The sequence below is a fragment of the Blautia sp. St.27G3 genome (assembly GCF_059728505.1).
The window spans coordinates 288,358-403,700 of the sequence record NZ_BAAGFO010000003.1 but is presented as its reverse complement, the minus strand read 5'-3'; the positions used below and the strand labels follow the sequence as shown (position 1 = coordinate 403,700).

Genomic DNA, 115,343 nt, shown 5'->3' with positions numbered 1-115,343 from the left:
TTGCAATACGAAAATATATAAAATTAAAGTCTTTGGAGAGCTTATGATCTGGATTTGATGTCTGGATGTTAAGAATAGGATCAAAAAATAGAATTTCATTTGCAGAACAATTCTTTATCACGGTCGTTCTGTCTTCAATAGAATTGTGTATTGATAAATCGCCATCGGATAAGCATTTGACTTTAAATTTATCAGGGTATACATATCCGACCTCGTCCGAGCTATCTAACAACTTATACGGCTTGGTAGGATCTGAAATAGTAAATTTACGTTTTTTACAATTCCCCAGGGCAAACGGTCTGTTACTGGTAAAATGGAGTTCATATCCTATGATATCACCGAGATGTTCTATTTTGCTTATATTAAAACACCCCTCGAAGAGCACGTAGTCATACATATCTTTATCACTATATATTTTTAATCTATGTGGTTCATGCCGGTTCAACCATCTGAAAATTTCACGTTGGTCATCCATGGTGAGAGGGACGATCCCCAAACCACAGGAAAATTTACAAATTTGGAATGTAGTTTCCAAGCAGGTATCATATGTCGTATTTGTAGTAAGATATTTGACTCCATGCTGCACAGGAACAGTATTGAATGTAATTTCTGAACCGGCAGAAGATACATCAATTCCACCAGATGAATCTACACTACAGATAATCAAGCCCCAGTCGCTTGCAAATAAGCCGTCATATTCAAAATCAGTCGCGTACATATGTTTGTTCTCACCATCTTTCTTTCGATTATCATTTTAGTATTTTTTTTTGCAGGATCCTTAGCTGCGAGATTAATATATCGTATTCCGCCTGTTTATCTTTCAGCATTGCTAAAGAATCCATATACTCTTTCTGTAGAATTTCCGTCCTGGCGACCAAGGCCTGGGCATTCTCTAATTCCATCTCCAGACGTGTTATAGCCGCTTCCTGTTCTTTGATAATGGATCGGTAGCCGTTATTTTGTTCTATCAGTCGTTCAATTTGTTTTTGCTGGCGTTCCATTTTCTTTTCTAATTTCATATGGTCGTCCTTTTATCCTTGATTTGTTATTAATAAAAGAGGCAGGGTTCCCGCCTCTTTTTATAGTGCATAAGACACCCTATATTTCTACAGAGTGCCTTGTTATCACGTTTTAGTTCTATACTTCCTTAAAGAACTTTTTCCATTGATTCTACCTATGGTCATGTCTTGAATGATTGCTTCAACTTTCTTATTATGCTGCAGTTCATATAAGAATTCGTCACAGTTTGTCACGCCCGAAATTTCAAACGTAACTTGGTTGTTTACATTCACAGATTTTCCACTGTCAGTAGGAATGTTATTTAGTTCTTTGCTGAACAATTCATTAGTCATAAAGTTACGCGGGTTCTGTGCAAAGTCATATAAGTTCTCCGCACCACGGGCGTTAATGACATGGTCTCCCTGACGCATTGGTTGCAAGATAGCTCCATCAGAAGGACGTACAACGTATTCTGTCTTGTTCCCTTCACCTAACCATGCAAGTTCATCATGTGGGAGATTAAAGGCACCTTTTGCATATCCAGAAAGCTGATTTAGTTTTACCCAACCAAGAGGACGTTTACCAGCTTTGTCACGAGCGATATGATACGGCCTTGATGCACCTTTATGAATCCTCGTAATGTAAACATAGTCTCCAAGCATAATATTACCGGAGCTGCCTTGTCCAGCAGAATTCTCTGTATACCGTCCGGTTTTAAATTTCACTTTGTCACCAACCTTAGCCTTGCCATCTCCACCTGATGACGAAGCTTTCTTATTTGAATCAGAAGGCTTTTTCGATGGAGTAGACGTAGTTTTCTTTTGGCTGTTTACATTGGATGGATTGGTGGAAGTGTTCCCAGTTGCTTCTTTGATTTTCCCTTCAGCATCAGCATCTGTCTTTTTCACCATGCTCTCTATACTAATGCGAAGGTTATCAATGGCAACCTGAAGACTGGTGGTAACAGAGGAGAACTCACCTGAATAAGTGGCAAGGACACCAGCGAATGTTCCGTTTGCTCCCCAGATGGTCTGCATTTCGTTTGTTAATGTATAACCAACGTTCGATGCCTCCTCCCGGAGTGTATCTCCAATTATACCGGCGTTATCGTTAACAGTTTGGATTACTTCACTAACAAGTTGGTCCAAGTTATCCAGTCGTTGATTCAGGATGACTGAATATTGCTCGTACAGGTCATCAAGCATTTCCTGTTGGTCAGATATGAATTTATCATACTGAGTTTCTTCCAATTGTTTCCGTGCATTCTGTAAAGAGTTCTGAATCTCCTGTACTTTTAGCCGTCCTTCTTCGGAGTCGTCACCACCAAAAGCAGACAGCTGTTTCTCTAAGTCGGAAATTTCTTTCGTCTGGTCTGCGATATTATTTTGATAGTCATACAGATCTTTTTGCGCATGTAGGGCATCCATATATTTATCAATCAATTTCTGCAGGTAGCTTAACTCTTTTTCTATACCCTGTTTAACTAAGTCGGATATAGCTTGCTTTTCATCCTCAGCGGCAAGGATAGACTCACGCTGTAATTCTAACAGTTCCTCACGGCGGTCTAATAACTTTTTATTGTTACTGTCTTTCGCAAGCTCGGCATCGATACGTTTCATTTCATCACGGTATTGGTTTGCCTGCTCCATATACGTATTGTAATTTACACCATGGAGTCCCATAGAAGATAGACCATGCTCAGTTACTTTACCGCGTTCATCGAATAATTCTTCCTGGCTGATTAATTCATTCAGAAAATCAGATTCTTTGGTAATACCAGCAATAGCCTCTTGGGCCATATCAAAGATGTCCCACTTCAATTGTCTGATCTTTTCTTGATATTCAATAACAGCGCTTTCTGATTTCAAAATTGATTCTGTAACTTCATCAATACGGTCCTGCATTTCATGCCATTCTACAGATCCAACTGCTATACCGGATTTTTCCATAGATTCAATCAAAGCGGCACGTTCTTCCTTTAAGGTGTCAATATTCGCTGTCTCTTTACCTATTAAAGCTTCATAATATTTGCTGCTTGTGATATATCCCTTAGTTTCAGCTTGTCCCATGTATTCATTAATTACATTGGCTGAATGCTCGATACGGGAGAGTAGTCCGTCAAATTCAGCTTGGATGTTATCCAGCTTCGTATTTTCGATCTCAATGAGTTCCTGTTTTAAACGTTCGGCTTCAAGGGTGCATTCCTGTGCCAAGTCATACCACTTCTTGTATTCGTCAACCTTTTTCTTGGTATCTTCATCCAGTTCTTCGACTTTAATAGTACCATTCTGGACTTTCTTCTGATACTTAGCAGATAGACCTGTTTTCTTAGCAACTTTTTTAGCTTGTCTCGTGTACTCTGCGGAACCAGCAGTATTGGTCTCTATTAGAGCATTCACGTACTTCTTAGCATTAGAAAGCTGTTTATTTTTATTCTCGTATCCAACTGCATTTTCTGATTTAGCTGTATACCAGTCAACTTTGTAACGTTGCCGTTCAATTTTCACTTTTACCCAATCCATCAGATTATCAAATGCTTTAAGGATGTCATCTATAGCTTTTTTTGCTTTTTTGCCGGTGTCTTTAGTTGTTTCCTTTATGGTCTCGCCTGCTTCATCTAATCCACTAGTAATATTGAAGCTGCCTTTATTGTATGGCGTACTGTAGGCATTTATCATATTATGGGCTGTGCCATTCGCATGTGCTACTTTTCCATGCCCTCCACCAGATAAGACTCTGCCGTATTTAATCAATTCTTTTGTTTGATCAGCGTTAAAGATTATATCACCTTTACGCAGAGCTTGTACATGTGCTCCGCCTGGTATGGTGAACCATTTACCATTGCGGACAATGCTTTCAGTGCCGAGTTCGTTTACTAAAGCTTCTTCATTATTATGAAGCGCCCAATCATGATTGGTTCCATTTGCATACGCACCTATACTATGACGATAGTCGCTCCAAAGCCTGTCCCCAGTTCCTGATGCGTAAGCTGTACCACTTACAAACCCTGTTTTACCTTCTCCGCTAGAACCGCCTCCGGACTGAGATACTGTCACGTGCGCAGTTGCATTAAAACTAAAAGATCCTTGCTGTAAAGCGGAGTCGATAGAAGAAACCAGCCCATCAGTATTAACGCTAACATCCATGACAGGATTCATAGACTCTATTATATTTTTAGTTGCTATAGCTTCACTAATAGCTTCAGATCCATCGCCGTCAATTTTAATTACAGGCTTCTGAGATGCGATGTCTTCTACAGATTCTGACGCTGTTTCGTCTAATGATGTAGTATCGCCATCCACTTTAACAGTTGGGCGATTCTCATTGGCGATCTTTTGGAAATTAGCAGCAATTACAGAGAATTCTTCATCACTTACATTATCTATTTGGAATCCCATATGCAGATCTGGATTCTCAGATAATTGTTCGTGTAAATACTCTTCGTAATTTACCTTTACCCCTATGTTTAATACGGGGTTTTGTTCTTCTACATATTTAACACCTTGATCTACTTCAGTTTTCACCTGATCAATATTCCCATTGATAGACATGTCAGGAGGAGCGATTCCATTAACAGCAGCAGTAGTCTTTGTACTAAGGTCTTCTTGATTAAAGTTCCCCTTAATCTCAATTTCAGGAGGATCTATTCCTTCCACAGCAGAAGCAACCTGGCTGTTTAAATTAGCTTCACTGACTTCTGTGTCTAGGCTAATTGTAGGTCTACCGGTATTAATTTGTTCTAAGATCTCTGCATACTGAGCAGAAGCTACAGATGCATCTATAGTTAGTGGTATCTTTGCCTCCTGGTTATTCGCGTAGTCAACAATGTCATCTATTGCTTGTTTTGCAGGCTCATCATCCACAGTAACCTGGATAGAAGTTTCGTTTGTAGTGTCCCCAGGTGGAGTAGCACCCTGTAGCCCATTCATAGCTCCGGTCACGGCAATGGCTGCCACCTCAACTGTGGTAGGACTCTCAACTTTTGTTTTCAGTTCTACCGGATTTTCATCGGCCTGAGCTTGAACATCATTAATTACTTTTGAAACTTCCTCAGATGTTTCTTCACCATTCAGGTTAGTCTCCACACCAACCTCAATAAGTCCCATTTCGCCAAGAATATCAATCAGAACAGATGCTTGATCTGCTGATAAGCCGAGTGAGAAGAGTAGTGAATCAATTGCTTGTTCTGCTCCTTCAAATCCACTATCGTATTGTCCATCTGTCAAATTAATATTCTTTAAATCTGTGGTATTGTATTCACCTAAAGTCTGAAGATAACCACGCAAACTTTCGTCATTAGAGTCCACAGCTTCTTTTACAGTTCCAAGAATATCCACATAATTATCTGCTTGCTGAGAAGAAGTTTCACCATCAAAAACAGCTAATTGGATTTGTGGATCTATTTCTTCACCACTCAATAACTCATTAGCATAGTAGCATAACGATTCCTTGTCCAAAACGCTTCCATCAGGAAGAACAGGAGTAACTACAACTGATTTACTACCATCTTCATTACTGTAAGAAACAGAAAATGTTGAATCATAATCTCCATCAGAGACTTCCCATCCAGATTCGCGCATTTTTTCGGCACTTACTTGAGGTCTATTCGTTAAATCCATTTCAGAATATTTAACCTCAACCGGATTCTGGTCAAATTCATCCTGAATCAGTTCTTTTGTAGATTCTGCCAGATCAATGATATGACCCGTATTTGTATCTACTTCAAGTTCAATACCGTACTTATCACTGAGAGCTTGCAGATCATTTTCTATTTGATATCTGGTAGCCTCTTTAAGTTCCGGGTCTTTGAGATATCCGACATATCTCTCCGCCTCTTTAGCAGCAGCTTTGGCATCTGCCTCATAGTCTGATATGGTTTTAGCTTGAAGGATGTCTAAAAGTTCTTCTGTTTGAACAATAGAATCACGTATTCCTGCAACCTTAGCTTCTTGTGCTGCAAGGACAGCATCTGTTACAGTCTTATCACCATGAGCCTTTTTGCTTTTCAGGTCACTCAGTTTAGCCTCGGCTTCTGCAAGTTCACTATACAAATCACCAAGATGAGCCTGACCTTCCTCGACAGAGGAGAAGAAGTCATTGGTAAAACCATAATCTTGTAACCTTCCCATAAGGGCAAGGAACATCTCAAGGCTTATACCCAGCGCGTCAGCAGAACCCTGCACATCATCAATGTTATAAGTCCATGTTTGGGTTTCTTCATTAAACTGAGCAAGAGATTCTCCTGCATCATTCGTCTTTTGCTGAAGGTCTTCCAGGAATTGTTTCGGTCCATCTACACCTTCAGTAAGATAGCGCATGATTTTACTGTAATTCTCATCCCAATTATCTACATCGTCCATACCATGAGGAGACAGCATCTTAGCAACCGTCTTAAAGTCATCTGTCCCTATAAGACCTTGTTCACGTAACTTTTGAGCTTCTTTGGCTGCTTCCAGCATGTCGAGATAATTATCTCCTGCATTACGTGTCTCTTTTGCTCGTTTAACAGCAAGGAGTCCTTCATTTTCCTGATTCGGAAGTGCTTTTATTGCTTCGTTCCATCCGTACTGACTTTCTCTGGCAGCATCAATAGCAGCAACATTTGCATTGATCTGATCTTCGATAGTGGAATAATCCGCACCTACAGTAGCAAGGATAGATTTAATGGTCTGCAACTCACCATTTTGTTCATGAAGATTTTTGATTTGCTGATAGCTATTTTCAATCAGATCATTATAATCCTCGACAGTCGCTTTCATTCCCCTGGACTCTTTCAGGTCGATGGAATGCTGTATGGTAGAAGCATCTGACTGTAAGCCATTCATTTGCTTGCCTAACTCAGTTAAATTATCCTGGGCAATAGTTAGTCCTATGGTAAGTTCCATGTTGTCATACATTGACCGTAGCTGTTCGATAGTTTTCTTGGCGGCTGATGGGTCGGCGAATATCTTATATAGGATTTCTAAACCTTCATGCGTCTTCAGCTCGTCTTCAAATTCTGCTTGTATTTCAGCTACCCGCTGTGCAACAAAATCATCCCCCATTGCTTGTCTGCCACTGGCATCAGTCCACATAGCCTGTGTAATTTTACGCTGCAATACAGATGCATCAACATTAGACAGGTCTACACCAGCAATAATAGAAGAGAACAAGTTACTTGCTTCCTCAGCTACATTTCCCTCTAAATCGGCAGTGGCTTGTTTCCATACAGAAGAGAACTCACGCAGTCTGTCTAAGTTCAAAGCTCCCAACACTTTGTTAAGATCTCCTGCTTGCCCCACCAATTCAGATATACCAAATTGCTGTGCCAGGTCGACCATAGTAGTTGAGTCAAAAGTTCCTGATTTTAAGCTGTCAATTGCGCTTTGGATAGATATGATCTCTTGTTGGAACTTATCAACCTTATCGCTTAATTCAGTCGTTCCACCGTCTTCCGTGATAAGGAGAGAAGAGAAGGATATATGTTTCTTATCCAGTTCAGCAGCCTGTGTCTGGATCTCCTGAATCCTCTTCAGTAGTTCATCAAACGTTCCACTGAAATGGTCTTCAACCACCAAGTCATAAGCAATCTGCATATCACTGATAGTTAAGTCCTCTATAGCCCCTTGGTAGCCCTTGCCGAACTTTTCGATTAATAAGTCACGTTGTTTTTCTATCTCTTCGATATATTTTATAAAACCAAAATCTGTTGCGTATTCACTGGCTTTATTGCCAAAGACATCAGATAAATCCTGTTCTACTCGTTCCTTATATTGATCAATGGACATATCCTGCGGATCCAATTCGAATAGGATGCCAAGTTTTACTCTAGCTTCTGGAGAAATGGACTCTAAAGGATGAATGAACCTATCAAAAACATAATCTACAGCGTCAAAATCTGGATCTTCCATAGCTGATTCCAGGTCGACATTTTTCATAGCCTTGATGTAACTGTTCTGAAAAGCTTCTGGCAATTTCGAGAATGTTTCATCAGTTGCTATATATTTAGTCATCTGGTCTATACCAATTTCCCACTGTTCACGGATTTGAGCTTCTAAAGCATTGATTTCAGTCTTTATACGGGCTGCATCCCCGTCAAGCTGAGTACCCATAGAAGATACAGCAGCTTTCAGTGCTGCCTGTACACGTTCTTTTGCTTGCTCATCAAGTACGCTTAGATTTAAGAAATAATCGTCTTCTGGAGTCATCTGAGACATGACCTCATTAAGCATATAACCATAGTCTAAGTATATTTCTTGCAAATCTTTCTTAAGCTGTGGCAATGCCCGATCCATTTTTCGAGGGATGTTTATGAAATCAACTGTAAAATCTATGTCTAGTGGATTTGTTGCCCATGTGTTTAAAGTATTAAGATCATTTAATTTTTGTTTTGCTTTCTCAATCTGCGAGTTGTATTCTTTAACCTGTGCTCGTATACCTTCGAATACATCTTGCATGTTCTGCATAGCCGTATAATGCTGGATTGCATTTTCACTTTCAAGGAATTCCTTAACCCCCGCAGAAGCTTCGCTACCATTTTTGCCAATCTTCAGCATCGCATTGCCTTGAGCATCAAGATTAGTAACCAATCCAGGCACGATCTGTGCTAATTGATTACTGATATTCAAGTACGTCTGATAGTCTGCATTAGACAGTGAGATGTTCTTATTAGTAACAGAATCAACACCACCAGCAAGCTCTGCATACTTTTTGGTTAAAGCATCAATAGATTCTTCAGTAGAATCAAAAGTCTTGCCTGTCACATCAGTGGCCAGACCATTGATAGACTTTTTGTAGTCCTGCACTGTGTCGTAACCCTTGGAGATTACAGACTGTGCTTCCTTGCCTTTTTCTATTGCAATCTCTGAAGCATGGATTACGTTATTGATAAGGGTGAAAACACCCTGAAGAGCTGCTCCGATTGCAATATCAAGAACTGCGTTACCTAACATAGAACCGGCCATCTTCAGACCATTACTCAGGACACCTTTTAGGCCGATGCTCTTGAGTGAAGAGTTGAATTTCTCTGAGCTGGTTGCGGCTTTGTCGAAACGCTCAGTGAGTTTGTCTACTTCAATTTCAGCACCGTTTAGTTCTTTTATATAGTCTTGGACTACTTTTGTGTCTGCGTCTTTGGTGAAAAGTTTTTTAATTAGTGACTCTCTTTTATCTGGTGCAATCGTGTTAAGCTGATCCACAACCCCCTGTAAATATTCTTTGGCAAAGCGAGTTGCGACTTCCTTCTTTTCTCCAGTTCCATTAAGGAATGTTTCCCATGTGAGGCCTTTTAGACTATTAGCAACTTTTTGGGCCTTCTCCACTGCAAAATCACTGAATATACTGTTTTTATTTAACTGATTCTTGCCATTGTTGAAGATCGGACTATGGTGGAAGAATAGTAAATAATATGGTATAATGAGTAAAAAAGGAGGAGATATGTAAATGGACAATTCCAAAAGCTTAAAATATTGCCCTAAATGTGGATATATAGAATATTTTTCGGGAGCTATGACTAATTGTATACTTTGTAATACAGAACTCTTTAAAATCAATCCAAAATGGGAGATTACAGAAGAAAAATATGATGAATTTATGGCACCAGAAGAGTATGGAGAAAAAACAAATTTAGAATGCAAACAAGATTTCTACAATTATTGTATGCCGTTCTATGAAGAGGTGTTAAAAAAGCGACCTGAGTTTGAGCAGGAGTTGTTTGAACATCTCGTGGAGAGAGAACAAGAGTATTGGAAAATAAGAAATCAGAGATTTGCAGAGTATTGTGCCAAAGAAAAATATTTCGAAGAAAAGTACGGAGTAGGAGTAGACTCCCCATCCCACCCAACAGTAACCTGTCCCTACTGCCATTCCACCAACACCAAGAAAATTTCAGGTGTGGAGCGTGCTACGTCAGTAGGCCTTTTCGGCTTGCTCAGTAAGAAGATCGGGAAGTCGTGGAAGTGTAACAGTTGTGGTAGTACGTGGTAGGGTTAATGTATAACGTCATAGTATTAGCCGTAGAACTCATAATCATGTGTTGTGCCTACAGTTGATGCTTTTTATTCAAAAAGGGTTTATGTATGTTCAGATCGACAACATACATAAACCCTCTTCTATCAATAATTGTTATTATTGAATTGCCCTTTCTGCTTAAAAATTATTCAAGTGGCCTTTCGCCTATCCGTATTATATCATAGTTCTATTACTTTTGTAAGCTTATTCTGAATCCTGATTGTGTAAGTTTACTGTCGGAATAAATGGGTTAGAGTTTACCCTGGATGCTCAGATAAAGTATCTGACGAAGAATCTTATTCCAATTTTACTTCCACTCAAGGTGCAGAAATGCCCCTAAAATTTTATCTTTCATTCACTGTAATCCCTAATTTTTCAAAAAACACTGACATATTACAGTGACGACACAAAGAATGTCCATTTTCCATAATAAATTTCCATGTATCCTCATAGGTTCCTGAAACATAGAAATCTGCTTTATACAATAGTATCAGGAAATCTTCAGGGTGCTCACTATAGCGGTCTGCTATTTCAAATGCCAGCTCCTCCTTTTCCTCATCCGTCAAATCATCAGGAATGTCGTGCAACACATGCTCTATGTTTCTGGAAAAATAGTATATTTCATAAGGAAAACCTGCCACATCTGCCGAATGTGATAACTTATATACGATACTGCGTTTACTGATATTTCTCCGAATGAGACGATCCTTATTTTTCGCTGCAATATGCGTTTCATAATACTCTGTTTTTCCTGTATCTGACTGTTTAACCAGCGTACTTGGAACAAACGCGCCATCAGTATCTATAATGTGTACTACTTTGAGGATATCACTTTTTTTGATGAATAAATTTTTCTTCAAGTATGCCCCTATTGCTTTTTTAATCTGATCTTCAATATATTTCACGGTCATATCTTCATCAGCTGTAATGTCCGTGTGCAACACCTCAAATTTAATATCATGTCCTTTTATAATTTTTGAATAAATCAGCGCCAAAGTATCTTCATCTGTCGGCCCCTCTACAAGGAACAGGATTACTTTATCTGTCATGTGTTCCAACCCTTCCAGCTCTGCGCATTGCCAGTTCCATTTCGTATATGTTGGTTTCATTGTATAGTTTTTCTTTTTGACCGCCAAGTTTAATTGTTCGCAGATAAGATAATCTGGTATTCTGTGTGTTTTTAATATAAGCGGATTTAATATATCTGTTCTCTGGATTTACCGTTGTGTAAATCAGAAAATCATTCCCAAGCACTTCCAGAGGTCGCAGATTGTGAGATGTAAAAATCAACTGCCCCTTTGCCTTTTTTTGCATAATCTCTAGGCACTCACCTAAAAGGTATTCATAAATTCCAGAATCCAGTTCATCTACCACCAGGCAATAAGATTCCCGATTATAGCAGGCAACCAGGTTACTGCAGATAGAAATCAGCTTTTTTATCCCGGCAGATTCATACAAGAGAGGAATCCGCGCACATTCTCTTAACGTGATAACCTCAAACTGAACACCATCTTTCCCATTTTCCATGAGTTTGTCAAAAGCATTGTAGATTTCAAGCTGAATCTCTGGTATTAATGCTTTCATAACGATATTGATCTGCTCTATCGTATTTACTACATACGGATATATTTCTTTTGGAACAACATTGATATCTGTAAGCCGAAGCAAAATTCCGCTAATTTGAAATTTTACAGAATCCGGCCAGCCAATATTAATCGGTATCATATCGAGATTCAATGCCAAAAGTGCATAATGCTCATTTTCTATTACTGCCAGATCATACCTTCCATAGTTCTGTAGGATACTGCTAAAACGAAATATTTTTTCCGCATCGCCTTCTACTCGTGCGAACACTTCCTGTGCTTTCTTGGAGAACAAAAAGGAACCAACCTCCGGTTTTTGTTTTTCTTCGTTGAAATTTTCTGTTATCTGTTGTGCAATTCTCAGTGCAACCATGCTCTCCATATTCTTCTTATTCTCAAAGTAACTATAATATTTTCGTGGTTGGAAGAGGGCTGACTCTCCTTTTTGATAATCAAACACCGGTGTCAGTCTTGTCGTTTTTTCTTCTGAATACTCCTTCACGCTAAGTTTTTCTTTACTGATGCAAAAACTAGATTCCCCGTTCTTTAAAATTTCTACATCATATTCTGCGTAACTTCCACCAAAATCTGTCCTGATTTCAAAACAATACTTTATATGAGCCGTCTCACTTTGAGCGTTGATATAGTAATAAAAATGTGGAGAAATTCTTTTTCCGCTAAGCAAGCTCTTTAACAAAACCATGCAATCAACAACGACCGTTTTCCCTGAACCATTCTGACCGTAAATTCCCAGAATACTTCCTTTCCGGTTTTGGGAGATTTCTATTCTTCCATGCTTCACATTTTTTATATTATCAATTTCCATTGCGACAAGACGAACCACGTTCTGTTTCATATTCTGTCACCTGCCTTTCTACGTGCTACTATTATACGCTATTCTGCCCTAAAAGTCAATTTTTATTCAATGTTTGTTAATTTTTTTAACTTTATCAATGTTAAAATTAATATTAGTCTCAGATTACGGTAAACATCAAATCCTGTTCCCCGCAAAAAATAACGATACTAAAAAACGATCTGATTTCCTGCATTCATGCTATCTTTAAACATAAGTCATAAAATAAATACGGAAAAATTCGTTGCCTATTTTTTATTTCCAAAGCTCTCTTTGTTATTTCGTCAATAGCAAAGGAATTTTCTCATACACATTTTACCCTTTACGGGCAGATATATGATCGTTAACTTTTCTAGTGCTCTATACAGCACATACAGTCCTGACTATCCATTAACGCATACATGATTTCGCCCATGTAAACGCAAGCGATTATAGTCGATGAACGTTTCTCTCTTTAACTTATTTTATGTATTATATAAGAACCAGAATAGGAGAGAGACTTCGCTGCGGATATACTCCCAATGTTTTAAATGTTGTATAGTTACATTGGTACTTCCCCGGATCAGAGTTAAGAACTGATCATTCCATAAGGAATCAATTTACACTTTTTTGCTCTATAACCAGGAGAGTAGCGCGATTATGCTACAATCCGATTAATTGCGGGCATCTTCAAATGAGGACGACTGTTTAAGTTTGCCCTACCCGCACCCTTGAATGCCATTACCGCACCTATTGCACCTATTGCGGTTTGCAGTAATCCGACATTGTCTACAATTTTTAAAATAGATGTTCCAAGATCAATGAAGAATCCAAGAACGTTGGAGTCAACTGATCCAGACCAAAGATTCTCGAATGCTGCGCGTAATTGCTGCAGCTTTCCTTCAATGGAATCCAAATAGCGTTGATTTTCCTCTAAAGCAGATCCATCTGAGTTATTTGCAGTAGCAAGAGCTGACTCTGCTTGAGTCCAGTTGTTTAATAGCGCAGCTGCACCTTGCGCTCTCTGCTTACCCGCGATAAGCTCGAGTAATGCTCGTTATATTCCACAAGTTCATAACGCTTGTGAGTTGTTGATTTTTCAAAATAGTTTATGTTATCTGAATTTCTTCTATAATTCCTAAGTTTGCCATTTTATCAAAAAGTTCATATTCTATATCTTCACAAAAATAAGGAATCCGAATTAAATGAATTTTATTTTGTCGACAATATTGATTCTTAATTTGATCATGTTTAACAGTTATGGCAAAATTGTTTTTACCCTTCCAAACTTCGTCAAAGTGCTGCTTACCGTCATATTCTATACATGTGTTGTGCTTTGCTAAATAAAAATCAAATGAGAGTAATCTTTTATCTCTACAATCGGTAAATTTATATTGTTGTTTGTAGTCGTATCCCCATTTATCAAGTAAAAGCTTGATTGTTTTTTCACCCCTATAATAACGAGTGCATTCTGGGCAAGACACGCCATTATTTATCATAGAACCAGCACTCCCGTACCATTCATGTCCACATAACGCACATTTAAACTTGGCATTATTTTTCTGGCCACTATACTCTAAAACCATAACGTCCTTATTCTCTTGAGATACTCTATTCTGGTATTCTTTCAATGTTAGGAGATGATATTGAGCTAATTTTTCGATACCGCAATAATAACATCCTTTGCCATGTAAAATTTCTTGTATAGACTTAATTGTTACTATATTATGTATTTTACACTTACATTTAACTCTATCTGTCAGCTTACTATACTCATCTAATATATCTAAGGTTGGATTTCTTTTTTGAATCAAATCAGCAATGTACCATTTTGGTAAATTTTTTCCACTACAGTATTGACATCCTTTTATTTGACGTTTCATATTTGATTTGTTCATTGTTTGAATGCCTAAATTCTGATGCTTATTACAGATAAATTTAATTTTTACGACATGGTTTTCTATTATTGTGTCTATATAAGTAAAATCATGTGCTGCACACAATAACTGATCTTCTTGTTTGTTAATTGTAGCTTTCCGAGAAGCGATTGTTCTTTCTCTACCACAGTATTTACAACCTTGATTAGAATGATAAAATTTACTAAAAGAAATTTCTTGTTCTCCTTTTTCTGAATGTTTATTACATATATATCGAAGTTTCATATTCATACGGATATATTCATTTGATATTAATGTATATCCTCTTTTTTCAAATTCTTGCTTAACAAATTTATAAGTATATTTTGTTGTGGTCATATTATTATCACCCGTATATTATCTTTCTTAAATTAATTTTGAGCATAAAAAATCGCCAATAGCTGGAACAACTCTGGCGTTTTTGTATACTTATATGTAGTAACCCCATTAATATTTTTTAAAAAAGAAGGGAATATACCATGTTTTAATAAAAATATTTTTTCTGGTGTAAATTGTGTAAAGTATTCTTTATCAAATTTTTTCATATTAATCCTTTTTCTCATAAAAAAAATCAACAACTTCTTACACTTTCATGTAAGACTAGACTATTTTTTAACCACGCTTCATAAGAAGCAGCAGCCACACCATTTCGAGCACCTTTATGATTGCGCCCTACATTAAGGCTTTCGCCCCCGTGACGTACGGGTAGTCGTTTGACACATCCCTGTTCGGGACTTCGCGACCAAACTACCATTTTCTTTTTATATAAAAAAGACAAAATCTCTACTTAGGCTTTTGACCATATAGAATCTCTATCGTTGTTTTACTTTCGTTACATTCATACCAGCTTATTTCATCCGTATTGTAGTGATAGAGCTTTAGGTTTTACTGGTTTTAGATGTGTTTGCATTACGCACATTTCTGTACGTAGAGGCAAGTATTGTTTGCCTGATCTATATCATCAATCTGTTTCCATACTTTTGCGATACCTTGGAGGATCTCATATGTACTCTTGAATGACCGACCATTGTTAGTCATAATATCAAAGCCACCCTTACCATCTACATTAGTAAGTGCAGCCACCTGTTCACGAAGTTTCGAAGTGGAATCAGCCATTCCATCGGTTGATTCTCCAGCTGCTTCGATATCTGTCTTTGCACCCCTTAATCTTAAGCTAAGCATCTTAAGGGTCGTACCTGCGATAGCAGGATCCTGCAAGACTTCGTTCATTGCTGTAAGCATTGCAACCGATTCTTCAAATGTATTATTACCAGCAGCGAGAGCGGAAGATGACCGCTTAAGGCCTTCACCTATGCCACTTGAACTGATTGCAAAAGTATTACCTACTTCATTAAGCACATCAATGACATGCATTGATTTCGCAGCCGCAATGTCATATGCTTTTGTAATGCTTACAATATCTTCAGTTGCTGTATTTATATCTATGCCATCTCCAACATTCTTGTAGATAGCAGTGTTTTTAGCCAGTTCAGCGCTTTCATCTAAGGCATAACCAAGACGGGAATAATCTGCTGTACTGGTGATAATATCTTTTGTTGTAGCTCCGACTTCAACCGCTGTCTCCCCAGCAGCTTTTTGGAAGTTTGCATAACTTAAGGCTGTCTCGTCAGTAACCTTTTTCAGTTCTGTCATTGCTGTATTAACATCTACAACAGCAGTAATGCCCTTCCGAGCAAATTGGAAAACTTTTTCCATGGCTTCTGAAGCAATCCGGTATCGTGTTAATTCTGCAAATTTACCTTTGATAGAATTGACAAACTGCTGCCCTTGAGAAATATATGCTTTTTCAGATTTGGTTACAGTTCTGACACTGTTATCCAGCATATCAATGTTCGCGGCCATCTGTTTTATAGAACCGTCTTTTGTGACTTCCTCATAAATTAACTGACGGCCATCATTTTTAAGATCTTTATAATTGATCTTTGAACCAGTTGCTTTGGCACGTGTCTCGATTAGCTCTTTAGTCTTTGCTATAGCTACGTCAATATCCTTGGTATTACCAAGATCACCTAAATAGGTGCCCTTAGAAGACATTTTTGGCTTTAATTCCTGGTTAATGTCCGCTAATTCTTTTTTGAATTTATGGGCATTATTGATAGCATCCTCATCTATGAATCCGTTAAATTTTTCTTTCTGATCAATAATGTCAGCATAGATTTTCTTCGCGTCCTTAATTTTATCTGGATTAACAAGATCAGGGCCTTGATCTATGATCTTTTTAGCTTGAGTTTCAGCATCACCCAGCATATCAAGGTACTGTTTCCTTGCATCTTCATAGATGGCTTTCCTGCGTTCTTCTCCGCCCTTTTTATTAAAGTTTGGATCATTTTTCAGTTGCTTCTGCAACTCACGTCGTTCAGCTTGAACCCTATCGAATGACAGTTTTTCTTCCTGAGTGCGTGTACCATTTTTGATCCAATCAGTTAGATATTTTTTCTCTTTGGTCAGTAGCGAGTCATATTTGGATGCGGCTTTATTGGCCTTCGCGTCTTCCTGATTTAACCTTGTGCGTTCTTCAGCCATATGAGCAAGCTTATCGTCGGCCTCAGATACTAAAGATACAAATGATTTCATTTCTCCATTCAGATCTGACATACTGCTCATACCAGACGCTGTGAACGTAGAATTCAAGATTTTTTGTGCCGATTTTAACGGAGCAAGTTCATCTTCAGAAATTCCCATACCACGATAGCGTTTTAATGAAGCCTCTATTTGTTTGTTATAAGTATCTAAGAAATGTTTAGATTCTTTAGTTAAAGCATCTATTCCGGTAGCGGCATACTGGAGATTACTTAACCCTTCGAAATTAATTCCCTTCAGATTTTGTAACTCAGTTAAATCAATTTTTGCCAGTTCTTTTAGACCTTCAACTAAATTAGTAAAAGATTTCTGATTAACGTGTAAACCATTAAAACCATGTAGATCTACTTTTGTTAGACCCACAAGCTGAGATAAATCAACGGTTGCTAGGTCTTTTATCCCTGTAATCAGCGTCTCAAAAGATTTTTTATTTACCTTTAAACCACTTAAGGTATCAAATTTTATTTTGCTTAATGCTTTTAACGCATCAACATTCTCAGGAGTGAAAGAAGTGGCATCCCCTAATATGCCTTTAAATATTGACTTGACGCTTGTTTTTACCTTATTAAAATTAGTGCCTAATTTACTAACAGCGTCTGTAATGCTATTAATAGACTGTAGAAGAGGAGATAGTTCTGCACCTTCACCAACATCTGCAATCACTGCTTTCATAGAGAGTAAATTATTATTAATATTTTCTATAAGTGGGACGATAGATTTAAAAGTTTCCGCGAATCCAGCGTCTATATTACTTTGCTGACCCATGCCAGCTTTCATTTCTGTAATTTGCCTTTTATAATCCTCTAATTGGTCTTCAGCAGCCCCGAGCTGTTCAGACATTGACTGTCCGTACTCTACAGAAAAATCTAACCTACTCCGCAATCTTGTAACTGTATCAGCTAAATCCCTGGCTTCCTGTTCAGCTCTCGCAAAATCCTGAGCAAGTGCATCGTATTCTTCACCAGAATGAGCGGTTGTCATTTTAACTCTAAGTTCATCCATGGTACTTCCCATAGACTGCAGTTCGGCTTGTAAATGTTCAATTTCGGCAGAAGCCTTCTGAGTGTACCCACTATTTAACACTTCAGGTAATTCCGTAAAACTAGACTTCAGTTTTTCTATAATAGGTGGGAGAGCAGTAGCGCTTTGCTTGGCTACATTTTGCAACATGTCAGTTGATTGTTCACCCAGGCGACGGGACAAGTTTTCAAAATGTCCCATGAATCCTTCTATATCATCTATTCCAAGATCCAGGTTGAGTCCTCTCTGCCCACCCACTTTCTGAATATCGGATACAACAGTCAGAAGTTCGTTGACAGCCTTTGTGTAATCATAGATTCTTGCAATATTGATACCTTCTGTGGGATCCTCAATGTTAAATTCAAGTGACTTTACACGAGAGTATGCACCTTCGTAATAAGATTGCAATTCCTGTGAGGCTTCTTCTGAATTCCTTTTAAAACTTTTCTTTCCAGTATAATTTTTTCTTAAGGTTTCAGCTGTACGAGATATAGTTGCCTGCTCGAAGTCAGATTTTATTTGCTCTGCTGATTTTTTACAGATAGCTTCTGCCTGTTTAAGTTCTTTTGTTAAGGTACTAAGATCTAAGCTTAATTGCAGCTCATTAGTGTCGCCATCCTGTATCTTCTTAAGAGCATCCTCAAGATTGGTTTGTAAAACCTTCCCGTTGATATCAAGTTCGCATTTGATTTTTGCTCTGTGAGCTTCGAGAGCTTTTAATCTTTTCTCGGCCTGATCTATCGAAGTCGTATCTGAATCAAAACGTATCAGTACACGTCTATTTTCCATATTTATTTCTCACCACCTTGTATTGTGTAAATTATTTTCCAGAAATCTTATCTGCAATAGCATTTACCTGTTCTAAGATATCCGCAGATTGATTTCCGTTTCCTCCGTGCCCACCCGCTAAGTTGCTAGCATAGATATCTTCTAGCGGTACGCCATGCTTCTCATATGCTGGTGGATTTTCAAAAACTACACCAACAGTAATTGACATATGGTTTTTATCACGGGTATCCTTATGCTCGTATTCTTTATATGCCTGTTTAAACATCCCGGTTCTGTCGTAATATTTCCCTTCAGGCACTGAGTAGTAGTCGTTCATTGCTTCTTTGGTGGCTCGCGCCAACGCACGCTTGGCTTTATCAGCCCGATTTTCTAATTCTCTACGTACAATTTCCTGAACCTGAGCCTGTAAAGACTTCTGTGCCATTTAATATCACTCTCCACCAATTATCTCTAATATCACGGAAAGAGTATCAGGGCTTATATCTCTCATAAACCTTTTAACACCTTCTACGCACCTAAATGCTATTCCATCAGCACTATTCCGAACCTTCATAGCGTCCTCGAGAGCAAGATCAAAATACTTCATGCATACGTGATAATCATCGCCCTTCAGCTGGATCTGATTTAAAATGCCGCTTTCTATTACACGATCATAATCTTCTATGGTTGTACATGTTAGTCCCATATACAGATTCATAATCAAAATTTCCTTAGTTATCATTGCAGCAACCTGATTATATGTAGCTATAATCTGACTGTCTTCATCAATAAGACTTATTACTAGGTCTCGTATAGCATCCAGCTTTTCTGCAGTTGGTATAAAGTACCGTATATTTAAAGATTCAACATCTCCGTTATATGTGTCAAAAAACTCCGTAACTGTCATATTATTCTTTCTCCTTTTGTTCTTTTTTCTTATCCCGTCTAAGCTTCTGTAAATCCTTATACTCAATCCATCCGGTTGCTTTCGTATGAAATAACCAGATAAAGTTTAAGTCTGGATAAACATAATGCATCATCTTCTTTTTAATCTTGGCATCCGCTGTTGGCTGCCCTTTAATGTCTATAACTAAAATAGAGCCATCATCATATGTCAGTGTAAAATCACTGATATAATCAATCGCTCTAATGGTTTCACCTTTATATTTGAATGAAGGCTGAAGCTTATAACGTTTTTGAAGTTCAGCTTTCACAATTGTTCCATCCCGTAATCCTGGTATAACGACCTGTTCATAATATTGTTTCTCTAATTTACTATCAAAGACTATCGGCACGCCTGTTATGTAATCATTGCAAGTACGGTCTGCTTTCCCTTTGGCAGTAGTATTAACTCCGAACTTACTGCGCGTTCTGGCCATTTAAGTCACTCTTCCTTGCAAGCCACATGTCATATAGCTCATGCATTTTTTTACTCTTCTTAAATACCATACATAGAGGTCGTTTTATGTTATAACTGGGATCGTATAAAATATCTATCAGTTCGGTTTCGCAACCATTTTGAAAATAAAAACTCCATTGTGCTACATCCGTAAGATATAGCACAGAATCAGGGTTGTATGTTTGTCCTGTAATCCTACTTGTAATGAACATCCTTTTATTCCTTTCTGCTCAAAAAAATAGGGGAAAATATATAACTGTTCAAGTGATATATTTTCCCCTTTCATAAATTAATTGTTTTCAATCACTTTTTTAGTTTTTGATTTGCGAGGTCTATATGTGACCTCCGGCTCTGGTTCTAGCATTGCAGGCTGAATATCCATGATAGCAGCTATCTGTCTTTTGATCAGATCGGTAGCTTTATCACCTATCACAGAAAGATCGCATGATAATAAAATCTGTCTTGCCTGTTCATCTGAATACTCCTTCGTGGAATGTCTCTGAAGTGTATCCATGATTTTCCTGCAATTCTCATCATGCACCATTACACGCCAAAGCTCACGACGACCATCTGCCCCAATGTGGTTATCACATGAGGGGCAGTAGTAGTAAGCTTTACCGCATATTTTACATATTCTATTTGTGTGCATTAGAGTGTAAGATTACTCCTCATCCGGAATGATGATACGGAAGAGTCTCTTTTCTCTATCACAGTAGTCCTGCATAGCCTTGATTGTAAACGGATGTGTGCCTTCTGTAGTAAATGTAATATCTACGTTACTATCCAGTTTAGCGTTCATGAATTCAATGTACGCGTGGATAAGCTTAGACGTATCACAAATATCCACACCAAGGACCTCAGCACGGAATACACCTGCCCTTGGGAATTCTGTAGCTTTGTTTTCAACCATAACGCCACTTGCGGCTTCATAGTCGTACTGAACAAAGATAACTGCACCTGGTTTTACAGATGTCGGAAGAGTAATCTCCTGAGCACCATCCGCATGTACGAAATCAGTTTCATTTGCTTCCGTACCATTTTTGTAATGTGCAGTGATAGAACCATCAGAGTTAATTTCACTGATGCTCATGATCTGACCGATAGGCTGACGTTTCAGATTAATTGTTGCTCCAGTAACTTCGATTTCTTCAAATTCGAAAGCAGTAATCTTAGATTCGTCACTACCATATTTCTTCTCAGTACCAGCCTGAGCTGCATACAGACCAAGGTCAAATACAGAGTTTTCAGCAGAGAATTCTGCATTCTTAGCTCTTTCGAAAGACATGATTGTTGCACCAGTTGCATCAACTGCGTTCTGTTCCTCTGTTGACATCGTCAGCTGCGGATTCGTCATCTGGCTAACAGACCACATGAAAGATCCATCTGTCTTTGAAGTCATTACACCGCGTAGGAAACGGTCAATAATAAAATTGTTAATGTCATGTTTAACAGCCATCTTTTTTACCTCCTGTAAATTTGCGCAATAAAAAAGGCATACTATGCCCCCGTATTAAAATCACGCATCCAATTTAATTCTTTTTTATCTATCTTGCTCGTATCAATCATACCGCTGTAGCATCCTTGCAATAGGGCGGTGGAAGACTTAATAATTTGGACTCTATTAACACTGTCCATAAAAGCATACACTGGAAGTTTCCTGATTCCATCTAAGTCATACTTGAATTCTGAGCAATTTACTAAAGAAGAGATCAATGGCACTAATGTACTTTTGTTTGATTCTTCTTTCAGTTTCTGTAATTTTCGTCTATCTTCTTCAATTAGAATTTCCCTAACTACCCTACTACCAGCTCTTTCTACCTTGGGCTTAATACCATGAATCTTCCGTACAGCAGATGCTATTTTTAAATAATCATTTTCATCTAAAAATACATCACCGTTTTCGGTTTGCTGATATAAGATACATTCATCGGTCTCTGGCAGTGTATATGGAACGAATTTAGTAAAATCCAAACTTCCAAACAATACTTGTGTTTTACTGACTGTAAGTGTCTGAGATAACACAAGCATACAAAACAGCTCGTAGTCGCTGATGTCCTCCCAGCAAATTCCCATATCCCACAACTGAGACTTCATATCTGAGGGGATAAGCGAGAATGTATGGATCGTCCCAAAGTAGGCGTTCTCTCCGAGTTCAACTATATCTCCGACCGTAGGATGATGTAGAATGATGTGCTCATTAATTTGGTAATCATCACCAAAATAGAGTTTTAACTCATTCTCTAAATAATTCATACCTATTCGTACGTACCCCTTGAACAGGAGAGTTCGGAGCCATAGCAGTGAAAGTGATAGTACGTGTACTATAATGAGCTTCGGATAGTCCCGGAACATTAGACGTTTCTACAATCTGTGTACCGAGCATATTAGAGTAGTTAAAAATATCACGAATTAGATAAGCTAAAAGATCATGGCGTGATGCGCCATATGGTGTTTTAATATCATCTTCATGGCAAAACACCATAAAGATATATTTCTGTTGTTTCATGTATTCGTTTGAGTAACTCAAACGCTCTTGCTTCATATCGAAACAGATAAAATTTTTCACTTTATCAGTTGTTCCAGGAATGCGTAAGAAATCAAAGATATTGACATCGCAATAAGAATCAGGTTCTTCCGGATCTAGTTCAGGATTATGTAGCGCCTCGATAACATCAGGATCACTGTACAATTTTTCTTTGATTAAACGACTTGCTGTGATAACATCATCATCAATTTTCTGTATGTCGCGAATCATAGCCCTATCACCTCGATCTGTACTGTGTCTTTCAGAACTTGTCTATAAAATAGATTAAGCTTAAACACCTTCCCTATGAGATCATAATTCTTACTTATCTTAATCTTGCAATAACCGTCTTGCATAATAGAAGAGTAGTCTTCATCATCTAAGTCTTCTACAGTCCAAGTAATTGCATCTTTATCTATTTCACATTTTGATTCCACTGAGAAAGTTTTGTATGAACCACCAACTTTTACTGTCGGAGCCGTACTGTATTTAATAGTCATGTGCTGATGCGATACTATGTCATTCTGATTTTCAGGCGTGATATTTGACTTATGGTAATCAGCTATCATCAGTTCTTTATTATCTGTATTTTCGTTAAATACGTCTTGCTTTAAAGTAACGATTGTTATACCACGAGGAGAAAGATCTTCTATTTTAGAGACTTCCCAAGCTGTTGGATTTATTTGATTGTCGCTAATCAACATTCTGATGTTATATGTAATGGTTTGGGTAAGCGGTAGAGTAGGAACTATGAATTGAGTTTGATTTTCTGGGGAAGTGGAGTAGTACGAAATGTTATCTTATACTTTCGCATAAGTTCCGACCATATCTTCACCATATGATAAATCACTTAGGTGCTCTCCATTTCAGGATAATATCCCTATGCCTTACTATGTAAGGACTTACTGGCCTGTGAGCCTTTCTCTTTTCGAGACTTGGTTGCTGATCATCCAATCTTATTCATTTTTAGCATTCACGCCTAAGCATATTTCATCTTTACGTTGTAGCTGAATAAGCTCTAAGGACCTCCCAGCAGTTAAGAGAGATTCACTGTGTCGTTTCCAAAAAACACAGTGGACTACTGCATAATCAGTCCACAACCCACTGTTGTAGCTTAACTTTTTCCTTAATACTCCTAAGCATTCATGCACTATGCCGTCTGCTATCCACTTAAAAGTCCAATTACATTTCAGTATGTTGTACTTGACAAACTGTGGCTCATCACTTCTCCCAACAATAAGCCATCTGTTGTATGCACCAGTGTCATCTGGCACGTCTATATATTTACCGATTTGAGTATGTACACCCGGTTTGAACTGTAAATGATAATCTACTGCATCTTTTGAAATAGAATAGTAGGTGTATGTAATATACTTTGCTTCAATAGGCTTACCGTCTAAATAACAAATACGGTAAGCTATATCACGATCGAATGTCTGCTCCATAATAGTGTCTGATTGTTTCTTCAATGCTTCGCCTACATGTTTCCCCTGACTACCGACCCTACGCCTATACAATTCCAGCACTGTATTTCTCCTGCATTCTCTGTAACGTAGAACAGCTATCCAGGACAGCTTTCCTATATAGTTGGAAATCTTTTTCTGTTCGGATAGCTTCTAAAACAGAAATAACAGTAATTAGTTCAGGGGAATCTTGAGTAAGAGTTGTTAAGCCGGTAAGGCGAAGCAAGATATTAGATAGATGTTCATCTAAGGTTGGAACATCGTTCTCTTTATATGGAAGCAGTTTGAAGACTTGTCCTATAAGATTTTTCAGGTTGTCGTAAATTAACTTATCTGGAATATCTTCATATGATAGATTCATAATTCTTATACTCCTTCCTGTTTAGCAGACCAAATTTTATTCTGATAAGCATAATCACGCATTAACTTCTGTGCTCGCAGAAAACTTTTCCGCTGCAATTCCATTAATTTTGTAAGAGTATTGGCCTGACTGAAAAATTTTTCTTCTTTCCCTCCAAAGAACTGTGAAGTATACAACTCTGAGTTCATTTGAGGTTCTAGCCATTCGACAACCATGAGTAAAGAAAGGATTTCAATTTCTTGATCGTTTAAATCAATATCAAACACCTGTATATCCTCATTCCTGAGAGATAGGTCATTTTCACACCTTCTGAATTTAGAAATGGCACTATTAAGCCATCCAACCATCATTTGATTTACATCATCATCGGTAAGATCTAGTATTTTAAAATCGGTAATTTTTTGCGTAAAACGCTCAAATATTCTCTTGTATGATGTCATAAAGCATCACATCCTTATGAAATCAGTGTAATAAAATCTGTACCAAAGATTTCATCGGCTGCCTTGATCTTCTGGATACTATCAAAGGTACCATTGTCGATACGCGTAGCAATCTCAATTTTTACTGCATTTTGCATTCCCGTTGGGAGAGATTTAAGGGTTTTCTTAAAACTTGCAAGAGACAGTCTAAGGATTGCATCCAGATCTTCATTCTCATACATAGATTCATAGAGTGCTTTCACATCTTTCCATCTAACATCTTCAAGCAGATCTTCATCTTCAATAATGAAGAGAGGAGAGTAGATATACTGAGAACGAGCTGACTTAAGTGCATATAAATCCTGATACTCTACTTCTGTAATATCACCATAAGCGGACCAGCGATAAAGTAATCCACTCTTTTTACCAGGGAGCAACAATTCACCCTGAGTAATACTTCTAACCTGGATCATATCGCTTGCTTCAAATTTTTTAGCAATTTTCTTTGGTTCTGTTTTTTCTACTGTAGCTACCGGTTCTTCTACAACAGGAGCAGCAGTTTTAATTGCATTTGTTTTTGTAGGCATTTTCGTTTATCTCCTTTTATTCCTAGATAAAAGACCTCCGTCGGAGAGACAGAGGTCTTATACATTGTTAATTTTTAATTAAGCTGTGATTGTCCACATACCAAACTTACGTCCGATAACTGTAGCAACACCCATCTTCATCTGATACTCGAACTCATATGTCATATCCATATTTACGTCTTTATCAGTGATGTCTCTAACCTGAGCATCACCCTCATTAAAGATTTTAATGAACTTGTTGTCTGCTACAGGCATGATCAGAAGCTTGTTATTATCTACAAGTTTCGTAGTAGTATCATTTGGAGCAAATGACTGTGGAATTTCTACGAGGCGAATGCCTTCCCAGATGCCAAGACGACCTGTAGTATTTCTTTCCTCTTTCATGCCGTTAGAAATCCACTGTGTGTCAGTTAAAGCACTCAGCTTAGATAGAGCAGTTTTAGTACCCATAATAACAGCCTCTGTACCATTAGCCGTCTGCACATCTTCAACAAGCTCGATCAGTGTATCTTTTACAAGTGCGCCTGTTTTTGTAAACTGACTTGTAGGAAGTACTTTATTACCAGCACTCATAACTGCTGCGTAAACCATGTCGTTTACTTTCTTATCAAATGCTTCGTAGATCTTTCTAATGAAAGTTGCCCAGTCTATACGACCAGCCATAAACAGTTCATGCTCTGTATAGATTTTACATTTCTATTTAACACTTCAATATTATTCTTCTACTAACTCCCATGTTAATTTTTCACCGGTTATGGGATGTTTACCGGCGCTTTTTAATCTACCCTTAATACATGAAGATATACTGCCCCTGTTTACGTTATATTTGTCAGAAGCGTACTTTATACAATTAAATATTTCATTCAGTTGAGGGCAATATACTTTAAGTGCTCTTGGATTGTTTTCTCCGGACGTTGCTTCGCTTAGTTTTATTCGACTTGCTTCAGATCTGTTTTCACGAGAATGCGCTATGCTTAATTTTTGATGATCGAATTGTTACCAGTCAAAATTAATCCAGTATTCTCTTTCATCTTGAGAAAGTAAGTTATATTCATCTAAATACATATATTCATGTTTCTGACGACACCAAGAGATCATTGTTATAGGAACAACTTGTGCACTATTGGCGGCTTCATGTACGAAATTATAAATCTTACCATCTTTTAATCTTATCACTGGTTTACCAATAGAAGTATTTTCTCCTCCTGTGGTCAAGTTATATCCTTGTTCATGTGATAAAGTGTGGTAAGCTTTTATATAATAACATTCACGCTCACTAAGTTTTTTCCCTATCGCACAGTTCAATAATATAAAAAGAGAAATTATTTTCTCCATATTTCACCCAAGCAGCTTGCAAATACTGATTTACGTGTGTATTATGATTTAAGCGTGTCTTGTGATCGCTCCATCTTCTTTTTATGTCAGAAGACATACCTATGTATTTCCTTTTATCCTGTATATTTTCAATACAGTAAATACCACATAATTTTTCTTTCATGAACTTCCTTTATATTTTTATTTATTGAAGAATAATATTAAATTCGGACGCTACTCCGTGTTGGCTTAAAGCCCTTCAACTTTCGTTAAAGATTAGACTATATCTTCATCTGTTATCTACAGATGCGCACCACTTCGATTTACCGACCGCTTGTAAATCTACTCTCTTACGAGATAGTCGTTGAACGTTCCTCTATTAAAGGCTTCGCTGCTGATTACCTATTTTTGAGCAAAATAAAAGCACCTTATTTCAGGTGGTTTATTCTTTCGTAGCACTTAGGGTTTAACCATATGCCATCTAATTACTTTTTTCTGCTTTCGCCACATTCGCGTTTGAGTTTCTTTCATCTCTACGTTGTAGTGTAATTAGCTTTAAGGTTTTCCAGCAATTCAATGCGTTATTATTTCAAACATTTCACAATGTTAGGGAGCTAAAAGTTAACCCCATACCAAGATGTCTTAACTCTAAAAGACTGTCCTTCATTGAGTTTTTGGCGGATTATATCATGGTGATTTCCACTAAGTTCAGACACTGTCAGGATAATATCATCAATAGTGTAGAACTCATTTGTATCACCTGTTGCTGCTGATTTAATTTCAACATAATCATTGAAGAACGGATCAGATCCCCATCCACTTACCAGTAGATTCTCAACTGTTTCCTCAATTACTTCATAAATATCAATCTTATGTCTCCGGATTGCTTTGCGAATTTCCTTACGTGAACTTGATGGATCAATCTCCAATAGTTCAAAGAAAATCTCTCTAATTGTCTCATCGGCTTCAGTTTTATCCATTTTAGCCTGACCAAGACCTGCATCGAACATAAGCTGAGAGAACTCATCGTAGGATTTCTCTGCAAATACTTTTTTTGTGTTATCACTTGAAAAATTCATTAATTTTGCCATAGTCTCTCCCCTCCTTATGCACCAATTTTTAATCTCTTATTTTCTACTGTTACAGCTTTGCCCTTTTCAGGCGTACCTTCGAATCCTTCTGCGGAAAGCTCGAAGATGTCATCCTTGTAAAGTTCATAAGCTCTTACGGTGTCGCCAGTAGCATTATAGAAGTTGCTTTCATGCTGCATAGATTTTGTGTATTCCTCGTAGATAAGCGGTACATTAAGCAGCAGAAGAGCATCACCCGGCTCTGTAACCTCTACATACCAATTGCCATTAGCAGCCTTATCAAGAATTACACCGGCAAAACCTGTACTGTCTTTTGCCTTATATACTTCTGGTGCTACATAGTCACCTTTTGCAACAAGTGTTCCGTTATCAAGATCTTCATCAATCTTAATGTTAAAAATATGTCCAGCTACTGTAGCTTTCAGCTTTGAGCTACCAGCAACCGCATGTTTTGTAAACTGAATAAAATTAGTTGTCATTTCACGTTCTCCTTTCAGAGCAATAAAAAAGATCGGCTGAACCGATCTCTAAGCTCTAGGTTTTTTATTTTTTCTTTCTTAATGTTTTGTATGGAATATTGGAATCATCATCGTCTGTGTGAGAAGCTCCAATTCTAATAGAGCGTCTGCTAGATGCTGCAAACGTACTAGTAGACGATTTGATATAATTAAGAAGCATCTGGTCACACTGAGATACAACTTCTTCATACGTTAAATTGTCTAAGCTCTCTACAAGATTGTTGAATTCCTCAGTATCACGGATTAAATCATAGCTTTCATTAGAGATAACTTCGTTCTTTTTCTGAGTTTCTTCTTCTTGCACGTAAGCGTCAAGGCGAGATGATACATCTTCATAATTAGACTTAAGCTCTTTTAGCTGATTACTCTCTTCTTCTGTGAGATATGTAGCATAAACCTCTATGCGATCTCCTGTAAGAGTATAGGCCGTATCTTCAGTAGTGTAAGACTGTCTGTATGCCCGATTATTCCACCAGTCAATCATAATAACATAATCATCATATACTTTTACAGAATAGTAAGCATTGTCCTGTTCAGAATAACTCTCGTTAACTAAAACTTCCAATGCACGAATCTTTTCATCTAATGAAATATCAATAGAATATGTTTTGCCATTAATTTCAATAGAACATCTTTTTTTCTTTTTGAAATCTTCGGTGTCTTTCGGGTCTTCCGGATCTGGATCTTTAGCAAACAGTTCTTCGAACTTAGTTTCCAATTCTTCATCTGACATATTTTCATAGTCAAAATCTAAATCATCAACAGTTTTATTATACTTCTCTAATAATTCTTCTAACTTCACCGAATCCTTGCCTCCTTTCTCCTGAAACTGTGTATTAAGATTGGATAATTTATTATTAATTTCCTCCAACAGCTTAATCATTGTATTATTCTCTTCGGCAGCAAACATGCTATTCTTATCAGCGCTGAATTCTTCAATAGAAGTAATATCTGCACGGCTACCTTGCATACCTTCTTTTACATGCTCACCAAGCAACGTAACCCCATTAAAATAAAAGTCTGTTAAATTAAGGACTTTCTGTTTAACATCGTATGACATTTCATTAATACACAATTCACAGCTGACCTTGGTTCCGTTCTTACGTTCCAAGATTTCTGCTGTTTTAGTATAATCAGTAGGGATAGCAGCATATGCAATTACATACGTTTTATCTGCTTCTTCGTCATACTCTAAGAAAGGTTCGTCAGCCGTAAACGCACCAACCTGTCCTTCTTCATAATCAACAGTTCCATCTTCATTGATGGTCATGTTATGAGAGTCGAAGTCAAATTCACCGGCCTCATTTTCTTTAATATAAGCTAATACAGGGCGGTATTTTAATGTAGGCATAGCGCTCATCATGTGTTCTTCTGAAATATGTGAGCCATTGCGATTTGTATCAATATGACATACCTTAAACTTAAGGAACATCAAACCGTCTTCTATTTTGATTGAATCAAAATGTGCGAGGTCACTATCCTGAACTGCAATCTGGAAGCCTGCATCTTTAGCGCTAAAAGTTGCATTAGAAGAGAAGTGTGTTAAGTAGAAAGAGTATAGGTCCTGTAAGGTCAATGCTTTTCTATTCAACGTTCCACCTCCATTGGTTATTTGTTATAACGCTATACGTATAACTTATCGGTATAGTGTATATTCTTTTTTGTATCTTGAGAAAAGAGTTCCTGATTAGAATTCATAAAAGTAAAAGTGTTATCTGAGTAACTAACCAAGATAAAACCTTTAGATATCAATTCATCTGCAGCCCTTTTATCCATTGTAATAATAAATTTTTTCTGTTTCATAAAATCCTTTTATTTTCCTTCCTTGGTGGTGAGATTCTTTTCACCATCCCGTGTTTTCATACCTTCATCAGTCAAATCACTGTCATCGGTAAGAGGACGACCACCTTTATCATCACCGCTTTGTGTATAACTTGTATCAAGAGGCTTCCAAATGCCATCCTTAAACCCAAGGGCATTTTCCATAACAGTAGAACACAACATTTCATACGGAGTTTGCCCAATCGCGGTAGCCAAGTCGATAGCTACAGGGAGGCCAAGAGTCGCGACATCTTTTAAGGTGTTGATGTATTCTTTTTCAGAAAAGTAAGTAACTCTGTGGAATTTAAACATGAATTGATCAGAATAGTTTGCTTTAATATAAGCATTCATCCAACTGTTGAGTCTATCTACATATCTCAATGCCAGCGACTCATCGTTTTGGATGCTGTACTTGAGACCGGCACTATTTGTTGAGCTTCCGGATGACACAACAAGCTTAGAAATACCAAGATTTGAAAATAAATTGTTCATAGATTGCGATAACTTATCTGTGTCATCTGTAGTATTAGACTTGTTAAAATTGACTACTTCCAGTTCGCATGGAGAATAAGCAGTTCCCACTAAATCAGGAACAACTTCATCAATCATGGATTGTATAAATTCTACCAACTCCAGTGACACGGCAAAATCATCAACTTCGCCGGTATTAGGGATTAGAGGTATCTTACTAAGTAATAAGACATAATTTTCCAGCTCAGTTTTTGACGCTAGAATTTGTTCTAAATCCAGTAAATCTAGTAAGCTAATGAATACTGGTAAAAAATATGGTAATGGCATATCTGGATCATCATCAGTTAGCAAACATAAAGTTTTTTCAAATGGCAATTCAACCCACATAAAATCTCGGCCGTTTAATTTATAATCATTGTATCCTTTTACAAATACATCATCCCATATACCGTCTGTATTTCCATTTACGCCTTCAATGTACTCTATGTTATTACCTTGATCAAAAAATGATACGTTAAATGAAAAAATGTATTCTCCATCCTCAGTAATACCAGATACCTTACAATAACGTGGGTCTAGTCCATATAAGAAGAAGCCATCTCCATCGTTGTCATACACGAAACCAAAATATGCTCCATCTCTTAAAGCAGTCCCAATTACAATAGAGAACTCTTTACGCATGTTGATTCCCTGTAATTTTTTAGTAATGTCATTATACTGTTTCAAAAACTTACTCTGGTTAATACTTTTATTGTAATCAGATTTGTATATCACGTTGTAAGTAAATAATGGCATCTGGGCAAAATAAGAGATTATCTTTTTATAAATCATCGAATTCCGCATCAGGAATCTTGAAACTTCTCTGATGTTATCAATGTTGCTGTACGGATTTCTAAGATATTGTTTAATTAAATCCTTCGTATACTGAGTGAACGTTTTCGTTTTAGCTCTGGATACATTCTGGAGCATAATTTCTTTTAATTTACTGTAATTGATTGTGCGACGGTCTTGTGATGTATTAACCTGCACAGTTTTTTTATCCAAACACGATCACTCCTTTCTTAATATAAAAATGAATATCCTATCCTATAAGGTCTCTTGACTGATACTTATTTTGCGGTAATAAGGGCTGGATATTATTTGCGGTCGATATGGGGAGAGTGTCCGTTTAGCCGCCTATTTTTGTTAAAAATCAAAAAAATTAAAAACGGGTGACTTTTTTTGGTGCCCTGATCGCGAAAAAGTCATATTTATTTTCAGTTTTTTTCTTCTTACTTACAATATTCGATCTCCTTAGCTGAGCCAGCTGCCATCCAAGTAGAGCAATACAATATGCACGGTCATCATGCAACTTACGAGCCTTATCAGGTGCAAGGTCAAATCTGTCCTTGCCAGAAGATTGTTCAAATCTATAAATATTCACCAATTCTGTTTTAGCTGCATTAATTTGTTTTAATGCAAGTTCCTCATCAAGAGTGAGATACCGTGTTTCTGTAATCACGCTGCTTCCCTTTTTGGATAATTCTTTTTCTTCTTTTTCTGTAGGGTAATTTTGTCTCAATGTTTTGACTTTATTTTTATCTACTTCATAAATCAGTTCAATGTAACCCTTACCAGAATACTCCTCCGGGAAACTGATTAAATTTGAATCTATCATCTTAATTAACGATTCAAAAAGCTCAGACTTGTATTTAATAGGAGATATAAGGCGTAGTTTATCCTTGACAGCGTCAGGGAATCTTTTCTGATCTCCGTCATTGAATTCAGGATCAATTAATCCTCTACGTGGATTACCGTCAACATCTACCCAGTCTTCGCATAAAAAGTCTGTAATTGGGACACCGGCTCCACCAGATCCAGCATCAACCAATAGCGAGATTAAGCTGTCATATGTAGCGTCTTGTGAAGGAACATATCCTGCAAGAATTTGCTTTAAGATTTTAATCTGATTTGGCGTATCAATAGGTGTCTTTTTCTTTTTCATAACGTCTATGAGAGATACAACATTGACTAAATTCATTTTCCAGCCTTCATGATCCTGATAATATTCACCAATAGCTATGATAGAGTTATCGTGCTGACGAGCTGGATCGTATGCAATGCTATAAAATTTATCTGGATCCCCTGTATTGTATAGTACAGGTGGCATAGGATGTGAATTTTTGATAATAGAAGCTCTTCGGATAATCTGACCATTACCGCCTTCTGTTGTGAAAATATTTCCATACTCGCGAAGACCTGCTTCTTTATCTTCTCGCATACGAGAATCAATGATTTCCTGTGTCAGAAGAGGCTCAGGCAGCGGAACTCCGTGTTTTGTAGCCTTAATAACCATGTCAGAATTAATGTCTGCACAGAAGTAGTCTTTGTCTCCAGCATCCATACGGAGCGAAGCTTCCCTATATTTCTTGAAAAAGTATTGGTCTGTACGACCGGCAGAAGAGGCGTAGATAAGCTGATTTGCAAAAGGCAATGGCTGGGCTTTCAACGTATTATCATCTAAGTTAGTACCGAGACGGAATTTCGAACTTTGTGCACAGAAAGGTTCAGATGTGGTAAATAACTCTTCGTCACCAACGAAGCCTGCTTCATCATAAAAGTTTAGATTGGAACGTTTACTCCTGTTATTGTCGACTGCGCCGTTCAGTGTGAAAACGCGGCTGTTGTTATACAGTTCAAATTTATAAGAAGATGGATTATGGACAAATCCATTCCCTGTTGCTGCATTTTTTACGACTTCACTTTGATACACATCGGTTAATGTTAAGAAACTTGGAATTTGGTTATAGACAAACTTTTCAATTTTGGTGAAAAGCTCAATAGACTGAGAACCTACACCACATAAGATGTAAGTCGTGTGATTTGGGATCAGAAGAGTTTTAGTCATAATAAAGATAGAACCCATAATACTATTGTGAGTAACTGTATTTTTTTCTCCGCACAAATATAGATGAGATGGAGAATCAACCATTATACATTTAGTTGGACGACTCTTGACAGGACACACTGATATAATTGACTTGTATTGTGATCTGATATGCATATAATCAGTTAATAGGTTCTTTTTACGACTTAAGCGGAAATATTGTTGAGAGTTATCTAATCTGAAATGAATGCGCAATGTTTCAAAAGATTTTCCATTGCACTTTTTAAGAGTTTCTTTGATTTGATGTTTCACTCCTAAAGAAGTAAGGAGCGATGAAACACCATATATTATAGAAGCATGTTTTTTACTCTGTACAAATTCACATTTATTTTTACCATCATTAGATATGTATCCATCTGTATCCAACAAACCGGCCAACAAGTCCACACGCTGTTGAATTGAAGCATGTAAATATTCATCTGGGATATGTTTATTTAATAGTAACCCATTTTCGCGAAGCAGAATTAGTAACGGCACGTCGTCAGCATTGTGAATTGTTATCCTTTTATTATCGCCGTGATCGTTAGTGACTGAATACACCTTATAACCTCGTTGTTCTATGCATCTTATCATATCCTTATAATCTTTATTAGAAGATGTTATATTTCCATGTGCAGATGCTCCATCTCCAAGCCACAAACCTAATATGTACGGATCTATTGGTAATTGTTTCTCTTCAACCTGTATAGGTCCTGGCGATGGAACAGAATAACGATATTCTTTCCAAGTACATCTCCATGACTGTAAGTCTTTGCGTGGAGGAAGTAAATAAGTATCATACATTTCTTTGGTGTTTATAACTTTAAATCTATTCCCATGCACACGTACATGCCATAAATGATCTTCGTCAGCAACAATTTTTTCTCCATCGGAAAAAGTAATTTCATAACAGTTATGATTGTAAAATATTGGAGACGTATTTACCACCTTAGTAGGCTTGCCATTTTCATCATAAACGTAGTCTCCAACTTTAATATCGCGCATTGTTTTATCACTTGTAGGGGTTGGGATCCTGGTGTTTAAATCAAGAGCTTTACCAGAATTTCTACTACAACACCATACTACGTACGGAGTATTCCAACTCATCATAAAAATATATCTTTGGTAGTCCATGAATTCTACACCGAAAATTTCTTCAGCAAAGAACACAGGATTCCGCCTACCCCATTGAATGAACTCACACCAACGCTTATACTGATCCTGCATACGCGTGGTCATATTATATAGGTTAGGATTTTGATATATCTCATAATCGCTTGGAAGATACAGGCCATTTTCATTTAACACTAATCCCATAATTAAGCACCTTGGGATATTTTTAAAGTATCTTTTAGATCCATATTTTCAACCAAAAGCAGACGCAAGGATTCTAACGCTGCGTCACGTTCTTTCGTCAATTTCTCTACAAGTTCTATTTTTATGTCTTTAATTTCCTGAGCAATGTTGTCATCATAACCGATTTGTAGATGTCTCGCTTTTTCACTCAGCTCAGCCACCTGACGCATACCTTCACAGGTTTCGTAGTCAAAAGTATTTATCTGGGCATCTCTGAATCCTATTTCGGACAAATGTTTAATTTTCCCGGACAGGGTATTAGCTCCCTTTGATTTGTTAGAATTGTTGTTGACTGAAATACCGTTCTCTTTTGCTAGTGTGTTTGCTGCATTATTCAAACGGGCAACTACACCGCTCAGTTTATCCAAGGATGGAATGTTACTTGGCAACTCTGATGCATCATTCACATAACGATCCAATGTATCGTTTATTTTTTCAATCTGGTTATAGGTCTTTACGATCTGGATGATAGCCCTCATTTTCATGCCATCATCTTTTGCATCCTCATCTATAAAAGATATCAAACTTGCATAAAGCATAGGTTTATCAGCAGAATTAGGATAATTTGCGAACGGGTCATAACCAATTGCAGCAATAACATCCCTACGGTTAATCTCACATTCCTCCATGGCAGCCAGCCTAGCTTGCCGTTCTTTCTCAAATTCCTCTTCTTCAAGTTCAGATGGGAGAGCAGCGTCCAATTTACCAAGCTGTGTGTTACCCTTAAATATATCGCCATCTTTCCAACGCATTCCGTTATAATTACGCATAGACACATTTTTAATATAGTTTGACCAAATATTCGCTGTGGCTTTTGTAGTATTCACATTCATTGATTCATAGTAACTAGCATCCCACAGTGTGCTAATGAATGGCTTATCTACGTATTCTAGTGCCAGCATAACCGATGCTTTTGTTGGCCCTTGCAGCACACCATCGTGTCCACGTCTACATGCCAGTGCTGTTATGCATTTTTTACAGTAGGGTGCATGGCCAGAAGCCAGTCTCGGATCTGTACTTTGATAAAATGCATCAGCCTTTAGAAATCTGCCGCACATATGGCAGTAATAACCATTCCGGATTTTCTCAAGATCTGTGGTTAATTTTTCGATTTCTTTTTGTAGTTTTTCATTTTCTGCTCTTACTTCAGCTATAGGTTTTTTGGGTTCCTTTGTAGTAGTAGTGAGTTTTCGTGTTGCTATATTAATCACCCCGATCAAAAAAATAAGCACAGCGACAAAACGCTATGCTTATTTTCTAAAACTTCTTTTCATAGTCTTATCAAAAATTAATTTAAGATAATTTTATATTGCTCAGTGCAGCCATAAATATAATCAATTCCGTAAATTTTTACAGATGATTTTGTACCTTTTAAGATAGAATCGCTATAAGGACATGAGCCTACAAATGAAGGTGCTACGAAAACTTCCGCATCGTGTGTTACGCCTTCGTAACCAGATATACACTTATTATTGTGCAGATGTGCGATGAATAGGTAATCTACAAATTCCCTTGTTAGCGATGTATAATCCTTAATTACAGTATCTATATTTTTTACCTGGTGTCCGTGCATGGCTAAGATATTATATTTATGAATAGGTATACGTATATACGGCTTGTTCTCTTCAGCTAATACCACTTTGATGTTTTTATTATTGATACATAGGTCGCGTATATAATTACCTATAATATACTCAATATCTTCGTTAGCCAATTCATTTGCTTTAGTCCCAAGCGGCCTAATCTGCGTATGGTTTGCTTGTGGTGCATGGTAATATCTTATTTTTGCATAACCAGATAGTTCATTCAAAAACATGGCTATCAGGCGGCTTACCTCAACAGTAGAACGGACAATAGAAGTTTCATTTAAACGTATATCACTTACACGTAAAATCCCCTGTATCATATCACCGAGCGATACAACATTTAATATAGAAACATTATGGGTAATAATGAAATCTATCATTTTTCCTGTCAATAATTCAAACCGTTCTTTTGCAATCAAAGTAGAGTATTCATTATTTTCACTCTTAAAATTTGCTCCGTAATGGACATCAGCCAACGTTAAGAGATACTGCATGTCACTGTGCTCAACACAATTATGTTCCACCGGTACCCTGAAAGTAGGAAGTGGCAACGTTTCAATAGTATCCTTAATTTGTTCATAATACAGCTGCTGACGGTACAAGCTTCTATCAAAGCGATTCCTTTCAAGATTTAATGTCTGTGCTTTGATCTTTTCTGCTTTTTCCATGTCTATAATAACAGTATCTTCCAGTTGATTTTGGCATTCTCGTTTGTAACGTTTACGGTATGTACTTTCCGTATAAGACTGCCCAAGTTCCTTGTTTATTATATTGGCCACATCTTCCCATGTGCCGATTTCATCCTTTAAAGCACAAACGCGGAGCATAAACTCCGCGTCCGTTTCTTTACTATTCCTGTTAAGGTCCAAAGTGACTATTCCTCACTCGGAAGTTCTTCATCTTTCGTAATTCGGATACTGATACCATCAACACCGTCCCAACTTTCGAGTAGCTTATCAATATAATAAACATTGTCACCATCTTTCAGGTGTTCTGTAATTGTTCCTTCTGCAAGGTTGATTGTAGCTTTTGTGTATGTAACAGTACGATTTGACTTTGCCATTGTTTCTCCTTACGCGTTCACAGAATTTTTAATACCAGAATACAGCTTAGCCTTCACTCTGTTTTTACCAGCAACCTTAACTGTTTCACCAGTAGCCGGATTACGTGCCTCATGTGACTCAACGAACTCAGAGATTAGAGATAATCCAGACGGAAGGATTTTAACCTCAACTTTTGCATCCGGTCTTGCCTGCGCCAGCTGTGCCTTTACTACTTCATCCATAACATTCAGCAGTTCTGCTACTTCCTTCTGTGTCTTTCCTGCTGTGAGAGCAACGGCTCTAACAAATTCTTTTACGTTCATAGTGATCTTAGTATTGTTCATAATTTTAAATCTCCTTTGATTTCATTTTTTAAAAAAATTTTTATCCTAGAGTATTTCATCCAGGGTGACATCTTCTCCAATGATATAATCTACACAGCCAAGCTCCTTGGCTTCCTCATTGGCATACATAAAGTATTCTTTGTTATAAATTGAGTCGTAAAACTCAGGTGTAATTGCTGTATGACTAACGACAAAATCCTTAGATCTTGCTTCCATCTCTTCAAAAAATTTAAACGTATCTTTTGCTTTGGCGTTGGAATTGCTTAATGAAATTTCACCATCATGGTTTAGTAAGATAGAATTCTTAAAAGCATAGCGTTTATGTCCAGAAATGAATAAGTAAAATGCCATAGAAGAGCAGTTAGACATACAAACTGTATAGACGGGTGTTTTACTAGCTTCAATTACATCAATTAGGTTGAAACCAGATACCATATCGCCGCCAGGCGACTGAATGTAAAGCTTGATTGGCTTGCGCTGATCAACAGGCAATCCTTTGTCTTCATGATTAAATCTTATAATCTGCAGCGTAATATCTTCCAAAATATCCACGTCCACTGTATTATTAAAAATCAGGATGCGTTCATCTAAGTAATGTCGGATTAATGATTCTACTATAGTAGTATCCTCTGGTCCGGGTAATTCACTGAAAAATAAGTCTTTCTTCATCAATTAACCTCTTATATTTTTATAGAGTTGCAGTTTTAGCACCAGTTCTGCTTCTGGTATTTTAGTAGCTACTATTCTGATAAATGTGTTTACAATTTTTAATCCAGCAAATCTGCCATAGCAGCAGTTTCACTACGTTCAGTCTTTTGTAACTGAATATAACCAAATCTTTTATGACCGGCAAGTCTTTGTACGGTAGACAATAACCCATTATTCATCATAAAAATTTCACTGTCAGTCTGCTTAAAATCTCCGTTCATCCATAAAGCAGAACCTTCTCCAACTCGACCAATAAGTAATTGGACATGTTCTTTTGTGAGATTCTCTGCCTCACTTACATAGATGATTGTGTTTTTTATATCTCTGCCATGCATGAATCCTAAATGTTCAATTTCAATAGAACCTTGTAACATTTGCATTTCCAACCCTGCTTGTCCTCCCAGATGATCAGCCAAGGGCATGGCATAGGGCAGTAGTTTCTCTAACTTAGAACCAGGTAAAAATCCAATGTCATTTGCATTTTTTACCCCTATTGCATTCCTAATATAAAGCATTTTCTCAAATTTACCATCTTCTATAAGCTTTAATGCATTAGCAATCATTATATAATCTTTGCCGCTTCCAAATTTTCCAGACAAAATATTGATTGTCTCAGTTGGATTTTGCAACATATCAAATGCTAGAACTTGCTGTGCATTCCTAGGCTTGATTTTGCCCATAAAGTGGCTATTAATTTGCTTATAAGATAAAGCCTTGTACTCACATCCATTCCATTTCTTATAGTCGACAATCTCACCGTCAGATTTCTTCACTATCAAATACTCATTTTCCAGGCAGCCAAACTTATTCACATTCAGGTTGCAATAAAAATCGCTCATTTCTTCGTCTGAAAGAACAACCTCTTTGTATCCAGTATAAACTTCTTTTTCTACAATAAGTTCGTCTACACCTGTAACAAATTGTAGCTTGCCAACCGATCTGGCTAAACATTTTGCAGCGACGTCTTCAGAAACAAATGTGATCGGTAAGCCTGTATTACTCTCTACACTCTTAGCAGCAGCAATAATAATTGCATCTGGGCTTATCTCAAGATTCATATCATATACACTGTTGATAATATCTAAGGAGGTGGGGACAACAGTATAGTCTGCATGATATTGGTCTAACAGCTTAGCACACTTGCGCGCCTTACATTTCACATCTGCGTCTTTATGAGAATTTACTTTGATACTTTCAATCTCTTGAAGTGTCTGTTGTGATATAAAGAAATGACCTTGATGGAATGCTTTTTCTTGTAGTATTAATAATGCATTTGTGTCAAAAAATAATTGCCTTTCTTTGTCCATTATGAATCCCTTTTCTTATGATAATTTTTTCCTTTTGAGCGCTTAGCATTATTTCGTGCTTTCCACCGCTGGAAATCCTTATCATCAGGATTAAGACCAAGAATACTCCATGCTGTAAAAGCAAGGGTATCGACAGCATAATACCTCTTACCATTGGCGTTCTTATTTTTCGAAGTAACAGTGACACCGTTTAACTTTGACTTGTCAACGTACCCTTTTTGGATCAGTACGTTTAACTCTCGTTTCCCGATAAGTTTGATAATTTCTCCTTCTTTCTGTGTGAATTTCTTCCTATTATAATAGGAAGATAGTGCGCCTGGAGGGAATCGAACCCCCGACCTCTCGGTTAAAAGCCGCTTGCTCTACCAACTAAGCTACAGGCACGTGTGTGGTTTACTTCGGTACATGTACCGAAGTCATTGTCATTCTTTGTAAGGGTATACCACGACCGCTCACATCAGTTGGGGGCGACCCAACAACCTTTAAACTTTAAAGGAGGATGCCCCCTGCGGGACTCGAACCCGACATTACGACCTTGAAAGGGTCGTGTCCTTTCCTAGTTAGACGAAGGGAGCATAATAGGAGAGTATAGGCAGCGTTTTGCTGCCATCTCTCCATTAGTGGTGTGATAGGAGCTTACCCTATACATGATTTCCACCAATGGCTTAATTTTTTAACAGTAGGAGTATCTATCAAAATTAGATACCCGTAATACGAGTAGTGAGGCTCGAACTCACACGGTTGCCCACTAGTTCCTAAGACTAGCGCGTCTTCCATTCCGCCATACTCGCGTACGCCGAGCGGAGGTGTCGATCCCCATACGCTTTCGCGTACATACGGTTTTCAAGACCGCCTCAGAGGCCGCTCTGATTCACTCGGCAGATGTCGGTAACAGGACTCGAACCTGCACGGTCTGTGACCATCGGAGCTTAAATCCGATGCGCCTGCCAATTACGCCATACCGACAGAAAGTAGTGTAATAATGCATATTTTCAATCTTTTGTATGAAGAAACGGTAGCGGTGAGTCTCGATCTCACATGTCTCTTACAAGACCCTTACTTAGCAGGCAAGTGCATTTGCCAATTCTGCCACACTACCATATTTTGTATTACTACCTACCTACTTTTGACGCAACCATATTTAGAGAGTTTGATCTTGTTGTACATTCAATAGATAGTAATACAAATAGCGGGTACAGGATTCGAACCTGTGTACATAGGTTATGAGCCTATTGTGGATCCTCTCCAGCATAACCCGCAGTTGAGATGACCGGATTCGAACCGACGACCTCACGATCCCAAATCGCGCGTTCTAACCAAACTGAACTACATCTCAATACGGTCAGCACCCTGCTAACTGACCTTTTATGGAAAGGAAGGAGCACACTGCGAAACAAATTCAGCAAATAGTACACGCAGGGTTAATGGGTGAGGAGGGAATCGAACCCACTCGAGTCGTAATGACAGCAGATTTACAGTCTGCCCCGTCTCCTTAACGGTTTACTCACCCATAAATTGCACGACTATACAGCCTAAAGGACAACTATGAGATAATTACATAAACTCTCTAACCAATGTACATAGGGTTTTATCGAAGATTGATATAAGACAATTGCTTAATTAACATTAAGAGAATTAATTAAGTAAGAATTGGAAGATTGAGCATGTTACCATTGAACATTCCATCACACTTGCTGAAAGCACTATATTGCTTTCCTTCTTTATAATAGATTATGTCCAGTAGGCAGATCCAAAGCACCTGCCTACATCTTTATCCTTCTCACAGAATGTTTTGGTTTCTTAATTAACGCATTAAGAGGCGTATGTAAATTTATAGTTTTCGCATAACCGTGCAATATTTTTTATATATAGAAGAGTGGCATCAATCCACTGCTTCTAATTAGAATTCAATCCAAGTTATACAATTGGAAATCTGAAGAGCCGCATCCACTTCACTATTAAATCCGGAAATCCAATGTTCCAATTCTTCAATTTTACTTTCTACGTCAAGCGGATCCACAAGAGCGTACTCATTTGCTATTCTGATCGGATCAATCATCTCAGAATAATCCTCTTTCTTCCCTTTTGCTTCCTTACCAAGCATAGTCTCGATATATCTGTCAATTTTTTCTTCCATTGCCAGATTATTTTTGACAGACTCCTTACGGGCATTATTAAGCTGAGCTGTCATAGTATTCAGCAACTGCACCTGATAGGTAATACTTGTCTTAAGTTCGATAGCTTCCGCAACAGTCATCTCAGTACCATTAATCTGAAGCTTTGTAACAGCGTTAGATGCTACGACAGCAGCCTTAATTCTTGCACGCCTATCCATCAAATCATTAATTGACTGGAATGTGGCTTTTGCTTTTGCATTAAATTCATCCTTCGTACAATTCGGTGTTACTTTCTTTTCCACAATCTTAGCAGTAGCAACAAATGAACTGTTCATAATTTCCTTACGAATACGTTCATCCAACAACTTAAGCTCATTTAAAGCTTTTGTGACCAGCATTTTTTCTTTTTCCATTTTTCATATCCTTTCCTTGCGCTATGCGCATGATTATTTTAGTCTTTCCTATAGGGTCTCTTAAGCAATGCCTAAAAGACCCGTATAATTACGGCGTATTTTTAACATTTCAAAAAAAATATTGTACATTTTTAGGCCGTTTTTTGTATTTTTTTGAATTTTATTCCGTATAATGAGATGTCCCCATCAGGATCTTCTTCAAGTAAACTAATCCCTGTAGTTGACTGTTTTAACAACTCGAAAGCCTGATTGTTTCCTATATTAAATAGGATCTTTAGCACAAAGTCTGAGTTATCACCATCTTCAAGCTTCCTTATTAGCGCATACAATGTTTCCAGATTCAAATCACTTTTGTTAATAGAATCTATCAGTTCATTTTCAGCCTGTAAATAAAACTGGTATTGGTCAGAACTATCCGTGTATTCACTCCATATATAATAGGAAGTCTTTTTGAATTGTGAGATCTCGTACAAGATTCTCTCAATATGTCTTCTGCTTGGACGCAGTACATTTATTGGAGTAAGGATCTCTGAAATGTGGACCGGCTTACGCCTGATCCTTGGACTTTTATATTTAGACAAGATGTCTGCTAGATAATCCATAGAAGTATCATGCTTGAGATAATTCTTACGCTCTTTGTTATAAAACCCTTTTACTTTATCGACATGACCAAAGAAGTAAGGCTTAATATAACGCCCTTTATGATCTCTTCGCATCCACTTATCACGCAACATCCGTAGCTCATACTCATTATTGATGTCGAATTCCTTTTTTGCTGAGTCAATTTCCAAACCAGACATTACATTTAATTGACAAGTATCGTAATACAACTCCTTGATGTCCTCGTAACTTGCTCCATTATTCAGCTTATGCCACATCAGAGTTTGCAGCTCCTGAGATAAATTTACGATTTCGCCGATCTTATTTACAGATGTCTTGATGTCAAGATCAGCCTGTTGTTCAGGAGTGTAATATCTTTGTGTCTTAGTAGATTCAACGGCACTTGTAGATACTTTAAACTTGTCATAGTTCCTCTCTGCTATAGAAATAAGCAGAGAATCATTGGTTAATAGCATCGTGTCCGAGTCAAAATCTGCGCCACTTAATTTCTGTAAAATATTCTCTTTGATGCTATTTATGCAGACAATTTCATTTGTAAGATTAAAATATGTATCAATATCACTATTGTGTACGTTATTACACAATAGAATGTTAGAGACACATACATGCGGACTTCTCGTTCCAAGTAATTTCTCCCTGTTCTTAAACCTCTTACTACATACATTCCCTACACCCAAGCAGCTATTACCATCAAACTGTCCAATAGAATGTGTCAGCATTTCTAATGGATTCCCAAAGAGAGTAGAATAGTTGCCCTTGACTAATACATGTCCATACATCAAATTCTGCTTATATGCTGCAATGGTATTCTTGCAAAATTCCCAGTACATTTTTGTGTCAGTAAAGTGTTCATTGATACCCAAAAGCTGAAAGACAATATCGTTTTTGCTCAAAGTCTTGCTCATCCTGATGTCAGAGTCTTCTGGGAGTTTAATGTGATGCCGTAATACTGCAGGTTCGGTTTTTAACAGATCCATATAATATAAGGAAGGTTTTAAGAATTCATACATTTCGTTATATGAGAATTGAAGTGTGTTTAACAGTTGATAATGTACTTGGACCATACGCCCATCAAAGAAGTGGGTCTTTTTCTCATGTTTTACAACCCCAAATGTAGAACCGGTAGATCTCAGCCATTTTTTTATACTTCCGAACTTCGTATATTTAATGCTACTTGGCGTAGTAATCAATTTAATTTGATTTACGTCTGTAGCTAACGTTACCCCATTCAGCTGTTCTACACTTATGATACCGTTATCTGTAAAAAATTTTTGGATATTTGTGTTGAATGCACACGACTTAAAGAAATGATTCCGTAGGAGGATCATACCATAACATGAGTATTCTCCCATAATAGATACATCTATTAAACTTTGACCGTCCCATATAGAGTTTGAGACAGTAATTTCTTCTTCGCCGGTCATTAGCCTACCATCAACAGATCTGGTAGCAACTACGTTATCCTTAAAAACGCTATCATAATCATCAATCACTAAGATTGAAGCCGGATCAATTTCTATCGTATCTATAATAGAACTGAGTGTAAGAGCCATATACGCTTCGAGAGCAGCAAGATCAACTGGTTGTCCTCGGTTTATCTTAATCCCATGCATATCAAACTTATGCATGACCGGATACATTCGCTCATCAATGAACAAACATTTACCTACACGACTTGATCCTGACGAACGTTTAAATCTGACGTAATGAACTCCTTCAAAATAGAATCCGTTGGAATACAATTCCTGCCTTAGCTGTGAAACATTCATCACAGTATTGATGTAACTCGTCTGGTATTTACCATCTACATATTTAAAATTTTTCCCTAGATAACAGGCATTTACCGGTTCTTTAACTTTAGTATCTACCTTAATAGCAATCAAGGTTCCATCTTTGATCAATACCCCGGTATCAGGTAGATCTTCGTCTAATCTATATCCGTTCTTGACATAGATATTGTTCCCGATCCTGTTGTATTCTTTCACGCTATACTTAAAAGTTACATTGATAACTCTAGTAGTATGCTCATAACCATTTGCTATAAATGAAAACTGTTTATTCCGGTAAACTCTGTCATATACCTGCCTAATCTTTATTAGATCCAAGCTATAATCAAGAACGTTTATAAATTTTTTCATATTGATTGTCCCATCACGACGCGTTAGGGTGTAACCTTCTAGCGATTCTTCCACCAGATGGTTTGCTATATATAAGTCCTTCGCATCTACTGACGGTATTCTAATTCCTTGATTATCCAAGTAATCACTCCTTATTTATGATTTTTTTTACTCCGTTCAAGCGTTTATTTTACCCAATCCCTTATTGTAAATAGGAACTATTGAATTTGACGTATTGCTACCCATGTATTATACTGTCAAGCGGATGAAGGTTACTGCGCGTGTAACCTTACGCGCCACCCGATAGTTATACTGCAAAGTGCAAATCAATTCTGAGCAATCTGCTCATCAAAATTTCCATGTATTAACTTGATGTGATCGGCATCGGAAAGGGGGTGAGAGATGAAACCAGATCACAGGTATAAACTCGCAGCAATACGACTTATAGTAGCATTCCTTGTTACTATGTATACGATTTATGGCGGGTTTAGCCGTGCCCCAAAATCATTTTCTTTAAATTTAGAAACTGATCATTCTAAATTTGAAGTAAATTGCGAGTTTAACAGCTAAAGAATAAATCTGCACGAGGTACTTTTCTTGATATTTCTTCTTAAGGACGCTTATGATTTTTGCCATAAGCGTTTCTTTTATGCCCACGGATTAATCTGACCATCATTGGTATCAGCCATGTAATGTCTGAATGCAGACCACCGATCAGCATCAAACGGTTTTACAAAATGCATTGCTTTGACTCTTTCAAGAGCGTCCTGCAGTTTATGAGTAGACGGCCTCCAAGTTTGAGCAATCTCCATAGCTGCTTCAAAATCCTCTGCTTTAATGTTTCCGATCTTACTTACCCCAAACGGCCTACAAATATCATGATTGATCCAACTCATAAAGAATGGTTTCCAAGCGAGAGAGTAGTTACCGGCCTTGAATTCATCACCACAGGACATAGGACTGAGCAGATCATTACGCACACGAGACAGGTAAGTTGCCTTCAGCTTAGTAAATTCTTTAGAGTGATACCCAAATCCGAGTGTATTAGTTATATCTTCCTGATGCTTGAGCCGTTCATCCATAGCAGTAATCGCTTGCTGTGCGTCAGCAATATTTTGCATGATCACTTCCTGCGTCTGAATCATATTATTCTGCATAGCCTCTACTGCCTGCATTTTAGCTTCCAGTGTCTTTGTAGCACGCGCTGTTGTGATAGTGTTTGTTGTTTTTGCCATATAAATTTTCTCCTTTAATCTCTATATTTTCTATTATTCTTCTATAATTATTGAATCTACATGTTGCATATGAACATACTGTTCCATTTCCTGTACCCAAGAAGATACTTGGTATACAATGTCAGCGAGATTCTGTCTGGCGACCTCACTATCTCCGAGCGCTTCCATACAGCGTTTGTATTTGATTGGCGCAAGGTCTTCTTCAAGAACACGCCGTATCCTTACCACCAATCCAGATAGCTCAGTAGCAGCATTGATTTGCTGTGTAATTTCACTTCTTTGCTTGGTTAAAACTTCCATATCCTTCTTCAACTGTCTGTATTTCTTAGCATCCTCTTCAGTCAGTTTGGCGTAATTCTCATAGTGGTTCTTCTTTGCTGTCATATCTTTCAGCTGTTCTTCCAACAGCATAATTTTACTGCGTTGCTTGTCTGCTAAAGCATAATCAGTACGGTCTACTTCACGTATGGCAGCAGGTCTATTTTTCAGCTGCTCATTTTCTTCTTGTAATGCTTGTACTGCCTGCTCAAGTTTCTCTTTCTGGGCTTTGATCTTCATATAAGCTTTGTTGGTACTGATTCTTCCTTCATCCCAGTCAGCAAATTCCGCCGGTGTCAGCGCGTCTCTATTCTCAGCAATGAATTTCTCTCGTTCGTACTGCCAACCAGAACCTATCCCTAGTTTTTTGGCGATAATATTTCTGACTTCTCCTGTTATACCCCCCGAAGAATTCTTCGTAGGGTCTTGCTCCTTACCAGATAACATTCTATCTAAAGCTTTCTCTACCTCTATTAAACTAAGTCTGCTGGCATACTCAAGACGTTCAGTCTTAGTAAAGCTCTTGCGTGCCTCGTTCTCAGAGATTTCAATGTTCAGTTTTTCCTCATCATTAAGACTTCTCCATGTACGGACCTCTATCTGATTGAATCCCAGTACCCTACAAGCACGAAGCCGTCTTTCACCAGCTAGAAGAGTGAACGTTCCATCTTCTTCCGGAATGACGACAGGTGGATTAATCAGGCCGTTCAGCTGAATATCTTTAGCCAGTTCTTCAATGTCTCCGAATTCCTTACGGATACGGTCGTTTGCATTAATCTTGTTTATGTCTACTAGCAACCTTTTCCTCCTTTATGTGCGTATTTATAACTCCATCCCAGTCTTTAAGCTTTTTAGTCTTACTCATATCATTTTCTTTCTCTTGTCTTTCTTTATCCAGCTTTGGCATCAGTTGTTCTACAGCTTTCTCTATGATACGTTTATAGTCTTCATCCTCTTGATCACCTATGTCTACTCTTACAAACTCAAGATATGATCTGTTTTCATAGTATAGCAACGTAATCAATCGAGACCTCCTAATAAATTCTACATTGTAAACTACTTGTCGTTTGTTATGGTTAAGTTTATATTCCGCATTAATACTTATGGATGCCTTATATTTCACACCATTTATCGTTACTTTTTTTGAAGCTATCATATTTTAATTTTCTCTCCTTTGTTTTATAATGAACTTAAGTATATGTGTAGTAAGTTTGTTGCGCACTTACTCGATGCACGACTGTATGCTTGGCTGGATACCGCGCATCTTTTATGAAAGTACATATCTATAGAAAGGATTCATATCTATGAACAACAATTCTTTTGGGAGTTCTCCCACGTTCATTCACCTTTCTGAGTTACTGTACAGAAGAGGGGGGATTTATGGAAGAGTTTTTTATAGGGCTTGCCGGATTAGCAGTTACTTGTTTTGTAATTCATGGAATTCTTAATAAGAGAACTAAAGATTTTCATCTGTCCTTGTTCCGAGGATGGATAGAAATCAACAGTTCCTTCTATGAAGACAAGCAGGATTAATCGTTCAGTAGATAGTGTTATTCATAAAATATCTCCTTTGATTTGGTAGTGGTGTTTATGCGGGCACCACTATTCTTTAGCCTGCACCGCCCACATACACTTAAGGATCATTTACTTAATTTACGTCGCAGTTGCCGTTCCAGTACGCGAGTTTTTGCAAAGCACGCTTATTGGCTGGTGTTGGTTCCGGATTAAGTTGTAAAATACCGACCGCTTTTTTGATCACTAAGATATAGTTATGAATGACTCGGTCTTCTTCGTCTTTCTCTATAGGATTACTGACGGCAGCACAATACATTTCTTCGCTATCTGAACAGTTGGTTATTTCCACAATGTACTCAATATCAAACTTTAAGACCTCACAGCTAACAATTTTTGCGTTATATTGTTTGCCATTAACGACGATGTCTTTTTCAATACCTAATTCCACTTCTTAAAACCTCCTAATCAAAGAACCTATGAAATTCTGTATCGTTATCAGGCTCTAATATTTCCATATTTTCTGGGTCAACTATCTTAAATTGGCAGCAATCATTGCTATCTGAGTAAAGCTCACATTCTGAGCAGTCTGAATACTGTGCGCACACTTCCTTGATGGTATCTAAAGCCTCAGCTATTTTATTATTCGTCAATATCATTTCCAGACACCTCCATGATCCAATTTTGCAAAAGGGTACGCATCCTAACAGATGGGATATAAATATAAATCTCTTCGCCGTTCCTGATAGCAGCCCTCCAAATAAATTGAAGCATCTCAGAGAGGGCATAACCGTCTTCATCTACTGTGATATTGTGCTGGGAAAAGAAAGATTTAATGAAAGGATTAAGAAACCTGTTAGCTGCATAAGCTACATAATGACGGTCCCGGTATTCATTCATCGACCGAGCGTTGATAGAAAGGAATCCCTTGGTATACCCCATACCTTTGAGGTGATTCTTATATTCTTTAAATGTGGTCCAAATGATGTCTCCACCTTTGGCTTTGCAGATATTATTGAAGTAGTTCACAAGATTATTTTTCAGCTTCTTGATAACTGTGTTGTTCTTATTTCTATCAAACCAAGAATATGACAGGTCGTTTGTAAGATCACCTATAGCATTCAGCTTCTGGTTGTCGCAGATATGAATCAACTGCCGGTAATCATATTTAGAAGCGTATGATACTGGATCGGTAGTAAATGAGTACGTCTCTGGTGAGTCTCCGTATACATACATATGCTTGTACGGTACTCCGAAGTAGTCGTAGTAGTACCTCTGGATCTGTGCATCGAATTTGTATGTCAGGATGTATATGTTCCGGAAGGCGTTGAATACTTCGATGGGGAACAACCACATCATGACTGAGTTACCGTAGTAAGCTAAGCAGTTCATATCACAAAGGCGCTTCTCCGTAGCGAACTTACCGGTATAGTCCATAGCGTCATCTCGCCATTTGATCAGATGGGTATCCTCTTCAATGTATACACACGTATCCAGGAGTATCTTGAAATCTTCCTTAGACAGTTCGTATTCTTTGATAACATCTGTTACCTCATCCATGATAAGTGTGTAGTTTTCCGATCTGCATAGGTCAATCATTTCCCGGTCAAAGCGGTGGAAGAGAGCATGAGTAGAAGCTATGTTCTCGTTATTTGTTACTAGACGTTTGATACTATTCAGTTTGGTATCTGTAAGAAAGCGTTCCTCTGGCTGTAGGAAGTTCTTCTCCTTACATTGCTTCATGATTCGAGCTACCTCTGTTCTGAGAGGTGTGATATACATGAATCGTTCTGACTCATCTGCATTCTTCATATAGTTAATAGCTGCCGAGGTTTTTCCTGCTCCCATGATGGCATCTATTACATGTACGTTACAATTAAATTCCATATTTTTTCTCCTTTTTTAAATAATATCACTTATTAAATGTCACACATTAACGCGTGTTATCCATTTTTATTATGTTTTATTTTCACTCTTATAATAACTATTTTATCCTTTGTTTTACTTGGTATTTTATCCTTCTATACCTGATTTCTTCCTGAAATACAAATATAATAAATTGAAAAATAATCCCTTTAGTTTACTGCTTTTTTTAGCCCTATCCCTTTTAATAAAAGATATAAAAAATATAATAAAATTTTTTTCAGAGCGGTTTCCGATATTTGCGTAGCAAATAGAGGAAGAGCGATTGAAAAATACTGTGAGCTTATTTCTTTTCGTCAGAAAAGACATAAGCGAACATAAAACAATGGATACCTATCACAAATAACAGTCTAGTCTTTGTTCTATAGATTCTCCAGCACTCTTAGACCTATCATGTATTTTGTTCTCTTCATTCGTATCTTTAAACAAACGTTGAATACATAAATTCTGCAAAGTAGCAGGGTTGATAGGTATATCTATATTCTTTAATACTTCTTCAGTTTGCTCTTTTGACAAAGTCAAAACTTTACACAGGTTTTTTGCCTGCTCAAGATCAAGAATATTATCCATGAAGATCTTAAGATCAAAGCGTCCATCTCTAATCATAGCAGCATTCAAACTGTCAATATCATTTGTAGTAGCTATATATACAAAATTCTTATTAGAACCTGTACCATCCATTGTTTGTAACATAGCATTGATCTTTGCTTGATTTCCGTCTATATCCTTAAAAAGATAATCAATGTCTTCAAATAAGACTACGCATACGCTATCATCTATTTTATCTTCTATTGGGGTTAAATCAGGAACCTGTGATGGGAAGTTAGAAATATCTACTGTTACTAGATCTGTTTTTAACATAGAAGCAATGTACTTTGCCATAGATGTTTTACCAGTGCCAGGTGGACCGTAAAGTAAGATTCCTACTTTATGATTAATACCGAGCTTTTCAAATAATTCCTCGGAATCAATCCATTTATTGAGGTAGTGAGTGATCTTATCTTTATTTTCCTGAGCTGTAATGATTTCTGCTATACTCTTTATAGGTGTGCGTTTCCAAGAAGAAAATTTTATATCTCCTGTATCAGTAAAACGGGCCATAGTAGTATGTACATACCTGATACCTTCTGATGCTGAATCTTCGTGTAGACCACCAGAAAGAAATGCGTTCATAACTTCTGTTGTATGGTCTAATGCTTCTTTTTTACCTATAAGAAGTATTGTAAGATTGTATTCATTGATTTTCCTGATTACAGCAACTACTTTTTGTGGAAGAAGTAGAGAATAACAAGTGTGAGCCTTTAGTGTTGGATCTAGCAGATATCTGCTACCAGAGGGTCTATATGCATGTTTGTTAAATTCTATAGGGTCAATCTTATATAGAAATTGCTCTAATTCTTGTACAGCTTCAGATGATCTCGATGTAATTTCTTTTGTAAATTTTGATGTAAGATTGCTGAAGCAGGTAGTTACCATAGTGTCTACTGTATCTTTTGAAAAAATATATACAATGTCATTGATTTTGTCTTTAATTGTTTGCGTAAAGATGTTGTTCATTCTTCATGATTTCTCCTTCATTTTCATTAATTGAGCTGCTTCTTTGAATAGAAGGTCAGCTGTATGTTGATAAACTTCTGCTTGGTTTCTGAGGTAGTGGGAAAAAAGTTTCTGAGCCTTGGGGAAGTTGTATTCTGTCATGTACAGAGAACTATCCTCGGGGTTGATATGGTCTATAAGATTTTTAGATATCCGTTTGTTCGGATTAGAGAGAAGACTATAGTTAGTCTCATTAACCTTTGCTTCCTGAGCGGAGACAAAGGTGATGTGGTGATTGATGAGTTCGTAGCGATAAATTGTCAATGTGCGTTTCCTCCTAACGTCTGTTATGTTTTTTGGAGGAGCTGGAGTGTTTGTGATGCATACTATAACACCAGATTGGTAGCCTGTCAATCGGTTTTTTGAGAAAAAATGAAAAAAAATTAAAATTTTAACAAAATAAAGTATTATCGTGTGCGTATATAAAATAGGTAGGAATGGGGAGAAAAAACGAATAAATGTTCGAAAAAATACTTTGGGATGGAAGTGGGGGAGGGGGGCGATAGGGGGGTGAAAATTTGGGCGAGTGTGTATGTGGATCTCGTTTTAAGAAATTCAGTATTTATAAGGGCTTTTAGAGTTTTAACCCACCCCCGGTTTTGTTGCTTGATACACATACGGCGGTCAAAAAGTCTGACAATTTAAGGGAAAAAACACAACGAAAGTTACGTAAATAAGTATTTACCAAACTTTTGTCAGATAAAAGAACATATGTTCCAAAATAGGGATATTATGCAGAACGTATGTTTGATTTTGGGGCGAAAAAATTTTTTGGATTTTTTTTGAAAATAACTGTTGACAAAAAAGACTTACCGTGGTATCTTGGTATCGTACCAAAGAGGTACACGCCGGAAGGTGGTGCATCACTAATTAACAACCTTAACCCACAACACACGCGCCACCCACCAACCGCACAATGACAAATACACATAAATCCATCCGACCTATGTATTATGGATTTGATACTAATCAACAGGAGCAAGTATACAGGATTGTATACGCAATACGCCCTACTGGTATTTATGATGTTATACAGCTAAAGCCGTACCTGATTGTACAAGGATGCAACACGGTACGCAAATCTACTACTTTATAATCTGAGCTTATCTTGTCTTAATCTTGTAGATAGGACAACCTGAGATCATAAAAACAAAGTACATGCGACCCGTACGCAAATATATACGGGAGAAAGATGAGGGAATAACTATGGCAAAAATAGCAAAAACTACCACAACAACTACATCAGTAAAAACAACAACCATTCCAGCAACAATCACAGAAGCACCTACCGATATTACAGTAGCATTCGCCAGAATGTCATCTAAGGACTTATCTTTAGATGATGCTAACTTGCTTTTAAATGTACGTCCGATCAAAAACATCGAATACTTTAAAAAAGGCATTATATATTTTAATCTCCGTGCCCTTAAGAATCAATGTATTGATATTGCTAACAAGACAGCAAAAGCCATTGAAAAAGCAACCACCGCTCCGGAAAAAAAGGCGCTTGAAGAGAAACTCGAGAATGTCAATGAGCGTAAAACTGATATGGATAACAGGATTAATAGTCTTAACTTGTCAGAAAAAGAAATTGCTACTTACACTGAGGATAACTATTTGCAGCTTATTTCTCACAGTGTAGGCTGGAAATCTTGTCTCCCAGTAAGTAACATGGAATCTGTCATGTTACTCTTGGAAAAAACACGCAATAACGGGACACTTTCTACAGCTATTAAAAAGGACCTTAAATCCGAGCTGGACAAAATCTGTGAATTTTATAAGACAGAAGAAACCGCGGTGTATCATGCATCACGTGTACATTTTAATATGCATATGGTGACACTTATTCACCACTTATACTTTAATGCCCCGAAATTGAGTAAAGACGGCGTTTACACTGAATCATGGCAAAAACAGAAGCAAATGAGTAATATTATCATGACTGTACTCTGTGCTAAAATTCAAAACAAAATCACGACGTACAACGATTAACACGCAACCTCATTCTGTCTATGTGATAGACAGAATGAGGAATGTATAAAATATAATTGGAATACGACGAAAGGTGGTAAGATGGAATGAGCCACGCATATGCTTACAACACTGCAAAAAACTATTCCGTCCGTATACACGGATGGAATATCCCTAAAGGTGCACTTTACGGCACCTTTACAGGATATAAAGCACAAATAAAGTACGTAGTACCACAATTCCCCCAAACCGTACACAGTGCATTGACTGTGTACGTGTACAGCAATGAACGGTGGTTCAAAGCACCGTATGACCGGTATAAACGATTATACAACCAAGTTTATCAATATATCCATAATTTAAACCTTATAGGGGCATGCACCCGGTATGCTATCCGAAACGTACAGTTACCCACAAACGTACCTTACGGCCGTAAACAGCGCATTACAGCACTTAAGAATGTTAATAAAACGTATTACGACCGTGGAAGTTCCGGACACCCAATTTATGGTGACATGTGCAGAAACGCGGCAGGTGAAAAAGAATATGCCTGGCGTTCTCCCAAAACTATTACATATGGACAGACGCCATAAAAATGACGACTCTGTCGGGAAAAATTGTCAGCTTGAAAATGTCGCGGAATCTGGTATAATTATGAATATCAATAGAAAAGTTGGTGTAAAATGATAACGATAAAACAATTAAAGGCATTAAATAATGCCGAAAACATAGCAATAACAGAACATGCCCGTTCTCGCTTATACGAACGCAATATAACTATTGATGATATTATAAACGGGATTAATACAGGTGAAGTCATAAAACAGTATGAAGATGATAAGCCATTACCGAGCTGTTTGATACTGGGATTTTCTATTAATGCTGAATATATTCATATAGTAGTAAGCTGTGACACAAATTTTATATATTTAATAACTGCATATTTCCCAAATCCTGATATATGGGAAAATGATTTTAAAATAAGGAAGGGGCGTTAATCATGCTATGTATGGAATGTGGAGCAAAAGCTGAAAAAGGATATACAACAAGTGTGACTGATCTAGGAAATTGCCTTTTAATTGTGCGGAATGTCCCTTGTTATAAGTGCACAGAATGCAATGAAATCATTTACACGGGAGACGTTATCCAGCGGCTGGAACAGATCGCGGCACAAGCAAAACAATTTGCACAGGAATTTTCGATCGTAAATTATAGCAGTGTTGCGTGAGATTGGCCCTATTATTGAAAATATTCCAAAAGTAATTTAAGTTAAGCATTATTCATTAATTTGAATAGTGCTTTTTATTTTGTAAATAAAACAATGAAAGCATAGAAATATAGGAAGGAAAACAAAATGAAAAAGAAAATAGTTATGTTTATAGCGGCTGTATTTGCTGCGGCCATGGTGGTGCCAACGCAGACACAAGCATCACCTAGGTACAGAACAGTAACGGGTATATATTACGACTATATGTGTATCGTTACAAAAGACGGAAGAGAATGGTTATTGCCTGACAAACAGTCAAAAAGAAATCCATACATGAATTACAACAAGAAAAAACGTTGTTATATGCCTATATATAAAAGCGGGCAGAAAGTAAAAGTGAAATTTGATACACGGGGAACGAAAAGCGTCAAAGATGATCGCATTGTAAAAGTATCAATATGCAAATAAATGATTTTTTGTGGGCGGTTAGAACGGCTATGGGGAATACAACTCTATAGCCGTTTTATAGCGCCTATAAAGGTAAATAAGAAAGGGAGGTAAAACGTATGACTATCGCTGAACTACGACGTAAGTCGGCATATACACTAGCAGCACGCAAAAACGCAAAGCCAAACGATACTCAAATACAGGCTGCTACAAGGCTTATGAACAGTTATTACAGGCTTTGCGGTCTGTGCGACCGCCTGCTTTATCTGGAAAATGATAAGCGCACGTGTAATAGACACAGCACGAAACGTGCGGAAGAACGCAGGGAAAAATGGTCAAACAGACTAAACAAACAACTATCAGAATATAACGCCTGCCTAGAATACTTCGGCCATCTACCGACTATCTGTGCACTTGGAACAACGCAGGATTTATACCTAACACATTTTTATTATAAGGGGTAAAGTGCTACCAATGACTTATAAACGCTTCGGGAATCACTGGGTCGTTCTTTTTGTAGACGGCTCTATTTATTGTCACTGTGACACAATAAAAGAATGTAAAGAGGAGATTGAGGGATACAACAATGTTAAACGTAATTGAATTTACCCATAAAGAACCGGCAGATTCATATGCTGCAAACAGGCGTAAGCGAAAACAGCATCAAAAAGACAGAGAAGATTTTGTGTTATTCATCCAGACTCTGATTTTTTTGACTTGTATGGCTGCATCATGCTTACTAGTAAGAATCATCGCTTTGTGGATGCAGGAGGTACTGTGATGACGTTAGCAACGAAAAAGAGAATACACGACTTCTCTGCGTCTGTGCTCAACGGCGCAGAAATTATTGTAGATAAATTTCTGTATTTGAATCAAGAAAAAACCAGGCGTATTGTGGTAGGAAAAACGCTGGCTGACAATCGGCCTGCGCTTTATTTTAAGGCAGAAATTTACAACGGCTCATCATGGTATACAGATCAGCTGTGCTTTGCTTACGACCCTGCTGGAGTCGTAAAAACTCTGCAAAAATGGTGGCCTTGGTTGAGGTAAGGGAGGACAAAGAATGGAAAAACCTATGTATAAATTGGTAGCTATGTACGATAAATACAGCAGATCAGATGCGAAAGACTGCATCAACGCAATCAAGACATCTCATTGTTTAACAGGAACATTTCAGGGTAGTGTCAGATACATGCAGACGCTTATTTTTAACTACTCAGATGGTTCAGGCAACTATATAGACGCAAGCGAAGTGTTGCGTATTATTGAGTCGCCAAGTGGAGCGATTATAGAAACTAGCTCATTTTTTTATGAATTTGAAAGAATGCAAAAAAAATGTGATCTTATAAAGTTGCAGGAGTATTGTAGATCTCACAAGTTCTTTGCTTTAGTTTCGTCATTAGTCTATATGGAGTTCCTTCAAAAGGCCATAAAGGGAGATGATGCCGAAGAATTGGCAGCATATATATGTACTTATAACTCATTTATGTCAAAGCAGAATGCTTATGAAACTATCGTAGAAGAGTTAGAAGAATTTTATGATTATGATTCATAAGTCCATATAGGACTTGACTATATGCGTCAGTGGAAATCCCTCGCCACTGACGCATATTTGTATAGTTGTTCGTTTTTCTTGACCAGTGCAAGACAAACGAAGAGCTATACAAAGCTCTAAAAAAATATACGGTTCTCACTAAACCAAGAAAAGTGATTTTTTGACGAAAGAGTCAAAAAGAGAAAGGAAGAAATTATGTTGAAAGTGAATTATGAAGAGAACAGACTGACAGTTGTAACACCGATCACGAAGGAAATGAAAGACAAAGCATTCGGCGGTATGGTACTGCGAGATGAAAAGACAGATGATATCCTGTGTCAGGTAGCTATGTCTGGTTCAACAGAAGCAAGCATGTGTTCTTACGGCATCTACTGCAATACAATTGTAGACGGTTGCCTTGCCGCTACATTTGTGTTGCCGGTTGGTACATCACTTGATGATGTAAAACGTCTGTACGGTGCTAAGATCGTGAACCTGAACAAGCACATTGACAAGCTTGAAGAGCAGGTTAAGACAGATGTTGAAGCAGTAGATACTATTTTTGCAGAATAGTGTCAACGGAACCCAAAAGGCAAATCATTAATACACCTATGGCGGCGGGTGTAAAAATAAAGCCGCATCATAAAAACTAAAAAATATACGGTTCTCACTAAACCAAGAAAAGTGATTTTTTGACGAAAGAGTCAAAAAGAGAAAGGAAGAAATTATGATGTTCCAGCTTAGAGTAAATACAAATACAAACAGATTCCCGGCAGAAATGGAAAACATGAACACAACAGTTGCAGATGCTATCAAAGCACGTGACATTAGCTTGCAGGGCGCAGTTTTGCAGCTTAACGGCAGAATTATCCCGGAGACAGAATTTGGAAAAACGTTTGAGGCCCTTGGCGTTAAAGAGGATAGTATGGCTACACTTAGTGTCGTGGTCAAGGCAAACAGTGCTGCTGTTTAAGGGAAAAGCAAATAACATCACGTAAGATAGGGGTCACAGCCTATCTTATGTTTAACTAAAAATAAGGAGGGAATATATTATGAAGATACAATTCTTAAAAGGTGACAAAGTAAGATTTAAAACATGGGAAGAAATGGAAGCAGAATACGGCGTTAGTGGTGGTGGTAGCATTGACTGCGCTTTTTATTTTACACCGCAAATGGAAGAGTGTATTAATAGAGAAAAAGTATACACAATCAGGATGATTGAGGGGGATCGAGTTTATTTTACAGAAGAACCTAGTAATGAAAACAATTTTAGTTATAGTGTAGATATGATAAAGTTGGTGGAGGGAGAAGATATCTATCGAGATGTTTTAACAAACTTGATGAAATATAAATTGCATAAATTGCTTAGTGAAAAATCATATATGCGGCCGATATTATATTCTGTCACTGCTGATCTGATGCGGTTCTGTGTTGATAAAAAAATCAATATAAGAACTACACAATTTGGGAGATCAAATACTGTGCATGAGATTCTCGAATATATATATGGGGATGTATCAGAAGATTGCAGCCTCCTGTTTTTTAATATTACAGACGTAGTTGCGGATTACGTTGCGGATTGCGAAGGTTGGGAAATAATGGAGTTCGGGAATTTTTTGTTCCTGCGCCGTGGTTCTGCGTATGCTGTGATAGCAGAAAGCATATCATCGTTAGAAAATGAAGATGCATATAACAAATTTGTAAATTGGTTTGCAGCTTGCATCGGTATCGAAGATAAATATAGAGATATGTTTCTTAATAAAAATTATGAAACATTGTTTTCTTGCTTGGTCCAGATAAAAGAAGAGCAGGAAAAAGCAAAAAAGGAAAAGAGATTCACAGATGCAATAGATAAATTATCTAAAGGTATCACAGATAGAGAACAATCAGTGTTACAAAGACGCATAGACCGATTTAAAGACGATATGGACAGTGCCTATCGAAGCTGGATTAATTCATCTAACCGATTAAAAGATGCACAAAGAGATCTATGGTTCCTGCAATATAAAAATCAGTCAAACAAGATTGAGGATTTTATACAGTCTTTAATACAGGACAAAGACAATATTTTATGTATTGATTGTGTGGGATCAAGATTACACTTAACTGTCAAGCAAGATTTGTTGTTTTTTGACACAGAAAATTGGGAAGACATGAAAGAAGGGGTACATGAAAGATACCCAGAAGTAGTACATCTGCTTGATGCTATTTTTGGCAGGAAGGCAACCTTAACTCTTACAACAGGAATAGCGTTCGATTTGTTAAATACATGGAGTAGTGGGGATCATGTGACGTATGATGGTCAACATGATATTGTAGGATTCCCAAATCCACATATATATTTTTACAATTGCTGGGGCGATAACCGTCCTGAAATTAATAAAAATGTAGAAGATGGAAACTATGATTTAGCGTATACCCAAAGTAAATCGGCACTTGCAGGTATAAATTTAACAGATGGTGCTGTTTGTGAAAGATTTTTTAGATTAATCATGCAGAGTGCTGATGATCAAAGCGCAGATGACATATTCGTAAACGCTAAATGCATTACAGACAATGAAACCGGCATTGTCATGACAATTAAAGAAGCAGAAGAGTATTATGCAAAGAGGGAGGCTGAAGGTCATGAAGAAAATTAAAATGACAGAAACAGATCTGACAACGTTTATTGAGTCGGTGAAAGCAAAATTCGCTGATAAAAAAGGAGTACCTACGAAAATCACGCTGGAAACAAATCCATCAACTAAATTAGCCGATACCGATAAGGTATCGGTTATTTTTGAAAATGAAGCATACAAGAAGATGCAGGCTCTGATAAAGGAAACCACCAAAGAGGTAGGATGGTATGGCACTGTAGAGCGCCCAAGCGAAAAAACTTTTGTCATTACAGACATCTTAGTATGTCCTCAAACTGTCACCGCAACAACCGTTACAACTGATGACGAAGAATTTGCAGCATGGCAGAACGCCTTGAGTGACGATGTGTTTAACTCGATGCGATTCTATGGACATTCTCACGTGAAAATGGGAGTAACGCCGTCAGGGACAGATGACACGTTTCAGGATGATATCCTGCAGAACGTAACTGATTTTTATATCTTTGGTATTTTTAATCAGTACAACGCATCCTGGTTTAACATCTATGATGTAGCTAATAATATCCTGTATGAAAAAGACGACATTAAGTATGAATATTACGTGGAACCGGCACAAGAATGGGCGAAGGAACAGCTTAAAAAGTATGTAAAAGAACATGTGGCTCCAACGTACACAAAACCATCGACCTCAAATTATCATGCTGGCAGTTATGCTAATGGTTATGGATATGGAGGATACAATTCGGCTGCTAAGCAGGACAAAGAAGTAGACGAAATTGATGAATACTGGGAAAACTGGGCCAATCGCAGATGGGATTAAGGAGGTCAATAATGGATAGGAGTAAGGTGTTAGAATACTTTGATGCAACAAGCGAAATTAAAGCACCAATCCATGTTATCGGGTGTGGAGCTATTGGGTCGCACGTAGCAGAGCAGCTTGCAAGATTAGGATGCTCTAATATTGAATTATGGGATTTTGATAAGGTAGAATCAAAGAATATTACAAATCAGATGTTTTTAGATTCCGACGTAGGCAAGTTAAAAGTGGATGCTGTGGAAGCAATGATGAAATCTATTAATCCGATGATTAATATTAAGAAGCACGACAATGGAATTGCGGCACCATACATTGTCAACGGGCACGTATTTCTTTGCGTGGATAATATTGACCTTCGACGAGCAATTGTCAAGGCAAATATGATGAACCCGTATTGTTTAGGTTTCCATGATTTCCGGATGAGACTTACAGATGCACAGTATTACTTTGCAAGCAGAGACAACACGGATCAGGTGAATAATCTGTTGGCTTCTATGGACTTTACACAGGAAGAAGCCTTGGAGGCAACTCCAAGGTCAGCTTGCGGAGTAGAGTTGTCTGTGATCTACACCGTGAAAAACATTGTGACGTATGGCATATGTAATTTTGTTAATTATGTTCGAGGGAGTCAGCCACAGAATGTTATTTTGGCAGACATGCAGATGATGACTGTGGATTGTTTTGCTTTGTAAGATAAGAAAGGAAGCGACTATGTTTGATAATGATGAAAAACTCCAAATGTTTTTTGATAAGAAATTATGGGAAAGAGCAATTCAGCATTGTATCAATAAAGGAATTTGGCCTATGGAGTTGAGCCAGTATACCGACGCTCAATTCAGAGGATGGCTGTATGAAGTTATGGTCACACGTCAGTATAAAGTTGCTCCTCCTCATATAGCTCAAATCCCAAAGGAGAATGGTGAGTTCCGTAAAGTGTATGTAAATACGGTGCTTGATAGGCTGGTATTAACAATCATCAACGAAGTGTACTGTACAATGTATAAGGATATGATACACTCAAATTGTGTTAGTTACCAAAAAGGCATCGGAGTTAAGAAGATCATTGGAAATATAGTAAGCGAGATAAGTGCAAGTAAAGGCATCGCTGGCTACAAAATAGACATTTCAAAATACTTCGACAGTGTTTCACGGGGGGAAATGAATGCTGCGCTGGAGTCAGTTAGCTCTAATAGTTGTTTAGACCAGATACTGTATGATTACTATAATGATGATATTATCATGGATGAACATGGACAGATCGTAAAAAAATATAAATCATTATGTCAAGGATGTGCACCATCAGCATTCTTTGCAAATATCATTTTAAGGGATATAGATGCAGAAATGTCGGCAATGTGTCCTGTGTATTATCGTTATAGTGATGACATCCTTTTGCTTGGTGAGAAGGCAAATGAAGCCCTGGCATTATTGAGCACATTACTGAAGAAAAAAGGGCTTAGTATCAATCCTAAAAAAGTAGAACAAATTTCAAGTGACAAATGGTTTACTTTTTTAGGGTGCAGAATAAAAGGCGATATAGTTTCATTCAGTAAAAAAAGTTTAAATAATTATATGGAGCATGTCGAAACAGCTATTAAAAAGTATGGCATAGATAATTCTGCCAAAGCGCTGAGTAAAATAATTAAAAGCCTGAATGCCTATTTATATAATGACCACCTGAAAAATCATTCTGCCTTCGGTTGGGCAGAATATTTTTTTGGCATTGTGAATTGCAAACAGGATATTGTCCTCTTAGATACATGGACAAAAGATATGCTACGTGGAGTATATACCGGCAAGGGAGGGCGAAAAAATGTTGGTGGTATAGGGATTATAGATGGCATAAGTTCCACGTTATCTCGCGGGAAAGGGAAAAAAGTAACAAGCAATAAGATTAAAACGGAAGGAATATTACAGGCAAATGGATATGTCAGTATGAATCATTTATACAAACTGTATAGAGAAGTTGGACATGATGTGTTCATAACGGAGATCCACAATCATGTAATCTGATATGGACCATTTAAAAAAAATAGATCATTAAACGTAAAGACAAACCAGCATAGGTTCCTCTTTGGTGATTGACATCAAACCATATTACCAACATCGATGAGCCTGAAGACATAAATTTACAATTTATTTATATGTCTTCAGGACTCATCTTCTCTGGTAATCATCTTAAATATTATAAAGTTATATGCCGCGTCAATATACAAAGAAAAAAAGCGAACACGTAGCACTACGTTTGTGCAATAAGCTATGTAAAACATATAAAATCCTGGAGTCAGCTCAACTCAGCTAAAGCTGAGAAGCTGCCCCAGGATCTTTATAATCTTAAATATATTATAGTAAAGTGCTGATATAGACTGTTGCACAAAAGAAACGAGGAGTTATGACATTATATGAGATTTTGTCAGATATATCATCTTATGATGGATTTTTTATTCATGTAGATTTAGACAAGAGAAACATCAAATATAAAAAGCAATACATCGTAAAAGATGGCGTATTAGTTGTAGATAAAATTGAAACAGATAACAAAACTTACACTATTAATAAGGATCAAATTGTAGTTATACATGATCCAGAAAAAGAAATACAAGTATTATATGATAATTATATTTATTCTAAGCCAGGAGTAGGGAACAAAAAATCATACTTCATACCTAAGAAATCAGACGAGCTTACGTTTGAAGAATTGATAAATGGTATGGACAGAGAAGAGGCAAGATGTAAGTTGGAAACATATCTTGTATGCCTTGCAATGCAAGGTACGTGGGAATGGAAACAAGAGTCTCACTGGTTCTGGAAAGGTAAGCGAGGGTTAATTATTTATCGCAAATGGGTATGTCTACAGGAGGGACATTGAAATGAGAGGGAAAGACGAAGCATTGAAAGAAGCTTTAGGAGAAAACGGAAGTAAATACACGTCTTTGTGTACTAATGATAGATATGAACAGAAAACTTTTGCACCAAGATCTCAATTTCATGGAAAGATTATGAATGACGGATATGTGTTTAATCCATATATTCATCGTCGATGGCTACCGGCACAATACGAATTGCTTAGTGCTAAGAATGTATGCAGCAATGAAACTTTTAAAGAAACTTTCTTAAGAAACGCAAATGCTCAGTATGTTAGCGCCGTTGTAGTAAATGAAATAAAGAAGATGGTTGTGTTGAGTGAACATGATCGGACGGCTTATGCTGAAAGAAAACATTTTTTTACTGTTGATATATGTAAAGAAATTCTTGCTCAGTTTTTATGCAAAGCAAGGGAGAGTTTGGTTGAAAGTAATATGGCACAAACAGAATATCGCTATACTGGTTCAAGAACCTGTGTATATAATGGGATATCTACGCGCATTGAAACTGAAGATTTTAAAACATTACATGCATTAAGATATCCAGGTGTATGTATCACTATATATCAAATAATTCCTCTGATGCAGGCAATTGACAACGCAATTAATAAGATTGAACATGCGCGTAGTTATTATACGATTCAAAAAGCTTTAAATGAAGTTTGTTATGCGAGATTTAACTTTAAAAAATTAAACATTGATGATATTCCAGAAGTTTTTTATGAATCATTTTTTGCAGCTGGTGCTTTTTACTCACTGAAAAATCAGATTTTGTTTACTGAGAAGAAAATTGATGGAAAAGCTGGAAGGGAAGCATATGAGCATATCATGAAAATGACTGAAGATGGTGCTACATGGGAAGAACTGCATACTTTGTATTTGCAGGTAAAGGGGGTTTAGTTATGGCAATAATAAAATATGTTATTGATATGGCAGAGCTTGAACGACAGGTAGAGGGCAATAGCGACAAGGGAGGGATACTTGTTGTTATGATTGGAGATGACAAAGAACCTCTGTATGGTTTGTTTGTAAAAAAAGCAGAAGATAAATTTTGCGTATACTTGAGAAATCGGAAAAGTCAGGAAGTTATAGAGTATGGTTTATGTAAAACAGCTGAAGATGCCAAGACTCTTATCACAACTGAAGTAGAGAATCTTGCCTCGGCTATAAATGACGCTGATAAGGAGTATATCTGTACTAATCCGGAATGTTCTGAGTACAAGGTAAAACCTGTTAGCTTGACGGAAGGTATTAAAGTGTGTCCTGTCTGTGGAGATGAGGTAGAAGAAGTAGGAGCGGAAGATGAAGACGCGGACATCTCGTATGACAGGTTAATGAAAATTGCTAATACTGCTATTATGGAGCTTATAGATTTGTATAACTATACAGACGACTATTTTGAGGACAATTTATGCATACAGCCAGATGAACTGTATAAAATTTTAGGCCTTTAAGAGAAGCAGTAGTAACAAGGGGAGGGATAATAAATGCAGGAGCTTGTATTTTTTATAGGTGAAAGCGAACTTGTGTTAAGTCAGGAAGAGATAGATGGTGATGTGACTATTAAGGCGTTTAAAAATTCGATGGATAAGCGTGAAGCTGGTAGTTATAAAATTTCAACAAATGAAATGTTGTCGTTGATCGAATTATATGTAAAGGCCAAAAGAGAAGTTGTCAAAAGCAAATCTCACGCTATTTAAGGAAGGCGGATGTTTATGATCGTTATTAAAGAAAATGAAAGGTTGTATTTAAGTACATGGGAATATAATATGTGCAGAATCATGACTGCACTTTCATGTTTGGTGCAGAGCCGATGCGGTAAAGTCAAACCACATAAAAAGGCAATCATAAGCAACCGAAACGTCGATGCTTTAAAAAGAGAGTGTAAGGAAAAAATTGCACAGCTTGCAGATCTGGAAAAAGTACAGTCTTATCCTCCAAGAGTAACAGCTATTGCAGAATACAGGGAAAGATTGAGAGAGTTAGAAGCCATCAATAATGAACCGATAACAGTGACTCATACAAGCTATATTAGTTTTGTATTGAATGATGTGTACTATTATTATCAGATGGATGACAATCCTTTCTTTGAGTTTATGTATAGTAAAACGCCTGTTAGAAATGGAAAACGTTCATTCAATATCTACGCAAGCGAAGATACAAAAGAATGGGCGAAGTCTTATGACTTGTTTAAGACTCTTACGGATATGGAAGTAAGTGATGCAGCAACAAAAATTTTGGAAATGCTTTTAAGTGCGCCGATATCAGAAGTTTACAGAGAGACAAAAAGGACAAGAGTCCCTAATACTTACGACGATGGTTATCATTATGAAATGATACTGGAGCCTGAAAGATTCAATACGGTTGATTTTTAAAAAGAGTGGAACTTCAATGAAAAGAGTGCATGAAAATATAAAAGAATTCAATAATGGAAACATAAGTTTCCGTTTAACCACAGAACAGATTACAGATATCTATAATAAACGTTTTTCAGATATAGAAGTGATAAGCTGGATTCTTGATGAAATAGACTGTTATTTTGTAGGAGATGAGTATTGTCTCGGTAATTTTGACATGGGAGCAACAATCTATAACGTATACTCGGAATTATGCTACACAATCAATTTTTCTGAGATTGAATCTGTTTTAATGTCCAGAAAGTGGTTGAAATTGTATGCAAGACAACCAAACGAGTGCGATATACGGGACATTGAAGATACAATGGGTTTCCATTATGGTTCATAGTATGTATAGGATTTTGAAAAGATAAGGAAATGGAAACGAATACATTAATTAGAGCGATAAAACGGGGGGAGAAAAGAGTATGAATTACTTTATCGCAGATTTGCATTTTGGACATAAGAATGCCTTAACATTCGATAATCGGCCATTTACTTCCATAGAAAAGCATGACGAATGCTTGGCGCAGAGATGGAATACTGCAGTTAATATTGATGATGATGTGTATATTCTCGGAGATGTTAGCTGGAGGAATACAACAGAGACTATTCAGATCATGGGTCATCTGAATGGAAGGAAGCATTTGATTGTAGGAAACCATGACAAAAGATTACTTAAGAGTAAAAATATGCGAGATCAATTTGTTGAGATTGAGCAGTATAAAGAATTACAACCAACAGAAAACGAAGAGATGATTGTACTGTCTCATTATCCTATACCGTGCTTTAATCGGCATTATTATGGTGCGTACCATTTATATGGCCACGTACATACGGGATTTGAATGGAATATGATGGAGCACATGAGAAGGCAAATGGAAGAATTGTACGACGTGCCCTGCAACATGTTCAATGTTGGTGCAATGATTTCATATATGGATTATACACCAAGAACATTAGAGGAGATTGAAAAGGGGTATAATGCAAGAAGATTGTGATGAGTTAGAAAGGAGAGAGGTTATGCTTAAGTTTAAAGTAGATATAACGGAGACATATAAAAGAACCGTGGAACTAGAAGCAGCAGATGAAGATGCAGCTTATGACCAGATTGAAGAGCAGATAATGAAAGGTGAGATTGATTTGCCTCGTGATGGAAAAGATTATAAGTATAACAGAGAATTACTTGTATCAGAGGTTAAAAGGAAAATGCCAGAATAAAAAATTAGAAAGGAGCAAATATGTCAGAAGAGGTTATTAAGGTACTTGATGCATTGTCAGAAAAATTTGGTCTTGTTATGGATTGGACTTCATCAGACATCATTCCTTATTTAGAGCAGTTGTGTAATAAGTATGTGGACTATGACGTTGCGACAAGCATAGTGTGGTTGTTATTGGGCTTGGTATGCTTGTTTATGTCGATTAAGGGAATCAAGTTGACCATACAGTTTTGCAATAAATATGAAAATGATCCATGTAGTGACTATGATGTATTGGTTGTATTTGTAGGTGCGGTCACAGGGGTATTATTTATTGTAGGAGTTGTGGTTTCTTTAAGGCAAATATTCGATATAGTGACTTGTTTTACATTTCCGGAGAAAGTTATTATTGAAGAATTGAAAAGTATGTATCTGCGGGTTAAGAGCTCTCGGTGATACTTGATTAACAAGTTAGGAGGGCATATGAAAGAAAACGTACAAGTAGAAAAATTGATTGCAACATTTAAAGATATGGCTAAAAGAGGAACATTGCTCGCTCGTGGTAGCGTTACACAGGAAGACCTGTTAATTCAGATTCAGGGAACAATCATTGCTATAGCCATGCAGGAATAACTTTGAGATTTTAAAAGCAAAATACATAGAAAGTTTTAGGGCCTATATTCATCAAAGGATATAAGCTCATTTTTATAGGCATTGGAAAAATAGGAGGGTATATATATGAAAATTTACGTAATAGAACGAGACAACCCAGAATATAGACCGGAACCAGAAGTATTTACTGACGGATGTGAAGCTCTTACAGCTGTAAGAAAAGAATATTCAGAGCAAATGACGGAACTTAAAGTTACACAGGAAGAGTCGGATGCGGGGTATGGTTCTTGTGGTTGTTATTGGAATTTTACAGATGGTGATTTTTGTGGTGATGCGCTCATTGATCGTGACTGTGATGGTGATCGTTGGGAGTGGAGAATTACAGAGCATGAGATAGAAGCGGCTAATTGATATAAAGGGAGGGAGCACAAATATGTATACAGAACAATTTTGTGGTGTTGATATTTTCAATTGGAAACAATGGGATATCATGGACACCGACAATTTTTATTTTTACAATGTAGAATTTTTGATGCCATCTATGCAGAAATACAATGGTATGGATGTAGCTAGATGGTTTGATGGAAAGATGGAAATATATAAGGACAGCGATCCGGAGGCGGACGAATCTGTTTCTGATGTTGTTTGGAGCGGATATGTTACAGATATTCATGAGGTTATGGAAGTATTAAATAGAGAAGTATAAAAGGCAATTAAATCGCATTTAAGACAGAAGGTGAGGATAAAAATATGAGTAATATAAATGTGGTCAACAAGGCAGAAAAAGATTTGAATGTAACAGTCAATAACGTAAACGGAGATATACAGATTATTATTAATACAAATGAGTCGGATATTAATTTATTATCATTGAAATCAGGAGAAATTTTCTCTATCAATGATGTGGGATACATAGCATTAGAACAACTTGGTGGCAATCAAACGGCTGTTATCAGGAAAGAGTTATTGGGAAATAACATGAAGTTTGGTGATAATAATAACTGGAAAACGAGCGATGTAAGAAGAAAATTAAATGGTGAATATTTAAGAGAAATTGAGGAAGCGTTTGGTAAAGACAGAATTGTGGAACATACAGTTGACTTATTATCGTTAGATGGATTAGATGACTATGGGACAAGTGTGGATAAAGTTAGCTTGTTGACAATTGATCAGTATAGAAAATACAGAAAGATACTTGGAGATAATATGAAATATCCTTGGTGGCTTGTTACTCCTGATTCTATACCTTCTGGATATCAATCAAGCTATGTTCGGTGTGTCGGCTCCAATGGTGGTGTGAGCTCCCGCGACTGTGATTACCACGTGGGTGTGCGTCCGTTTTTCACCCTTCAATCTTGAGCGAAGCGAAAGATTGTTTCATCATTAAATCTTTGAAATCGCAGAAAAATCAAACGGGAAAACAATATGAAATAATTTAAAATGCTACTGGAAATAATCTAGTAGCTTTTATTATTGCAATTTGATATAATAAGATAAGAACTGGACAGAAAGACAATGAACAAAATAAAAAACGGTTACTTATAGCCGTAGATACATTTAGGGAAAGGATGTCATAAAAAATGAAATATTTCGAAAAATTAAAACATGACATAAATGAATGTTCATCTGCTTTGGAAATGGTTGGGACTTTAGATGGAATAAAGGCTGCCGCTGCAGTATATTGTAAAAAAAATTGTCCAGATGAAATTCTTATAGACGAAATTGGAGAAGTTGAAGATATATCTATAATTGGTATGCTTACTTTCTTGGAAAGTGAAGTATCATATTAACTTTATTTAGTTGAAGGGTGAACTATAGTTTATGAAAAGCATAAAATGCAATAAAAATTGTAAAAAGTGTAAGATTAGATGGAAGCAGGGTTAGAGCCACAAATACTTCAGGGACTACAGGCGTATGGTATGATAAAATCAGACAAAAGTGGTGTGCCGAAATAATGTTTAAAAAAAAGAAGCATTTTCTGGGAAGATTCGATAAAAAAGAAGAAGCTATTACTATTAGAAAAATTGCAGAGGAAGAAATTTTTGGTGATTTTTTAAAATGGTACGATAATAATAAGCAGTCTTGAAATGATTGATTTATTGATTGTGAGACAGAAGATGGAGAAGTAAAATATTATGGATGTATTGAGAAAAGAAGATATTTATACAATAGAAGATATTTATAATTTACCTGATGGGGAACGTGCAGAATTGATTGACGGAAAGATTTATTACATGGCTCCACCAAATACAAGGCATCAAAGATTAGTGCATTTTTTTGATAGAGAAATTGGAAATTATATTCAAAGTAAGAATGGTGAATGTGAAGTATTTCCAGCACCATTTGCTGTATTTCTTAATAAAGATGAAACAAATTATGTAGAACCAGATATATCTGTTATTTGCGACAAAGATAAAATAACGGAAAAAGGATGTAAAGGTACACCAGACTGGATTATTGAGATAGTTTCGCCAGGAAACAAGCCGATGGATTATTTTACAAAGCTGTTTAAATACCGAACAGCAGGTGTGAGAGAATATTGGATTGTTGACCCTACAAAAGAAATGATTACAGTGTATATATTTGAAAAGGAAACTATGGAACAATATTCTTTTGGTGAGGATATACCTGTAGGAATATATGAAGATTTTTCTATAAAAGTTCAGTGAAATTAAATAAAAAATATGGTAGTAAAAGCATTTGGAAAATAAAAATCCAGATGCTTTTTTGTCTTCAAAAATAGTGGTATACGTTAAATCATAAGGTAAGCGTCTAAGTTCCGGGCATCAGAATTTAAGTGCTTATATATAATTGTGGAGGAGGAGAGACCGATGAATGACTTAGAGATGAGGGATATTACATTCCTCGGATGTAATTTTTTAGGAGCACGTGACTCAAATGGTATCATTTACGTACAGGCGGAGTCTGTGCTGCAGTTTATAGGTTTTACAAAGTCGAGAACTAAAAAAGAAATCATAGAGCTAAAGAGACGAGAAGATCTGCAAAGAGCGATAAGTTTCTTTGACTGGCCGGTTAACAATAGGTACGTCAGAGGCGTGGGTATTGAGGTGTCGGCTATCACGATATGGATTGATGATATCTTAGTTAGTCATAAAATTTATAATAGCAATCAATTTTTTGGAGATAGACTGTGTCAGATTATGTCTGGCTTCAAGGAGGCAGCTAATTTAGCCTTTGATGATAGTGTGCAAGTGAAAGCGCAATATGAAAGTAGGTTTGAATTATTGAATCAAAAAATGGATCTGGCCCTTGAAGGAATGAGCAAACTTACCCAGTTTTTAATTCATTCTATGCAGACGTTGACTGCTAGTAAACAGGTAACATTGCCTAATAAAGGAACATCAAAAAGACAGAGTACATCTACAACAGTGATTGATCAGGATAGTTACGATGCATATTCTCAATGGCGGGAAGCTGTAAAATATTCTGCTAAGAAGTTGATCGGCATTAACCATTGGGGCACTCAGAAAGCTGTTCTGCAGCACGTCTATGACTATATGACTACTAATTATGGTATCGTATGGGAGCAGATGATTAAAGACTATATGGAGCTACATGAGTGTTCACGTAAACCATCAATATTGGAAGTAGTCTATGGACATGAGACGGTCAAATCTATTTTTGACTCAATCTTAAAAGATCTTGTTAATGAAAATTCAGATTTGACTATAGAAGAGACAATAGAACCATTGATAGACATTTATCAAGACAAAAGCAATGCTGGTATGGCTACATGGAGAAGAGTGTATAAATGTATGACTTTTATCTTTAAGGTTGATTGGGACAGGGAAAAAGAATACTATTTTAACAATTATCATGAACCTGCAGCAAATAAAAAAATTATGATTGAGGCTTCTAGCACATTAAAGCGGCAGTTTGAAACCACCGTAGGATGTATGCTGAGTGAACTGAAAGAGCAGCAGATAGGAGAAGGGAGATTATTATCATAGCCAAGAAAACAAAGAAACCGAAGAAAACATTAACAATGAAATTTTTGTATAGAAACCAATATGACATGCCGGTTTACATTGATAACGAGGGGACATATTGGTTGGATGCAGACTGTCGAGAAGGTCAAGGGGCATTATGTACATTTTGGGAGAATGATCCTAACAGTACACCGGATATGAGAATGTCACCGAGCGTCGAGTGCATATTTGAACCTGAGAGGATCGTTGATCCAGCAGATACAGAACTCAAAATGATTTATTATGTTTAAAGGAGGAACATGACATGAATATGACACAGTTTAAGGATGTATTGCTGATTGAGGGAGTTATATTGATTGGCTCTAGTTTGTTTGGTCTTGGTGGTTTTGTAACTGTACTGTTTTTTGAAATTATTTATACATTATGCTGGATTGCGGATCATTCGTAAGAAAGAGGTGAGGAGCGTGGAAGGAAGACTACAAAGAGAACAATGTATAGAACATCAAATCTTAGATTTCATTGGACGACAGCAAGAAAATTATCTAGAAGAATTCTTTTACAGGATGATGAATAAATCAATGACCACAAGAGAAAAGTATATCAGATATGTGGTAGAGTTTATTGATTTCTGTAAGCAGCATTTTGAAGCAGATATTCTTTCTATTGATCTTATTAAAGAAATTGATTTAACTTTGATGAATCAATATATACTTCATATCTCTGTTAAACAAGATGACAGCATGAAGAGAAATGCACCAACAATCGTCAACGCAAAAATAAGCGCAGCAAGCGCTTTTTTTAAATTCTGGATCAGTAAGGGAGTTCTTACACAGAATTTGTGCGATCTTGTAGAGCGTTTGCGGGTCCCTGAGCAAGATAACTTAGTTTATCTGGAGCAAGATGAGATAAATGAGGTTATGCAAAATATAGCGAATGGTGTTGGTAGCAGCATTGCGAAGCAACGTCAAACTACATGGATGCTTAGAGATAAGTTGTTGATCATGCTGCCGCTTGTCACCGGTATACGTATATCTGCCTTATTAGATATTAATGTAGGAGATATCAATGTTGAACTTGGAATACTTCAGGTGGTCGAAAAAGAAGAAAAAACCCGATCATTTGAAATCCAGGGGTTAATGGAGTGTATTCAAGAATGGCTGGATCAAAGGGAATTGATTGTAAATGCAAGAGGTGGGGAAAATGAAGCTTTATTTATCACTGTGTATGGTGGTCAGTGTAAAAGAATGACTGCGACGGCAGCTAACAAGATTATAACAAAGTACACTGCATCTACACACAAGCCAATTACTGCACATAAGTTAAGGGCGACAATGGCAACCAGTCTTTATGATGCCACTGGCGATATTTATTTGGTGTCAACATTGCTTGGTCATAACAGTACAGAAGTGACTCGTAGATACGCTAAAGTAAAAGAAGATAAGAAGAGGAATGCGCTGAATTATATGAGCGCAGTGGTCAGTGGTAAGGGGTAAGTCTTACATTTGACAGTCTTATTTTTTTTATCTTACAGTGCCTCAATGTATGATTTTTAAGTAAAAAAAATGTTTTGACACGGCTATACTTTTTTGCTAAAATTGTACAGGATAGAGGAGGTGTAAAACGTGGACAATAAGTTATACTATAACGCAGAACAGAAGCAGAAGTTTCTTGATTATATTCGTAAAGAGCGATATTCCGATGTATATTGTGAAGATTACGCTACACTATTTAATAAAACAGCTTACACAGAAATGAAGAAATCAAAGGATATAAGCTTTTTTACCAAAGATGAGTTGTTAAGTATGTATCAAACATTTGAATGTAAGTCTACTTCTTTATGGATTTTACACACAAGATTAAACAAGTATGTGTTATTTTTTAACCCAGACAATGAAGAAAGTAGGAAAATATCTACTTCAGATGTAAAAGCAGTATCAAGTAATCGTGATGCAACTATTTTATCTTATAAAGATATTGAATTATTGTTGGATTCTTTAGAAAATGCAGTAGATAAATTTTTACTTTATGGTTTATACTGTGGAATAAAAGGTAAGGGGTATGTTGAATTGGGATATTCTAGCATGAATGATTCCGATGCCAATGCTTTAACTATATGGTTAGCGGATATTAAAGAAGACGGAGAAATCGACTATAAACATAGAAAGTTTAAAACAGATTATCAGTTATTTCACTATGCGTCAGTTGCTGCTAATACAAATGAATACAAGGTAATAGAATGGTCTGGTCGTACAAGATTACATCAGCTGGCTCCAGAAAGGGGAAGGATTGTAAAGAACCAATTATATACTGACGAGACAAGAAACAAGGAATTAAAAAGTCGTAAGATTAAAAATAAGTTAATGAACTTGTTTACTGTTTTAGGATTGGCTGGTGAGTATACACCATTAGATATATATTGGTCTGGATTCTTTTACCATGCTAATTTATTAGCAATACAAAACCATCAGCAAGTTAAGACAAAAAAAGATTTTTTTAATATTGAGAATATTGATAAGCTTATAGAGCAGTATAGCACTAAAAAAACTCAAATTAATAGAGCCATGGACAGGTATTTTTAGCTATCCATAAATTGAGAATGTTTTTGAGCGGTACGACATTTTCAATGCGACATTAGAGCATCGTCAAGGAGGTAGAGCAGTGAAATTATTTAAGCTGCTCTATTTTTTTGTATGGAACAGGTTCAGAAAAAAGTATTATGTTCTTGACTAAACAGAACATATGTACTATAATTGAAGAAAACAAGAACGAATGTTCGAGAGAGGAAGGTCGTACAGTAATGGAAACAGTCAGTGACGAAAGACACAATTATAAAGAATTTATTGAGTAGGAATGAAACCGCTATGTATGTAAGTATCGTGTATCATACTGATATGGCTCAAATTTCTATGCGCGGTATTATACATGAAATTACTGCACTGTCTAATAAGTTGGTATTTGAAATGTTTGACAATGGAATAGAGGAAGAAATTTCATTGTGTATTAACGACGATTGCATTTACAATTACGACGGTCATAACGTTTTTAGTATTGCTCTCGCTACGAGTGAAAAAATAGAAATAGAATTTTTCTAAAAAGTATATTGACAATTTAGTATAGTCGTGATATAATACAAGCATCAACGAGAGAAACAGCAATACACAACACCATAAACCACATCAACAATCCGCTCCACTCCCACAAAAGATAAAATTAAATATCGGGTTATTAGCTCAGTTGGTTAGAGCATCCGGCTCATAACCGGATGGTCGTAGGTTCGAGTCCTACATGACCCATTTGCCATAAGGCATTACGCAGTTAATAAGGGGCCGTAGCCAAGCGGTAAGGCACAGGACTTTGACTCCTGCAGTCGCTGGTTCGAATCCAGCTGGCCCAGTTTACCTGGCTATTTAACAACTTCCTTCTATATTAAAGTTGGCGGAGATTAGTTGTTAAGCGTTCCAGATTAAAATACTGAGGCTATGCAGCTTCTTCCTTCTAAAAATTCTAGCAATTATATCAGATTAGGAGCTGCGCGTTCCTCAGATATGAAAAGGAGAACAATATGATTTACTTTAATAGTCTCGACATTATGATTCGCAGGAAGAATCAAATCATTGTACTGGTGGACAACCCGTCTACAGACAACAGAAATTATGTAGCAACCATCAATAAAAATATTGAGTCTCTTGGGTACACATTTTCAGATGAGCTATTTTCCGCACTGAGCACAAGTGGCAAGGAGGAGCTGGAGAACTTTTACTTGAACCTTGTGCCGGTGCTAAAAAATATGAGGGGAGCGAACGTAGTATATAGCCCAATGTACCCTAATTTCCCCAAACAGATAATGGAAATGGATGAGACAGAGTTATATTTGAACGCTCTTGTACACTACTGGTCCTACGGTTCTGTCTTACCGGTAACAGAAAAGAATGAAAGATTGCCACTATTCAACGAAGGGAAAATTGAAGTCTTAAATTTTGGTAGGACAGGTGATTTGTTAGAGATCCTTTCAAACTTGGTGCATTCTAAAACTTCGCTGTCTGTAACCGATAAAGAGGACATTAAATACTACATAGACACAATTTATTATCATGGAGTAAATTTGTGTGATTTACAGCATAAGGAAAATGCGGCGTATATATGTGGTTTACTCGTTGGTAAGTTCCAATATAAAGACGTAGGGTATATCCTTAAGAGTAATATGAAAACAGCAACAGATGTTTTACGACTGTGCACAGCATTGTCTGATGGGGATGTAAGTTTAGCAACGAATACTAAGTTTAGAAGTTTTCCAAGAGAACGGAGAAGACTTATCTTGCATTTGCTAAACAGCATCGAGAAGATAGAAGAAGACATGGTTCTATACAAAGAACAATGGAAACGTTTAAGTGAGAAGCTTCATCCTATGGAATATCAGCAGCAGTTCCCGGAAGTTTGCGAAGTATTTAAGAAGCTAAGGGAAAATGAAAAGATACTGACATTCAATGGTAAAGTCGTCAAGAGTATAGAAGATCAGGAATATGACAAGACCATAGATCTGTTAGCTACAAGACCGGGAGAATTAGCTCGTCGCTTGGACTTCCTCTTACGTACAGTAGACGATAAAAATAAGGTTATAACACAGTTCGAACGCATTGCAGATCAAGTGGCAACACCTGTTCTGTGGCAAATCAGAGAGCACTTCCTACATCGTAAAGATGATCAATATAGAGTATTTTTCCCAAAAGGAAATATGGCTCGGTCGTATAACATTCCAAATGAGTTACCAGAAATTGAAGATGGAATTTGCAAATGCGTAAGTAAACTCTGCGAAAGAGCTTTATATAAGCAGTATGCTAAAAAGTCTTTTATGGGCCGGGTGTATATTTCAGAAGCATATAGAAATTATGTGGTTCCATTTAGTCAACGGAGTGCAGCAAAAGCTGCTAAGGCATATACTCGTGGCAGCAGGATCCCTATTGATCCACAGGCAAAAGCTATCAGAGGATTCATATGGTGGACAAACACTATGGATGGAAAACGGGTTGATATAGATCTGTCTGTAAGTTTTTTTAACGAAGCGTGGGAATCTATGGGGTATGTGGATTGGACTAATTTAAGGCATGGATGTTTCAATAGCTGCCATTCCGGAGACATTGTAAATGGAGGGGACCCAAAAGGTAAAGGCGCTGCTGAATTTATAGATGTGGATATTGAAACAGCAATTGAACATTCTGTTAGGTATCTTGTATTTAATGTATATGATTATTCAGGTCATAGATTTAACAATCTACCGAATACCATGTTCGGATGGATGGAGAGACAGGATGTGAACAGCGGCGAAATATTTGAGCCTGCAACAGTTGCTCAAAAAATGGATTTGACAGCAAACACGACGCAGGCAATTCCTGTAATATTTGACTGTGTTACAAGAGAATTTATTTGGTGTGACATGGCAGGAGGACATTGGTTCGGGTCGCGAATAGATAATACATTAACCAGAACTGCAGCTGCGTGCTACTCTGTAGTGCACATGAATAAACCAAATTTATACGACCTGATTAAAATGCATATTCAAGCGAGAGGAGTGGAAGTAGATAATAAAGAAGATGCAGATGTTATTTTTGATATAGACGATGGTATTACACCATATGATACGGAAGTATTTATGGCAGAATACCTTTGAAAGTATAGTGTTGGTAATTATACAATTAAATTATCTTAATAATCTTTCGCTAAGAAAGCCTACAGAATTACCAACACTATACCAGATACTATGTTTCTCATTTGACATCTCCCCTTTTCCTTTTTAATGTTAAAAATTGTGCTGAAGAATCCGAAGATTCTGGACACGCTCAAATAACACGATAAAGTATCTCTGATCTTAATCAGAGTCGGAAGGAGTTCCGAAACACAGTTGTAAGCTTGCAGGTGCGACCTGCTTACTAAGATAAATAATTGCCGAACTTCATGAAACATTATATATGGAAAAGGTGGAAATGTCAAATTAGAATATATTTTGGATGTATACTGTTTGGGGTATTGTAATCTCTAATTACACTGCTCATCGTGAGAGTTTTACATATTTAATAACCCCAAACAGTATACAAGATATGATGTGTCTCATATGACATCTCCCCTTTCTAATTGCAAATATGATTCCGTTGAGGGCAAGCTCAACGAAATGAGTTGTAATTACGTCTCTGACCACAGTCAGAACAGGAAGTAGTGTCGAAACACAACTTTGTAAAACTTCAGGTATGACCTGACAATGTAAAAAGAATATTACCAAATTGATGACGGAGATATTATAACTCAACGAATAAGAGATGTCAAATGATGATATATTTCGGGCTATTTGTAGTCTTCCTTCTAATTGATAAATAAAACATATGATGGTTTTAGACTACGAGCTTTCCCGAAGCAACTAATTTTGGTGGCTATGTGCCCGCTTCCTTCTATTAAAGATGCTTATGATATAATAACATAGCAGGCACGCTAACCACCATATCTTATAGCTGTTCAGCTAAAATTTCCCCAGATAAAAAGTGAAAATGGAAATTAAAAACGTGCTTTGTTTTTAAGCAGGTTCGATTCCTGCGCTCACTATTTATACGGAAGTATAAAAAATAACAAGAAAGGAAGAAAAAAATGAAAAACAGAGATGCACCGGAGGTGAGATATTGAATCCAGTATTTATATTGTTAGTTGTCTGTGCACTGGTAGTCTTATGGTTCTTGCTGGCATTTTTATTCAAGCCAATAGGATGGTTAGTAAAAAGAATTTTTAAAGACGCAGTAGACGAAATGAAAGATGAGGAAGAAGGAGAGAAAACAAAGAATGAATAAAGGTAAAATTGGAGGAATTTTCCTCGCATTGGTATTAGGAGTAGGAGCTATTTGTGCTTACAAATGCATCGAGCGTATCCCGGCAGGTTATGTAGGAGTGGTATATAGTCCTTCAGGTGGTGTAGCAGGAGAAGTGCTGCAGCAGGGATGGAATTTTGTGTCGCCAATGAAAAAGGTTACAACATATTCTATTGGTATTGAGCAGTCTTATTTGACTTCTGAAGACAAGGGAGATAGTCCGAAGGATGAAAGCTTTAAAACACCGACAGCAGATGGAAAATCTCTGATGGTTGATTTGGAATTTTCTTACAGATTTGATCCAGACCAAGTGACTAAGGTATTTACGCAGTTTAAAGGATTATCTGGTAAAGATGTAAAGAACACTTTTATTAAGCCTAAAATGATTGCCTGGACACAGGAAGTAACGGCTAAATACCCTGTGACAGATGTGTTTGGCGATAAGCGGCAAGAGCTGAATGAAGCTTTGGATGTATATCTGAAAGGTAAATTCGACCCATATGGAATTATTATCGACACGGTCAACTTTACAAATATTTCTACAGATGAAGAGACCCAGGCTGCTATTCAGAAGAAGGTAAACGCTCAGCAGGAACTTGAACTGGCTCGCATTGAGAAGAGCACGGCAGAGGTACAGGCTAACAAAGATAAAGAGGTAGCGCTGATTGCTGCTGAAAGAGATAAAGAAGCTGCCACAATTCAGGCAGAACAGGCAAGGATTGCAGCAGAAGGTAAGGCTGAAGCTCGTAAGATTGCAGCGGATGCAGAAGCAGAAGCAAATAAGAAGATCGCAGAATCGCTTACCCCAGAGCTGATTGATAAACTTAGAATTGATAAATGGAATGGAGATGTTCCGAAGGTTCAGTCTGGTGCTGGGAGCGCAACTATTGTAGATGTCGGGGATCTTGCAAATACTCAGGAATAATTTTTTAGCTATGTGTGGTGTCACAGCCACATATAGTTTTTCAACAAAATGAAAGGAAGGATAGCAATGAAAACAATTAACATTGGTAACAGGTATGAAATTTATGATGATTCGTTGAAGACTTATAAGCAACTTCCAGCTCAGTCTTATGTTGTGAGATTTTCAAAAATGTCAGGATTTTTTTTGGGGCAATATCACGACATTAGCATAGCGGAAGAAAAAATATATGGCGTGCATAATGAAAAGGTAACAAAGGTTTTAAATACTTTTGAGACGATGGAAAGGAATCTGGGTGTCATCTTAAGTGGTGATAAGGGGATCGGAAAGTCTTTATTTGCTAAGATGCTTGCCATTAGTGCTATAGGTAAGGGGATCCCGGTTGTCGTTGTAGATAAGTTTTATCCGGGGATTTCTTCCTATCTGGAACAGATTGACCAGGAAGTTCTGATCCTCTTTGATGAATTCGATAAAACCTTTGGTACTGTGCAGCAAGCAGATAACGAGGCAGATCCGCAATCAACGCTTTTGGGGTTGTTTGATGGGATAGTGGAAGGGAAAAAACTGTTTGTAATCACATGTAATAAGATTACCAAATTGAATGATTTTTTATTGAATCGTCCAGGGAGATTTCATTACCATTTTAGATTTAATTATCCTAACGGAGATGAGATAAGGACTTATTTACAAGATAAAGTAGAAGAAACTTACTGGGAAGAAATTGATGCGGTTGTTCGATTCTCTAAAAGGGTTAAGCTTAATTATGACTGTCTACGGTCCATTGCTTTTGAACTGAATACGGGTATTACATTTAACGAAGCAATTAAGGATTTGAATATTTTGAATATAGGAAAAGAACAATATCGGCTTATATTATGTTTGAATGACGGCACTGAAATTATCCAACCGGGCGTGGAAATTGACTTATTTGATAAGACAGGGCACTTTTACAAGTGGATTGGACGGGGAGAGCAATCAGTTTTAGTCTCGTTCAATATAGAAGATGTAGTATATAACGATTATGATGATACTCTGTTAGTTCCACAAGAATGTATCGGGGTAAGTTACGATGAAGATGAGGATGATGGAGGTTTTTCCAAACACGTCAAAGAAACGGGAATAGCTAATTTGACAATGGTTATGGAATCGCCAAGAACATATCACTATGGAGCATTTTAAAGACGTAAATACAAAATAAGAAAGGACAAAGAATTATGGAAAACAACAATATTTTAAAAAAGGTAAAAGATTATGCAACAAAGACAGCAATTGCAGTAACTGCGTATATTATTTTGAAAGATACATTAAAATATGTATTCCGGGCTATTAAAGAGTATGACGAAAAGAGAACTTTGGAAGATATTTTTGAGGAGGAATAGTCATGGAAGAGCGGCTTATGATCACTCAGCATTGCGCTGAACGCTATGCTGAGAGGATTATGTCGCGTGACACTAAGGCAGATATTGCTGTGTACGTTGCGCAGAATAAAGAGAAAATCGAAGAGAATATCAATAAGTTATATGAATACAGCGAGTTAATTTATTCAGGTGTACTGAAAGATAAGAATCCGGTAAATGTTCATTTGAATGGTACATGGGTCCTTCTGGTAAATAAGGACAAGGCAAAAGCAATCACAATGTACAAGATTGATTTTGGACTTGGCGAAGAGTTTAATAAGACTTTTATTGAGCAGATGATGAACAAAATTAACGGTACAAGAGAAGTATATTGTGATGCTTTAAAAGCAACGGAAGAAAAGAAAAATGAATATAAGGATATTATAGCGTCATTGATTGATCAGGCAAATGAATATCGCAGGTTGGCTAAATCTATGGATGAGCAGGCGAAAAATTACACAGAAGTAGTAAAACATCTGGATGATGAAATCTTTGAAGTGGAAGATGCTTACCGTACTAGTGTAATGGACCTGGTGTGCAAAAAAGAATTTTAGGAGGAAGAGTAAATAATGAGTAAACCAATTTTTATAATGACAGTAGGTATTCCAGGCTCAGGAAAATCTATATGGGCTTCAGAACTGGAAAATGTAGTTGTAATTTCTTCGGATGACATTAGAAAAGAACTGTTCGGTGCAGATGATAAGGAGTGTAACGGAGAAGAAAATGCAAAGGTATTTTCTGTAGCTTCACACAGAGTAAAAAAATACCTGAAGCGCGGAAGAAACGTCGTACTTGATGCTACCAACTTAAATAAAAAACGTAGGATTGTCTTTCTGAAGGATTTGAAGGAACAGGGGATTGATTGCTATAAACAGTGCGAACTTTTTATGACAAGCTATGAAATTTGCATGGAGCAGAACAAGAAAAGAGAGCGCGTTGTACCGGATAAGGACATGTATAAGCTGTTGTCTGGCTTCCAGCCGCCGCATAAAAGTGAGGGATGGGATGCCATTGAAGTAAGATATAAAGCAAACTACTCAGAATACAACTTGGCTGCACTATTGAATCGGTGTAAAGGTTTTGATCAGGAAAATAAACATCATGCATTGGATCTGGCTTCTCATTTGTTTGCAACGGAAGCTTATGTGTCAGAACGGACGAGTGATCCTATTGTAAGAATGGCTGCGCTTTTGCACGACATTGGGAAACTTAAGACTAAGGTGGTTGATGCAGCAGGTGAGGCACATTATTATCAGCATCATTGCGTGGGTGCATATGATACGCTCTTATGTATGGGTAGTATTGTCTATGATACGTACAAGAATAAGGGAATTCAGCTTGTCGGGGAGGATAAGGGCTTAGATGTAGCTAATCTTGTGTATTATCACATGTGCCCGTATATGGCCTGGAGTCAGTCTGAAAAGGCAAAAAGAAAAGATAGAGAGCTTCTTGGAGAAGAAATGTTTAATAAGATTATGCTGCTCCATGAAGCAGACGAGGAGGCGCATAATGCAACCGAATAAGTACGAATTCTTTATACCCTGCTGGTGTGGGTGTGGTAACGGACTTATCATTACAAAAGATGATGACGAAGTATGGATTCATGTTGTGGAATTTAAATACTATGCTGAGCAAAGAGGATTAGGAAGAAGGTTTATCGAGAAATGTAAACGGTTATGGTTTGTGTTGTCTGGAAAGGAATATTCATTATTTGAACCGAGTTTAGCAGACGAGACATTAGAGAATTTTAAGAAGTTTGTTAATAGCTTGTAGAGTTAGTTGCATGGAGTATGGGAGGATTGCCCTCCCAGCATAAATGGCGCTTATGTTATTTTCCTCTTTCTTCATTTACGAACATACCCCAAGTGCGCCGCCGTTCATCTGTAAAATCATTGTCATATAGTTAATCATTTTTATCATTTCAAGTATCTCCATATTCCATTTAATTTCAACGTTTTTGAAAATTTTACGTGTCCATGTAATGGTTAAGGAGGATATGATCACCATAAGGATTGAGGAAATTAACATCATATCTTACAATTTGATGATATATGATTCGGGGGTGCTGTCAAGTACAGATGAACAACGGCGTGTTTTAAGGAAAAGAAGCAAAATCTATGAGGAGGATAAGGAAGGAGATAAAGTTATTGTCTAATTTATTGTTAGTTGCAATTATGTTATGTGTAATTATTAATATTGGTTGTTTGAGTGTTGTAAGTGATTGTAAAAATAGATTACATAAAGCCCAACAAGAAGCAATTCGTGATCAACAAGCGTATGATCGGCTTTGCCAGCTGTACTTAAAGAATATTAAGTCAACAAGTAGAATCGTTCCAAGTAACACGTTAGAAGCAATTAGGTATGCTATGAAATGCGCTCATCCTGATAATGGTGGCAAGGCAGAGGATTTTATAAAATACCAAAAATGCTATGAGGAGTTGAAAAATCTATGAGTAATGATTTTGATGAATATGAAGATGATGATTATTGCTATGAATGTGGTGGCTACGGTAATGATTATTATATAAATGAAAATGGCGAGCTGATATGCGCGTGTGATGGGTGCGCATATGGTTGGTATAGTGATTGGGATTAGTAGGAAGGGAGATTTATATAACAATGGCTGAATTGGGTGAATTGATAGACATAGTAGCATTAGTATGTTTTACGATCATAATGGTAAGTTGGATTAAGCATTTCAATAATTAAGAATTAAGAGACAACCAAAGCAAAGAGAAGGAGATAAAAAGGCAATGGATACAAGTGAACTTGCCAAAAGAATGAAACTTTATGAATCAGTTCCTAATAATGTTTTGATGAAAAGAACACCTGTAATTTTAAGATTAGACGGAAAAGCATTTCATACTTTTACAAAAGGTTTTCATAGACCATTTGACACAGTATTGGTAGAAAGTATGCAAGATACAATGAAGTATTTATGTGAGAATGTTCAAGGGTGTGTTTTAGGATATCATCAGTCAGATGAGATCACGTTAGTGCTGATTGACTATAAAAAGCTAAATTCTGCCGCATGGCTCGACTATAAGGTAGACAAAATGTGTAGCATTGCTGCTAGTATGGCCACATTAGCATTCAATCGGGCTTTCAAGGAGCGTGCAGAACAAGCCATTAAAGAGTGTCAAGAATATGAAGCTGATTTTGATGATGAACTTGAAGATCTTCCCAAGATAAAGGCAGCTTACGAGAAAGCGATATACAATGGTGCATTGTTTGATTGTCGGGCTTTTAATATACCAAAAGAAGAGGTGACAAATTGCATTTACTGGCGGCAATTAGATGCGATCAGGAATTCTATCCAGTCAACTGGACAAGCCCATTTCAGCCATAAGGAGTTACTGAACAAAACTTGTGATGATATAAAACGGATGTTACTGGAACAAAAATCAATAAATTGGGATTATCTACCAACAAGTCTTAAGCGTGGGGATTGCTGCATTAAAACAGAAACTTTTATTGCAGACCAATATGGCGAAGAGTTGCAAGATATATGCGGAACAGGGGAACCAATGAACGGTTTTACTAGACGAGCGTGGGAGATTGATACAGAAATTCCGATATTCAAAGATAATGACAGAAGTTATATTGATGAACTGGTTTGGATTGTGTAAGAAGGTATCACAAACACGAAACATAAAAAAGGTATAAAAATGTGTAATTTTAAATCGGGGATTATTTTAAGGAACAAGGTTGTTTTAGCACCAGAAGGAAATGAAAGTCATTCAGACTTGTTAGAGAGTCTTAGAATTGCAGATACTCATATGAATGCATCAAAGACATTTGTAAGAGCTGAGTTAATTCCTAAAAATAATGATAAAACAACAGATGTAAAAGACTGGAAATATAAAGTTGATCAGGATATCGTACCTGATTGGTATGAAAAAGATCCAGATAGATACGAACAAGAATTTAGAAATGCAGTTGAAGAATACATGAATGAGTGGAGAAAACGGTTCAAATTCATTTGTGGGTATTATTGGACAAGTGTACAGGATGGAGATTATACATATTATTTTATGAATGGTATTCTTAAAAAGTCTGAGTTTGGCAGAACAAATAATTATGCAGAGTCTTATGTACGTAATGAGCTTGTCAATAGTGAGTTAGCCGAATCTTTAAAGAAAGAATTTGGAGATAAATTACTTCCTATTTCGCTGGATTTGACATCAATGGATGGATTTAAGGATTATGATATGGTAGAAGGAGACATTCTCGCAATTCCTAATATTCAGTTGTTAATGAAATTCGGAGAAAACATTCCATTGATTGATAACTGGTATTGGCTTGCTACACCTAATCAGACACCCAAAAGAGGAGATACCCGTTGTGTTCAGTACGTCAGCTCCTGTGGTGGTGTGGGCTGCGGCAGCTGTGATTGCGACGGGGGTGTGCGCCCGTTTTTTATCGTTCAATCTTAGATATTTGAAACTAATAACAATATACAGCGCAAGGGAAGGAGATTAAATTATGGAATTTACAGAAATGAGAGGCAAATTGATGGAACACTTTAATGAAATGGTAGAAGATGTAGACCATTTATTTGAAGTAGCAGTGGATAAGGATGAGTTGTGGAATCTGTACCTTGATAGTTTTCCAGCAGGAACCAATGAGATTTACAGAGAGCGTAGGGAACATGATTGTAGCTGCTGTCGCCAGTTCATTAAAACAATCGGAAATGCTGTTGTGATTAGAAATAACCAGATTACAACGATTTGGGATTTTAGAACAGATGATAGTACATACCAGCCAGTGTTGGATGCTTTGTCTAATTTTATCAAGTTACATGTTGTATCAGATATTTATGTGAGTAAGTTCAAGAAAATCGGTACTTTGCAGAATTATGAAGAATTAGAAAATGGCAAAGTGAAGGAATGGTCGCATTTTTATATAGAATTACCTGATAGGTTTGTAGACAGAAGTAGCCGGTCAGAAGGCGATATTAAAGGTAGCTTTAGGGACACAAGGAATGTATTCAAGCGTTCTCTTGATGAGATTACAATGGATGCTATTGATACAATTTTGGAACTTATCAATTCCAATACTCTTTACAAGGGGGAAGAGTGGAAGGGTGTACTTGGTGAGTTTAAGAAATATAAGAGGAAATATGATAAACTCACTTCCGATGTCGCAAGAGATAATTATGCATGGGAACAGTCGGTAAAGGCAGGTATTGTTATTGGACGGATCAGAAATCACAGTATTGGAACATTGCTTGTCAATGTAAGTGAAGAGATGGATTTAGACACGGCAGTTAAGAAATATGAACAGATTGTAGCACCTGCAAATTACAAACGTCCAAAGGCAATTTACACAAAGAAGATGCTTGAAGACGCAAAGAAGACTATCACAGAACTTGGATATTTAGATTCTTTGCAGAGAAGATTCGCAAATTTAGATGACATTACAGTAAACAATATTTTGTTCTCTAATAGAGATGCTGCTAAGAGAATTGCCGGTGCAGATGATATTTTTGGAGAAATGGAAAAGGAGGTTGCTGTAAATCCGAGAAAGTTCTCTAAGGTTGAGGAGATTTGTGCTACAGATTTTATTGAAAAGGTTATTCCGACTGCGAAAGAAGTTGAAGTATTCGTAGAAAATAAGCATGATAAGAATTTTGTATCTATGATTGCTCCTTACAATAAGGATGCAAGGACAATGTTTAAATGGAATAATGGATTGAGTTGGGCATACACAGGGAATATTACCGATTCTGACATGAAACAGAATGTAAAAGCTGCTGGTGGCAATGTAGATGGCGTGCTTAGATTTTCTATCCAGTGGAATGAGAGTGGTAAAGATAATAGCGATCTTGATGCGCACTGTATTGAGCCGAATGGCCATAAAATCTTTTTTGGCTCAGATAGAAAACCGAAGATGTCTTCTATGGGTGGACAGCTTGATATTGATATTACTCATCCTAACAGTCAGATGCCAGGAAAAGCATCAGTTGAAAACATCACATGGTTAGATAAGTCACGAATGAAGCCAGGAGTATACAAATTCTTTGTGCATCCATTTGCGGCAAGAGGATCTAAAGGATTTAGGGCAGAAGTGGAGTTTGACGGAGAAATCTATTCATTTGAATACAATCATCCTGTTAGAGGAAGTGTACAGGTTGCAGAAGTAACTATGGATAGAAATGGTAATTTCACTATCAAAGAAAAACTTTCAGGTAGTTCTACAATTTCAAGTAGAAATATTTGGGGGGTGAACACAAACCAGTTTGTTCCTGTTTCTGTTATTAGTTATAGTCCCAATTATTTTGATGGGCAGGATGGTATTGGGCATAGACATTTGTTCTTCTTTTTAAAGGATTGTGTAAATACGGAAGAGCCGAATGGATATTACAATGAATTTTTGAAGAAGGAACTAGCAGAACACAAGAGAGTATTTGAAGCTCTTGGAGCAAAGTGTCATGTGGAAGATACAGACGATCAGCTTTCCGGAATTGGTTTCAGTATGACTAAGAGAGCAGAACTGATTGTTAAGGTAAAAGGTGCAACGGAAAGAATCATGAAGGTAAAATTTTAATCAGAAAAGGAGAAAGAGATTATGGCAGTAGAAAACATTTTTGAGTACGCAACAAGGAATAAGGTGCGTTTTTCATTCAGAGGGGTGATTTCAGTCGAGGATTTATGGGATTTATCGCTTGCTAATTTAGATTCCATTTATAAGGAACTAAATAAGCAGTCAAAACAGTCCGAAGAGGAAAGTCTTTTAAATATTAGGACCCAGGAAGATGAACTCCTGAATGTGCAGATTGCTATTGTAAAACATATTGTATCTGTAAAATTGGCAGAAAAAGAAGCAAGAGAAAAGGCATCAGCAAAGAAAGCACAGAAGCAGAAGATTATGTCTATCATTGCAGCAAAGCAGGATGAGGCATTGCAGAACAGTTCCATTGATGAGTTACAGAAGATGCTTGATGAACTGGATGGTTGATTAACCAGTAGTCAGCATATGGTCATGTGATAGATAAAACTGTCGCATGGCCAACGTAATCAAAAGGCAACTTATGCGGTAAGGAGAGAACCGAAAAATGGAAATAGGATTTTATCACGGAGCATTATGCGACAGCTATTAGCAACAGGCAAATGAGCAAGGGTTTACCCTTGGTGATGAAGCAGAATTGTTTGACAAAATCGGATACGTTTATAATCTATTGCGGATACATGGATATTTAACGGATAGTCAGGCAGATATGATTTGTAGAAAGATTCAGAAAAATCTTGCAAAGTCAGCTAAGAGGATAAGAGAAAGTGAGGATTGACAGAATGAACATTAACGAACAGGTGCATTATTTGAGAAGTTTAGCGGCAGATCAAACACCGGAAGCCTTGTATGAAGTATTTAGTGCATTAAATGAAGCTGCTGACACCATAGAAGCATTATCCGCCAAGCTGCAAGAGAAACAAGTCAAGATGGACGGGCTACCATGTAATCCCGGGGAAAAAGTATGGTGCGTAGTACGAAATGAGGACGAGGATTATACAGATTATTCAGGATACTTATTCGTTGGTGTGTGTAAAGATTACGCGCTGGTGTGTCCAAAATATATTATGTGTGAATCTTTTGAGGATCAGTTAGATGAGATGTATGAAGACGCAATAGGATATATGCATTCGGACATTGTAATGATTAAACGAGAAGATGTCTATATGACGGAGGACGAGGCAAAAGCAGGAGTTGGAAGAGTATAGCAATTCGGAGAGATAAATGAATGAAGTAATAAATAATATATTGAAAGTTGTTATTGTTATAGCATTTTTTGCAATGGTTATTTATTCCGATGTGAAATATGAAAGTGAATGTATATATAAGACTGAGACAGTTATAGGGATCGTAACAGATAAGGAAGAGGATAGACTTTTATCTTGTGCAAAACCTATTATATGCAGAACAGTTTATAACACGGAGGTCACTCTGTCAGACGGTGTAAAAACATTTTTTTCTGAAGAAGAAATATATGACGTACACGAAATTGGAGATCGGATACTGATTGAAGTAGAACGTAAATACCATAACGGCGAACTAGTAGGAATCAACTATAAAACAGTTGATAGTAAACGAGGTGATTAAATGGGAGTAATGACATGGATAAAAGAAAATTTTACAAGATTTCCTAAAGGGTGCCAAACTGGTAATGAATCGAACTGGATGCTGAAAGATAATTGTCCGTGCTGTATAGCAAACCCAATAGAATACTTAAGTAATGCTAAGTATCATAGTAAATATCCTCCAAAAAATAAATTAAGATTTGGAAGGATAAGTATATACTTGTGTGATTTTCATTTGAATAAGTTGATGAAAATAGACCAAATAGAAGAAAAAATATTTGACATACAAGACCAACTCATGCACACATCTGATTATGATCTAAAAACAATGCTGAGATGTAAAATGTACGGTTTAGAAGAATCTTTAGAAATCTTAAAATCTATCTCATAAATCCATAAAATAATATAAAATTTAATAGAGGTGGAAATTGAAATTACAACAGAGTATTAATAATTTATATAGATGTGATCTGACTAAAGAGTTGGATGACATATCTGAAATTTCTAAACATCATTATTATAAAGCGTTTTGTCATTATGTATTAGTAGAAGAATGGTGTAAAAATAAAAAACATTTTCCTATTAGAGTTCCTGGTGGAACAGTTGGATGGATTTATTTTGATGGTAATAATATCATTACAAAGATAGTGATTGACACAAATTATGTCGTAAAGGAATATCCAGTTAATGTGAATGAGTTAATTAAAAGGTTTGTTGGAGAAGCAATAGAATGGTAACAAGATTATAAGATGTTTAATAGGAGGAGATATATGAATCAGGATAAGATAGAAGAAGGCATGTTAATGTCACAAGAAGGCATGTTATCAAATCGAATTAATATTCAGGTATTATTACAACTTCTTGTTGAAAAAGGTATCGTTACGAGAGAAGAAGTAGCCAGTAAAAGAGAATATGTAAGTAAACAACCAATATACAAAAATTCTTTGGATGGAATACATAATTTACAAAATAATAATTATAATAATCAATTATTTTCGCAAGAATTTAAGAAATATTTACAAAGTGAAGGTAAAGAAGGAGACATTGATTTCATAAAAAGCAATTTGGGCATTTAGATATCAATTGAAATAAATCTTTCAAAGAAAGAGAAATAGTAAATATAAAAACGAAAGGAGTAAGAGGTTTGCTGGCCAGCATTAAAGACTGTCTTTACTCCAATATGTAATTGAGAGAAAAAGTAAAATTAACAGCAAATATTTTGTTTTCTGGTATTGGATGCCAGGAACGAGGATTCAGAGACTCGGGATTATTTGATATAGAAGTATTACATACATCAGATATAAATAAAGAGTCAGTTTTGTCGTATGCAGCTATTCATTGCGGAATGACAAATGAAATGGTTGATACATATACAGATTATCCTTCAAGAGAGGAGATGGCACAATACCTTACGGATATTAATTTAGGATATGAACCAGAAAAGAAAAAAGGCGAAAAGGAATTTGATTGGTTTAAATTAGTAAAAAGAAAGAATAAAGATTTAGAAAAATATTGGTTAGCTTGTAAGCTGACGAATAATCTTGGAGACATTACAAAAATTGAAGATTTACCATATGCAGATTTTTGGACGGTTAGTTTTCCTTGCCAGTCGATTTCTGTTGCCGGCAAGATGAAAGGATTAAAACCAGATAGCGGTACAAGAAGTAGTCTACTATGGGATAACATTAGACTTCTAAGTAAAGCAAAAGAAAATAATAAACTTCCAAAATACATAATGTTTGAGAATGTTAAAAATCTCGTTAGCAAGAAGTTTATTGACGATTTCAATGATTTATTAGAAGTGCTGGATGAACTGGGTTTCAATTCTTATTGGTCAGTGATTAATGGGAAAGACTGCGGAGTTCCTCAATCAAGAGAAAGAGTATTTGTGATTTCAATCCGAAAGGATATTGACAAAGGTAATTATACATTTCCTGAACCGTTTGACGCAGGCATTCGTTTGAAAGATGTTTTAGAGGATAAGGTTGATAAAAAGTATTATCTACCAGATGAGAAAGTTCAAGAATTTCTAAAAACTATTGATTTATCACAGTTTTGTGAGACTGACAATGAACTTCACCAGTTAGGATATTTCAATAATTACAATGGAGATGCAAACAGAATATATTCAGATAATGTTGCTAGGACTTTAAAATCTGAAGCTGGAGGAGCAAAAACTGGGTGGTATACAACGAAGAATGATATTTTAAAAGTTGGACAGCTTAGTTCATCACAAGATGGAATTGTAGTTTCTCCAGAAGGAGTGTCTAAAACACACACAGCAGGACATAATAATACGCCTAAAATTATATGTGGTATAGATAAGTCTGTGAATGAACTACAGGTGCTTGAAAATGCAAATTGTATTACAGCAAGAGAAGACCGAGGTGTAAGTAATAGAAAAGCGGAAGGTACTGCTATTTTGGAAACTCCAGATATCTCATATTGCTTAGATGCAAATTATTGGAAAGGAACAACACTAGGACAATACATAAACAAGAAAAGAAGACAATTAATTTTTGAAGACATATCTAAGTTTATAAGAATTCGTAAACTGACTCCAAGAGAGTGCTGGACACTCATGGGTCTGACATTTAAAGATTGTGACAAGGCCGCTGAACTAGGTGTAGCTGATACTCATCTATATAAACAAGCTGGAAATGGAATAATTACAAATTGCTGCGCATTGTTGGCGGAGCATTTATATAAAGCACAATATGACAATACATATATTTGTACCGATGAGAGGTATCAAGGAAATTTTATCAAGCCACAAGCGGAGTAAATCCTGCTTGTGGCGAAGAAGTAATATGTATTGATGATACACAAGGTTTTGATGGTGTTAGATTTTACAAAGATTATGTTCCAACATTGCGAAGTCAAAGAAGCGGATTAAAAGTTGCTTGTATTAAAGATAAAGAATATTTAGATATTTGTATCAACGATAGAGGAAAGGTAAATAAAAAACCACAGATAACATATGGGCATTCGCCAACACTTGTTTCTGAATTTCATGGGAATTTACCAAAAGTTGTTGAGGTAAGAGGTGCCACTATGCGTGGTAGGTACAATTCAGATGGAAAAACAGAACAGAAAATAGAAGTAAGAGATGATGAGTTGTCTAATGCAATTACAACTGTACAGAAAGACTCGTTAATTGTAGAAAATAAGTCTTGGTTAGAAAAGAAATATACAGAGTTTTATGAGAAATATGGTTATATTCCAGAATATTTTGTTCCATATAACGGAACTGAATGTAAAGATTATGCACCGACTTTAACTGCAAATTCTAATACAAGTCCAACACATTCTGGGACGGTTTTAATTATGGAGATTGGCAAAGAAAAGAAGTCTTAAAACCCACGTTTCAAGTAGCATTAAAGAATAAATTATTGGAGGGATTATGATGATAAAACATTGGTATAAAGTAAAAGGCATAGTGTCTACTGGTAAGAATAGTGGATTAAAATTTGAGGGAACTTGTATTGCATATGATATTGTTTCTGCTATTCAATTATTTCGAGATAATGGATTTTCTGTACATACGGTTCCGTGTAGAGAGCAGGTAAATGCCAAAACTGAAATTGGAATAGAAAATATACATTATATGCGGAAGTAAGCGGTCTTGAAATCTGCGATTTATTGGGAGGTGAAATATGAATCAGAAATATATCAATATGTCTGTAAAAGATATTATTAGATTGATTGAAAAGAAGGATAATAGAATCACTGAGTTGGAAGAAAAATTAAAAGAAATGAGCGATAACATTAGAGTTCTTGGTAATCAAAATCGTAAACTAAAGAGAAATAATGAAAGATATCAGGAGCGATTAACAGAAGTTTTATATAAAGGTAAGATTAAAAATTGCACAACCTGTAAAAATAATGTTGAATTTCCATCTCCTCATACTTGTGATATTTGTACCAGTTTGGATTAGTAAGAAGAATTTCTGGTAAAGTGAAATCAGAATTGGTAAAACTTCAATGGCTGGGAGTGATTACAAAAGATCCACATTTTAAACCTGTGTTTAAAGTTATTGTATTTGAAGAATGTAGATAAGAAAGGGTTAATATGAATTTAGTTGATTTTCATGTGACGGAGATTATTAGCGAAGAAAGAGATAAGGTCTGGAAGTTATTTGGAATGTCCGAAAAGGAATTAGAGAAAGAAAAGTCAGAAGCAAAGAATACATTATTTGAGCAAGGATGGATTGAACATTTATTATCTGATGGTTTAAAGCAGAAATACAAGTACTGGGACGATGGGGGTGAATTTGTTGGAGAAGAAATATTTAATCTGACAAGAGGTGATGTTCCGTATTTTGTAGGATATGTAGGACAACATTAGAGATTATGAGGGTTATAGAATGAATATTGAACAGATTAAAGAAAAATTGAAAGCAAGTGAGTATGACTTCCTGAGAGAAGATAAGAATTTGGGCAGCAATATTATTCTCTTGACTCTCGGAGGGAGTCACGCCTATGGAACCAATATAGAAGGAAGCGATGTTGATATTAGAGGGTGTGCATTGAACAGCAAGGTTGAGTTATTGACGAACGTGAATTTTGAACAGTTCATTGATAATGAAACTGACACTGTGGTGTATTCCTTTAATAAGCTGATTTCTTTGCTGACAAATTGTAATCCAAATACGATCGAGATTCTCGGATGCAGGAAGCAGGATTATCTGTATCTGTCACCTGTTGGTGAGGAGGTGTTGCAGAATCGTAAATTGTTTTTATCTAAGAAAGCAGTGAATTCTTTTAGCGGGTATGCAAATCAGCAGCTTAGGCGTTTAGACAACAAAGCGATAAGGGTGGTGGAACAGGGCAGAAGGGAAAATCACATTTTAAATAGTATTAACAATGCTATTTATAGTTTCAAAGACAGGTATTTTAATTTTTCTGATGACATGATTCGGTTGTATATAGGTAAGTCTGATAGAGATGATATGGATACAGAAATATTTATAGACGCTAACTTTACCCATTATCCACTTAGAGATTATAAGGGGATGTTAGGTGAAATGAATAATATTGTCAAAGATTACAACAAAATAGGCAAAAGAAATAAACACGCAGTAGAGCATGAGAAACTCGGCAAGCATATGATGCATTTGATCCGGTTGTATATGATGTGCTTGGACATCCTCGAAAAGGAAGAGATTATTACTTATAGAGAAAATGAGCATGATCTCCTAATGGATATCAGGAATGAAAAATATCTTGATTCAAATTATCAGCCAATTTCAGAGTTCTACGAAATGGTAGATGATTTTGAAAAGAAGATGGAGTATGCAAAACAAAATACGAGCTTGCCTCAGTCTCCAGACTATAAGGCAATTCAAGAGTTTCAAATGTCGGTAAATGAAAGAATTATTCAGGGGATTTTGTAGCAGAAAGGAAGGATAAAATATATGAAGTGTTTTTATCATGGAGATGCAGATGGTATTACAGCCGGATTCTGGGTTAGATATTATACTAAGGATACCAATGCAAATGATTATATTGAGATTAATTATGGCAAGGAATTCCCGTTTGATCTGATTGGGAAAGACGAAGAAGTATACATTGTAGACTACTCAATTTCGCTGCAAGAAATGGAGAAGTTGTTGGAGATTACAAGCAATGTAATCTGGATTGACCATCACAAGACAGCGATTGAAAAGTATAAAGATTTCCCAAGGGAGATTAAAGGTTTGCGGTATGATGGCGTGGCCGGTTGTATTCTGACATGGATGTATTTTAATGGGTATAGTGAACCAGGAGATGAAGTGGAACGTGGAGTGCCTACATTTACCAGGTACATAGGTGACTATGATATATGGGAATTTAAATATGGTGATGATACAAGACATTTCCATATGGCATTTAATGCACAGAATTATACACCTACAGATGAAAGAATGATGGGCTTGCTACGATTTCCTATAGTAAAAGCAATGTGTGCTGACGGTGCAGTAATGGGGCAGTATAAGCAAAGCTGGTCAAAAAATTATTGCAAAGTTTATGGGTTTGAGAAAGATTTTGAAGGTTATAAGGCTTATGTAATTAACCTTGGTTTCGCTGGTAGCGATAGCTTTATAGGGGTAGACGTAGATAAGTACGACCTGCTTATAAGTTGTGTATATGACGGCCAAAAATGGAAGTATAGCTTGCGTTCTGAGAAGATTGATGTAAGCGAAATTGCTTTGAAATATGGCGGTGGAGGACATAAGGGAGCTGCCGGATTTGTAAATGATAAATTTCTGTTTTAGGGGGGTATATGAGCAAAAAAAGAAAATAACTCCTCGGAAGCAGGTCGCAGGGTGGATGGAAGAAGATTCTATACCAACTAATGAAGAGAATATCACGCTTATGTTCGATAAGGTGAACTATTATCAAAGAAGTATGAAGTTAGATTTAAGATTCGCATATTTGATTGCGTGCATAGTATATAAAAACAATCAAGCAGGACAATTCTTGGAAGAAAAAACGACCGAGGAATAACTAATCTACAGGATGCCTGACTTAAGGGAAGTATAAGATGGTTCGAATCCATAGGTATCCGTTACCGATAATCAAGCTTAGTATTAGTGGCAGCAAGAGCTTGGTTAAAAAACTAATACACTTTCTGCCAGAGTGTATGCAGTAATTTCAAGTTTCAGTAGGTTTATGAATTACGTAAAATTACTATCAAAACCTGTGATGGTAGATAGGTCGGTTAACGTACCAATGGTCCCGGAATAAATTAATAAAAAACGTGAGTATGGTCAAGCGATTGTGAAAGCAACTGGGGATCCAGTTATGGGGGATAAACTTTTAGGAAGAAGAACTAAAAGAAGTTCATAAGAGAACTGGTCAAGCGTAGCGAACTTGATTGAATGTATTAATTAGTTTAAAGTTTAGGTGACGTGAATTGAGTTAAAAATCGTCGTATAAGTGAATGCGTTGAAAGATTCTGCCTAAACGCTGCTCTGTAGCTCAGCCGGTTAGAGCGCCTGATTTTGGAACAGGGGGTCGGTGGTTCAATTCCACCCAGAGTAGTTTTTATAAAATGAAAAGGAGAGAACGTATATGAGTAGAACTTTAATTGTGGTTGATGTACAGAACGATTTCGTGACTGGATCTTTAGGTACTAAAGAAGCACAGGCGATCATTCCAAATGTACAAAAGAAAATTCAGGAATATGTTTCAAGGGGAGATCAGATCATCTTTACTAGAGACACTCATTTTGAGAATTATTTGGAGACGAACGAAGGGAAACATTTACCGGTTGAACATTGTATTCTTGGAACAGAAGGATGGCTAATTGTACAAGGTCTAGTTCCGGAAGGATATCCGGTTGGATATATTAATAAAGAAACTTTTGGATATGATAGATGGTGTGATAAGCACTTCTCAGATGAAATAGAACTTATTGGACTTTGCACAGATATTTGTGTCATTTCTAATGCTTTAATTCTTAAAGCGATGTTCCCTAAAAATACAATTATAGTAGATGCAAGTTGTTGTGCTGGAGTGACTCCAGAGAAGCATGAGGCTGCATTAGAAGTAATGAAGTCTTGCCAAATGGAAGTTATCGGAGAATAAAGGAGGAGCGTTTATGATTAGAGTAAATGAAACGGAAATTAACGTTAATTATTATCCAGATGACACGCAGATGATACGGATTGAGCCAAGTGTTATAAAGGAGGCCGGAAAGAATATAGTAACATGGAATTACGAAACAGACGAAGAAATGGTTACATTGCTTTATGTGTCTGATTGGCTTGGAGACGCAAAGGATATATTGTATATGCCATATATTCCTAATGCAAGAATGGACAGAGTGAAAAACGGAAATGAAGTATTTACTTTGAAGTCATTTTGCAAGTTTATTAATTCGCTCGGTTACAAAAAAGTATGCGTACTTGATCCGCACAGTGATGTGCCTGTGGCTTTATTGGACAATGTAGAGTGTATACAGCCCGATGATCTAATTCATCGTACTATTGAGCGGATCAATGATGAAGATTTAGTAATTTTTTTCCCAGATAGTGGAGCAGTTAAGAGATATAGTGGAATGATTGATAAGCCATATTGTTACGGCGTAAAAAATCGTGACTGGAAAAGCGGGAAAATTTTAAGCTTGAATGTGGTTGACAATGGGATTGATCTAAAAGGGAAAAATGTACTAATAGTCGATGATATTTGTTCAAGAGGAGGAACTTTCTATTACTCAGCCAAACAGCTACAGAGCTGTGGAGCAAATAAAATTTATTTGTACATAACACATTGCGAAAATACGATCGAAGATGGAAACTTATTGCATGATAATGGATTGATAGAAAGAATTTACACAACGGATTCTATTTATTCATTGAATCATAGAAAAGTGGAGGTATGGCCGGTATGAATAACATTAATCCAATGCTGTTAATAGATTTTTATAAGGCGGTACATGCAGAAATGCTACCTGAAGGAATTACCAAGTCTGTATCATACTTTACACCAAGGATGAGCAGAGTGAAACAATGGGATCACGTGGTCATGTTCGGTTTACAGGGGTTTATTAAGACTTATCTCATTGACTATTTTAATAAGGAATTTTTTAATCGGCCTTTTGATGAGGTGATTGCAGAGTACAAGAGAATTCTCGATAACACTCTTGGAGAAGGTGTATATAAGATTGACAAAATTGAAAAACTGCATCAGCTGGGATATCTGCCGATTGAAATTGTAGCTTTACCAGAAGGGACAAGAGTTCCTATGCATGTTCCGATGTTTGGTATTACTAATACGCATCCAGACTTTGCATGGCTTCCACAGAGTTTAGAGAGTCTGATCTCAGCAGAAAGCTGGCATCCGATGATTGCTGCAACTGTAGGGTATGCATACCGTCAAATAGTAAACGAGTATTATGATATGACATGCGACGATGATGTATCCCGTACTAAGGCTCTTGGAGCATTTGATTTCAGAGGAGAAGAGTGTACAGAATCAGCTATAAAGGCCGGTGCAGGATGGTGTCTGAGCTTCTTAAACACGGCTACAGTGCCGACTATTCCCTACCTAGAGCAGAACTACAACTGTGATTGTACGAGGGAACCTGTGGCACTTGGAAGCCCTAGTACGGAGCATTCTGTAATGTGTAGCAACTATGCCGTAGACGGAGATGAGATTACATTGCTGAGAAGGTTATTAACGGAAATTTATCCAAATACAAGCTTCTCGGTAGTATTAGATTCTTATGATTACTGGAATGTGATTCACAATATCCTTCCACAGCTGAAAGATGAAATAATGGCACACAATGGGTGTATGCTGATGCGAGGAGACAGCGGGGATTGCGTAGAGGTAGTAACGGAAACAGTATTTGCTTTATGGGATATGTTTGGAGGAACAATGAACAGCAAGGGATATAAAGTCCTTGATCCACATGTTAAAGCCATTTACGGAGATTCCATTACAGTGCAGCGTTGTGAAGAGATATACCAGATTTTGAAAGATAACGGATTTGCTTGCTCTAATGTAGCGCTTGGTGTTGGATCCTTTTCATTTCAGTGTATTGAGGAAGATGGAGAGCTAAAACCATTTACAAGAGATACGTTTTCTTCTTGCATTAAAGCAACGTATTGCGAGATTAGCGGTAAGCCGACAAATATTTTTAAGAATCCGAAAGATGGAGGATTTAAGAAATCTCAGAGGGGCTGCTGTTTAGTGAGCAGAGATAGCAAGGGAGATCTTGTATATCATGATGAGCTGACATGGGATGAGACAATGAACAAAGAAAATTTATTGCAGCCGGTATTTCGTAATGGTGAGTTATTGAAAGAAGATACGCTTGCTAATATCAGAGATAGGCTACATAATGGCAATTTCGATAAGACAGACTACTATCTGTCGGAGAAGAACTGCTACGAAAGACTTAAGTAGGAGTTTATGAAGTATGGCAAATTGATCTTCTGTGTGGATTTTTGATGATACCTTGTATGATTTTCATAATAATGGATGGGAATATACAAGTGTAATTAATTTTTTTTTGAAACGTTGGGAGAAATATTCGGAGGTTATTATCTTTACTGGTAATGGCGAGGAGAAGTATCCAGAGATAGAGCGTTATCTGAATGAAAAAGGTATTAAGTATGTAGGAATCAACTGTGATAGTTCTATTAAGGTAAAAGGTTGTAAGGTATATGCAAATGTGTATCTTGATGATAGGAGAGGTTTGCCTTTTATGTACAAGATGTTGAACAAATTAATTAAAGAGATTGAAGAGGTGCAAAAATGAATGAATTTGATGCAAAGAAAGTAAAAAACGAAATTGTGCAATGGATCAGAGAATTTTTTGATAAGAACGGACCGGGATGTACTGCAGTTGTAGGTATTTCAGGCGGTAAAGACAGTACAATTGTTGCTGCGCTTTGTGTAGAAGCGCTTGGAGAAGACCGTGTATTTGGAGCTATGATGCCGAATGTAGCTGATAGGGATATCGAAACTGCTTATGAGGTAGTGCGGTACTTAGGGATTGACTCCTGTGAAATCAACATAGGTGATGCAGTCAATGCATTAGTAAGCGAAATTCAGGACAAGGAAGAGCTTCCGTTTTCCATCCAATCTAGCATTAATCTTCCACCGAGAATCAGAATGGCTACGTTGTACGCTGTCAGCCAAAGTATGAACGGACGTGTAGCAAATACTTCTAACCTATCAGAAGATTGGGTTGGATATTGTACACGGTACGGTGATAGCGTTGGAGACTTTGCTCCATTGGCTAAGCTTACTGTTGCAGAAGTGAAACAGATTGGTTATGCATTAGGACTGCCAAAAGAGTTTATTGAAAAAGCTCCTTCTGATGGGCTATGCGGCGAGACGGATGAAGATCGTTTTGGTTTCTCTTACGAGGTCTTGGATCGGTATATTAGAACTGGAGAAATTCATAATGAGGAAATTAAAAATAAAATTGATCATTTGCATCACCAAAATCTCTTTAAATTATTGCCTATGCCTACTTTTTTATATAGAGGGGAAGTAAGCGCATGAACGTAGTTTTTTGGGTAGATGATGTGAGAGAACCGCCAAATTTTGATAATTATGTATGGTGTAAGAGCGTGAATGCGGCAAAGACAAAAATTATAGAACTTGATCAGCTTAACATGGCGATACATAATTGGGGACCTTATATAGAAAGAATTAATATTCGTTATATAGACATCGACCATGATGCGGGAGATTATGCAGCAGATGGCGGGGACTATATTGAATTACTTAAATGGTTTGAGAAGACAGGGCGAAGTTATCCAATACATATACATTCCATGAATCCAGTTGGCATACAGAATATGCGTCGGATTATAAAACATAATAATTGGAGTGAGGTAAGATAAAATGTATAAACAAATTATTATCGCGAGGAAAGATTTAAACATGAGTCCGGGAAAGCTTGCTGCACAAGTGAGCCATGGTAGCATGGCATTCTTGGCACAAAAAATACGTGATCATGCATGTACTTCATGTATATGGAACAAGAAAACAAAAGCACATGAAGTGTGGGGATATGCCTATGAAGATTTTTATGATAAAGATCTTTTTGAACAATGGATTAACGGGGGTTTTACAAAGGTAAACTTAGAAGCGAAAACTAAAGATCGGTTACTCAAAGCTAAAACAATGGCAGAGGATTTAGGATTGCAAGAAGGCGAGGATTTCTTTTTAATATATGATGCTTGCAACACTGAGCTTTATCCAGAAGAAGAGAACAAAACTACACTCACCTGTATAGGTTTTAAACCGATGGATTCTGATTTTATAGATCAAATCGGTAAGAAATATCAATTATATAAATAGTAAAGGAGACAAAATATTATGGCAAGTAAAGCAGGAAAGAACAAAAAGAAATGTGAGCAGTATAGAATGTCAGGCAGACATGAAATTAATAAAGCAAAGAAGCAGGCGCGTCATAAAAAGCGGCTCGAAAAATTCGCACGGAGAAGAGAGGCTGGTCTTACATATGTTTACCAGAAAGGGAATGCAGAAAGAAAATTGAATGATGCAATGGAGCGCGGAGAGGATATAAATTATGATCCAGTCCATGGCATCTGGTTGTCAAATTATAAAAGTGACAAGGCAAATCGTACACACTATGCTTGTTGGAAATCTGTATGTGCAAAGTTGCAGAATGAAATCAATAAGATTGAAGAAGAAAAGAAAGCACTAATGATGAATACAGGAAAGTGCAGACATAGAAAAGCAAAAATGGTAGTTGCTTCCGCGTAGTAAATGGGGCGCTCTAAAAAGCAGGTGATGAAAAATTAATATGATAGATCGCATGAAAGAACTAATTGATAATCTCAATGCTGCGTCGAAAGCATATTACCAAGAAGCTCGCGAAATAATGAGCAATAAGGAGTACGATCTTTTGTATGATGAGTTGGTAGAGCTAGAAAGCAGGACGGGGGTTGTAATGTCCAATAGCCCAACTAGGAATGTAGGATATGAAGTAATCAGTAAGCTGCCAAAGGAAATTCACCAAACACCAATCCAGTCGTTAGATAAAACAAAATCACCAAATGTCTTAAAACAATTTTTAGGTCGGCAAGAGGGGGTACTATCCTGGAAACTGGATGGTTTAACAGTAGTGTTGACCTATGAGAAGGGTAAGTTAACTAAGGCGGTTACTAGAGGAAATGGCATCATTGGAGAATTAATTACAAATAATGTGAAATGTTTTTCAAATTTACCGTTGACATTACAAACAACATATGATATAATTGCAATACGTGGTGAGGCAATCATCACATACAAACAATTCGATGAAATCAATTCTGAAATGACAAATCCATATAAAAATCCCAGGAATTTATGTAGTGGTACAATTAGACAGTTAGATAACAGAGTTGTAAAAGAACGAGGGGTAAAATTCATTGCATTCGAAATGGTAACACCGGAGATGGGAACCATCAGTGAATCGTTTGAATTCTTAAAGGAACAAGGTTTTGATGTTGTGGGGCATCAAATCGCGACAGCAGAATCCTTTGAGAAAATATTTGATTCATTCAAGAGCCGGTTTTATGACGAAGAATGTAAGATGGATATACCGACAGATGGATTGGTATTAAGGTATAACGATTACCAGTATGGCGAATCACTTGGTAGGACAGATAAATTTCCGAAGCACTCTTTAGCTTTTAAATGGGAAGATGAGACAGCAGTATCTGTTCTGACCGATATTGAATGGGCGACATCAAGAAGCGGAGTGATTACTCCAGTAGCAATCTTTGATCCGGTTGAACTGGAAGGAACAACAGTATCCAGAGCTACGTTGCACAATGTCAGCATTGTCAAAGATTTGCAGTTGGGTATCGGAGATGAGATTACCATATATAAAGCCAACATGGTTATCCCCCAGATAGACAAAAATCTAACACGAAGCAATTCTTATGTAATTCCAAACACATGTCCTGCTTGTAGTGGGCAGGCTATTCTAAAATCAAATCGAGACAGTGAAATTCTTATGTGTACAAATCCCAATTGTAATGCAAAACAGTTAGCTAAGTTCGTACATTTTGTGTCAAGAGAATGTATGAATATTGATGGGCTATCAGAGGAAACACTCAAGAAAATGCTTGATAACGGGTGGATTTCGGATTTTGTAAGCTTATATAGGCTGCACGAAAATCAGAAAGCTTGTAATGAAATGATGAAGTTTCCCGGGATGGGTAGGAAGTCTGTGAGCAATATTTTGGAAGCCATTGAGAGAAGTAGGCACGTCAAGTTAGACCACTTCATTAATGCTATGGGTATCCCGGGTATAGGGAAGAAACAGTCAAGGCAGATAGCTAAAGAGTTTGATCATGATTGTGATACGTTCGTATGGGAATTGGATAATAGGTACGATTTTACTAACATTCCGGGAGTCGGAGAAAAGCTAAATGAGTTTATATATGAATGGTATCATAACATAGACCAAAATGCGTTTACTCTTTTGATTGGCGAACTGCGGTGGGAAGTACCACAAAGAGAAGCAGAGACTGGGAGCATTCTAACTGGTAAAACGTTCGTAGTGACCGGTAAGACTCAGATTTTCAAGAACAGAAAAGCATTGCAGGATGAAATAGAAAAGCTTGGCGGAACAGTTGCGAGTAGAGTAACTTCTAAAACTAATTTCTTGGTAAACAATGATGTGGATAGTGCTTCCGGTAAAAATAAAAAGGCAAAGGAACTGGGGGTACAAATTATTTCGGAAACAGAATTGATAAGTATGATGAGAGAGGAAGGAGAGTGTAGATGAAACAGTACAAATGTCTTGTAGATAATAAAAAAAAATTAGAGAGACTAACAAAGGCTTCAACAGATGCCTTGGATGTAGTCTATTCTACTATTGATCGTTTGGATTCTATTAATGATGAAATTGATATAGCTGTAGATGAAATTGCAGAAGTTGAAGTCGAGTTACGTAAAACAAGAACAGAATTGAAACAGTGCCGTATGAATAATTACGCTATCGCTGAAAAGTTCAGACAATTAGTATCAACAAATTAAGAATAAAAAGGAGAAAAGGACATGGAAAAATTAATTAAAGCTTTAATGAAGCATCCGGAACTGGCATCAGAAATAATCAATAGTCTGGTGCAGAAATACAAACCGGCTATGTATGCAACAGGGGCAGAACTTTTAAATATCTATAAAGATCTGGTCAATAATGATGAATATTTTGAAACTGTTGCTGGATTCCAGAAGAAAATTTATGATGCGTATGTATCAGCTGGATTCTCAGAGACACAGGCGATGACACTGTTATTACAAAGAAACCTTGAACTTACCAAGCAAGTGGGGAATATTAACTTCTCAGCAAGTTAATACGACAGGTAGTTCATGTATTGTGGGTACGTAGTGGAGCTAAGGGGTCTCCACAAACATAATAATGCAGATAGATTACAATGTGTAGAGGTTTTTGGTAATAACATTATTGTAGATTTAAACTACTACGAAGGTCAAAAATGTGTGTTCTTTCCGGTTGATGGACAACTGAATCAGGAATATGCAGAAGTAAATAATCTTCTCATTAAAAAGGATGATGAAGGAAATAAGATTGGTGGATATATGGATCCACAAAAGAGAAATGTCAAAGCAATTCGTTTACGAGGTGAAAAATCTGAAGGTTTGATACTTCCTATTGAAACCTTATCACCTTATACAGATGTCACTAAGCTCCAAGTGGGAGAAAAGATTTCTGTACTAAACGGTGTAGAGATATGCACAAAGTATATCCCTAAGTGTCAAAAAAAGTCAAATCCAGATAGCAAATCTAAAAAAGAACGTCAAAATACATTCCCATATTTTTCAGAACATAGTGACACAGAGCAGTTGATGTACAACAAGGGCGCATTTAAGCCAGGTGATCTATGTAGCATTACGCTTAAAATGCATGGCACAAGCGCTCGCAGTGGAAATATGTTAGAGATCATCAAAAGGAAACAGAATTTCTTCAGTCGATTGCTAAGAAGAACTCATAAGACTTCGTGTCAGTGGAAAGCTGTAAGTGGCACAAGAAGAGTTGTCCTGCAAGCTTTTAAAGATGACGAAGGTTACTATGGTACAAATGCGTTCCGTAAAACTTACCATGATTTCTTTGCTACGAGACTAGAAAAAGGCGAACAAGTCTACTATGAGATTGTTGGTTACATAGATGAAAATACACCAATTATGGGAAGCGTGTCGACAGCAAAACTCCAAGATAAAGAAGTGAAAAAGATGTACGGGAATAAGATGGAATTTTCTTATGGATGTGAACCGGGAGAAAATGACATCTACGTATATCGTATGACAATGACAAATGAAGATGGCTACACAGTTGAATATCCTGACTGGCTGCTACGTAGTAGATGCGAACAGATGGGAGTTAAGTGTGTACCGAAGTTTGAAGATTTTATATTTACTACGTGGGAAGATCTGATGGAACGGGTGGAAAAATACTATGATGGTCCGGATCCTGTAGGCAAAACTCATTGTAGAGAAGGTGTGGTTGTAAGAATCGAAAACAAAGACAAGTTTAGGGCTTACAAGCATAAAAACTTCACATTCAAATTAGTATCCGGAATCATTTCTGAGTCTGTAGATGCAGACAACATGACAGAGGATATTTTAAGCGAGTTGTAAGGCCATGTGCGAGATAAAAGATTCCAAAATAGTAAAATGTCAATGTCATAAATGTAAAAAGGTGTTTGAGTATACGGATCTAAGTGATGACGTGTATAATCGTCATCTCAGTCCATGCTGCAAATCTAGCTATCATGTTTTAGATGCAGATCTGGATAGTTTTTTTGATAAGTATCTGTATGTCAATACAGATAAAAGATATTACGAATATAAGTTTTAAAGGAGAAAAGATGGAAGAAGTAAGGACTGATTTAAGAAGAGCTGATGCGTTTGTGAAAGTGTGTGGAGTATTGGCGGAAAAGAAGTTGGAAATTCAGACAGATGCGGAAGGGAAAAATTCTATTAAAGGTAATGTGGTAATTAAAATTGATGATACGAATTTTATTACGCTGAATGTATGGGCTAATGAACTGACTCAAAAAGGTGAGAGGAGCAAGTCTTATGACAATATGCTGACTGTAATGAATGAGCATCAGTCTATCGCAGAAGTAGGTGAAGAAGCAGCAACGAGGATTGAGTGTAGACGGGGCAACCTAGAACCGAATACATACATCGGAACAGAGGATTTGATGGAGCATGTAGTAAAACGTTATCGTACAAGTTTTCTTACGAAAGTAAATGATATGAGTGCGTACAATCCCACAGCAGAATTTGAAGTAGAAGGATATATCGACGCTATCTTTGATGAAGTGAACAGAGAAGGAGAACAGACAGGAAGGTTGAGATTCAGAATTTTTGTGCCGACTTATAGAGGAGTTGAACCGCTTGAGTTCTTTGTTCCTGCTGAAATAGCAGATGATTTCAGGGACAGTTTTGAAAGAGGGCAGACCACAAAATTCTATGGAGACATCGTTAACAGAACCATTGTTGATAAGAAGGAGCTCAAGCTCGCTGTAGGTGGAACACGCACAGAAACAACCACAAATAAGATATTTGAGCTTGTCGCAAATGGAGCTACAGATGCTTATGATGAAGGACTTGCTTACTCAGCAGCAGCAATTCAGCAAGGACTAGTAGAACGTGATCTGCGTTTGCGGCGTGAGAAAGAAGAGAAGAGCGCAGGTAAACGAGGTAATATTTCGACTGGTATGACAGGAGCAGCTACAAGTGCACAGTCAAGACCATTGCCGCAGTTCACTGGAAGCGGATTCAATATGTAATAAGGGGAGGAAGTAATGAATGACATTAGATGATTTATTAAAACCGGAACTATCAAAAGTGACAAGATCAACAGAGAACTTAGTAATTACAATATATGGTAGAGGTGGCCTGGGGAAAACTCCTGTTGCTGCTAAAATGGAAAAGCCGTATTATTTAGCTTTTGGTAAGTCTGGCTTGTCTGGACTAAACAATGTACCGTTCAAGTCTATTATGAGTTGGGCAGAGTTCAAGCAGTTTAATAAGATTCTGTGCAACAAAAAGAACTATGAAACCTTGCATGAACAGTACCATACGATTATCCTGGATGAGATGGAGATCCTATACCGTTATTGTGAAGAGTATGTTGCAAGTACAGAAGGAGTACGTAAGATCAAAGAAGGAAATGGTGGTTACGGTCTGTGGGGAGACCTGAAAGAAGAATGGGAACGTGAAATGCTCCGAATTATCGGTAGCGGTTTTTGTGTAATGTTCATCCTCCATGCCCAGACAGATGATACAGGTAAGGCTTTTCCGGTTGGTGATGCAAAAAGAATGCTTCCGATTCTGACTAACCATAGCGAGATCATTGGATATGTGAAGAGCAATGGTGCTGATCCAGAAACAGGAAAGCAGATTCATTCTTCCCTGATGCTGGTTGATACACCTGAGTGGTTTGCTCGTACACGCAATGAATACTTTGATCCGCACATCCAGGATTTCACAGCAGAGAATCTTGTTAAGGCTTACTATGATGCTCTGGATCGTCAGGAACAAGCAGAAGGGGTGAAACCTGTAACGGTAGCCGAGAAGGATGCCGTATTTGAAAGAACACAAATTCCGTTTGAAGAGCTTATGGGGCAGGTACAGGCAGCGGTCGAGAAGCTTTGCGCAGCAGGTAGACAGGCCGACGCGGTTGATATCATAGAGAATACTCTTGGAGCTGGTAAGAAGGTATCTGCCTGTACAGAGAAACAGTATCAAGCTGTTAGTGTAATCTTAGGTGACTTACTGGATGCTTTAGGAGAGTAAGCTGAAGATGGCAGGTAGGCGTAAATGTAAGATCTGTAACGAATGGATTGAAGATAATTCAGACAGCGTAGTGTATAAGAATGGATACGCTCATCGAAATTGTTTCAATATAGCTATGAGAGTAACTGTTACAGAAAAGAAAGAGTTTTTAACAAAAAAGAAAACTCAACCTGTAAAGAAACAGAAAGAGCTGAAGGAAGGATTGTCGGAAGAAGAGTTCCAGCAAAAGAAAAAGCTATGTGATTATATTAGATACCTTACAAAAGAAGATATATCCGTAGTGACTTACAAGCTTATGGAAGACTACAAAAAGAAATACGGCATTACATATCAACAGATGTACGATGACTTATATTGGTTCTTCGATACTTGTAATCATGAAGTGACCGGGAGTACAGTCATTGGGGTGGTCCCAAATTGTCATACAGAGGCTCAAAAGTATTACGCATCTATACAACGAGCAAACGCCTCCTGTCAGGCTAAGCTGGATCAATTACCTGATATGTATAAAGTAGCACACGTGACGACTGGCGTTACAGGTAGAAGATCAGCTCCTGAGCAGATAGATATAAGCTCCATAGGAGCAGGAGGTGATCAGACATAACCGGATTATTTGACAAAAAAGCAGTATTCCAGGTGTTTGGATGTTTGTTACATGAACCGTCTTTGCTGTCTACGTATCCATTATTACCACAAGATTTTGATGCAGAGGACTTTCATCAAATTGTCTTTGCTTCGATTTTCAACCTGTTTAACCAGGGAGTAAGAGTAATTGACATCTTTGCTATAGATTCATTTATATCAGGATATGAAAAACAGTATAAGATATTCAATGATAACAAGGGGTTGGAATACTTAAATGACGCTTATGGAATGTGTGAGCTAAGCAACTTTGAGTATAACTATAACCGAGTTAAAAAATTTAGTCTTTTAAGATATTATGTTTCTCAAAATTATAACATTTCTGAAATCTATGACACATCTATTGTAGATCCCAAAAAACAAGAACAAGAGCAAGCAAAGTTTGATGCTTACACAGTAGAAGACATTATCGGAATTGTGGAATTAAAAATGGTAATAGATCCAAAAAGAATGTTTCGCAATACGATACGATCTAATGGTCAACTAGCTGGTACGGGATTGTTGGATTTGATCACGTCATTCCAACAGAATCCTGAAATCGGTTATCCAATGCAGAGCAAGTTTATGAATACTCTGCTAAGAGGTTCTCGTAAAAGTACGTTCTACTTACGATCTGGCGGCACAGGATCAGGTAAATCAAGATTATCGTTTGCAGATACGTGTTGTGCATCTATTCCGTGGATATGGAATTTAAAAAATGGAGAATGGGAGCATACAGGCTTTTCTGCCGGTGCACTGATCATCAGTACAGAGCTTCGTATAGAAGAAGTGCAGACAATTATTCTCGCTTATGTGAGCGGTGTATCAGAGTCCCACATCATTGACAATACTTATGTAGATGATGAGCTTGAACGTGTGAAGCAGGCAGCTGTATACATTGCGTCAAGTCCAATCTATATCGAATACATGCCAAATTTTGATTTGGATGATGTGAGTGACCTGATAAAAAAGTATTACAGAGAACACAATATTGAACTGGTAAACTTTGATTACTTGCATACTTCTATAAAGATGCTCATCCAATTATCTACGCTATCGCGTGGAATGAAAATGAGAGAGGATCAGGTTTTGTTTATGGCGTCAGATGCCTTAAAAACGTGTAGTACAGAATTAAATATCCACATTGATTCGGCAACGCAGTTGAATGGAGAATATAAAGATGCTAAAGAGAAGGATCAAAATATCCTTCGCGGCTCGAAGGCAATTGCCGATAGGATAGATGCAGGATATATTGCGATGGCTCCAACTAAGATGGAACTTGAAGCAATTAAACCAATTTTAACTCATGGTATATACCCGATCCCGAATATGATCTACCATTTATATAAGTGTAGGCGTGGAAAGATTACAAGAGTAAAAGTCTGGTTATATGCGGATCTTGGAAATTGTAGAGTACAAGATTTGTTTGTAACTACATTTGATCACGAATTTATCCCGGTAGATCAATTAACCATCGAAAGCGCAGAACAGTTATTGCTCCAACACTCCGTCGACGAAGATAAGATTGAAGCAACAGCAGAAGAACAACAGGAAGCAGCCATTAGCTTTATGGCATTTTAGGAGTTACATATGAATAACTATTTTGATGTCAAAGCAATACAAGAGGCACTTATAAAAGATGATGTTATTAAAATAGCAATAGAATTAGGATCAGATGGGTATAAGGTTGGTGGATCAGGTGAATTGATATTTCAGAGTATATGCCATAGATCGGATTCATGGAAGTTGTATTACTACCATGAACCGAATGGTGAGTATCCCGGTAAGATATTCCACTGTTACACCAGATGTTCAGATACTTTTAATATATTTGAGTTGGTAATAAGAGTAAGAAGGAACCAAGGAATCATTTTAACATTTGCGCAAGCTGTGAAGTATGTAGCAAGCATTACGAATAATATGTTCTATGCTAACAATGATACAGTAGAAGTGCATCAAATAAATGACTGGGACTGGATTAACAAATTCAAAAATGTAAAAAAAGGAAATAGCATCCCTCAACTCTCAGAAATCAGTGAACATGTCTTAGAAATTTTTTGCCCACATCCACATGAGCTTTGGCTCAATGAAGGAATCAGCGAAGAATCCATGAGGAAGTATCAAATATCATACTGGGGTAAAGAAAACAAGATTATTATACCCCACAGGGATATTAATGGTAGGTTGATTGGCGTAAGAGGCCGGTCATTAAATAGTGATGAAGTAGCAGCAGGATATAAGTATATGCCGATAAAAGTTGAAGGCGTAGAACTGAAACATAAGTTAGGCAGTAATCTGTACGGATTATGCCAGAACGAAGAAGCCATACGTAGAATCGGAAAGATAGTGCTGTTTGAAAGCGAGAAAAGTGTGCTGCTATGCGACACTTACTATCATCAAAATAATTTCTCTGTTGCTGTGTGTGGATCCAATATTACAGATACACAGTGTAGACTGATACGCTCACTTGGAGTCAACGAAGTGATGATTGGTTTTGACAAGGAGTATGAGGATGCGAATAGTAGATTGGCAGAAGTTTATGGTAATAAACTGATTAATCTAGCAAATAAATTAACATCTTATTTTACAGTATATCTACTGTGGGATGAGGAAGGTCTGCTGGATAGAAAAGATTCTCCGGCAGACAAAGGTAAGGAAGTTTTAGAAAAATTGATGAAAAGCAAAATTGAAATTAAGACGAAAGGATAGGTTTGAAAATATGGAAATGAGAAGTATTAATGATTATGATTTTTCAGATTCACGTCGCCGTATGATGGGATTACCACGCTTCGAATGGAAGTTGGAGTACGAGTTAAAACCACAGAGAATATTTACTGCAAATAAAATTGCAAGTGTAGAGTTTTTTCCACCGGCCACTAAAATGACATTTACTGATGATACAGTAACTACCGCAGTAGCTCAACCTGGGGATGAGTTTAGTAAAGAAGTTGGTATGATGGTTTGCATTATGAAATATATTTTTGGCGATAAATCATACAACAATATGTTCCGGAAGTGGATCAAAAAGGATGAATATAGAAAAAAAGAGGCTGAGAAATCAGCCGCGGAAAAACGCGAACGTGCTGAGATTAAGAAGCGTCAAGCTGAAAAAGAAGCAAAAAGAAAGGCTAAAAGGACTGAACAGGCAAGAGAACGGGAAATCGAGATCCAGAAAGAAGCATACATCAGGGCAATGCGTGAACTTGAAGAAGATAAAGAAGCAGAGGCAAAAAAAGAAGCATATATAATGTCATTGTATGGACTTGGAGATGATAAAGAAACAGAGGTTGAAGAGTAAGTGGAAGTGGATGAGCTGAATCTAAGAGAGGTAACAGAGGACGACCGTAAGAATCTTCCTACGATGTCCTACTCGAAATTAGATATGTTCATTAATTGCCCGAAAAGATTTCAGAAAAGGTATATGCTTGGTAAACGTCCTGAAGGACAAACTATTTCATTGGAGCTTGGTAGTATTCTACATAAAGGTCTTGAAATGAAAGGAAATTATATTCTTTCCGGAGAGTCTGTGGACTATGATACAATCACGAAAGCCGTGATGGATGGATGTGACGAAGAAACAGAGAAGAACAGTGATCATCTTCATGGCGTGAATGAAATCAAAACAATTTACTTTGAAGATTGGATGAAATCATTTGAAGATTCTGTTAATTATCAGCAAAAGATTGAGTTGTATATGGCAGATGTTCTTCCTACCAGAATGGAAGATGTGGCCTGGGAAATTGTAGGGGTAGAAATCCCATTTGAATATGTGTACAACGATCAGTGTATAGTGCATGGATTCATCGACCGTATTGATAGGAAAAAGGATGCTCCGGAAGTGTTGAAGGTAGTAGATTATAAAACTTCTAAAAAAGTATTCCCAGACAATAAAATTAAAACGCCTTTGCAGATGATTATTTATGATCTGGCATGTAAGTTCATGTATGGAGTGCTACCACAACATCATGAATACGATTTTGTATTACTCAATGAGAAACAAACGACAGAAGATGGCGTGTGTAGTAAAGGATATTTGAAAAGAGGACTTAAGAAGATTAATGATGTGTTAGGTAAAATTAAAGTTGCTGAAGCAGCTAATGAATTCCCTCCATATCCTAGTCCACTATGTTACTGGTGTTCATTTCCACCTATGACACATACACCAAATGCGGACAAGCAATTCAGCGGAGATTGCCAGTATTATAGCCTATGGACTCCTGAACATAAGCGATATGCGGTTAATGAAAAGTATATACCGGGAGAACCAGAAAAAGAACAGAGAAAGTTGGTGTTCTAATTGTATGAGCTTCATGATCACAGTGATTTTTCTAACCTAAGATTGGTTGATTCCATAAATAAGGTTAAGTCATTGATATACAGAGCTGTTAAATTAGGACGCAAGGGAATTGCTATTACCGATCATGAGAGTGTGTCTGGACATGTAGATGCGATCAAGGTCGTAAAGGACGGTAAGAAACAGGGTAAGATACCAGAGAACTTCAAGTTGATTTTAGGTAATGAGATTTACCTCGTGGACTCGATAGAATCTGTAAGAGACAATTATGTTTCAGGCGAGACTAAGTTCTGGCATTTTATCCTACTTGCCAAAGATGCAGAAGGACATAAGCAACTCCGAGAATTAAGTTCTATGGCTTGGGACAACAGCTTCTATACAGGATTGATGGAAAGAGTCCCATTGACCAAAGCAGAGCTTGCAAGAGTTGTAAAAAGTAATCCTGGACATCTGATAGCATCTACCGCCTGTCTTGGGGGAGAGCTTCCTCATTGGATTTTACATAATAATATGAAGAAACTGAATGAGTTCCTCGCTTATTGTTATGACTTATTTCATGAGGATTTCTACCTCGAGATGCAGCCTAATGATTCGACAGAACAGAAACTTGTCAATAAAACAATTATAGAAATAAGTAGGCAGTGCGGCATACCGTATATTGTGACGTGTGATGTACACTATTTAAAGAAACAAGACGCAGCATTCCATACAGCCTTTCTCAACTCCCATGAAGAGGAACGAGAAGTAGCTGACTTCTATAAAACAACTTATATGATGGAAGAGGAAGAGATATATGAATATCTGGTTCCTCAAATTGGAAGAGAGAATGTAGATCAAGCAATTTCCAATACTGATCATGTAGGTTCACTCATATCTGAGTACGATTTGTACCATCCGACAATAGTGCCGGAAGCTGATATTCCCTATTTTGAAACGCAACACTTGTTTAAGAATCACTATCAAAAGTATCCTTACATAGAGAAATTTGCAAATAGTGAGAATATTTTTGACAGGTATCTACTTCATTTGATAGAGAACGGATTCATGCAAAAAGGATATTATGAAGGCATCCCAGATGAAGAATATCATAAACTCCTTACAAGAATTGAAGTAGAACTTTCAGAAATGTGGATGGTAACAGAGAAGATTAATACGAGTATTTCTTCCTATTATTTATCAACGTTAGAGCTGATAGATATCATGTGGAATGAAGGAGACTCGCTTGTAGGAGTAGCCAGAGGATCAGTTACAGGAATGTATACGATGTATTTGATTGGCTTGACACAGATGAACCCTATCCCGTGGGGCTTGCCTCACTGGAGACATATAAGCCATCAGAAGGCCGAACTTTCGGACGTAGATATTGATTCACAACGTAACAGACGCACGCAAATTATTGAAGCAGTAAAGAAACGAAAAGGTGAACGACGAGTATTGAACTGCTGTACATTCAAAACTGAGGGCAGCAAGTCAGCTATTCTGACAGCTGCTAGAGGTTTAGGAATTGATAATGATACAGCTCAGTATTTAGCGGGAATGATACCGGTAACGAGGGGATTTACTTGGTCATTGAATGATTGTATCAATGGCAATCCAGAGGAGGAAAGAGAGCCAATACAAGAATTTATAAATGAAATAAGTAGAATACCTCAGTTATTGGAAACGGCTATGAGCATTGAAGGTTTGATTAATGGGCGCAGCATACATGCATCTGCTGTCTACATTTTCAATGATGATTTTACAGAGCACAATGCGCGTATGAAAGCCCCAAATGGGGTGTATACGACACAGTACAACATGAAGAGCAGTGACTATATGAGTGGTCTTAAGATGGATTTTTTGACCATCTCAACACTTGATTCCATAAGACACTGCATGGATCTGCTCATAGAAGCAGGGCACATGGAATGGCAGGGTAGCCTACGAGCTACGTATAACAAATATTTGCATCCTGATGTACTGGATTATGAAACACCTGAGATGTGGGATTGGATAGGTGCAAATAAAGTAGTAAATCTCTTCCAATTTGATTCTCAAATAGGCCTTCAGGCCGCCAAAAGAATTAAACCACATAGTTTACCAGAGTTAGCTGCTGCAAATAGTATCATGCGACTGATGGTATCTGAACCAGGTGCAGAACAGCCTATGGATACCTATATCAGATACAAAAACGATATTAACCTATGGTACGAGAATATGAAGAATCAGTACCATTTAACAGAAGAAGAAATAAAAACTGTAGAACCTTATTTGCTTCCAGTTTACGGAGTAGGAGATACACAGGAAATTGTAATGGAATTATCCATGGATGAACATATATCAGGCTTCGATGTAGCTCAAGCAAATAAGCTGAGAAAGGGTATCTCGAAAAAGGATAAGGATCTACAAGCGCAAATGAAGAAGATGTTCTTCGAACATGGAAAAGAAATATACACATCAGAGAATCTGTTGAACTACATCTGGAAAGAGGTTGTAGGGAAACAGCTTGGGTAAAATGAGTGCTCAAGTAAAACCTCGTGAACGTAAGCAAAAACGGTGTCTTCTATTTACAGAAGGCTAACGGTGAAGGGTACGTGAAAGCCGTATATAATACCGTGCCAAGCTTTAGAAAATTCTAAAGAAAGGTGTAACGACTATCGGAAAGGCGTAAGCATGAGTACGGGTACAGATGAGATTAGCACATCTGGGAGCGCGAGGATAGGGTGGTTTGGCTCTGATGAGAATATACTAAGAAAGCCACTCAAGATATAGTCTAAAGATTCATTTTCTAAAAATCACACTTTTCCTTATTCCGTGATAGGAATACAGTGTCTCAATTTGGCCTACCATTATCCAGATGTGTACTGGAATACGGCGTGTTTGATTGTGAACGCTGGTGCAGATGAGGATGTGGAAGTAAACAAGTCGACTGATTATGGTAAAATAGCAACTGCAATTTCAAATATGCAGAAGAGAGGTATCAATGTATCTTTGCCAGTCATCAATTCTACCAACTTCGGTTTCATTCCAGATGAAAAGAATAATCGAATCATTTACTCAATCAAAGCCATTAACGGCATAGGTGATGATGTAGCAAGACTTCTTATTAAGAATAGACCATACACTTCACTGGAAGACTTCTGTGAGAGGATGCTCGATACAAAGTTGATCAAGAATTCTCAAATGATAGCGTTGATTAAGGCTGGGTGTTTCACAGAGCTGCATTCTCAGAACCGAAAAGAGACTATGAAGTATTTCATTATGAAGTATTTGATACAACCGGTACAAAAACTGACATTTGCTCAGTTTGATAGATTAATGGCATACGATGATAAATATCATTTTGTTCCAACAGAGATGTATGAGTCTATTGCACATAAGGACTTTAAAGAATACGTGCTGCAAGATAAGTTCTTTTATAAATACGTTGTCAATGGCGGTAAGAAAGTGCCGAAGTGCGGATACCATGATAGATTGTTCAAGCTGAATGGCAGCGCGATGAAGTTTTTCTGTGAGCGATACTCAGAAGAATCTATAGTGCTTGTAGAAGAT

127 protein-coding genes and 11 tRNA genes (2 of these 138 only partly in view) are annotated in these 115,343 nt (G+C 37.1%); 85 read left to right on the top strand and 53 right to left on the bottom strand.

The genetic code is table 11. From position 1 onward, the window contains the following. The 3 genes from AC6I2O_RS16015 to AC6I2O_RS16005 form a co-directional block, all read right to left on the bottom strand. A protein-coding gene (locus AC6I2O_RS16015) for a phage tail domain-containing protein (RefSeq protein WP_497743257.1) crosses the window boundary here: on the bottom strand, window positions 1-718 show its 5' portion. It extends 95 nt beyond the left edge of the window; 718 of the gene's 813 nt are visible here — the first part of the coding sequence; it begins with the start codon at window positions 716-718; its stop codon lies beyond the left edge, outside the window. Between the two features lie 31 nt (window positions 719-749). Further along, complete coding sequence (locus tag AC6I2O_RS16010; RefSeq protein ID WP_497743256.1) at window positions 750-1,019, bottom strand: hypothetical protein; 270 nt, start codon at window positions 1,017-1,019, stop codon at window positions 750-752. Between the two features lie 105 nt (window positions 1,020-1,124). After that, the gene (locus AC6I2O_RS16005; RefSeq protein WP_497743255.1) at window positions 1,125-9,434 is read right to left on the bottom strand and encodes a hypothetical protein; all 8,310 of its coding nucleotides are present in this window, start codon (window positions 9,432-9,434) and stop codon (window positions 1,125-1,127) included. On the opposite strand from AC6I2O_RS16005, the gene AC6I2O_RS16000 reads away from it, so the two are divergent. Beyond that, window positions 9,421-9,963 (top strand): hypothetical protein, encoded by a 543-nt coding sequence (locus AC6I2O_RS16000; RefSeq protein WP_497743254.1) that lies wholly within the window; start codon window positions 9,421-9,423, stop codon window positions 9,961-9,963. The two genes, AC6I2O_RS16005 and AC6I2O_RS16000, sit on opposite strands and share 14 nt — an antisense overlap. A gap of 368 nt (window positions 9,964-10,331) precedes the next feature. Here AC6I2O_RS16000 and AC6I2O_RS15995 read toward each other — a convergent pair whose 3' ends face one another. The 45 genes from AC6I2O_RS15995 to AC6I2O_RS15775 all read right to left on the bottom strand — a co-directional run bounded on the left by AC6I2O_RS15995 (window position 10,332) and on the right by AC6I2O_RS15775 (window position 47,901). After that, complete coding sequence (locus tag AC6I2O_RS15995) at window positions 10,332-10,982, bottom strand: HIT family protein (protein WP_497743253.1); 651 nt, start codon at window positions 10,980-10,982, stop codon at window positions 10,332-10,334. Window positions 10,983-11,025: 43 nt separating this feature from the next. After that, window positions 11,026-12,426 carry an AAA family ATPase gene (locus tag AC6I2O_RS15990; RefSeq protein WP_497743252.1) on the bottom strand — a complete coding sequence of 467 codons (1,401 nt, stop codon included), beginning with the start codon at window positions 12,424-12,426 and terminating at the stop codon, window positions 11,026-11,028. 634 nt (window positions 12,427-13,060) lie between these two features. Next, window positions 13,061-13,318 carry a hypothetical protein gene (locus AC6I2O_RS15985; protein WP_497743251.1) on the bottom strand — a complete coding sequence of 86 codons (258 nt, stop codon included), beginning with the start codon at window positions 13,316-13,318 and terminating at the stop codon, window positions 13,061-13,063. 193 nt (window positions 13,319-13,511) lie between these two features. After that, window positions 13,512-14,657 carry a hypothetical protein gene (locus tag AC6I2O_RS15980; protein WP_497743250.1) on the bottom strand — a complete coding sequence of 382 codons (1,146 nt, stop codon included), beginning with the start codon at window positions 14,655-14,657 and terminating at the stop codon, window positions 13,512-13,514. Window positions 14,658-14,689: 32 nt separating this feature from the next. Further along, entirely contained in the window at window positions 14,690-14,863 is a 174-nt protein-coding gene (locus AC6I2O_RS15975) for a hypothetical protein (protein WP_497743249.1), read from the bottom strand. A gap of 364 nt (window positions 14,864-15,227) precedes the next feature. Next, on the bottom strand, window positions 15,228-18,728 hold the full coding sequence (locus AC6I2O_RS15970; protein ID WP_497743248.1) for a phage tail tape measure protein: 3,501 nt from the start codon (window positions 18,726-18,728) through the stop codon (window positions 15,228-15,230). A gap of 31 nt (window positions 18,729-18,759) precedes the next feature. After that, window positions 18,760-19,152, bottom strand: coding sequence for a hypothetical protein (locus AC6I2O_RS15965; RefSeq protein WP_497743247.1), 393 nt, complete (start codon window positions 19,150-19,152; stop codon window positions 18,760-18,762). Between the two features lie 6 nt (window positions 19,153-19,158). Further along, entirely contained in the window at window positions 19,159-19,614 is a 456-nt protein-coding gene (locus AC6I2O_RS15960) for a hypothetical protein (protein ID WP_497743246.1), read from the bottom strand. 1 nt (window position 19,615) lies between these two features. After that, a complete protein-coding gene (locus AC6I2O_RS15955; RefSeq protein ID WP_497743245.1) occupies window positions 19,616-20,086 on the bottom strand; it encodes a DUF1064 domain-containing protein in 471 nt (156 codons plus the stop codon). Window positions 20,087-20,395: 309 nt separating this feature from the next. Further along, complete coding sequence (locus AC6I2O_RS15950; protein ID WP_497743244.1) at window positions 20,396-20,620, bottom strand: hypothetical protein; 225 nt, start codon at window positions 20,618-20,620, stop codon at window positions 20,396-20,398. 147 nt (window positions 20,621-20,767) lie between these two features. Next, window positions 20,768-21,562 carry a YomU family phage tail tube protein gene (locus AC6I2O_RS15945; protein ID WP_497743243.1) on the bottom strand — a complete coding sequence of 265 codons (795 nt, stop codon included), beginning with the start codon at window positions 21,560-21,562 and terminating at the stop codon, window positions 20,768-20,770. A 41-nt stretch (window positions 21,563-21,603) separates the two neighbouring features. Beyond that, on the bottom strand, window positions 21,604-22,359 hold the full coding sequence (locus AC6I2O_RS15940; protein WP_497743242.1) for a hypothetical protein: 756 nt from the start codon (window positions 22,357-22,359) through the stop codon (window positions 21,604-21,606). After that, entirely contained in the window at window positions 22,340-22,861 is a 522-nt protein-coding gene (locus AC6I2O_RS15935) for a YomW family phage-derived protein (protein WP_497743241.1), read from the bottom strand. The genes AC6I2O_RS15940 and AC6I2O_RS15935 overlap by 20 nt, the downstream gene beginning before the upstream one ends. Then, window positions 22,858-23,334 carry a hypothetical protein gene (locus tag AC6I2O_RS15930; RefSeq protein WP_497743240.1) on the bottom strand — a complete coding sequence of 159 codons (477 nt, stop codon included), beginning with the start codon at window positions 23,332-23,334 and terminating at the stop codon, window positions 22,858-22,860. The genes AC6I2O_RS15935 and AC6I2O_RS15930 overlap by 4 nt, the downstream gene beginning before the upstream one ends. Before the next feature lie 252 nt (window positions 23,335-23,586). Beyond that, on the bottom strand, window positions 23,587-24,156 hold the full coding sequence (locus tag AC6I2O_RS15925) for a hypothetical protein (RefSeq protein ID WP_497743239.1): 570 nt from the start codon (window positions 24,154-24,156) through the stop codon (window positions 23,587-23,589). Continuing rightward, window positions 24,140-24,454, bottom strand: a complete 315-nt coding sequence (locus tag AC6I2O_RS15920) for a hypothetical protein (protein ID WP_497743238.1) — start codon at window positions 24,452-24,454, stop codon at window positions 24,140-24,142. The genes AC6I2O_RS15925 and AC6I2O_RS15920 overlap by 17 nt, the downstream gene beginning before the upstream one ends. 5 nt (window positions 24,455-24,459) lie before the next feature. Beyond that, the gene (locus AC6I2O_RS15915; protein WP_497743237.1) at window positions 24,460-24,894 is read right to left on the bottom strand and encodes a hypothetical protein; all 435 of its coding nucleotides are present in this window, start codon (window positions 24,892-24,894) and stop codon (window positions 24,460-24,462) included. A gap of 14 nt (window positions 24,895-24,908) precedes the next feature. Next, a complete protein-coding gene (locus AC6I2O_RS15910; protein ID WP_497743236.1) occupies window positions 24,909-25,460 on the bottom strand; it encodes a hypothetical protein in 552 nt (183 codons plus the stop codon). Between the two features lie 78 nt (window positions 25,461-25,538). Next, entirely contained in the window at window positions 25,539-26,147 is a 609-nt protein-coding gene (locus tag AC6I2O_RS15905; protein ID WP_497743351.1) for a YonB family capsid-like protein, read from the bottom strand. A 309-nt stretch (window positions 26,148-26,456) separates the two neighbouring features. Further along, on the bottom strand, window positions 26,457-26,795 hold the full coding sequence (locus AC6I2O_RS15900) for a hypothetical protein (protein WP_497743235.1): 339 nt from the start codon (window positions 26,793-26,795) through the stop codon (window positions 26,457-26,459). Beyond that, window positions 26,737-26,892 (bottom strand): GIY-YIG nuclease family protein, encoded by a 156-nt coding sequence (locus tag AC6I2O_RS15895; protein ID WP_497743350.1) that lies wholly within the window; start codon window positions 26,890-26,892, stop codon window positions 26,737-26,739. Before AC6I2O_RS15895 ends, AC6I2O_RS15900 begins: the two co-directional genes overlap by 59 nt. 496 nt (window positions 26,893-27,388) lie before the next feature. Continuing rightward, window positions 27,389-27,865, bottom strand: coding sequence for a YonB family capsid-like protein (locus tag AC6I2O_RS15890; protein ID WP_497743234.1), 477 nt, complete (start codon window positions 27,863-27,865; stop codon window positions 27,389-27,391). A 14-nt stretch (window positions 27,866-27,879) separates the two neighbouring features. Continuing rightward, window positions 27,880-28,344, bottom strand: coding sequence for a hypothetical protein (locus AC6I2O_RS15885; RefSeq protein ID WP_497743233.1), 465 nt, complete (start codon window positions 28,342-28,344; stop codon window positions 27,880-27,882). A 64-nt stretch (window positions 28,345-28,408) separates the two neighbouring features. Beyond that, window positions 28,409-29,974: a hypothetical protein gene (locus AC6I2O_RS15880; protein ID WP_497743232.1), complete on the bottom strand. Its 1,566-nt coding sequence runs from the start codon at window positions 29,972-29,974 to the stop codon at window positions 28,409-28,411. A gap of 221 nt (window positions 29,975-30,195) precedes the next feature. Further along, window positions 30,196-31,719 (bottom strand): hypothetical protein, encoded by a 1,524-nt coding sequence (locus tag AC6I2O_RS15875; protein WP_497743231.1) that lies wholly within the window; start codon window positions 31,717-31,719, stop codon window positions 30,196-30,198. Window positions 31,720-31,876: 157 nt separating this feature from the next. Then, entirely contained in the window at window positions 31,877-34,897 is a 3,021-nt protein-coding gene (locus tag AC6I2O_RS15870; RefSeq protein WP_497743230.1) for an LAGLIDADG family homing endonuclease, read from the bottom strand. Window positions 34,898-34,899: 2 nt separating this feature from the next. Further along, a complete protein-coding gene (locus tag AC6I2O_RS15865) occupies window positions 34,900-36,147 on the bottom strand; it encodes a YonG family phage-derived protein (protein ID WP_497743349.1) in 1,248 nt (415 codons plus the stop codon). 77 nt (window positions 36,148-36,224) lie between these two features. Then, a complete protein-coding gene (locus AC6I2O_RS15860) occupies window positions 36,225-37,391 on the bottom strand; it encodes a hypothetical protein (protein ID WP_497743229.1) in 1,167 nt (388 codons plus the stop codon). Between the two features lie 5 nt (window positions 37,392-37,396). After that, window positions 37,397-37,585 (bottom strand): YonK family protein, encoded by a 189-nt coding sequence (locus AC6I2O_RS15855; RefSeq protein ID WP_497743228.1) that lies wholly within the window; start codon window positions 37,583-37,585, stop codon window positions 37,397-37,399. Window positions 37,586-37,594: 9 nt separating this feature from the next. Further along, window positions 37,595-37,909, bottom strand: coding sequence for an HU family DNA-binding protein (locus AC6I2O_RS15850; RefSeq protein ID WP_497743227.1), 315 nt, complete (start codon window positions 37,907-37,909; stop codon window positions 37,595-37,597). Between the two features lie 45 nt (window positions 37,910-37,954). Next, entirely contained in the window at window positions 37,955-38,578 is a 624-nt protein-coding gene (locus AC6I2O_RS15845) for an ATP-dependent Clp protease proteolytic subunit (protein ID WP_497743226.1), read from the bottom strand. A 98-nt stretch (window positions 38,579-38,676) separates the two neighbouring features. Further along, window positions 38,677-39,924, bottom strand: coding sequence for a PhoH family protein (locus tag AC6I2O_RS15840; protein WP_497743225.1), 1,248 nt, complete (start codon window positions 39,922-39,924; stop codon window positions 38,677-38,679). 311 nt (window positions 39,925-40,235) lie between these two features. Continuing rightward, window positions 40,236-40,308, bottom strand: a tRNA-Lys gene (locus AC6I2O_RS15835). A 116-nt stretch (window positions 40,309-40,424) separates the two neighbouring features. Next, window positions 40,425-40,499, bottom strand: a tRNA-Glu gene (locus tag AC6I2O_RS15830). Window positions 40,500-40,636: 137 nt separating this feature from the next. Beyond that, a tRNA-Leu gene (locus tag AC6I2O_RS15825) sits at window positions 40,637-40,715 on the bottom strand. Window positions 40,716-40,807: 92 nt separating this feature from the next. Continuing rightward, window positions 40,808-40,890: transfer RNA gene (locus tag AC6I2O_RS15820), tRNA-Leu, on the bottom strand. A gap of 47 nt (window positions 40,891-40,937) precedes the next feature. After that, window positions 40,938-41,023, bottom strand: a tRNA-Ser gene (locus AC6I2O_RS15815). Window positions 41,024-41,111: 88 nt separating this feature from the next. Further along, window positions 41,112-41,183 (bottom strand) — tRNA-OTHER (locus tag AC6I2O_RS15810). A gap of 2 nt (window positions 41,184-41,185) precedes the next feature. After that, window positions 41,186-41,260, bottom strand: a tRNA-Pro gene (locus AC6I2O_RS15805). 89 nt (window positions 41,261-41,349) lie between these two features. Continuing rightward, window positions 41,350-41,434: transfer RNA gene (locus tag AC6I2O_RS15800), tRNA-Tyr, on the bottom strand. A gap of 390 nt (window positions 41,435-41,824) precedes the next feature. Next, window positions 41,825-42,454 (bottom strand): hypothetical protein, encoded by a 630-nt coding sequence (locus AC6I2O_RS15795; protein WP_497743224.1) that lies wholly within the window; start codon window positions 42,452-42,454, stop codon window positions 41,825-41,827. Window positions 42,455-42,585: 131 nt separating this feature from the next. After that, on the bottom strand, window positions 42,586-45,333 hold the full coding sequence (locus tag AC6I2O_RS15790) for a hypothetical protein (protein WP_497743223.1): 2,748 nt from the start codon (window positions 45,331-45,333) through the stop codon (window positions 42,586-42,588). 506 nt (window positions 45,334-45,839) lie between these two features. Beyond that, window positions 45,840-46,427 carry a hypothetical protein gene (locus AC6I2O_RS15785; protein ID WP_497743222.1) on the bottom strand — a complete coding sequence of 196 codons (588 nt, stop codon included), beginning with the start codon at window positions 46,425-46,427 and terminating at the stop codon, window positions 45,840-45,842. A 33-nt stretch (window positions 46,428-46,460) separates the two neighbouring features. Continuing rightward, window positions 46,461-47,543, bottom strand: a complete 1,083-nt coding sequence (locus AC6I2O_RS15780; RefSeq protein ID WP_497743221.1) for a ParB N-terminal domain-containing protein — start codon at window positions 47,541-47,543, stop codon at window positions 46,461-46,463. Next, complete coding sequence (locus AC6I2O_RS15775) at window positions 47,518-47,901, bottom strand: hypothetical protein (protein WP_497743220.1); 384 nt, start codon at window positions 47,899-47,901, stop codon at window positions 47,518-47,520. The genes AC6I2O_RS15780 and AC6I2O_RS15775 overlap by 26 nt, the downstream gene beginning before the upstream one ends. Before the next feature lie 224 nt (window positions 47,902-48,125). Here AC6I2O_RS15775 and AC6I2O_RS15770 point away from each other — a divergent pair, with 224 nt between their 5' ends. Next, window positions 48,126-48,278, top strand: a complete 153-nt coding sequence (locus tag AC6I2O_RS15770) for a hypothetical protein (protein ID WP_497743219.1) — start codon at window positions 48,126-48,128, stop codon at window positions 48,276-48,278. A gap of 115 nt (window positions 48,279-48,393) precedes the next feature. On the opposite strand, the gene AC6I2O_RS15765 is transcribed toward AC6I2O_RS15770, so the two are convergent. From AC6I2O_RS15765 to AC6I2O_RS15745, 5 genes are all read right to left on the bottom strand, one after another. Further along, window positions 48,394-48,708, bottom strand: a complete 315-nt coding sequence (locus AC6I2O_RS15765) for a hypothetical protein (RefSeq protein ID WP_497743218.1) — start codon at window positions 48,706-48,708, stop codon at window positions 48,394-48,396. A gap of 13 nt (window positions 48,709-48,721) precedes the next feature. Continuing rightward, window positions 48,722-48,916 (bottom strand): hypothetical protein, encoded by a 195-nt coding sequence (locus AC6I2O_RS15760; RefSeq protein ID WP_497743217.1) that lies wholly within the window; start codon window positions 48,914-48,916, stop codon window positions 48,722-48,724. After that, entirely contained in the window at window positions 48,900-50,144 is a 1,245-nt protein-coding gene (locus AC6I2O_RS15755) for a DEAD/DEAH box helicase family protein (RefSeq protein WP_497743216.1), read from the bottom strand. Before AC6I2O_RS15755 ends, AC6I2O_RS15760 begins: the two co-directional genes overlap by 17 nt. A 372-nt stretch (window positions 50,145-50,516) precedes the next feature. After that, window positions 50,517-51,737: an ATP-binding protein gene (locus AC6I2O_RS15750; protein ID WP_497743215.1), complete on the bottom strand. Its 1,221-nt coding sequence runs from the start codon at window positions 51,735-51,737 to the stop codon at window positions 50,517-50,519. A 3-nt stretch (window positions 51,738-51,740) separates the two neighbouring features. Continuing rightward, a complete protein-coding gene (locus AC6I2O_RS15745) occupies window positions 51,741-52,040 on the bottom strand; it encodes a hypothetical protein (protein ID WP_497743214.1) in 300 nt (99 codons plus the stop codon). A 942-nt stretch (window positions 52,041-52,982) separates the two neighbouring features. On the opposite strand from AC6I2O_RS15745, the gene AC6I2O_RS15740 reads away from it, so the two are divergent. From AC6I2O_RS15740 to AC6I2O_RS15330, 83 genes are all read left to right on the top strand, one after another. After that, on the top strand, window positions 52,983-53,768 hold the full coding sequence (locus AC6I2O_RS15740; protein ID WP_497743213.1) for a hypothetical protein: 786 nt from the start codon (window positions 52,983-52,985) through the stop codon (window positions 53,766-53,768). 662 nt (window positions 53,769-54,430) lie between these two features. Further along, entirely contained in the window at window positions 54,431-54,745 is a 315-nt protein-coding gene (locus AC6I2O_RS15735; protein WP_497743212.1) for a DUF4258 domain-containing protein, read from the top strand. Between the two features lie 2 nt (window positions 54,746-54,747). Continuing rightward, on the top strand, window positions 54,748-54,975 hold the full coding sequence (locus tag AC6I2O_RS15730; RefSeq protein WP_497743211.1) for a YgiT-type zinc finger protein: 228 nt from the start codon (window positions 54,748-54,750) through the stop codon (window positions 54,973-54,975). Window positions 54,976-55,101: 126 nt separating this feature from the next. Next, window positions 55,102-55,422 (top strand): hypothetical protein, encoded by a 321-nt coding sequence (locus AC6I2O_RS15725; protein WP_497743210.1) that lies wholly within the window; start codon window positions 55,102-55,104, stop codon window positions 55,420-55,422. A 98-nt stretch (window positions 55,423-55,520) separates the two neighbouring features. Further along, the gene (locus AC6I2O_RS15720) at window positions 55,521-55,865 is read left to right on the top strand and encodes a hypothetical protein (RefSeq protein ID WP_497743209.1); all 345 of its coding nucleotides are present in this window, start codon (window positions 55,521-55,523) and stop codon (window positions 55,863-55,865) included. A 316-nt stretch (window positions 55,866-56,181) separates the two neighbouring features. Continuing rightward, window positions 56,182-56,451: a hypothetical protein gene (locus tag AC6I2O_RS15715; RefSeq protein WP_497743208.1), complete on the top strand. Its 270-nt coding sequence runs from the start codon at window positions 56,182-56,184 to the stop codon at window positions 56,449-56,451. Window positions 56,452-56,464: 13 nt separating this feature from the next. Beyond that, window positions 56,465-56,956: a hypothetical protein gene (locus AC6I2O_RS15710; RefSeq protein WP_497743207.1), complete on the top strand. Its 492-nt coding sequence runs from the start codon at window positions 56,465-56,467 to the stop codon at window positions 56,954-56,956. A gap of 195 nt (window positions 56,957-57,151) precedes the next feature. After that, the gene (locus tag AC6I2O_RS15705) at window positions 57,152-57,508 is read left to right on the top strand and encodes a hypothetical protein (RefSeq protein WP_497743206.1); all 357 of its coding nucleotides are present in this window, start codon (window positions 57,152-57,154) and stop codon (window positions 57,506-57,508) included. Window positions 57,509-57,662: 154 nt separating this feature from the next. Next, on the top strand, window positions 57,663-57,908 hold the full coding sequence (locus AC6I2O_RS15700) for a hypothetical protein (RefSeq protein ID WP_497743205.1): 246 nt from the start codon (window positions 57,663-57,665) through the stop codon (window positions 57,906-57,908). Window positions 57,909-57,987: 79 nt separating this feature from the next. Next, window positions 57,988-59,574 carry a hypothetical protein gene (locus AC6I2O_RS15695; protein ID WP_497743204.1) on the top strand — a complete coding sequence of 529 codons (1,587 nt, stop codon included), beginning with the start codon at window positions 57,988-57,990 and terminating at the stop codon, window positions 59,572-59,574. Then, entirely contained in the window at window positions 59,561-60,352 is a 792-nt protein-coding gene (locus AC6I2O_RS15690; RefSeq protein ID WP_497743203.1) for a hypothetical protein, read from the top strand. The genes AC6I2O_RS15695 and AC6I2O_RS15690 overlap by 14 nt, the downstream gene beginning before the upstream one ends. A gap of 11 nt (window positions 60,353-60,363) precedes the next feature. Beyond that, window positions 60,364-61,041, top strand: coding sequence for a ThiF family adenylyltransferase (locus AC6I2O_RS15685; RefSeq protein WP_497743202.1), 678 nt, complete (start codon window positions 60,364-60,366; stop codon window positions 61,039-61,041). Between the two features lie 19 nt (window positions 61,042-61,060). Beyond that, on the top strand, window positions 61,061-62,362 hold the full coding sequence (locus AC6I2O_RS15680) for an RNA-directed DNA polymerase (RefSeq protein ID WP_497743201.1): 1,302 nt from the start codon (window positions 61,061-61,063) through the stop codon (window positions 62,360-62,362). A 379-nt stretch (window positions 62,363-62,741) separates the two neighbouring features. Next, complete coding sequence (locus AC6I2O_RS15675) at window positions 62,742-63,218, top strand: hypothetical protein (protein WP_497743200.1); 477 nt, start codon at window positions 62,742-62,744, stop codon at window positions 63,216-63,218. 1 nt (window position 63,219) lies between these two features. Beyond that, window positions 63,220-64,113 (top strand): hypothetical protein, encoded by an 894-nt coding sequence (locus AC6I2O_RS15670; RefSeq protein WP_497743199.1) that lies wholly within the window; start codon window positions 63,220-63,222, stop codon window positions 64,111-64,113. A 2-nt stretch (window positions 64,114-64,115) separates the two neighbouring features. Then, window positions 64,116-64,667 carry a hypothetical protein gene (locus AC6I2O_RS15665; protein WP_497743198.1) on the top strand — a complete coding sequence of 184 codons (552 nt, stop codon included), beginning with the start codon at window positions 64,116-64,118 and terminating at the stop codon, window positions 64,665-64,667. A 33-nt stretch (window positions 64,668-64,700) separates the two neighbouring features. After that, a complete protein-coding gene (locus tag AC6I2O_RS15660; RefSeq protein ID WP_497743197.1) occupies window positions 64,701-64,913 on the top strand; it encodes a hypothetical protein in 213 nt (70 codons plus the stop codon). 15 nt (window positions 64,914-64,928) lie between these two features. Then, entirely contained in the window at window positions 64,929-65,588 is a 660-nt protein-coding gene (locus tag AC6I2O_RS15655) for a hypothetical protein (RefSeq protein WP_497743196.1), read from the top strand. A 16-nt stretch (window positions 65,589-65,604) separates the two neighbouring features. Next, window positions 65,605-65,958, top strand: coding sequence for a hypothetical protein (locus tag AC6I2O_RS15650; RefSeq protein WP_497743195.1), 354 nt, complete (start codon window positions 65,605-65,607; stop codon window positions 65,956-65,958). A 79-nt stretch (window positions 65,959-66,037) separates the two neighbouring features. Further along, window positions 66,038-66,610, top strand: a complete 573-nt coding sequence (locus AC6I2O_RS15645) for a hypothetical protein (protein WP_497743194.1) — start codon at window positions 66,038-66,040, stop codon at window positions 66,608-66,610. Window positions 66,611-66,632: 22 nt separating this feature from the next. After that, window positions 66,633-66,830, top strand: a complete 198-nt coding sequence (locus tag AC6I2O_RS15640; protein WP_497743193.1) for a hypothetical protein — start codon at window positions 66,633-66,635, stop codon at window positions 66,828-66,830. A gap of 20 nt (window positions 66,831-66,850) precedes the next feature. Beyond that, the gene (locus tag AC6I2O_RS15635) at window positions 66,851-67,264 is read left to right on the top strand and encodes a hypothetical protein (RefSeq protein WP_497743192.1); all 414 of its coding nucleotides are present in this window, start codon (window positions 66,851-66,853) and stop codon (window positions 67,262-67,264) included. 27 nt (window positions 67,265-67,291) lie between these two features. Then, on the top strand, window positions 67,292-67,441 hold the full coding sequence (locus tag AC6I2O_RS15630; protein WP_497743191.1) for a hypothetical protein: 150 nt from the start codon (window positions 67,292-67,294) through the stop codon (window positions 67,439-67,441). A 105-nt stretch (window positions 67,442-67,546) separates the two neighbouring features. After that, a complete protein-coding gene (locus AC6I2O_RS15625) occupies window positions 67,547-67,831 on the top strand; it encodes a hypothetical protein (RefSeq protein WP_497743190.1) in 285 nt (94 codons plus the stop codon). 22 nt (window positions 67,832-67,853) lie between these two features. Beyond that, entirely contained in the window at window positions 67,854-68,126 is a 273-nt protein-coding gene (locus AC6I2O_RS15620) for a hypothetical protein (protein WP_497743189.1), read from the top strand. Between the two features lie 44 nt (window positions 68,127-68,170). After that, window positions 68,171-68,779: a DUF6273 domain-containing protein gene (locus AC6I2O_RS15615; RefSeq protein WP_497743188.1), complete on the top strand. Its 609-nt coding sequence runs from the start codon at window positions 68,171-68,173 to the stop codon at window positions 68,777-68,779. A 221-nt stretch (window positions 68,780-69,000) separates the two neighbouring features. After that, window positions 69,001-69,210, top strand: coding sequence for a hypothetical protein (locus AC6I2O_RS15610; RefSeq protein ID WP_497743187.1), 210 nt, complete (start codon window positions 69,001-69,003; stop codon window positions 69,208-69,210). A gap of 164 nt (window positions 69,211-69,374) precedes the next feature. After that, window positions 69,375-69,506, top strand: coding sequence for a hypothetical protein (locus tag AC6I2O_RS15605; protein ID WP_497743186.1), 132 nt, complete (start codon window positions 69,375-69,377; stop codon window positions 69,504-69,506). A 49-nt stretch (window positions 69,507-69,555) separates the two neighbouring features. After that, window positions 69,556-70,089 (top strand): Uma2 family endonuclease, encoded by a 534-nt coding sequence (locus AC6I2O_RS15600; protein WP_497743185.1) that lies wholly within the window; start codon window positions 69,556-69,558, stop codon window positions 70,087-70,089. A 162-nt stretch (window positions 70,090-70,251) separates the two neighbouring features. Next, window positions 70,252-71,391: a hypothetical protein gene (locus AC6I2O_RS15595; protein ID WP_497743184.1), complete on the top strand. Its 1,140-nt coding sequence runs from the start codon at window positions 70,252-70,254 to the stop codon at window positions 71,389-71,391. Between the two features lie 283 nt (window positions 71,392-71,674). Further along, window positions 71,675-71,818 carry a hypothetical protein gene (locus AC6I2O_RS15590; RefSeq protein ID WP_497743183.1) on the top strand — a complete coding sequence of 48 codons (144 nt, stop codon included), beginning with the start codon at window positions 71,675-71,677 and terminating at the stop codon, window positions 71,816-71,818. A 16-nt stretch (window positions 71,819-71,834) separates the two neighbouring features. Further along, a complete protein-coding gene (locus AC6I2O_RS15585) occupies window positions 71,835-72,863 on the top strand; it encodes a tyrosine-type recombinase/integrase (RefSeq protein ID WP_497743182.1) in 1,029 nt (342 codons plus the stop codon). 129 nt (window positions 72,864-72,992) lie between these two features. Further along, window positions 72,993-73,949 carry a phage lytic cycle repressor MrpR family protein gene (locus AC6I2O_RS15580; protein ID WP_497743181.1) on the top strand — a complete coding sequence of 319 codons (957 nt, stop codon included), beginning with the start codon at window positions 72,993-72,995 and terminating at the stop codon, window positions 73,947-73,949. Window positions 73,950-74,589: 640 nt separating this feature from the next. After that, window positions 74,590-74,663: transfer RNA gene (locus AC6I2O_RS15575), tRNA-Ile, on the top strand. Window positions 74,664-74,692: 29 nt separating this feature from the next. Continuing rightward, window positions 74,693-74,763, top strand: a tRNA-Gln gene (locus tag AC6I2O_RS15570). A gap of 169 nt (window positions 74,764-74,932) precedes the next feature. Continuing rightward, on the top strand, window positions 74,933-77,035 hold the full coding sequence (locus tag AC6I2O_RS15565; protein ID WP_497743180.1) for a TerD family protein: 2,103 nt from the start codon (window positions 74,933-74,935) through the stop codon (window positions 77,033-77,035). 997 nt (window positions 77,036-78,032) lie between these two features. Beyond that, window positions 78,033-78,197, top strand: coding sequence for a hypothetical protein (locus tag AC6I2O_RS15560; RefSeq protein WP_497743179.1), 165 nt, complete (start codon window positions 78,033-78,035; stop codon window positions 78,195-78,197). After that, a complete protein-coding gene (locus tag AC6I2O_RS15555) occupies window positions 78,190-79,140 on the top strand; it encodes a prohibitin family protein (protein WP_497743178.1) in 951 nt (316 codons plus the stop codon). The genes AC6I2O_RS15560 and AC6I2O_RS15555 overlap by 8 nt, the downstream gene beginning before the upstream one ends. A gap of 66 nt (window positions 79,141-79,206) precedes the next feature. Next, window positions 79,207-80,316 (top strand): AAA family ATPase, encoded by a 1,110-nt coding sequence (locus AC6I2O_RS15550; protein WP_497743177.1) that lies wholly within the window; start codon window positions 79,207-79,209, stop codon window positions 80,314-80,316. Window positions 80,317-80,351: 35 nt separating this feature from the next. Next, window positions 80,352-80,516 (top strand): hypothetical protein, encoded by a 165-nt coding sequence (locus AC6I2O_RS15545; RefSeq protein WP_497743176.1) that lies wholly within the window; start codon window positions 80,352-80,354, stop codon window positions 80,514-80,516. Window positions 80,517-80,518: 2 nt separating this feature from the next. Further along, window positions 80,519-81,088: a hypothetical protein gene (locus AC6I2O_RS15540; protein WP_497743175.1), complete on the top strand. Its 570-nt coding sequence runs from the start codon at window positions 80,519-80,521 to the stop codon at window positions 81,086-81,088. 15 nt (window positions 81,089-81,103) lie between these two features. Beyond that, entirely contained in the window at window positions 81,104-82,057 is a 954-nt protein-coding gene (locus tag AC6I2O_RS15535) for an AAA family ATPase (RefSeq protein ID WP_497743174.1), read from the top strand. Continuing rightward, the gene (locus AC6I2O_RS15530; protein WP_497743173.1) at window positions 82,044-82,307 is read left to right on the top strand and encodes a hypothetical protein; all 264 of its coding nucleotides are present in this window, start codon (window positions 82,044-82,046) and stop codon (window positions 82,305-82,307) included. The genes AC6I2O_RS15535 and AC6I2O_RS15530 overlap by 14 nt, the downstream gene beginning before the upstream one ends. Before the next feature lie 374 nt (window positions 82,308-82,681). Continuing rightward, window positions 82,682-82,987 carry a hypothetical protein gene (locus AC6I2O_RS15525; protein WP_497743172.1) on the top strand — a complete coding sequence of 102 codons (306 nt, stop codon included), beginning with the start codon at window positions 82,682-82,684 and terminating at the stop codon, window positions 82,985-82,987. Then, window positions 82,984-83,130 (top strand): hypothetical protein, encoded by a 147-nt coding sequence (locus tag AC6I2O_RS15520; protein ID WP_497743171.1) that lies wholly within the window; start codon window positions 82,984-82,986, stop codon window positions 83,128-83,130. The genes AC6I2O_RS15525 and AC6I2O_RS15520 overlap by 4 nt, the downstream gene beginning before the upstream one ends. A 157-nt stretch (window positions 83,131-83,287) precedes the next feature. Continuing rightward, window positions 83,288-84,163, top strand: a complete 876-nt coding sequence (locus AC6I2O_RS15515) for a tRNA(His) guanylyltransferase Thg1 family protein (protein WP_497743170.1) — start codon at window positions 83,288-83,290, stop codon at window positions 84,161-84,163. A 39-nt stretch (window positions 84,164-84,202) separates the two neighbouring features. Next, entirely contained in the window at window positions 84,203-84,970 is a 768-nt protein-coding gene (locus AC6I2O_RS15510) for a hypothetical protein (protein WP_497743169.1), read from the top strand. A gap of 49 nt (window positions 84,971-85,019) precedes the next feature. Next, a complete protein-coding gene (locus AC6I2O_RS15505; RefSeq protein ID WP_497743168.1) occupies window positions 85,020-87,083 on the top strand; it encodes a DUF8224 domain-containing phage-derived protein in 2,064 nt (687 codons plus the stop codon). Between the two features lie 21 nt (window positions 87,084-87,104). Next, window positions 87,105-87,494 carry a hypothetical protein gene (locus tag AC6I2O_RS15500; RefSeq protein ID WP_497743167.1) on the top strand — a complete coding sequence of 130 codons (390 nt, stop codon included), beginning with the start codon at window positions 87,105-87,107 and terminating at the stop codon, window positions 87,492-87,494. Between the two features lie 317 nt (window positions 87,495-87,811). Next, window positions 87,812-88,252 (top strand): hypothetical protein, encoded by a 441-nt coding sequence (locus AC6I2O_RS15495; RefSeq protein WP_497743166.1) that lies wholly within the window; start codon window positions 87,812-87,814, stop codon window positions 88,250-88,252. Between the two features lie 16 nt (window positions 88,253-88,268). Next, on the top strand, window positions 88,269-88,631 hold the full coding sequence (locus AC6I2O_RS15490) for a hypothetical protein (RefSeq protein WP_497743165.1): 363 nt from the start codon (window positions 88,269-88,271) through the stop codon (window positions 88,629-88,631). Then, window positions 88,632-89,000, top strand: coding sequence for a hypothetical protein (locus AC6I2O_RS15485; protein WP_497743164.1), 369 nt, complete (start codon window positions 88,632-88,634; stop codon window positions 88,998-89,000). Between the two features lie 37 nt (window positions 89,001-89,037). Next, complete coding sequence (locus AC6I2O_RS15480) at window positions 89,038-89,346, top strand: hypothetical protein (RefSeq protein ID WP_497743163.1); 309 nt, start codon at window positions 89,038-89,040, stop codon at window positions 89,344-89,346. A 33-nt stretch (window positions 89,347-89,379) separates the two neighbouring features. Then, complete coding sequence (locus tag AC6I2O_RS15475) at window positions 89,380-89,685, top strand: hypothetical protein (RefSeq protein ID WP_497743162.1); 306 nt, start codon at window positions 89,380-89,382, stop codon at window positions 89,683-89,685. A 110-nt stretch (window positions 89,686-89,795) separates the two neighbouring features. Beyond that, window positions 89,796-91,394: a DNA (cytosine-5-)-methyltransferase gene (gene dcm / locus AC6I2O_RS15470; RefSeq protein ID WP_497743161.1), complete on the top strand. Its 1,599-nt coding sequence runs from the start codon at window positions 89,796-89,798 to the stop codon at window positions 91,392-91,394. Between the two features lie 86 nt (window positions 91,395-91,480). After that, on the top strand, window positions 91,481-91,966 hold the full coding sequence (locus tag AC6I2O_RS15465) for a hypothetical protein (protein WP_497743160.1): 486 nt from the start codon (window positions 91,481-91,483) through the stop codon (window positions 91,964-91,966). 46 nt (window positions 91,967-92,012) lie between these two features. Then, complete coding sequence (locus AC6I2O_RS15460; protein WP_497743159.1) at window positions 92,013-92,228, top strand: hypothetical protein; 216 nt, start codon at window positions 92,013-92,015, stop codon at window positions 92,226-92,228. A gap of 37 nt (window positions 92,229-92,265) precedes the next feature. Beyond that, a complete protein-coding gene (locus tag AC6I2O_RS15455; protein ID WP_497743158.1) occupies window positions 92,266-92,547 on the top strand; it encodes a hypothetical protein in 282 nt (93 codons plus the stop codon). A gap of 134 nt (window positions 92,548-92,681) precedes the next feature. Beyond that, window positions 92,682-92,957, top strand: a complete 276-nt coding sequence (locus tag AC6I2O_RS15450) for a hypothetical protein (RefSeq protein WP_497743157.1) — start codon at window positions 92,682-92,684, stop codon at window positions 92,955-92,957. A 19-nt stretch (window positions 92,958-92,976) separates the two neighbouring features. Beyond that, window positions 92,977-94,005, top strand: coding sequence for a DNA polymerase beta superfamily protein (locus tag AC6I2O_RS15445; protein WP_497743156.1), 1,029 nt, complete (start codon window positions 92,977-92,979; stop codon window positions 94,003-94,005). A 21-nt stretch (window positions 94,006-94,026) separates the two neighbouring features. Beyond that, a complete protein-coding gene (locus AC6I2O_RS15440) occupies window positions 94,027-94,866 on the top strand; it encodes a DHHA1 domain-containing protein (protein ID WP_497743155.1) in 840 nt (279 codons plus the stop codon). A 695-nt stretch (window positions 94,867-95,561) separates the two neighbouring features. After that, window positions 95,562-95,635, top strand: a tRNA-Gln gene (locus AC6I2O_RS15435). Between the two features lie 30 nt (window positions 95,636-95,665). Next, window positions 95,666-96,181 carry a cysteine hydrolase family protein gene (locus AC6I2O_RS15430; protein WP_497743154.1) on the top strand — a complete coding sequence of 172 codons (516 nt, stop codon included), beginning with the start codon at window positions 95,666-95,668 and terminating at the stop codon, window positions 96,179-96,181. Between the two features lie 13 nt (window positions 96,182-96,194). After that, window positions 96,195-96,986 (top strand): ribose-phosphate diphosphokinase, encoded by a 792-nt coding sequence (gene prs, locus AC6I2O_RS15425; RefSeq protein WP_497743153.1) that lies wholly within the window; start codon window positions 96,195-96,197, stop codon window positions 96,984-96,986. Next, window positions 96,983-98,506: a nicotinate phosphoribosyltransferase gene (locus AC6I2O_RS15420; protein WP_497743152.1), complete on the top strand. Its 1,524-nt coding sequence runs from the start codon at window positions 96,983-96,985 to the stop codon at window positions 98,504-98,506. The genes prs and AC6I2O_RS15420 overlap by 4 nt, the downstream gene beginning before the upstream one ends. Window positions 98,507-98,537: 31 nt before the next feature. Further along, a complete protein-coding gene (locus AC6I2O_RS15415; RefSeq protein ID WP_497743151.1) occupies window positions 98,538-98,861 on the top strand; it encodes a hypothetical protein in 324 nt (107 codons plus the stop codon). Further along, entirely contained in the window at window positions 98,858-99,613 is a 756-nt protein-coding gene (gene nadE / locus AC6I2O_RS15410; protein WP_497743150.1) for an NAD(+) synthase, read from the top strand. Before AC6I2O_RS15415 ends, nadE begins: the two co-directional genes overlap by 4 nt. Further along, the gene (locus AC6I2O_RS15405; RefSeq protein WP_497743149.1) at window positions 99,610-99,957 is read left to right on the top strand and encodes a cyclic-phosphate processing receiver domain-containing protein; all 348 of its coding nucleotides are present in this window, start codon (window positions 99,610-99,612) and stop codon (window positions 99,955-99,957) included. Before nadE ends, AC6I2O_RS15405 begins: the two co-directional genes overlap by 4 nt. A 1-nt stretch (window position 99,958) precedes the next feature. Beyond that, window positions 99,959-100,417: a peptidyl-tRNA hydrolase gene (locus AC6I2O_RS15400; RefSeq protein ID WP_497743148.1), complete on the top strand. Its 459-nt coding sequence runs from the start codon at window positions 99,959-99,961 to the stop codon at window positions 100,415-100,417. 18 nt (window positions 100,418-100,435) lie between these two features. Beyond that, complete coding sequence (locus tag AC6I2O_RS15395; protein WP_497743147.1) at window positions 100,436-100,846, top strand: hypothetical protein; 411 nt, start codon at window positions 100,436-100,438, stop codon at window positions 100,844-100,846. A gap of 40 nt (window positions 100,847-100,886) precedes the next feature. After that, window positions 100,887-102,860, top strand: a complete 1,974-nt coding sequence (ligA, locus tag AC6I2O_RS15390) for an NAD-dependent DNA ligase LigA (protein WP_497743146.1) — start codon at window positions 100,887-100,889, stop codon at window positions 102,858-102,860. Next, entirely contained in the window at window positions 102,857-103,111 is a 255-nt protein-coding gene (locus AC6I2O_RS15385; protein ID WP_497743145.1) for a hypothetical protein, read from the top strand. The genes ligA and AC6I2O_RS15385 overlap by 4 nt, the downstream gene beginning before the upstream one ends. 21 nt (window positions 103,112-103,132) lie before the next feature. Further along, window positions 103,133-103,429, top strand: a complete 297-nt coding sequence (locus AC6I2O_RS15380; RefSeq protein WP_497743144.1) for a hypothetical protein — start codon at window positions 103,133-103,135, stop codon at window positions 103,427-103,429. A 33-nt stretch (window positions 103,430-103,462) separates the two neighbouring features. Next, window positions 103,463-104,728 (top strand): RNA ligase family protein, encoded by a 1,266-nt coding sequence (locus AC6I2O_RS15375; RefSeq protein WP_497743143.1) that lies wholly within the window; start codon window positions 103,463-103,465, stop codon window positions 104,726-104,728. Between the two features lie 230 nt (window positions 104,729-104,958). Beyond that, window positions 104,959-105,888, top strand: a complete 930-nt coding sequence (locus AC6I2O_RS15370) for a YorF family protein (RefSeq protein WP_497743142.1) — start codon at window positions 104,959-104,961, stop codon at window positions 105,886-105,888. A gap of 19 nt (window positions 105,889-105,907) precedes the next feature. Then, entirely contained in the window at window positions 105,908-106,897 is a 990-nt protein-coding gene (locus AC6I2O_RS15365) for an AAA family ATPase (protein WP_497743141.1), read from the top strand. 7 nt (window positions 106,898-106,904) lie between these two features. Beyond that, entirely contained in the window at window positions 106,905-107,501 is a 597-nt protein-coding gene (locus AC6I2O_RS15360; RefSeq protein WP_497743140.1) for a hypothetical protein, read from the top strand. 44 nt (window positions 107,502-107,545) lie between these two features. Further along, window positions 107,546-109,099: a DnaB-like helicase C-terminal domain-containing protein gene (locus AC6I2O_RS15355; protein ID WP_497743139.1), complete on the top strand. Its 1,554-nt coding sequence runs from the start codon at window positions 107,546-107,548 to the stop codon at window positions 109,097-109,099. 9 nt (window positions 109,100-109,108) lie between these two features. Further along, the gene (locus AC6I2O_RS15350) at window positions 109,109-110,227 is read left to right on the top strand and encodes a hypothetical protein (protein WP_497743138.1); all 1,119 of its coding nucleotides are present in this window, start codon (window positions 109,109-109,111) and stop codon (window positions 110,225-110,227) included. Between the two features lie 10 nt (window positions 110,228-110,237). Further along, window positions 110,238-110,816, top strand: coding sequence for a hypothetical protein (locus AC6I2O_RS15345; RefSeq protein WP_497743137.1), 579 nt, complete (start codon window positions 110,238-110,240; stop codon window positions 110,814-110,816). Continuing rightward, window positions 110,817-111,815, top strand: coding sequence for a RecB family exonuclease (locus tag AC6I2O_RS15340; protein ID WP_497743136.1), 999 nt, complete (start codon window positions 110,817-110,819; stop codon window positions 111,813-111,815). It abuts the gene before it with no gap. Next, complete coding sequence (locus tag AC6I2O_RS15335) at window positions 111,816-114,305, top strand: PHP domain-containing protein (protein WP_497743135.1); 2,490 nt, start codon at window positions 111,816-111,818, stop codon at window positions 114,303-114,305. 372 nt (window positions 114,306-114,677) lie between these two features. Further along, window positions 114,678-115,343: the 5' portion of a helix-hairpin-helix domain-containing protein gene (locus tag AC6I2O_RS15330; protein ID WP_497743134.1), read on the top strand. It continues 696 nt past the right edge of the window; the window shows 666 of its 1,362 coding nt (coding positions 1-666); its start codon is at window positions 114,678-114,680; the stop codon falls past the right edge of the window.

Excerpts from the sequence above, each read along its gene's own strand:
- AC6I2O_RS15420 (WP_497743152.1), top strand. The coding sequence starts at position 96,983 with ATGAATAACATTAATCCAATGCTGTTAATAGATTTTTATAAGGCGGTA.
- AC6I2O_RS15460 (WP_497743159.1), top strand. The coding sequence starts at position 92,013 with ATGATGATAAAACATTGGTATAAAGTAAAAGGCATAGTGTCTACTGGT.
- AC6I2O_RS15885 (WP_497743233.1), bottom strand. The coding sequence starts at position 28,344 with ATGACAACTAATTTTATTCAGTTTACAAAACATGCGGTTGCTGGTAGC.
- AC6I2O_RS15430 (WP_497743154.1), top strand. The coding sequence starts at position 95,666 with ATGAGTAGAACTTTAATTGTGGTTGATGTACAGAACGATTTCGTGACT.
- AC6I2O_RS15720 (WP_497743209.1), top strand. The coding sequence starts at position 55,521 with ATGACTATCGCTGAACTACGACGTAAGTCGGCATATACACTAGCAGCA.
- AC6I2O_RS15385 (WP_497743145.1), top strand. The coding sequence starts at position 102,857 with ATGAAACAGTACAAATGTCTTGTAGATAATAAAAAAAAATTAGAGAGA.
- AC6I2O_RS15775 (WP_497743220.1), bottom strand. The coding sequence starts at position 47,901 with ATGATAGCTTCAAAAAAAGTAACGATAAATGGTGTGAAATATAAGGCA.
- AC6I2O_RS15605 (WP_497743186.1), top strand. The coding sequence starts at position 69,375 with ATGTTTAAAAAAAAGAAGCATTTTCTGGGAAGATTCGATAAAAAAGAA.
- AC6I2O_RS15345 (WP_497743137.1), top strand. The coding sequence starts at position 110,238 with ATGGAAATGAGAAGTATTAATGATTATGATTTTTCAGATTCACGTCGC.
- AC6I2O_RS15670 (WP_497743199.1), top strand. The coding sequence starts at position 63,220 with ATGAGAGGGAAAGACGAAGCATTGAAAGAAGCTTTAGGAGAAAACGGA.
- AC6I2O_RS15555 (WP_497743178.1), top strand. The coding sequence starts at position 78,190 with ATGAATAAAGGTAAAATTGGAGGAATTTTCCTCGCATTGGTATTAGGA.
- AC6I2O_RS15660 (WP_497743197.1), top strand. The coding sequence starts at position 64,701 with ATGCAGGAGCTTGTATTTTTTATAGGTGAAAGCGAACTTGTGTTAAGT.
- AC6I2O_RS15920 (WP_497743238.1), bottom strand. The coding sequence starts at position 24,454 with ATGAATCTATCATATGAAGATATTCCAGATAAGTTAATTTACGACAAC.
- AC6I2O_RS15545 (WP_497743176.1), top strand. The coding sequence starts at position 80,352 with ATGGAAAACAACAATATTTTAAAAAAGGTAAAAGATTATGCAACAAAG.
- AC6I2O_RS15750 (WP_497743215.1), bottom strand. The coding sequence starts at position 51,737 with ATGAACAACATCTTTACGCAAACAATTAAAGACAAAATCAATGACATT.
- AC6I2O_RS15380 (WP_497743144.1), top strand. The coding sequence starts at position 103,133 with ATGGAAAAATTAATTAAAGCTTTAATGAAGCATCCGGAACTGGCATCA.
- AC6I2O_RS15795 (WP_497743224.1), bottom strand. The coding sequence starts at position 42,454 with ATGGAAAAAGAAAAAATGCTGGTCACAAAAGCTTTAAATGAGCTTAAG.
- AC6I2O_RS15445 (WP_497743156.1), top strand. The coding sequence starts at position 92,977 with ATGAATATTGAACAGATTAAAGAAAAATTGAAAGCAAGTGAGTATGAC.
- AC6I2O_RS15845 (WP_497743226.1), bottom strand. The coding sequence starts at position 38,578 with ATGAAGAAAGACTTATTTTTCAGTGAATTACCCGGACCAGAGGATACT.
- AC6I2O_RS15705 (WP_497743206.1), top strand. The coding sequence starts at position 57,152 with ATGTTGAAAGTGAATTATGAAGAGAACAGACTGACAGTTGTAACACCG.
- AC6I2O_RS15725 (WP_497743210.1), top strand. The coding sequence starts at position 55,102 with ATGAAAAAGAAAATAGTTATGTTTATAGCGGCTGTATTTGCTGCGGCC.
- AC6I2O_RS15440 (WP_497743155.1), top strand. The coding sequence starts at position 94,027 with ATGAAGTGTTTTTATCATGGAGATGCAGATGGTATTACAGCCGGATTC.
- AC6I2O_RS15600 (WP_497743185.1), top strand. The coding sequence starts at position 69,556 with ATGGATGTATTGAGAAAAGAAGATATTTATACAATAGAAGATATTTAT.
- AC6I2O_RS15400 (WP_497743148.1), top strand. The coding sequence starts at position 99,959 with ATGTATAAACAAATTATTATCGCGAGGAAAGATTTAAACATGAGTCCG.
- AC6I2O_RS15740 (WP_497743213.1), top strand. The coding sequence starts at position 52,983 with ATGGCAAAAATAGCAAAAACTACCACAACAACTACATCAGTAAAAACA.
- AC6I2O_RS15620 (WP_497743189.1), top strand. The coding sequence starts at position 67,854 with ATGTATACAGAACAATTTTGTGGTGTTGATATTTTCAATTGGAAACAA.
- AC6I2O_RS16000 (WP_497743254.1), top strand. The coding sequence starts at position 9,421 with ATGGACAATTCCAAAAGCTTAAAATATTGCCCTAAATGTGGATATATA.
- AC6I2O_RS15610 (WP_497743187.1), top strand. The coding sequence starts at position 69,001 with ATGAAATATTTCGAAAAATTAAAACATGACATAAATGAATGTTCATCT.
- AC6I2O_RS15650 (WP_497743195.1), top strand. The coding sequence starts at position 65,605 with ATGAAAAGAGTGCATGAAAATATAAAAGAATTCAATAATGGAAACATA.
- AC6I2O_RS15855 (WP_497743228.1), bottom strand. The coding sequence starts at position 37,585 with ATGGCAAAGTCAAATCGTACTGTTACATACACAAAAGCTACAATCAAC.
- AC6I2O_RS15455 (WP_497743158.1), top strand. The coding sequence starts at position 92,266 with ATGAATCAGAAATATATCAATATGTCTGTAAAAGATATTATTAGATTG.
- AC6I2O_RS15615 (WP_497743188.1), top strand. The coding sequence starts at position 68,171 with ATGAGTAATATAAATGTGGTCAACAAGGCAGAAAAAGATTTGAATGTA.
- AC6I2O_RS15930 (WP_497743240.1), bottom strand. The coding sequence starts at position 23,334 with ATGTTGATTAGCGACAATCAAATAAATCCAACAGCTTGGGAAGTCTCT.
- AC6I2O_RS15510 (WP_497743169.1), top strand. The coding sequence starts at position 84,203 with ATGTGTAATTTTAAATCGGGGATTATTTTAAGGAACAAGGTTGTTTTA.
- AC6I2O_RS15980 (WP_497743250.1), bottom strand. The coding sequence starts at position 14,657 with ATGACCACAACAAAATATACTTATAAATTTGTTAAGCAAGAATTTGAA.
- AC6I2O_RS15540 (WP_497743175.1), top strand. The coding sequence starts at position 80,519 with ATGGAAGAGCGGCTTATGATCACTCAGCATTGCGCTGAACGCTATGCT.
- AC6I2O_RS15450 (WP_497743157.1), top strand. The coding sequence starts at position 92,682 with ATGAATTTAGTTGATTTTCATGTGACGGAGATTATTAGCGAAGAAAGA.
- AC6I2O_RS15520 (WP_497743171.1), top strand. The coding sequence starts at position 82,984 with ATGAGTAATGATTTTGATGAATATGAAGATGATGATTATTGCTATGAA.
- AC6I2O_RS15715 (WP_497743208.1), top strand. The coding sequence starts at position 56,182 with ATGACGTTAGCAACGAAAAAGAGAATACACGACTTCTCTGCGTCTGTG.
- AC6I2O_RS15630 (WP_497743191.1), top strand. The coding sequence starts at position 67,292 with ATGAAAGAAAACGTACAAGTAGAAAAATTGATTGCAACATTTAAAGAT.
- AC6I2O_RS15990 (WP_497743252.1), bottom strand. The coding sequence starts at position 12,426 with ATGAAACAGAACGTGGTTCGTCTTGTCGCAATGGAAATTGATAATATA.
- AC6I2O_RS15710 (WP_497743207.1), top strand. The coding sequence starts at position 56,465 with ATGGAAAAACCTATGTATAAATTGGTAGCTATGTACGATAAATACAGC.
- AC6I2O_RS15490 (WP_497743165.1), top strand. The coding sequence starts at position 88,269 with ATGAATGAAGTAATAAATAATATATTGAAAGTTGTTATTGTTATAGCA.
- AC6I2O_RS15975 (WP_497743249.1), bottom strand. The coding sequence starts at position 14,863 with ATGAAAAAATTTGATAAAGAATACTTTACACAATTTACACCAGAAAAA.
- AC6I2O_RS15645 (WP_497743194.1), top strand. The coding sequence starts at position 66,038 with ATGAATTACTTTATCGCAGATTTGCATTTTGGACATAAGAATGCCTTA.
- AC6I2O_RS15485 (WP_497743164.1), top strand. The coding sequence starts at position 88,632 with ATGGGAGTAATGACATGGATAAAAGAAAATTTTACAAGATTTCCTAAA.
- AC6I2O_RS15890 (WP_497743234.1), bottom strand. The coding sequence starts at position 27,865 with ATGGCAAAATTAATGAATTTTTCAAGTGATAACACAAAAAAAGTATTT.
- AC6I2O_RS15370 (WP_497743142.1), top strand. The coding sequence starts at position 104,959 with ATGGAAGAAGTAAGGACTGATTTAAGAAGAGCTGATGCGTTTGTGAAA.
- AC6I2O_RS15680 (WP_497743201.1), top strand. The coding sequence starts at position 61,061 with ATGTTTGATAATGATGAAAAACTCCAAATGTTTTTTGATAAGAAATTA.
- AC6I2O_RS15505 (WP_497743168.1), top strand. The coding sequence starts at position 85,020 with ATGGAATTTACAGAAATGAGAGGCAAATTGATGGAACACTTTAATGAA.
- AC6I2O_RS15395 (WP_497743147.1), top strand. The coding sequence starts at position 100,436 with ATGGCAAGTAAAGCAGGAAAGAACAAAAAGAAATGTGAGCAGTATAGA.
- AC6I2O_RS15960 (WP_497743246.1), bottom strand. The coding sequence starts at position 19,614 with ATGACAGTTACGGAGTTTTTTGACACATATAACGGAGATGTTGAATCT.
- AC6I2O_RS15735 (WP_497743212.1), top strand. The coding sequence starts at position 54,431 with ATGATAACGATAAAACAATTAAAGGCATTAAATAATGCCGAAAACATA.
- AC6I2O_RS15535 (WP_497743174.1), top strand. The coding sequence starts at position 81,104 with ATGAGTAAACCAATTTTTATAATGACAGTAGGTATTCCAGGCTCAGGA.
- AC6I2O_RS15675 (WP_497743200.1), top strand. The coding sequence starts at position 62,742 with ATGACATTATATGAGATTTTGTCAGATATATCATCTTATGATGGATTT.
- AC6I2O_RS15915 (WP_497743237.1), bottom strand. The coding sequence starts at position 24,894 with ATGACATCATACAAGAGAATATTTGAGCGTTTTACGCAAAAAATTACC.
- AC6I2O_RS15730 (WP_497743211.1), top strand. The coding sequence starts at position 54,748 with ATGCTATGTATGGAATGTGGAGCAAAAGCTGAAAAAGGATATACAACA.
- AC6I2O_RS15940 (WP_497743242.1), bottom strand. The coding sequence starts at position 22,359 with ATGAATTATTTAGAGAATGAGTTAAAACTCTATTTTGGTGATGATTAC.
- AC6I2O_RS15595 (WP_497743184.1), top strand. The coding sequence starts at position 70,252 with ATGAATGACTTAGAGATGAGGGATATTACATTCCTCGGATGTAATTTT.
- AC6I2O_RS15785 (WP_497743222.1), bottom strand. The coding sequence starts at position 46,427 with ATGGCAAAAACAACAAACACTATCACAACAGCGCGTGCTACAAAGACA.
- AC6I2O_RS15770 (WP_497743219.1), top strand. The coding sequence starts at position 48,126 with ATGGAAGAGTTTTTTATAGGGCTTGCCGGATTAGCAGTTACTTGTTTT.
- AC6I2O_RS15945 (WP_497743243.1), bottom strand. The coding sequence starts at position 21,562 with ATGGCTGTTAAACATGACATTAACAATTTTATTATTGACCGTTTCCTA.
- AC6I2O_RS15635 (WP_497743192.1), top strand. The coding sequence starts at position 66,851 with ATGTCAGAAGAGGTTATTAAGGTACTTGATGCATTGTCAGAAAAATTT.
- AC6I2O_RS15695 (WP_497743204.1), top strand. The coding sequence starts at position 57,988 with ATGAAGATACAATTCTTAAAAGGTGACAAAGTAAGATTTAAAACATGG.
- AC6I2O_RS15850 (WP_497743227.1), bottom strand. The coding sequence starts at position 37,909 with ATGAACAATACTAAGATCACTATGAACGTAAAAGAATTTGTTAGAGCC.
- AC6I2O_RS15350 (WP_497743138.1), top strand. The coding sequence starts at position 109,109 with ATGAATAACTATTTTGATGTCAAAGCAATACAAGAGGCACTTATAAAA.
- AC6I2O_RS15690 (WP_497743203.1), top strand. The coding sequence starts at position 59,561 with ATGAAGAAAATTAAAATGACAGAAACAGATCTGACAACGTTTATTGAG.
- AC6I2O_RS15755 (WP_497743216.1), bottom strand. The coding sequence starts at position 50,144 with ATGGAATTTAATTGTAACGTACATGTAATAGATGCCATCATGGGAGCA.
- AC6I2O_RS15895 (WP_497743350.1), bottom strand. The coding sequence starts at position 26,892 with ATGTCTTCTGACATAAAAAGAAGATGGAGCGATCACAAGACACGCTTA.
- AC6I2O_RS15365 (WP_497743141.1), top strand. The coding sequence starts at position 105,908 with ATGACATTAGATGATTTATTAAAACCGGAACTATCAAAAGTGACAAGA.
- AC6I2O_RS15760 (WP_497743217.1), bottom strand. The coding sequence starts at position 48,916 with ATGATATTGACGAATAATAAAATAGCTGAGGCTTTAGATACCATCAAG.
- AC6I2O_RS15640 (WP_497743193.1), top strand. The coding sequence starts at position 66,633 with ATGCTTAAGTTTAAAGTAGATATAACGGAGACATATAAAAGAACCGTG.
- AC6I2O_RS15870 (WP_497743230.1), bottom strand. The coding sequence starts at position 34,897 with ATGGGATTAGTGTTAAATGAAAATGGCCTGTATCTTCCAAGCGATTAT.
- AC6I2O_RS15910 (WP_497743236.1), bottom strand. The coding sequence starts at position 25,460 with ATGCCTACAAAAACAAATGCAATTAAAACTGCTGCTCCTGTTGTAGAA.
- nadE (WP_497743150.1), top strand. The coding sequence starts at position 98,858 with ATGAATGAATTTGATGCAAAGAAAGTAAAAAACGAAATTGTGCAATGG.
- AC6I2O_RS15500 (WP_497743167.1), top strand. The coding sequence starts at position 87,105 with ATGGCAGTAGAAAACATTTTTGAGTACGCAACAAGGAATAAGGTGCGT.
- AC6I2O_RS15840 (WP_497743225.1), bottom strand. The coding sequence starts at position 39,924 with ATGGACAAAGAAAGGCAATTATTTTTTGACACAAATGCATTATTAATA.
- AC6I2O_RS15565 (WP_497743180.1), top strand. The coding sequence starts at position 74,933 with ATGATTTACTTTAATAGTCTCGACATTATGATTCGCAGGAAGAATCAA.
- AC6I2O_RS15700 (WP_497743205.1), top strand. The coding sequence starts at position 57,663 with ATGATGTTCCAGCTTAGAGTAAATACAAATACAAACAGATTCCCGGCA.
- AC6I2O_RS15965 (WP_497743247.1), bottom strand. The coding sequence starts at position 19,152 with ATGGCACAGAAGTCTTTACAGGCTCAGGTTCAGGAAATTGTACGTAGA.
- AC6I2O_RS15625 (WP_497743190.1), top strand. The coding sequence starts at position 67,547 with ATGAAAATTTACGTAATAGAACGAGACAACCCAGAATATAGACCGGAA.
- AC6I2O_RS15665 (WP_497743198.1), top strand. The coding sequence starts at position 64,116 with ATGGCAATAATAAAATATGTTATTGATATGGCAGAGCTTGAACGACAG.
- AC6I2O_RS15515 (WP_497743170.1), top strand. The coding sequence starts at position 83,288 with ATGGATACAAGTGAACTTGCCAAAAGAATGAAACTTTATGAATCAGTT.
- AC6I2O_RS16010 (WP_497743256.1), bottom strand. The coding sequence starts at position 1,019 with ATGAAATTAGAAAAGAAAATGGAACGCCAGCAAAAACAAATTGAACGA.
- AC6I2O_RS15900 (WP_497743235.1), bottom strand. The coding sequence starts at position 26,795 with ATGGAGAAAATAATTTCTCTTTTTATATTATTGAACTGTGCGATAGGG.
- AC6I2O_RS15590 (WP_497743183.1), top strand. The coding sequence starts at position 71,675 with ATGAATATGACACAGTTTAAGGATGTATTGCTGATTGAGGGAGTTATA.
- AC6I2O_RS15475 (WP_497743162.1), top strand. The coding sequence starts at position 89,380 with ATGAATCAGGATAAGATAGAAGAAGGCATGTTAATGTCACAAGAAGGC.
- AC6I2O_RS15360 (WP_497743140.1), top strand. The coding sequence starts at position 106,905 with ATGGCAGGTAGGCGTAAATGTAAGATCTGTAACGAATGGATTGAAGAT.
- AC6I2O_RS15405 (WP_497743149.1), top strand. The coding sequence starts at position 99,610 with ATGAACGTAGTTTTTTGGGTAGATGATGTGAGAGAACCGCCAAATTTT.
- AC6I2O_RS15550 (WP_497743177.1), top strand. The coding sequence starts at position 79,207 with ATGAAAACAATTAACATTGGTAACAGGTATGAAATTTATGATGATTCG.
- ligA (WP_497743146.1), top strand. The coding sequence starts at position 100,887 with ATGATAGATCGCATGAAAGAACTAATTGATAATCTCAATGCTGCGTCG.
- AC6I2O_RS15955 (WP_497743245.1), bottom strand. The coding sequence starts at position 20,086 with ATGGCCAGAACGCGCAGTAAGTTCGGAGTTAATACTACTGCCAAAGGG.
- AC6I2O_RS15530 (WP_497743173.1), top strand. The coding sequence starts at position 82,044 with ATGCAACCGAATAAGTACGAATTCTTTATACCCTGCTGGTGTGGGTGT.
- AC6I2O_RS15970 (WP_497743248.1), bottom strand. The coding sequence starts at position 18,728 with ATGGAAAATAGACGTGTACTGATACGTTTTGATTCAGATACGACTTCG.
- AC6I2O_RS15935 (WP_497743241.1), bottom strand. The coding sequence starts at position 22,861 with ATGATTCGCGACATACAGAAAATTGATGATGATGTTATCACAGCAAGT.
- prs (WP_497743153.1), top strand. The coding sequence starts at position 96,195 with ATGATTAGAGTAAATGAAACGGAAATTAACGTTAATTATTATCCAGAT.
- AC6I2O_RS15950 (WP_497743244.1), bottom strand. The coding sequence starts at position 20,620 with ATGGATACACTTCAGAGACATTCCACGAAGGAGTATTCAGATGAACAG.
- AC6I2O_RS15655 (WP_497743196.1), top strand. The coding sequence starts at position 64,929 with ATGATCGTTATTAAAGAAAATGAAAGGTTGTATTTAAGTACATGGGAA.
- AC6I2O_RS15685 (WP_497743202.1), top strand. The coding sequence starts at position 60,364 with ATGGATAGGAGTAAGGTGTTAGAATACTTTGATGCAACAAGCGAAATT.